Source organism: Bacillus sp. ISL-45 (genome assembly GCF_018613195.1).
Taxonomy (GTDB): Bacteria; Bacillota; Bacilli; order Bacillales; family Cytobacillaceae; genus Mesobacillus.
This window is the reverse complement of the sequence record NZ_JAGGQQ010000010.1, coordinates 57,672-171,622: the sequence shown is the minus strand read 5'-3', so window position 1 is coordinate 171,622 and position 113,951 is coordinate 57,672. Positions and strand designations below refer to the sequence as shown.

The following is a 113,951-nucleotide window of genomic DNA, read 5'->3' as shown; positions in this document are numbered from 1 at the left end:
GACGTGTGGAGCTGACTGATACTAATCGTTCGAGGACTTAACCAAATTGATTACTCGTTCTTCTTGAATTCTTCTTACAACATTATCTAGTTTTGAGGGAATAAAGATATTTTCAAAGTAAAATTCTTTTAAAATTTCTCTTGCAAAATAACTTAAAGCCAGTATAATAGATATTGTCTTTAAAAAATGTCTGGTGACGATGGCGAGAAGGTCACACCCGTTCCCATACCGAACACGGAAGTTAAGCTTCTCAGCGCCGATGGTAGTTGGGGGTTTCCCCCTGTGAGAGTAGGACGTCGCCGGGCAGTTTCAAATGGAGGATTAGCTCAGCTGGGAGAGCATCTGCCTTACAAGCAGAGGGTCGGCGGTTCGATCCCGTCATCCTCCACCATAAATTTTTCACATAGTAAAAGTAATCTACATTAACCATGCCGGTGTAGCTCAATTGGTAGAGCAACTGACTTGTAATCAGTAGGTTGGGGGTTCAAGTCCTCTTGCCGGCACCATTTGTACGAGCCATTAGCTCAGTCGGTAGAGCATCTGACTTTTAATCAGAGGGTCGAAGGTTCGAGTCCTTCATGGCTCACCAAGTTTTTTTCACAACAGTGAAAATTCATTATCTAATATGCGGGTGTGGCGGAATTGGCAGACGCACCAGACTTAGGATCTGGCGCCGCAAGGCGTGGGGGTTCGACTCCCTTCACCCGCACCAAATTTTTTTACGCCAGTAAAATAACTTTCTATATAATGCGGAAGTAGTTCAGTGGTAGAATACAACCTTGCCAAGGTTGGGGTCGCGGGTTCGAATCCCGTCTTCCGCTCCATAGTTCTTAAGCCGGGGTGGCGGAACTGGCAGACGCACAGGACTTAAAATCCTGCGGTAGGTGACTACCGTACCGGTTCGATTCCGGTCCTCGGCACCACCAAGTTAGCTAATGTACTAAATATGCGCCCGTAGCTCAATTGGATAGAGCGTCTGACTACGGATCAGAAGGTTATGGGTTCGACTCCTTTCGGGCGCGCCACTATATTTTCTCTTTATCGGGGAGTAGCTCAGCTTGGTAGAGCACTTGGTTTGGGACCAAGGGGTCGCAGGTTCGAATCCTGTCTTCCCGACCATGCTTTCTAAATATGGGGCCTTAGCTCAGCTGGGAGAGCGCCTGCCTTGCACGCAGGAGGTCAGCGGTTCGATCCCGCTAGGCTCCACCATATAATCTTAACAAAATACTTTGGCGGTGTAGCTCAGCTGGCTAGAGCGTACGGTTCATACCCGTAAGGTCGGGGGTTCGATCCCCTCCGCCGCTACCAATTTTAATCTGGTTGAACCTATTCAATCTAGGATATCCTGGACCTTTAGCTCAGCTGGTTAGAGCAGACGGCTCATAACCGTCCGGTCGTAGGTTCGAGTCCTACAAGGTCCACCATTTTACTTGATGTTCATACGGAGGTATACCCAAGTCTGGCTGAAGGGATCGGTCTTGAAAACCGACAGGCGGGTAACACCGCGCGGGGGTTCGAATCCCTCTACCTCCTCCATTATCTTATTAAATATTATCGTCGCGGGGTGGAGCAGTCCGGTAGCTCGTCGGGCTCATAACCCGAAGGTCGCAGGTTCAAATCCTGCCCCCGCAATCAAATTAAGTTCTTTTCAAGTACTGCACTTGAAAAGATCCTGGTCCCGTGGTGTAGCGGTTAACATGCCTGCCTGTCACGCAGGAGATCGCCGGTTCGATCCCGGTCGGGACCGCCATTTTTATTTTAGTGGTTCAGTAGCTCAGTCGGTAGAGCAAGTTGCTCACATCATCGAATAAGCTTCTGCGGCAACTTGCGAGAAAGACCGAAGGTCATTCGAGCAAAGGACCTAAACCAGTAAAAGTTTAGGATGCAATATTATAGTGGCTCAGTAGCTCAGTCGGTAGAGCAAAGGACTGAAAATCCTTGTGTCGGCGGTTCGATTCCGTCCTGAGCCACCTTATTTAATTTCAATTAAAATTTAATTATAAATATGGCGATTGTGGCGAAGTGGTTAACGCACCTGATTGTGGTTCAGGCATTCGTGGGTTCGATTCCCATCAGTCGCCCCATTTTTTGCGGGTGTAGTTTAGTGGTAAAACCTCAGCCTTCCAAGCTGATGATGAGAGTTCGATTCTCTTCACCCGCTCCATAAGGGCCTATAGCTCAGCTGGTTAGAGCGCACGCCTGATAAGCGTGAGGTCGGTGGTTCGAGTCCACTTAGGCCCATTTTTTATATTATTCCGCAGTAGCTCAGTGGTAGAGCACTCGGCTGTTAACCGAGCGGTCGTAGGTTCGAATCCTACCTGCGGAGCCATTTTTATGGGGAAGTACTCAAGAGGCTGAAGAGGCGCCCCTGCTAAGGGTGTAGGTCGGGTAACCGGCGCGAGGGTTCAAATCCCTCCTTCTCCGCCATAAGGCCCCTTGGTCAAGCGGTTAAGACACCGCCCTTTCACGGCGGTAACACGGGTTCGAATCCCGTAGGGGTCATAAGGGAAGCTGTTAGCATTTATGCTAACGGCTTTTTTTTATTTTAGAATAAGAAAATGCACCTCTCCTATATCTAGCTAGTTTTCAAATAATAGACTAGTGGATATTCGCGTAATGTGTATGAGAATCAGATTATGATTAGATAAAAGTGAATATGGTTCCTTAAAACTTTTTGAAAGCGTACTACGCTCATTTAAGGAGTATGTGCCCGTCAAGCGTTAGGCTAACCGTGTATCAATTCCCCAACGAGCGATACCCCAGCATGAAAGGGAACGCAGGTTGAAAACGTTATTAATCAATAACAATTTTTCTCCTATTTCCTCTATCAAACCTAATAAATTCAACTAATCTTAATAATGAATCATTATTCAATTTCAACTTTCGTTCTCCAAATTTCGCGTAATTGGAAGATTTAGTACATTAAAGCGCTGTCATTTACGTGCATTTGTCGAATGGGGAGAGTTCTTGAGAACTATTGTCGAAATATTAAAAAAATATTTACAAGGAATTCCTTCTGGTAACTAGAATACTACTGAAATAGGGAGTTTTTTAAGTTTTACAAAGGCAGGTGGAGGGCAATGGTGATTAATCCTAATGAGTTTGAATTGCATTTGTTCCATGAAGGCAACCTGTTCCAGAGCTACAATTTATTTGGGGCACATGTCATTAAAACTGGAACTGGAACATATACTCGATTTTGTGTGTGGGCTCCTAAGGCGATGCAGGTAAGGCTTGCAGGGGATTTTAATAATTGGGATGGGAATGGATATGAGTTTCATAAAGTCAATCAGGAGGGGGTCTGGCAGCTCGCTCTAGATGGTGATTTGACCGGTGCCATTTATAAATATGAGATTGTGACAGCATCAGGTGAGCAAAGACTAAAGTCTGACCCTTATGCATTATTCTCGGAAGTAAGGCCGAATACGGCTTCGATCGTCTACTCATTGGATGGCTACAAATGGGATGACCAGAAGTGGCTGCAAAAGCGTGAAAAGCGGACTACCCTCGACGAGCCGATGTTTATATATGAGCTTCATGTGGGTTCCTGGAAGAAGCATGATAATGGTTCGTTCCTTACATACCGTGAGCTTGTTGATGAATTGATCCCTTATATTGTTGCGCATGGATACACACATATTGAATTATTGCCACTAACTGAGCATCCGCTCGACATCTCCTGGGGCTATCAATCCACAGGTTATTTTTCAGTTACGAGCCGATATGGAATGCCTCATGATTTCATGTATTTTGTTGATATGTGCCATCAAAACAACATTGGAGTCATCCTTGATTGGATTCCGGGCCATTTTTGCAAAGATGCGCACGGCCTGTACCAATTTGATGGCAGCTATGTGTTTGAATATGAGCGGGAGAATGATCGTGAGAACCAGGTGTGGGGAACAGCCAATTTCGACCTTGGAAAAACGGAGGTCCAGAGCTTTTTGATTTCGAGTGCGCTTTTCTGGCTCGAAAAGTATCATATCGATGGCTTCAGGGTTGATGCGGTGGCCAATATCATCTACTGGCCTAATTCAATCCAGGCAGCGAACCAGTATGGAGTGGAGTTTTTAAAGAAGCTGAACAAAGCGGTAAAAGATTTTGAGCCAGGGGCATTGATGATTGCCGAAGACTCGACTGACTGGCCGCAGGTGACGGCTCCCGTGGAGTATGGCGGCCTGGGTTTTACATACAAGTGGAACATGGGATGGATGAATGACACTTTGAAGTATATGGAGGAAGAATCCCATAACAGGAAGCATATACATGATAAAGTTACCTTCTCGCTGCTTTATGCTTTTTCAGAGAGCTTTGTCCTGCCATTCTCACATGATGAGGTTGTTCACGGGAAGAAATCGCTTCTTGATAAGATGCCGGGCGATTACTGGCAAAAGTTCGCACAGCTTAGACTATTGCTCGGGTTCATGGTTGCGCATCCCGGAAAGAAGCTGACATTCATGGGGACTGAATTTGGGCAGTTTTCGGAATGGAAGGACAGGGAACAGCTTGACTGGAATCTGCTCGATTATGAAATGCATGAGAAGCTGAATCATTTCAATAAGGAACTTATCAAATTGTATAAGCGGTCAAAACCGTTGTATGAGGTTGATCAAAGCTATGAAGGCTTTGAATGGGTCGATGCTGATAACCGGGAACAGTCAATTTTTTCTTTTATCAGAAAAGGAAAGAATCCTGAAGAAATTCTAGTCATCGTATGCAACTTTACTGAGAAAGTATATAGCAACTATCGAATTGGTGTCCCAAAGAATGGCGAATATCGTGAGATCTTGAACAGTGATGCTGCAGGCTTTGGCGGGTCAGGTGTAATAAACAAAAAAGTTTTGAAAGCGGAAGAAATAGCCTTCCATGGAAGGCCATATTCTATAGAGATGAGTATTTCTCCATTCGGAATCTCAGTTTTACGTCCTGTTATAAAAAGAAAGGGGAGAAACAATCATGCAAAAGAAGAAATGCGTAGCAATGCTGTTGGCAGGAGGAAAAGGAAGCCGGCTGCACTCGCTGACGAAGAATCTCGCTAAGCCAGCTGTCCCTTTTGGAGGCAAATACCGGATCATTGATTTTCCTTTAAGCAATTGCACGAACTCTGGAATCCATACAGTGGGTGTATTGACGCAGTACCAGCCGCTCCTGCTCAATTCTTATATTGGCATTGGGAGCGCATGGGACCTCGACAGGAAGGATGGCGGTGTGACGGTTCTGCCGCCTTATGCTGAAAGTTCCGAAGTAAAGTGGTATTCAGGCACGGCAAGCGCGATTTTCCAGAACCTGAATTATCTTGACCAGTATGATCCGGAATATGTGTTGATTCTCTCCGGTGACCATATTTACAAAATGAATTATGAATTGATGCTCGAACATCATATTGAAAAAGGGGCCGATGTGACGATTTCCGTCATTGAAGTGCCATGGGAAGAGACGAATCGTTTCGGGATCATGAACACGGATTCTGACCTGCGGATTACTGAATTTGAGGAAAAGCCTGATGTGGCGAAAAATAATCTGGCTTCGATGGGGATTTATATTTTTAAATGGAGCGTATTAAGGGAATATCTGATAAGAGATGACCAGAATCCTGAATCCAGCCATGATTTCGGCAAGGATATCATTCCTCTGTTAATCGAAGAAAATATTAAATTATTTGCCTATCCTTTTAAAGGCTACTGGAAAGATGTAGGGACTGTTCAAAGTCTTTGGGAAGCGAATATGGATTTATTGGATAAGGACTGCGAATTGAATCTTTTTGATCATTCATGGCGTATTTACTCTGTGAACCCTAACCAGCCGCCTCAATATATTTGTCCAGAAGGCGGAGTGTCAGAGTCGCTGGTCAATGAGGGGTGCAAAATCGAAGGGGAAGTTTCCAGGACGGTAGTTTTCCAGGGAGTGACCGTAAAAAAGGGAGCGGTTGTAAAGGAAACCGTAATCATGCCGGATGCTGTTATCGGACACAACTGTGTGATTGAAAAGGCGATTGTATCCCCAGGAGTCTATGTTCCGGATGGAACAATCATCAGGCCGGGCGAGAGCGTAAATGACATTACACTAGTATCTGAAGAAACAATCGGAGAATTGCAATCCAATTGAACCGATTCGGGAGGAAAAAGAAATGAACAAACAATTATTAGGAGTAATAGATGCGACAACTGTCCACGATGATCTCCAGGAACTGTCCGTTCATCGGTCAGTGGCAGCCATCCCATTCGGCGGGCGATACAGGCTGATTGATTTTATCCTTTCCAATATGGTCAACTCAGGAATCCAGAGTGTGGCTATTTTTCCTAAATTTCAATACAGGTCGCTGATGGACCATTTAGGGTCAGGCAGGAACTGGGATCTTAACCGGAAAAGGGATGGACTATTTTTCTTCCCTGCCCCTAACCTGGATAAACATTATACAGGAATCGGCACGCTTGACCACTTTGCTGACAACATAGACTTCTTTGAACGGAGTACCCAGGAGTATGCTTTGATTTCGAATTCCTATACGGTATTCAATATGGATTTCCAGCCGCTGCTTGATTGGCATATTAAATCTGGCTGCGACATCGCCGAGGTGCAGAAGGATGGGAAATCGCTGGGCATATACCTCGTAAAAAAGACATTGTTGATGGATTTGGTCTTGACGCGCAATGAAACTGGCTATTCGAATATGAGGGATGTAGTGACTGATCTCGATAGCCAGTTCCATCTCTGTTATTACAATTTTGAAGGCTATGCTTCAATGGTTGATACGATTGAAAATTATTTCAAGACCAGCATGGATCTGCTGAAGCCTGATGTTTGGAAAGAGTTATTCCCGAAAGAAAGGCCAATCCTGACCAAGGTAAAGGATGAGCCGCCGACCCGTTATGATGTGGACGCCTCCGTACGGAATTCAATGGTTGCCAATGGCGGAATGATCGAGGGGACGGTGGAAAACAGCATTATTGCCCGCGGGGTAAAAATCGGCAAAGGTACCGTGATCCGCAATTGCATCATCATGCAGAAGACACAAATTAAGGAGAATTGTCTATTGGATTCAGTGATTGTTGATAAGGATGCAAGAATCGAAGAAGGGACAGTGATAACAGCGCCAGCAGAGTCACCGGCTGTCATCCGCAAGGGTACAGTCCAGGGAGTGGGGAGCAGCTCGTGAAGGTTTTATTTGCCGTATCGGAATGTGTTCCGTTCATCAAGTCAGGCGGACTGGCGGATGTAGCGGGATCACTTCCCAAGGAATTGAAAAAGCTGGGGACGGATGTCCGGGTGATTTTGCCGAAATATGGGTTGATTCCCGAGCAATTCCGCTCTGACATGAAGAAAGTGAAAGAGTATAATGTGCAGCTAGGCTGGCGCTCACAATATTGCGGCATTGAAACTCTTGAGCACGATGGTGTTACTTTCTATTTTGTAGATAATGAGTATTATTTTAAGCGCGATAGTCTTTACGGGCATTATGATGATGGGGAACGGTTTGCGTTTTTTAACAGGGCTGTGCTTGAATTTATCGCAGAAACCGAATTTTACCCTGATGTGATCCATTGCCATGATTGGCATACAGGGATGATTCCATTTTTACTGAGGACTGAGTACTATAAGCGGCCCGGATACGGATTGATCAGGTCCGTGTTCACGATTCATAATCTGCAGTTCCAGGGAATTTTCCCTCCAGAGGTATTGGGGGACCTGCTGCAGATTGACAACCGTTATTTCAATGAAGAGCAGTTGGAATTTTTCGGGAACACCAACTTCATGAAAGCAGCCTTAATTGCTGCAGACCATATCACTACTGTCAGTCCTACCTACAAGGTGGAAATCCAGACCGATTTTTATGGTGAAAGGCTGGATGGCATTCTGCGGAAAAGAAGCGAGGACTTATCCGGGATTTTAAATGGGATTGATCACGATTTATACGACCCTGAAACATACCCTGGATTGCTCGCCAATTTCGGAGTGGACTCACTCGAAAGAAGAGTCGAAAATAAGCTTCAAGTTCAGCGGGAGTTCGGTTTGCCGGAAAACGAGGAGATCCCTGTTGTGGCGATGATCACAAGGCTGACGAAGCAGAAGGGTCTCGATTTGGTCAGGGGAGTATTCCATGAAATCATGGCGACTGGAATGCAGCTCGTCGTGCTGGGAACTGGTGACCCTGAGTTTGAGCAATTTTTCAGGGAAATGTCAGCGCAATACCCTGAGCAATGCGGAGTATACATTGGTTTTGATGAGAAATTGGCCCATCAAGTCTACGCAGGCTCCGATTTGTTCCTGATGCCTTCCAAGTTTGAACCTTGCGGGCTAAGCCAGATGCTCGCGATGCGTTATGGGTCCATTCCTGTTGTAAGAGAAACTGGGGGCCTGAACGATACTGTCCAGCCTTACAATGAATTTAACGATGAAGGCAATGGATTTACCTTTGCAAACTTTAACGCCCATGACATGCTGTTTACGCTTGAAAGGGCGCTGTCTTTTTACCATGAGCGCGAAAAATGGCTTAAGCTGGCGAAAAATGCTATGGAGACAGACTACAGTTGGGCACAGTCTGCCAGACAGTACGAAGAATTATATTCCGATCTCATCTCAAGGAGTGAATCGCATGTTTTCTAGTGTTCCCCAATTCAAAAATTCTTTCTTGAAAAAACTCGAGATGATGTTTGGAACAAGCTTTGAAGAAAGCACGAGCCGGGAGCAGTTCCAGACTCTCGGGCATATGATCAGGGAGCATGTAAGTTCTGATTGGATTAAGACAAATGAACTATATCGTACCGGCGCGAAAAAGCAGGTTTATTACTTATCGATCGAGTTCCTGCTGGGCCGGCTTCTGAGGCATAACCTCATTAATTTAGGAGTGGAAAAAGTGGTCTGCGAAGGGCTCGGGGAGCTGGGCATTGAGCTGGATCAACTGGAGGAAATCGAGGCGGATGCCGGGCTTGGCAATGGCGGTCTCGGCCGCCTGGCTGCCTGCTTCCTTGATTCCCTTGCTTCTCTCGACCTGCCAGGACATGGCTGTGGAATCCGCTATAAACACGGTCTATTCGAGCAGAAAATAGTGGATGGCTATCAAGTGGAGCTTCCTGAGCAATGGCTAAGGCATGGTCATGTCTGGGAAATACGCAAAACGGATGATGCAGTCGAGGTCCCGTTCTGGGGTGAAATCGAAAGCAGGATGGAGAATGGCCGGCTTGTTTTCAGGCATCTGAACGCTGAGACAATCATGGCAGTACCATATGACCTGCCTGTCATCGGCTATGAGACGCAGACTGTAAATACATTGAGGCTTTGGAATGCAGAGCCATCAAGGTTCCCGGCAAACGCGGATATTTTTAAATACAAGAAGGATACTGAGTCAGTTTCTGAATTTTTGTATCCGGATGACACGCATGATGAGGGGAAAATCCTTCGCCTCAAGCAGCAATATTTCCTTGTCGCCGCCAGTCTAAAGGCGATCGTGAAATCTTTTAAAAAGAAGAATAAGAGTTTGCTAGAGTTCCACGATTATGTAAGTATCCATATTAATGACACTCACCCGGCGATTGCCGTTCCAGAGCTGATGAGGATCTTGATGGATGAGGAAGGCCTTGGCTGGGACGATGCGTGGGATATCACCGTCCAGACGCTCTCCTATACGAACCATACGACACTGGCTGAGGCACTGGAGAGATGGCCGATCCGAATCTTCAAGCCGCTGCTTCCGCGCATTTTCATGATTGTCGAGGAAATCAATGAGCGCTTCTGCAAGCAGGTTTGGGATCAGTATCCAGGAGATTGGGCCAGGGTTGAGGGCATGGCGATCATCGCTCATGACGAGGTGCGGATGGCGCCGCTCGCCATTGTCGGGAGCCATAGTGTCAATGGGGTTGCACAGCTTCACACCGATATCCTGAAAAACCGTGAGATGAACCTGTTTTATCAGTTTTATCCTGACCGCTTCAATAATAAGACAAATGGAATCACCCACCGCCGCTGGCTGCTGAAAGCGAATCCTGGCTTGTCCGGATTGATTACAGAGGCCATTGGTAGTGACTGGGTCTCTTCACCTCAAAATTTGGAGGAGTTAATGCGGTTTAGGGATGACTCTGCTTTTCTTGAAAAGCTGCACGGAATTAAGCAGGCAAACAAGGCCCGTCTGGCGAAGAGGATTTTGGATAAGACAGGGATTCAGGTTGATACGGAATCAATTTTTGACGTCCAGGTAAAAAGGCTTCACGCTTATAAGCGGCAGCTGCTGAATGTCCTGCACATCATGCATCTTTATAATGCTTTGAAAAAGGATCCTGAAGCACTCCTGTATCCGCGTACCTTTATTTTCGGGGCAAAGGCTTCACCTGGTTACTATTTTGCCAAAAAGGTGATTAAACTCATTAACAGTGTTGCTGACAAGGTGAACAATGACCCGGCAACGAATGGCAAGCTTAAGGTTGTTTTCCTTGAAAATTACCGGGTATCTCTGGCAGAGGAAATTTTTCCGGCAGCGGATATCAGTGAACAAATCTCAACCGCAAGCAAAGAAGCTTCCGGGACAGGGAATATGAAATTCATGATGAACGGTGCTTTGACACTTGGAACACTTGATGGCGCCAATGTCGAAATCACCGACTTGGTCGGCAGGGAGAATATCTTCCTATTCGGGTTGACCGCAGAGGAAGTTCTGGATTACCAGAACAATGGCGGCTACCATTCACTCGAATATTATCACCATGATGAGAGGATCCGGGGAGTGGTCGATCAGCTGGTCAATGGATTCTTCCCGGATACAGAAAACCATTTTAATGAAATCTTTGACACGCTGCTCGGCCATAACGACCAGTATTTTGTTTTACGGGACTTTGCTTCATATGCAGAGGCACACCAGGATGTCAGCCGGAGTTATTTGGACCGAAACGCTTGGCTGCAGAAGAGCCTTGTTAATATAGCTAAGTCAGGTTATTTTTCCAGTGACAGGACCATTATGGAGTATGCCGAGCAAATCTGGAAGGTACAATCAGCTTTAAAAGTTTAAGCAGCATTGGGTCAGATCGTTGGACGATTTGGCCCTTTTTGCTAATTTCTATGGATTGAAAGCTTAACGGGAATTCTATAGGCCCAATTAAGGTTGGGGAATGCCAAAAGGGCACATAGAAAAGTTCTTTAGGCCAAATGAAGTCGTGTTAACGCCAAAAGGGCACATAGAAAGATTCTATAAGCTAAAAAAGAGGTCAGCGCGAACCAGAAAAGCACTATAATAGCATCAATCACTATTCATCCCCTCTATAAAATCAACAACGCAGTTCCTATCGTGATCAGTACAGCACCTGCAATGGTGGATTTGGTTGGTTTTTCTTTTAAAATGATGAAACTCAGGATCATCGTCAATACGACGCTGAATTTATCAATTGGATTGACGATGCTTACTTTGCCGATTGCCAGTGCTGCGAAATAACATAACCATGAGAAGCCAGTTGCTGCGCCAGACAGGATTAGGAATATGTAGGATTTCCTGGAGATTCTCTTGAGCTGCTTCACAGTCCCCTGGAAAAACACAATTCCCCAGGCAAAAATAATGATCACCACTGTTCTGATAAACGTGGCCACATTCGAATCAACATCTTCAATTCCTATTTTAGCGAGGATATTGGTCAGGGCGGCGAAGACTGCTGATATGATGGCGAGAAAAATATATGATTTGGTATTGAAAACCTTCTTCCTCTGCTTCTTCTTCTTTTTGTCTTTTCCGATCAGTACAAAGGTTCCAATAGATATAATGACCCCACCAGCCACAACTGGCATTGTTGCAGGCTCCCTTAATACGATGAATGATAACAGGATCGTCAATACGACACTGGCCTTATCGATCGGTACTACTTTGGAAACATCCCCGATCTGGATTGCTTTGAAAAACGCAAGCCAGGAAAGACCCGTCGTCAATCCAGAGAGCACAAGGAAAATGAATGATTTTGTTGATACTTCCATTATGTTTTCCGTTTGACCGGTTATCAAGACCATAACGTAGGCCATGATGACGACTACAATCGTTCTGACGGCAGTTGCCAGATTTGAATCGACATCCTCGATTCCGATTTTAGCGAGAATGGCAGTAAAGGAAGCAAATAACGCGGCCAGTAAGGCTAGAATAATACTCATCGTTTAACTCCATTTCTAAAAAGTACTCTTAGTTTGGGATTCTGCAGCAGGAATATTCTTGTCCATAATTCGAACAATGTACGTTTCCTGGGCATTGGGCATAGGATGGGTTGATAAAACCTGTGAAGGGAATGAGCAATTTGTATAACGTTCCATCCTATTCCTATCCAAATGCCTACTCAAGTGTATATAGCCCAGACTTTATGGCAAGATCGAGCCAAAATAGCCATCAGCAAGTTCTTGAAGCGCTGCTTGCTGGAATAAAAGGAGAAGCTTCAGCAGTTGATTTTTACGGTCGCCTGGCGGAATTTGCCCCAAATCAAAGGCATAAGAAAGCGATACAGCAGGCTTTGGAGGATAAGCAAGTTCACTTAAAGCAATTTACCGACCTGTTTGTCACACTAACGGGACAATCGCCGCAGTATCAGATTGAACAAGTGGATTTCCGGTCTTATCAGGAAGGTTTGCAAAAGGCATATGAAGCAGAAGTCGAAGATTATCATGAATATCGTAATAGTTACTTGCTGACTCAATATCTTCCGGTAGGTAATGTCTTCTTTAGGGCATTTGCAGATGAAATCGAGCATGCAACAAGATTTGGCTGTTTAAGGCAAGAAGGAAGCATACAATTAACAGATATTGGGAATGAGCCATTTACTATAAATATCGAAGAAGCAAGCCTGCAAAACGAAACATTCCGGACTGCCATTTGGACGGGGAAGAACCTGCAAGTGACTGTTATGAATATTGATATCGGTGATGATATTGGACTGGAGATTCATGAAACCGGTGACCAATTCATCCGAGTAGAAGAAGGAGAAGCATTCGTACAAATGGGGGACAGCAAAGATAACCTCGATTTTGAAGCGAGGGTCTCTGATGACTTTGCCATTTTGATTCCTGAGGGAAAATGGCATAACGTGACAAATATCGGCGATACAAAGCTAAAAGTATATGTAATCTATGCACCGCCTGAGCATCCATTCGGAACTGTCCACGAAACAAAAGCAGATGCGATGGAAGCGGAGTAAATAGTGGTAACGAGGTTGGAGAGTGCTCTCCAATAGGATTGGTGGATGCTCTCCAATAGGATTGGAGAATGCTCTCCAATCTTTTTTTGTTTTGCCGTATAATATCGCGAATTTTTGGGCACTAATCGAGATAGTATGAAATTCTCTAAGAGGGTGTTTTTTTGAAAAAAGAAAATAAGAATTTATTCATTGCCGGATTGATCCTGGGCTTAGGATTACTGGGCGCGATAGATGGAATTGTGTTCCACCAGCTGCTCCAGTGGCACCATATGGTTCTTAGCGACAATATTCAGCTGGAGATTTTTACAGACGGCTTATTTACCGCATTGTTTTCTGCGAAGCTCCTCTGGGGCGGTGTGAAAATCTTTCAGGATGCTCGGAAAAATCAGCTTGGCTCCAGTTGGAGAATATTCCTGGGAGGGATATTCATCGGCGGGGGAGCGTTCAATCTCGTTGAAGGAATTATTGATCATCATATTCTGCAAGTGCATCGAGTCAAGCCATTGGCAGATAACCCTCTGATGTACGACCTGGCATTTTTGGCGATTGGTGCTCTGTTAGTGGTCATCGGATTGATGATTAAGCGGCTGGAACAAGATGCGTAAAGGTGGGATGCAGAATTGGAAAGGTGGAAGAGTTTTTTAGTTTTTTTTATACCGTTCATTGTGTTCTTTCTTTATTTTACAAGTAATAATGAGCACAATCCCTATTCAGCGAACCATATGCAGCATGACTATGTTGAAATTCCAGAGGGTTACCAAGTACCATCAGTGAATTTAAACGTCACCCAGGACATGTCAGGCACATGGTTATTAAGTGTTGATACTACTCATTTTAGGTTCGCTCCAGAAAAGGTAGGGAGCGATGATCCTAGTTTTAACGAGGGCCATGCCCATATTTATGTGAACGGCAAAAAAATCAATCGGCTGTACGGACATTTTTATAATTTGGACACTTTGAAAAAAGGTGACAACGAAATTATGGTTACACTCATTTCAAACAATCACGGGGCATTGGCTTATAGAGGGATGCCAATTAGCAGCAGTGTCGTTGTGGAAAACGGAAAGTGAATTGAAGAATCCCATCCACTTAGCAGAGAGATTCAATTAATTTTGCCAGGCGGGCTTATTGGTGCCCTGATTTTCAAAAAAATAGAAATTTAGGTATCCAATAGAGGTTATTGATGCCATGTTTTCTTAAAAAATAAAATTTCAGGTCTTCAATGGTTTTTAATGTTGCGCTTATTTTCCAAATGAGTTTAAATCGACTGCAAAACGAAGCCTCAGTCCATAAAATCGAACTGAGGCCGTTGTCTATTCGTTATTTTTTTTCTTATCATCATTGATATAACTATCTCCCTCTTTATAAGGGATATCACCCAACTCGGACTCCATGTCGGCTTCGTCGAGCATTTCTTCGTATTCCTCTTCGCTGTCACTCTGGAAAACATGGCGGTCATCACCTTCGATATCTGTGGCGCTGAAAGACTCGAAGTCTTCTGTGAACCCTCGTTCTTTTTCATTATCAATATAGAGCTTATTATAATCTTCATGATCACCGGTAAGGTCAGATGGTGTTTCAGATGTACCGAATTCAGCTACATCATTAAAGCTGTTCCTGTTATCGGCCATTTCTTCGTTTTGTCTGCGGTCGAAATCTGCTTCGTGAGTATATTCCAGAACTTCCTCTTCAACTGGGCGGTCATTTGAAAGAGTTTGTTCTGTGGAATGCTCAACACAATATAAAGTATACGGAACTGCTTCCAGTCGTTCAAAAGGAATTTCCTTACCGCACTCTGCGCATTTACCGTACGTACCATCTTCAATAGCCTTCAGCGCATTTTCCACTTTTTCCATCTGGCCATCAAAATGCTCGTCCAAAGCGAGATTTTTGCTTCGCTCAAACAGTTCTGTTCCGCTGTCAGCAGGGTGATTATCGTATGAAGAAAGCTCTCCGGTTGCCTCCCTTTGGCTGCCTTCCAGATAACCTTCCTCTTCATTGTTATCTATTTGCGAAATAAGTGTTTCTTTTTCATCTATAAGGGTTTGCTTCAATTGGGTAAGCTGGTCATTTGTCAGCATGATTACACATCCTTAGTTTTGATTCGTGTCATACGTACTAAATACCCGCTCGTGATGGTAAGAAACATAGAAAAAGCTTCCGCCAAAGGCAGAAGCTTCTCGAAGGTGACTATATCCAACTGATGAAAATGCCTACTGATAGAAGTAAGCCGAAAATGGTGTTGGTCTTTGCTGTGTTAGCCATAGCCGGCATCATTTGCAACGGATTCGATTTTCCGATGAATCCCTTCGTTGCTTTTACAGCTTTAGGAATGCTGAGGGCGACAATCGCGAGCCAAGGTGATACCACACCTGCAATAATCAGGCCGATTACCCAGGCGTAGGATACAATGAACATTCCTGCTAGCAGCCTGATTGCGCCTTTTCGTCCTAGCAGGATCGCCAGTGTCTTCCGGCCAAATTCCTTGTCGCCATCAAGGTCACGAATATTATTCGCAAGCAGGATTGCGCCAACAAGCAAAAAGCTAGGAAAAGAAACAAGTACACTAGTAGGAGTTACCGTGCCTGTCTGGATGTAGAAGGAAATAAGGATGATCAGTACACCCATGAAAAATCCTGCCACTAGCTCGCCAAAAGGTGTGTAGGCAATCGGCAATGGACCGCCAGTATAAAGGTAACCGGCTGCAAGGGAAACGACTCCGACAGCAGCGACCCACCAGCTGGTGCTCATGCAAATATATATGCCAAGAAGGACTGAGATACCATACAAGCCAAAGGCTAGATTCAGTACCGTTTTAGGTTTTATGCCGTGACGGACGATTGCCCCGCCGATTCCAACAGAGTTTTCATTATCAAGTCCGCGTTTAAAATCATAATACTCATTGAACATATTCGTTGCTGCCTGAATCAACAGACTGGCTATTAACATTGCGAGGAACATTCCCCAATGGATTCCACCGCTGTATTCTATCGCTAAAGCAGTCCCCAGAAGGACAGGTGCAAATGCGGCTGTCAAAGTGTGCGGCCGTGTAAGCTGCCACCAGACTCTCCAGTCTGCGCCATTGACTGCTGGTGAAGAACTAGGCTGTAGCTGTGGTTGCATAACTAATTCTCTCCCTTATTATATCAATCTATCAAACCTTAATATTTTATCTAAAAGAACCAAAATTGTCAAAAAGACCTTTCATATCTAGGCTAAATTACCTTACAATTATTAGTGTAGATATTCACATATACACTGTCAATTAGTATTTTCACGTATAATGAGGATGGTTTTTCCAGATTGCCTCAGCTGTCTGCGTGCAATATATATAATAAGGATGATAAAAGGTTAGAAAAGCCCGCCATCGTTGACATCGTGGTGTATGAGGTGTATCTTAAAATAAGCTTTAAAACGTGTGATAACAGATGAGAGGCTGTTATTGGGGGGATAATTTTGGTTGCCATTCAGGAAACAGAACTTAGACAGGGAATTCTTGAGGCGATTGAGCGGGCCAAAGGACAATCTCAGTCGGTTTTGGTCAGCGAAGTCCATAGAATAAATACTATAGATCCTTTTTATTTTTTTGCTTCAGGCAGGGAAAAGTTTTTTGGAGAACGCTTTTTCTGGAAGGATCCTGAAGGGGAACACTTCCTTACTGGATTGGGTATATGCGGACAAATACAGTCGGATCAGGGAGCTGACCGCTTTCTTCATGTTGAAAAAGAGTGGAAGCGCTTCATGGATACGGCATTGGTTTTTAATAAATATAATGTAAATGGAACGGGGCCATCGATGCTTGGTGGATTTACCTTTGATCCTCTGAAGAAGAAAACAGGCTTATGGTCCAAATTTTCGGAAGCTCTTTTCCACATTCCAAAATATATGCTGACGATTGTAAAGGGAGAGGCTTATTTTACAACCAATGTAGTCTGCACCCAGCATGATGATATGTCACTATTTGATAAAGTCACACGGGAGAGGGAAGAGGTTCTTTCGAAGGCTGGACAGAAACCAGCGCTAGCCAGACTTGATTTTAAGGATATTATCGAAATCGATCCTGAGGCGTGGAAGCAGACAGTAACTGATGTTGTAGACGGTTTTGAAAATAGCGAATTGAAGAAAGTCGTGCTTGCGAGGGAGCTTCGTCTTCATTTTACAGATGAAGTCCAGGCAGAAAGTGTTCTGGCGAACCTTTTGGAGAATCAACAAGAAAGTTTTGCATTTGCTTTTGAATCCAATGGTGACTGCTTTATCGGAGCTTCTCCCGAAAGATTGGTCAAAAAGGATGGGGCTAGTCTGTTCTCAGCCTGCCTGGCAGGTTCGATCGCCAGGGGGAATACTCCTGAAGAAGATGAAAAGCTTGGTGAGGAACTCTTAACAGACCAGAAAAACCTGATTGAACACCAATATGTGGTGGATATGATCAGGGGTGCAATGGAAGAAACCTGTGATCAGGTGATTCTTCCTGAAAAGCCTGTTTTGATGAAAATGAAATATATTCAGCATTTGTATACACCTGTCATCGGTAAAAATCGGGAAGGGACATCACTTCTTCATTTAGTGGACAGACTTCACCCGACTCCTGCATTGGGCGGGTTGCCGAAGCAGGCAGCGATCGAGAAGATCAGGGAAATCGAACAGCTGGACAGAGGCCTTTATGCTGCACCTGTTGGCTGGATGGATTATCAGGGAAATGGTGAATTTGCCGTAGCGATCCGCTCAGGCCTGATTCAGGGAAATGAAGTGTCACTATTTGCCGGCTGCGGCATCGTGGCAGATTCAAATGCCGATAGTGAATATAAAGAGACTAGCATCAAGTTCCGGCCGATGCTTACAGCACTTGGAGGAAAGATCACATGAGCCACCAGGAAGGTTTAACAGCTTATATCGCAGCATTTGTTGCAGAATTATCGAAAACGGGTGTAAAGGATGTTGTCATCAGTCCTGGTTCGAGGTCAACGCCAATGGCATTGGTTATGGCTGAGCACCCAGACTTGCGTATCCATATCCAGGTCGATGAGCGATCTGCTTCCTTTTTTGCACTTGGAATTGCAAAGGCTACCCAAAAGCCTGTCGCCTTGCTTTGTACCTCGGGTACTGCTGCGGCGAACTATTATCCAGCGGTGATTGAAGCCAGTATTTCAAGGATACCGCTGATTGTCCTGACAGCAGACCGGCCGCATGAATTGCGTGATGTCGGTGCGCCGCAGGCGATTGACCAGATTCATCTGTACGGCAAAAATGTAAAATGGTTTGTCGAAATGGCACCGCCTGAAAAAACGGAGGATATGATTCGCTATGCGAGAACTGTTTGCGGAAGGGCAGCGGCTACTGCAGCAAGTTATCCGCAAGGACCAGTCCATCTGAATTTCCCATTCAGGGAGCCATTGATTCCGCTAATGGATGGTAACTTGTTCGAGCTGCCTGAGCGCGTTGGCGGTTATGTGGAAATCGAGACCGGCCACCTCAGTCTATCAGATCAAACGTTTGCTGCGATCAGTGAGGATATCTCTTGCTATCAGAAAGGGATTATTGTTTGCGGGCAGCTCGACAACAGTGAATTTACTGAGGAAGTCATTGCTCTTGCAGACAGATTACAGTTTCCGATCATCGCGGATCCCCTGTCACAATTGCGCAGCGGAGAGCATGATGGACAACACATCATTGATGCCTATGATGCTTTTTTAAGAAATGAAGATGCCAAGGAATCGCTGAAGCCTGATGTCATCATCCGATTTGGAGCAATGCCAATTTCTAAAGCTCTGACTATTTTTATAAAGGAAAACCGTAATGCACGCCAATTCGTTGTCGACAGCGGTGCAGGCTGGCGTGAGCCTACGATGTCAGCCTCTGATATGCTGTACTGCGACGAGGCTTTGTTCTGTACAAAACTTAGCGAGGCTGCTTCACCAGCAGGCAAGTCTGACTATCTCGAAAAATGGCGCTCTCTAAATGAACTCGCCAAAGAACAATTATCGGCTATCTCTCAAGTTGAGGAGTTAAGTGAAGGCAAGCTATTCCAGCAGCTTACTGAAATGCTTCCAGAAGGCTCAACATTATTTGTTGGAAACAGCATGCCTATCAGGGACCTTGATTCGTTCTTCCTATTAAATAAAAAGAATATCAAGGTAATGGCAAACAGAGGGGCGAATGGAATCGACGGTATTGTCTCCACCGCACTTGGTGTAGCAAGTGTATCGCAGCCATGCTACCTTGTATTGGGCGATCTGACATTCTATCATGATTTAAATGGCTTACTGGCTTCAAAATTATATAATATCAATATCAATATTTTGCTGATCAACAATAATGGCGGAGGAATCTTCTCGTTCCTGCCTCAGGCAAAGGAACCGAAGCATTTTGAAAAGCTTTTCGGTACACCATTGGACCTGGATTTCAGCCATGTTGTCGAAATGTACAACGGGAAATATGATTTAATCAAAGATTGGGAGCACTTTTCAGGGACCTTTGCCAAAAACCAAGAGATTAGCGGCTTAAAAGTGATGGAAATCAGGACAATGAGGGATTCCAACCTGAAGGAACATCGAGATTTGTGGAATTCTGTTTCCCGGGAAATAACTTCCATGCTAAAAGGTGACACAAAATGAAGACCTTGATCAACGGCGTACGATATCATGTCGAGCAGTGCGGCGATGGTTTTCCCCTTGTGTTGCTTCATGGATTTACTGGCGCGGCTTCTACTTGGAAGCCGTTTTGTCCTATGTGGGGGAAGCATTCAAAGCTTTTGATGGTTGACCTTATTGGACATGGCGAGACTGAATCGCCAGGCGATACGGAGCGATATGACATCCAGAATGCCGCAAATGATTTAAAAGTGCTTTTAGACCAGCTGGGCATTGAAAAAGCGGATTTCCTTGGGTACTCAATGGGTGGCAGGACGGCGATCACGTTTGCGAGTCTGTATCCAGAGAGAGTAAGGAAGCTGGTTCTTGAAAGCACGACACCAGGGTTGGTCAACTTAGAGGAGCGTGATGCGAGAATTCAGCAGGACTACAAATTGGCAGGTAAAATCGAGCATGAAGGTCTGGAACCATTCATCACTTTTTGGGAATCGATCCCGCTATTTCAGTCGCAGCTGAATCTTACGGCTGAAGTAAGGGAACAAATAAGAAGTCAAAGACTGAGGAATGATCCTGTTGGACTGGCTAACAGTCTTAGGGGAATGGGGACAGGAGCCCAGCCTTCATGGTGGGACCATCTGGAGAACTTCGATTTCGAGACCCTTCTGATTACAGGGGAGCTTGATGAAAAGTTCTGTAAAATAGCCGCAGAAATGGCTTCCATACTCCCAAATCCGACACATTTGACTATAAATAGCTGCGGCCATGCAATTCATGTGGAAGAACGTGAAAAATTTGGTACAATAGTAAGTGAGTTTTTGTCGAATACATAATAGGAGGTTGTCTAAATGACAGTTGAATGGGTTTCTGAACGCAAGTATGAAGATATTCTGTATGAAACATATAATGGCATTGCTAGAATTACCATTAACCGCCCGGAAGTGCGCAACGCTTTCCGTCCTAAAACGGTTATGGAAATGATCGATGCATTTGCTTATGCACGTGATGATTCAAGCGTTGGCGTAATCGTGCTTACTGGTGCTGGAGACGATGCATTCTGCTCAGGCGGAGACCAGAAAGTCCGCGGACATGGCGGTTACGTTGGTGAAGATGAGATTCCTCGCTTGAATGTCCTTGACCTTCAGCGTTTGATCCGTGTGATCCCTAAACCGGTAATTGCTCAGGTTAAAGGTTACGCAATCGGCGGCGGACATGTGCTTCATGTCGTATGTGACCTGACAATAGCGGCTGATAATGCAATCTTCGGCCAGACAGGCCCTAAAGTAGGTAGCTTTGATGCTGGTTACGGTTCAGGCTACCTTGCAAGAATCGTCGGCCACAAAAAGGCTCGCGAAATCTGGTTCTTATGCCGTCAGTACAATGCCCAGGAAGCTATGGACATGGGTCTTGTCAACACAGTTGTACCTCTTGATCAGGTTGAAGAAGAAACACTCAAGTGGTGTGAGGAAATCCTTGAGAAGAGCCCGACAGCACTTCGTTTCTTGAAAGCTGCGATGAACGCTGATACTGATGGTCTTGCTGGACTTCAGCAGATGGCAGGGGACGCAACATTGCTTTACTACACAACAGAAGAAGCAAAAGAAGGACGCGATGCGTTCAAAGAAAAGCGCAAGCCAGACTTCGGCCAGTTCCCAAGATTCCCTTGATTAAGCTCTTTTCGTTACTTGTTGCTTGCTCCCTCATGTATAGCTCTTTTCGTTCTGGAAACTCACAAAAAGGGCCTAATAATGAGGACGGCAAACATGGTACGATAAGCAATACGATTTTAAAACTGCAACAGCTTGATGGACCTCCATCAAGCTGTTTTAGTATGTAGAGAAGAGGTGACATCGATGACTGAAACCATGCCAAACTGGCTGAAAAAGCGGGCAGAACTGTCTCCCCATCGAGAAGCACTGGTCTTTGAGGGGCGCACATATACGTTTTCGGAAGTTTTTGAAGAAGCGAAAGCTTATACTGGCAAGCTTGGAACACTGGGTTTACATAAAGGATCTACGGCAGCGGTTCTGTTTTCTAATCAAGCGGAATCTGTGTTCATTTTATACGCTTTACAGATGACCGGGATCAAGGCTGTGATTTTGAACAATCGACTGACATCGGAGGAGCTCACATGGCAGTTGGATGATTGTGACGCTGAAGTGCTGGTATATGAATCCTGTTTTGATGATAAAGTAACTTCGATTAACTCAGGAATCAAATTCGTCAGTACTGATAAACTGAAGCGGCTAGAGGTTGGTGATTCCTTAGTTGTTGAAGAATACGATTTGAACGAGATCACGACAATCATGTATACCTCAGGCACGACCGGCAATCCGAAGGGGGTCATGCAAACATATGGCAACCATTGGTGGAGCGCGAATGCGTCTGCACTCAATCTCGGTCTTTATGAACATGATAAGTGGCTTTGCACGGTCCCTATCTTCCATATCAGCGGCTACTCTATTTTGATGAGGAGTCAGATTTATGGCATGCCAGTTGTTTTACATTCATCTTTTGACGAAAAAAAGGTAATCGAGGATATCGAACGATACAAGATAACCATCATGTCCGTTGTCAGCACGATGTTGAGACGAATTCTTGAAGAACTGGGAACAGGAAGATTGCTGAAATCCTTTCGTTGCATGCTGCTTGGGGGAGGGCCAGCACCGCTTCCTTTGCTGGAGTCCTGTCTCGAAAAAGAAATCCCTGTATTCCAGACCTATGGCATGACCGAAACTTCATCACAGTTTGCGACCTTATCTCCGGAATACAGCATTGAACGACTTGGATCTGCGGGTAAAGCGCTATTTCCTAACCAAATCCGGATTGTTGATGGTGATGGCCAGGAGGTTCCTTCAGGTGCTGAGGGAGAGATTGTAGTCAAAGGGCCGAATGTGACGATCGGGTACCTGAACCGCCCCGATGAAACTGCTGATAAAATCCGCGAAAGATGGCTTCATACCGGTGATATTGGCTATATCGACTGCGATGGTTTTTTATATGTCCTTGACCGCCGTTCTGATTTAATCATTTCAGGCGGTGAAAATATCTATCCTGCTGAAATCGAAGGCATTCTGCTTTCCTATCCTGGTGTTGCTGAGGCCGGTGTGATTGGAGCGCCAGATGAACAATGGGGACAGGTGCCAGTGGCTTTTATTGTAAAAAGTGAACCGGGGGCCTCAGAAGAAGACTTGCAGGACTTGTGTGAACGTAAACTCGCAAAATACAAGCTCCCGAAAAAATTTTACTTTGTTGACAGCCTGCCAAGGAATGCCGCGAAGAAATTATTAAGGCGCAAACTCCGCGAGTGGCTCGCAGCGGAAGGTGATGGCATTGGATATTAAAGCCGTTAAATTAGCCATCATCAAAATGCCGTTGAAGTCCCCTTTTACTACCCATCTGGGTTCAGTTACTGAGAGAGAAGCGATCATCGTCGAGGTTGAAGACGGAAATGGTTTTATTGGTTGTGGGGAAGGCGTGGCCTTTTCATCTCCATGGTACACCGAGGAAACCGTCCAGACTTCATACCATATGCTAAAGGATTATTTAATTCCTATTTTGAAAGAGAAGGGGATCAGCCACCCTGTTGAAGCTTTCGCACTGTTCAGTTCCGTGCGCAGAAATCATATGGCGAAGGCAGCGTTGGAAACAGCGCTTTGGGATCTGCAAGCTAAGAAAGAGGGTGTCCCATTATCCGCGCTGATTGGGGGAACTACGGAAGCCATCCCTGCAGGTGTGGTGGTAGGTAACCCGAGTTTAACGGAAGCACTTAAACAAATTGAAGGCTATCTTAAACAGGGATTCAAGAGGGTAAAAGTAAAAATCAGTCCGGAAGATGATTTTCACTTTATATCAGAAATTCGTAAGCAGTATCCTAATTTGCCGTTAATGGCTGATGCCAACTCGGCATACTCCTTGAAGGATGTTGACCGCTTAAAAGCCCTGGATGAGTTCGGGCTGCTGATGATTGAGCAGCCGCTTGGTTTTGATGACATCGTTAATCATGCCACGCTGCAGAAGCAAATTGATACACCTATTTGCCTTGATGAAAGCATCGTGACATTTGATGACGCTAGGAAAGCAATCGAGCTCGGCAGCTGCAAGATCATCAATATTAAAATCGGCCGAGTGGGCGGCCTAGGGGAAGCGAAACGGATTCACGATTACTGTCATTCCAAAGGAATTCCAGTCTGGGCAGGCGGGATGATCGAGTTTGGCATTTCCAGAGCGCAAAATATCGCTCTTGCATCGCTCCCAGGCTTTACGATACCAGGTGATATCTCCGGTTCAGACCGTTATTGGGAGCAAGATATCATCATGCCGGAAATCAAAGTAGAAAACGGAATGATCAAGGTGCCAGACAGTCCGGGTATTGGCTTTGAACTGAACAGGAAGAGAATGAAGGAAGTAACTGTTTTTGAAGAACGTTTTGAGTTTTAGAATGCGGAGAGCACTGCTGAGGCAGTGCTTTTATTATTTTATAACTGGAAAAAATCAGCGATAATTTCCAATTCGCTATAAAAAGTTGATTTTCGCTATAAAAGTTAAAAAGTCGCTATAAAAGTTTGCTTCTCGCTATAAAAATGAAAAAGTCGCTATAAAAGGTGAAAATATCGCTATAAAAATGAAAAAGTCACTATAAAAAGTGAAAGTATCGCTTTAAAAACTATTGTTAGCCCTTTTTTCATACAATTATGATTGGTCTAAACAGTCATATCTCCAAATCTGGTTCATTTTTATCATGAAACGGGCTTGGAATATAGAAAGTACTAAACAATAATCCGATTCGAAAGCACTATTTTACAATAGTGTGATTTGAATCACTTAGTCTGCTGAAATAATTTATTATAATCACTATGGGAATGAGGTAAACAAACCTCGACGAGAAGATATAGACATAGGGGAGTGTATATTATGCTAGATCAAAAAACAATTGAGATCATCAAATCTACAGTACCAGTACTTGAAGTTCACGGTGAACAAATCACGACAGTATTTTATAAAACGATGTTTGAAAATCATCCGGAGCTTTTGAATATTTTTAACCATGCGAACCAGAAGCAGGGCAGACAGCAGAGAGCTTTGGCTGGAACTGTCTATGCAGCTGCAAAATACATCGACAACCTTGAAGCAATCCTGCCGGTTGTGAACCAGATTGCTCATAAGCACCGCAGTCTTGGCATTTTGCCTGAGCATTACCCGATCGTAGGAAAGCACTTGCTGATGGCGATTAAGGAAGTGCTTGGCGATGCGGCTACAGATGAGATCATCAATGCCTGGGCAGCTGCATATGGAGTAATTGCTGACGCGTTCATCTCTGTTGAAGCGGAAATGTATGATGAGGCTGCAACCCAGAAAGGCGGCTGGAAGGACTTCCGTCCATTCATTGTTGCGAAAAAGGTCGAGGAAAGTGAAGTTATCACTTCTTTTTACCTGAAGCCGGTTGATGGAAAGGAAATTGCTTCATTTAAGCCAGGACAGTATATCAGCATCAAGCTTGAAATCGAAGGAGAAGATTTCACTCATATCCGCCAGTACAGCTTGTCGGATGCTCCAGGGAAAGACTATTACCGCATCAGCGTTAAAAAGGAAGCTGGCATGGAAACTCCGGATGGCAAGGTATCGAATTACCTTCACAATACAGTAGAAGAAGGAGAAGTCCTCCAAATCAGCGCACCGGCAGGCGACTTCTTCCTCGATACTGAAAAAGATACACCAGTTGTCCTGCTAAGCGGCGGCGTTGGCCTGACTCCAATGGTCAGCATGCTGAACACAGTAGCTGATTTGCAGCCGGAAAAAGAAGTGACTTTCATCCACGCAGCCCAGAACGGCAAAGTCCATGCACTGAAAGATGAAGTTGCTGCAACTGCTGCAAAGGCAAAGGTGAATTCAGTGGTATTCTACGACCAGCCAACTGAAGAAGACCGCGAGAATAAAAGCTTTGACGTTGAAGGTTATATTACGAAAGAATGGCTAAAAGAAAATGTGGATCTTGCTCAATCTGATTTCTATTTCTGCGGTCCGGTACCATTCATGAAAGCAATCAACGCAGCATTAAAAGATCTTGACGTTACAGAAGATAGAATTCACTTCGAATTCTTTGGTCCAATGGCAAGTCTTGAGGCTTAATTAACAGTTTGCTCCCTTCTATTAAACCGTTCCGTTTTAGGGTGCATATCTTTTAAATGACAATGAAAATGGCGTGTAAACTGACAACAGTTTTGACACGCCATTTTTCTAGTTTAATTGCATTTTTGGATTTAAAATATAATGGTTCGTATTAAACATAAGCACCAGTTAGTTGAAGTTTGTTGATGATGACCTATTTGTTTTGAATTCCAGAAAATCTGGTACTCAAGTAAATAAATAAGCCTCCAATTAAAACGGCAATGAAGTAATAAATTTCTAACCCTAAATCTACACCCGCTGGAACTGACTGTTCCGTAGAGATACCCAAAATCAGAGTACCTACTATGACTGCTAAACCTATGATTAGCAAAAACCATTTTAAGAACATACTAATTTTTTCACCCCCTTCAATGTTTCCAATACATCATTTCATCCATATTCGTTGTTTCACTCTTCTGCTTCTTTAGCTCAATAAGGAATTCAACAAAAAAGGCGTTAATCCTTTCTGAATCACAAGACTGGAAATTCAACAATGTATAGATTAAACAAATATAGCCATTAAAATTAAATCTTGATAACAGTCTTCAAATTTTACACCTTTTATTTTTCTCCCTTCTTCAACAAATCCCATCGTTTTATATAAATTTATAGCCCCAATGTTACCTTCCATTACTTCTAGACAAACTTTTTCAACTCCACTATTATTTTTGGCCCAATTGATTAATGTTGCTAATAATGCTCTTCCAATACCGTAATTACGAAACTCAGGGAGCACTGTCATTGCAAAAGAACCTTGATGGCTAATTTTCTCTTTATCACCGCTTTTAAATTCAATAGCACCTACCAGTTCACCGTCAACTTCAGCAACAAATTGGACATTATTCTGATTTTGATCATAAGTCTTTAACAACTTCTTCATATCTTCAACAGTAAGCTTCTGCAGTTCCTCAGCAGTACTTAGCATATACGGGGCATCCTTTAATGCTTTTGTTCCAGCTAATAACATCCTTTCTGCATCCAATATGGTTACTTCTCGAACTGTGACAGTTTTTTTATTCTTAGTATAGTAAGTGATGAAATCAGCAGACATGATACAAACTCACCCTTTTCATGTTCTCCATTTAGGCTTAATTTCTATAAAACAGGCAATAATCCCTTTTAGAATCTAATTAAATGAGAGTGGGATTTATTATTTGAGACTATATTTGTTCTTTTTTTATTCAAGATAAACTAATCCTTATTCATACAGATAGGTAAGGGTTTGAAGTTATCGCTCCCTTTTCCCCCTGTTCACACCGTACATGCGACTTTCACCGCATACGGCGTTCCAACTAATCCAATTCAATTTAATCACCAACACTTCAGAAACCTTAGCCCTTCATGTCTCAATTCTTCCGTTTTAACAAGTCGGTGCCTCCAGTACGAGGTAAACCTCTATTAGTCTCACAAGAACCTTATTAACCGATAAAGACTTGCCCTACATGATTAAATGATTCTTCATTAGTCTAGTGGCTATCCCTCCAGGCTGATTAGACCTTTCGTTGGTACTGTGCCACCACTTTCACTGACATAAAGACAAGTTATACAGCAACTAATGTCATTACTGCTTTCCCTGCCACCGCTTCTTCGGGAGTAAGCCCTCCACGTTATCAGCTTACAACGTTGAATTATATCTATTATAGAATGAACTTAGGTGCTTCCTGTAAGCCTGTTAGCATTCATACGCCTAGAACGTATCATGGATTTTCATATTAGTTATTCTTACTCACCCACAGCTACCTCACAATTTGGTGATATACACATTTCTATGTATCGCAGTTCTAGACCCGTACATTCAGAAGTTCGCCAGCTTAACCTTTTCTTTTAGGTTTATTCGCATTCTCACCATATTCATTCAACTCAAGCATCATGATTTACACCACCCCATCGGGTAGGCTTTCGTCAGCTTAACCTATTACGGTAAATTCTCACGCCTTTTCACCGAGTTTATAACTATCATTCTTATTAAATCCAGTGCTACTCGACTAAGAGAGAACCCTTCAGGGCGTTACCCCATCATTTGATTCTTCGATATAACCCTTCAGCTCTGTAAGGAACTGCCTGACCTTTACCTGATGATTGTGACCAATCTCAATTTAAGCCAGAAACATTTCGCACAACATAACTGCCTCGTTAGCTCAATAAGAAACAACTGCCTTAATCCTTCTTGGATTAAAGCACCCTTACCTTAAATTATAATGGTTCACAAACCTTTTAAGTCCTGTTAACTCACAGAATTAATTTATACTCCAAGTAATGCATCGGCAATTATTTAAGCATATAATCAATTCTAAAATGTATCCTTTATCTTTCAACCTCAAAGTTAAACAAGTTGGCAAGTCTGACTAACTCCTCAGAATCACCCTGCTTTTTATTCAACAACCCCTTATTAGTCATATAGTATACATAATTTTTGGTAACGATATATAACGCAGCTGTTCCATATTCTGTTGTAGTAGGTTCATGTAGGAATGCCCGTTGACCTGAAACACTTATTTCCGTGACTTTTGTTCCGTAGAGGGGATGTTCGGGAAAGAAATACCTACTCATTTCTTCAACTGATCCCGTTTCATTCTTTGTATAATGTACTGAAATAAACCTTCCTTCTGAAGTCGGGTAAAAGGCCTGTGTAAATATTTGTTCTTTACTACCTATATTTTCAACAGATACTGCAAGGAGTGGTTCTCCTGAGATTGTATTAATCTCCTTGTAGGCATCCATTGGATAAACGACATATTCCATTCCTTTTCCGGTTAAAACCGGTGTCTCTTTCCCGTTGACCACTTCCATTGTATACAGCTTTTCTTCTTTTGATAGCATTCCTGAAACAAATGAATCTTCATTGCCCAATTGAATAATGAGCAAAAAAAGAAGAGAAAAAGTGATACTTATAGTTGATGCGTAACCGATAATTTTGAAAACTCGAGATTTAACCTTTTCCTTATAGATTTGCCTTTCCAGTTTTCTCCTGACTAAATCGGCTTGTTTCTGATTCCATTCCAAATCATATTCTACTTTCTGAAGAGCACGATTATAAGTGTTCAATTCACTTTGTATGTTCATTTAACTCCGACTCCTTAATCAATCTTTTTTCCAAAGCTAACATCCCACGATGCAATGTGGACTTTACTTTACTTTCCGAACAATTCAATATTTCCGCTGTTTCGGTAATTGAAAAACCCTTGATCTTTCTAAGGATGATAACTTCCCGGTGCGATTGTTTAAGTGCACTTAATGCTTCGTGAATTTCCTTTGAACTTTCTTTAAGCTGAACAACATTTTCTGGCAATAGTTTAATGTCAATTTGAGGTTGGAATAACTCTTTAAAAAAGCGAATTGGCTTTTGTTTTCTCATGTGGTCAACAGTCACATTATGAGCGATACTGAACAACCATGTTTTTTCGCTAGAATCACCTTTGAAAGTATGATGGTATTTATAGGCCTTAAAAAATGTTTCCTGAGTTAAATCCTCAGCTTGCTGATAATCTTTTGTAAGGATAAAAATAAATTTAAAGATTGTTTGATGATACAGATTGTACCACTCATGAATATCCTCTTCCCTGTAGTCAGCCATCTAATTTCTCTCCTTGTTAATTCACTTAATTCTTAGACGTGTGGGTTCGAAAAAGGTTTTGGTTTGTTTTATTATTTTTCATTATATTTTTATCGGCTCCTATAGCAAAAAGAAGGAGCTGGCATAGCAACTCCTTCTTAAATATAACTTTATTGATAGTTTAATTACTTTGAAAATAACGTTCGAGTGACAATGTTAAGTCTTTAAGTTCAGCTATCTCTTCGCTGATCCACTTATTTCTTTCAACAGCTCTTAGAACCTTTTTTGAAGCTGTAAGCAGACTGTTCCCCAGCTCCTCTAATTTGCAAATTGCGGTGAATTCCATTACCCTTTTTTCCTTATCAAATTCGAACGACAATTCAATACGAGATGGACATACTTTTTTCCCAAGAATAACAGGAGTTCCATCCATGAAGTCAAACTTGAATGATTGGCCTACAGAAGAAACTAACAATCCTTTAAATGATTTAATCCACCAAGATAAAATAATTACTACAAAATCAGACCATCCTTCATCGGGAAAATAACGATGGTAATCAACAACAAAAGAAATGTTCCCAATAATATTTTGGTTGAACTCTAGTGAATCTACTTCTACCTCTATAGAAATGGTTTGATCCATTTATATCATTCCCTTATCATAAGGATACCGATAATATTCGACTCCTTACAATGTCAATCCTTCTTCAACATTTCTCCTTCGTTTGATCAATAAGGAATTCAACAAAAAAGGCGTCAATCCTTCCTGGATTAACACTCTTGTTAGTTGAATAGTTCTATTCAATTGCTGCTAATACACCTAAACCGATGACAATTATAGGAACGATTACTAACGTCATTAAAAAGGGGTCTGCCTCTGTTGCTATAAAATTGAAAAATGAAGATATGTATTCCAAAATAAACCTCTCCTGTTTGGTGTAATTTTACACCAAACATAACATTGTGTTGTTTTCGGTGCAATACTTATCCAAAATAAAATCTATTTTGGAAAAGAAGTAGTTGCTCAACGCTTAAAAATAAAGGCTCTTTTCTCAAACTTTGTTGCTTTTGACTACAAAATAAAATTAAATGACCCACTTTTCTTCGCAAAATTGACTCCTTTGTAAGAAAAGAGCATGCCAACTTAATACCGACCTGCAAAATGGCCTTATAATACGTTAAAATCGGCTTTAGGATTTTAACAACAATCTTTACGAAAACAGCCAAAATAAAAAATCTCTCCTATTTTAGGAGAGCTTAGTAGAAGTTGACCGATGCCTGTTACATTAGATGGTGACCGTTAGATCTTATATGAAATTGACCTTGATTGTTACCTGGAATAATAACTGTAATTTAAACCGCCAATTTGATGTTTTGTGAAGGGTTTTTTAAAAAAAGGATATTGACTTCATGGAAAATTCTGAATAAAATACTGATTAATATCTTTTAAAAGCGATGAAGAGAAAAAGTAGAGTGCCCCTGTTTTTTACAGAGAGCTTCGGCAGCTGAAAAGAAGCAAAGACAGACACTTGAAAAATGGTCTCTGAGCTCCGTCCTGAACATGCTTTTTGGCATAAGTAGGATACGGCGAGAATTGGCACTCGTTATCAATGTCACAGTATAAGAGCACGCATTCTCTGCTCCGTACTTGATGAGGCAAATGGTGTGAACCGTTTGCGAAAAAAGGTGGTAACACGTGGGATTCCAAACCTCGTCCTTAACTATTGCAGTTAAGGGCGAGGTTTTTTGTTTTTTTGCTCTTTTTCTAATTTCGTAAGGAGGTCATTCAAATGAGTATTTTTATTGGAGGGGCATGGGCCTATGCAAATGGGTCGCTGCATCTAGGGCATATTTCGAGCCTGCTGCCGGGGGATATTTTAGCGAGATATTATCGCTTAAAAGGAGAACCGGTTTTATATGTTTCAGGGAGTGATTGCAATGGAACTCCCATTGCAATCAGGGCAAAGCAAGAAGGCGTGTCATCAAAAGAAATTGCAGACAAGTACCACCACGAGTTCAAAGAAAGTTTTACGAAACTGGGTTTCTCGTATGATATCTACACAAGAACCGATACAGTGCATCACCATAAGGTCGTTCAGGAAATCTTTCTGAAGCTGCTTGATAAAGGGTTTATTTACAAGAAAGAGATCGAACAGACGTATTGTGAACAGGACGAGCAATTTTTGCCTGATCGGTATGTTGAGGGAATTTGTCCGAAGTGCGGGGCGAACGCTCGAGGAGATCAATGCGATTACTGCTCAAGCGTGCTTGAACCTCTTGATTTGCTGGAGAAAAAGTGTAAATTATGCGGCAATACGCCAACAACGAGAGCAACCGAGCATTTTTACTTTGCATTAAGCTCACTCCAAAATGCATTGGAGAATTATACAAAGAATGCTGAACAAAAACTGCTTTGGAGAGAGAACGCCATATCATTGACCAAGAGGTACTTACATGAAGGGCTGCAGGATCGGGCGGTTTCCAGGGATTTGCTTAATGGGGTAAGTGTGCCGGTAAAAGGTTATGAGGATAAAAAAATTTATGTGTGGATCGAGGCAGTTTCAGGCTATTACACAGCAAGCAAGTACTGGGCTGAAGAAACCGGACTGGATGACGCACCTTTTTGGAATTCCGCCGCTAAGTCTTATTATGTTCACGGGAAAGATAATATCCCGTTCCATTCTATCATTTGGCCCGGGATTCTCGAAGGCCTTGGAATCGAAGCACTGCCAACCCATATCATTTCTAATGAATATCTCACATTGGAAAAGAAAAAATTGTGCCGGATATCATTGAAAAGTACGACCCTGATTCAATCCGCTACTTTCTGACCATCAATGCACCGGAAAGCAGGGATGCGGATTTTTCATGGAAGGAGTTCATTTACAGTCACAATAGTGAATTGCTGGGGGCTTATGGAAACTTGGTGAATCGGACCTTGAAATTCATACAGAAAACATTTGATGGTATTCTTCCGGAAAAGGTGATTAACAAAGAAATAGCAGACAGGGTTACTCTTCTATACGAAGAAACAGGACAAAATATTGAAAAAGCCAATTTTAAAAAGGCTCTGGAAAAAGTGTTCGAACTAGTGAGATATTCAAACAAGTACTTTGATGAACAACAGCCATGGAAGCAGGTTCATGAAGATACTGAAGCATGTAAACAGACTCTCGCAGACTGTGTATATATCCTCGGAAATCTGGCTAATATCCTGGCGCCGTTCCTTCCTTTTTCAAGTGAAAAGGTTAAGGGTATGCTGCAAATAACGGAACAAAGCTGGGGACCGTTATTGGTGAGTCCTCAGAAATTGACGAAGGTAGAGCCATTATTCGAACGTATTGACCCGGATAGGATCAGCAAAGAGCTGGAAGAGTTGAAGAAGTGTGAAAGAATTTGATATAACCACGTTTTTCATGAAGGCACAAAATTATATAAAATTTTGTACTGTTTTTGCGTATCTAAGATTCGGGTAAATGCAGCATAAAGGGGTGAATCTTTTATGCCGTTTGCCAAAATCGATGACTCTCTATCGCTTTACTATCATATAAAAGGAGACGGGCTGCCTGTTGTTTTTATTCATCCGTTTGTGATGGGGCACAATGTTTTTAAGCATCAGGAAGCACTCGCCGAACGCTACAAGACGATCTTTTTTGACTTGGCGGGGCATGGACGAAGCACGAAGGGAAACAAATCTGTAAGCATTGCGGGACTAGCAGATGATGTGAAGAAGATGCTTGACGAGCTAGGTATCAAGAAAGCGGTGCTCTGCGGCTATTCTCATGGCGGATTGGTTGCCCAGGAATTTGCACTGAAGTATCCTGAACGGTCAGAAGCGTTAATCTTGTCCGGCGGTTTTTCAAAAATTGATACTTTTATCCCGAAGCTTATTATCAAGTTAGTGCAGGTAATGGTTCAATTCGGTCAAGTGTCTCTTGCTGCGAAATGGCAGGCAAAGTTTCACCAATGTGATCAGGAGGATGAAAAAGAAATATATGAGTTAGCGCGTCTCTCTGATGCTCATCGTTCGTATGAGTATATTAAATCAGGGCTTCAATATGATTCCAGCAGCCAGCTTCATAAACTGGATATGCCTATCCTTCTGATATACGGTTCATTAGAAAAGCCAATGCATCGTTACCGCATTCCTTTTCTGAAAAAAGCTCCGCAGACACAAGTGGTGTATATAAAGAATGGAACCCATCAGCTGCCGCCCAGGTCTTATCAGGAATTCAATACAATTGTAGACACTTTTTTACGGCCACTCAATGAGTACCAAAAGAAAGAAGCAGGACTGGGTAGGTGGATATGAAGAAAGTTTTACTGTTGGTTGGACCAACGCTTATGATTTTTATTGGACTCCAAGTGCTGGGGAATGTCATAGCTACCTTTATACTCTTTTATAGCTGGCTTCTTGCTGTCCCGTTGCTTGGCCGTGGAATTCAAAGAGAAAGATTCAAAGTGACAGGCAAGGCTGTGATGTTGGGTGTCGGGAGCGGGCTGCTCTTTTTCCTGTTCATTTATGGAGGGTTATACTGGCTGAATATTTATCTTCTGGATATTGATCAGCTGAGGGTGCTGCTTTTGGGGTGGGGTTTTTCCGGACGTGGTGAGATTTGGCTCGTGCTGGTCCTGCTCGTGGCTAATCCAATTCTGGAAGAAGTCTACTGGAGAGGGTATATCTATGAGAAGTTGAGAATGCAAGGGTCATCGAAGTATGCCATTCTGATAACAGCAACTTTTTATACTCTGTACCATTTACTTTCGGTGATTCCAATTTTCGAAGGTTTTTACGGCATTATTGCAGTTGTGCCTGTCTTCATTGCAGGTATATTCTGGGGTTATATCAGAGAGAAAACAGGGATGATAACAGCCGCAATCTTCGGGCATGTACTGAGTGACTTGGGAATCATCTTTGTATATTGGTTTTTGATCAGGTGATTTTAAAAGACCGGGCTATCACCCGGTCTTCTTATTAACTCAACGCTTCAAATGTCTTGCAATCAGTTTCGCGGCTGTTGTCGGCTTGCTCGCCGGAATGGCTGACTACATAGATTTTGTCGGCGCTGCAGAGGTTTCCGTCCTTCCAATAATGACAGTTATTGACTTCACACAATACATCTTTTGCCATCGTTGTACCACTCCTTTTTGGTTGATACAATCTTAGGATGCAGCGAACCAGGAGTCCCTATTCTGGCTAAAATCAGGAAAGCTAAGTTTGTTCTTTTGTTTTTTTCTGGCGTAAATATCGTTTATCCTGCATGAACAGGCTCCAGAAATAGATGAATCCTGGAAACAGAATCAGGAACCCAACAATATAGGTGGTGAATACCGCCCGGAATGAATTTGGGTCTGTAAAAGCGGACTGTATGGTTACTTCTGGATAAACGATGTAAGGTAAATGTGCATTCCCGTAAACATAACTGGCTGCCAGGTATTGCAGCGTAATCATGATAACCGCGAGACGAGGAATCCCTCTGAGCGATTTATTACCAATGGACGGAAGGACGAGAGCAAGGCCGCCAATCAGGAAAAATATAACTGATATTATCAGGATATAGAGATTCTCCATCATGTTATTGTAAATCCAGGCTGCCTCGTTTTTTAAAGTAAGCATGACGGCAAAAGCCATGGCAATTGAAATAGGGCCCATAATTAATGCATCACGTCTATATACATTGTAAGCCTGAATTTCATCTGAAGCTTTTGAGTAATCGGCAAGAAGCAGGGATGAAAGGAAAAGTGTACTGGCTACCGCAAAACCAATAAAAGCGTACACATTCGGGCTTGTAAACAATCGGCCCAGATCCAGGTTTTGAGCTCCATCAGAAATATCGACAAAACCGCCATGTGTGATTGGCAGAACGCTAATAAGTAAGCCAGGAATCAGAATTCCGCTGATGCCCGAAATATAAGTAAGTATCTTCCGATAATCCTCCGCAATATTCGAAAAGACAAGGAAAGCACTTCGCAATGACAATAGCAGCAGAATCATACTGCCAGGGATCAGTAACACAGTTCCCAAAGTATAAGCAGCTCTGGGGAACATGCTGTAAACAGCGACGACCAGCGCAACGATAAATGTATTCGTCACCTCCCATGTCGGTGACAGATAGCGGTTGGCAATATTTGTTGCTTTCGTTTTTGTTTTATTGATATAGACCATTGACCAGAAACCAGCTCCGAAATCCATCGTTGCCATAACAGCATAGATAAAAACGAATCCCCAGAGCACGGTTATGGCAGTTAGCGCGTCAGTCAAAACGGATCATCCTTTCACGTATTGGAACCATACAAAGGGATTTCTTTTTGCTGTGCCCTGTTTAAATCATCCAGGACCGTATTTCTCTTGAAAAAGTAGCGAAGGACGATGATTTCCATAACACCCAGTAAAACGTAAACTCCAGCAAACAGGATGAACAAAATACCCAGGTTAGAGGCGGTTGTCGCTGCATCTTCTGTTGATAGAACATGGTAGATTACCCACGGCTGTCTGCCTGTGCAGGCAAAAATCCAGCCAAATTCTATACCCAGCATGGCAAGCGGGCCAGTAGCTACAAACAGCCACATGAGGAATTTTGGAAACCGGTCCTTCTTTAAAATTTTGTTCCAGACAAAGGCAATCATTGAGAGAGTGATCAACAGCATCCCGACACCGACCATTGCATTAAATAAGGTATGAATAAACAGTGGAGGCCAATGTTCCTCTGGAAAATCATTCAGACCTTTTACTTCAGTGTCAAAAGAATTGCCGGCAAGAAAACTTAAGGCCCATGGAATTTCAATCCCCCATTTAACCGTTTCTGTTTCCCTGTCGGTAAACCCTCCAATTGCCAGAGGTGCATATTTCTGCGTCTCAAAAAGGCCTTCAGCACCTGCCAGTTTCTCTGGCTGGTATTCATGAAGGTATTGTGCCGCTGAATGACCATTGACGGCCGTCAGGATGGAGAATATCCCCCCAATGATCAAACTGGCCATTAAGGCTTTTTGGTGGAACTTATAAATCTTTGAACCAAAGTCACTTCTCAGCATTTTATAGGCAGCAACCGTGGCAATAATAAACGCGCCGGTCATATAGGCTGTGACGACAACATGTCCGGCTGTTACGGCAAAGCTTGGATTAAAAAAGGCAGCCCAGGGGTTGATATCCACCAGTTCACCGTTTTCAACACGGAATCCTCTTGGTGTACCCTGGAAAGCGTGGACGTTCGTGATCAGCACAGCTGAAGCAAGAGCGCCGAGAGCCACAAGTGTAAGGCTGGCGATTCTCATCCATGGTGAGATCCTGTCGGCCGCATAAACATAAATAGACATGAACAAAGCCTCGATAAAAAAAGCATAGATCTCAATTTGGAATGGAAGAGCCATTACTCTGCCGACGACCTCCATAAAGCCTGGCCAGAGGAGAGAGAGCTGGACTCCAGCAATCGTACCGGTTGGGATGCCGACACCAAGTGTCACCGCAAAGGCTTTTGTCCATCTTTTAGCCATGACGGCATAATCGATGTCCTGTGTTTTCTGATATAGCAGTTCTGCTGCGAGTATCATCAAAGGCAGGCCAACCCCAATTGTTGCATTGATAATATGGAAACCCATTGTTGTTCCGAAAAGTGAGCGGGCAATTAAGACATCATCCATTATTTTACTTCCCTTCCGTAATATAACTTCCAATATTATTTTCACTTTGATGGAAAATATGTGCTTTTTCTTGGACAAAAAAAAGCCTCCCATCTGAGGGAGGCAAATCCATTATTCATTCAAAGCTTTTCCAAGGGTAGCGATATTTTTTTCCATCACCGTGAAATAGGTTTCATTATTTTCAATATCTTCGTCGGTCAATACGGACAGATTGTGGAGGGTCAGCGATTTTGCGCCTAGCTCATCCTGGACCATTTTTGCCAGCTTGGAATTAAAGTTCTGTTCGTTCAAAACATACTTGATTTTTTCATCTTTTGCATGTGAAATCAACTTTTGAAGCTCTTTTTGAGACGGCTCGTTTGTAGTGGATTGGCCAGAAATACTGATCTGCTGGATCCCGTAACGCTCCTCCCAATAACTGAAGGCAGAGTGTGATACAAGGATTTCATTCCGCTTGGCTGAGCCAATGACCTCTGAAAACTCCTTGTCAAGACCCTTAAGTTGAGCAGATAGCTCGGTATAGTTTTGTTCGAAAGTATCTTTATGCTCAGGCATCTGTTCTGCTAACTGTTCTTTGATTGCAAGAGCCAGCTCGTTTGCGTAAATAGGGTCAAGCCAGACGTGAGGGTCGATATCTCCGTGGTTATGACTATCTTCATCCTCGTGAGCGGCTTCATCATCATGAGCAGCTTCATCCTCGTGGGCAGCTTCATCTTCGTGGGCAGCTTCATCCTCGTGAGCAGCTTCATCCTCGTGAGCGGCTTCATCCTCGTGAGCGGCTTCATCCTCGTGAGCAGCTTCATCCAGGTGAATTGCTTCGCCAACCGGAACCATGTTTACATCTTCGTTTTTAAGTGTTTTGCTGGCTTTATCAACAAATCCCTCAAGGCCCAGGCCGATATAGAAAAATAAGTCTGCGTCTGCCAGTGCCATCATATCTTTCTGGGAAGGCTCGAATGTATGCTCATCCGCTCCCGGTGGGTAGATGGTTTCAACATTGACATAATCACCGCCAATTTGCTGGGCGAAAAACTGGAGTGGATAAACAGTGGTATAGACTTGAAGCAATTCATCGTTTTTCTCTTGATCAGCAGCATCCTGCCCACAGCCGCTTAGAAAAGCAGCGATAACCATAAATAATGATAAAATAAATGCAGTTTTTTTCATATGTGCCTCCTGTTAGTCAAAACGGACTCATTACGATTTAGAAAGTGAAGTTTATTTTGTTAGTTTCTAGTCATAAGGAAAAAATATTAATTCGTAATGGTTACGATTTACCTTAAGTATCATACAAAAGGATGGCGGCAAAATCAAGTAAAACATTTTGGTTAATATTCAATTTACGGTATTCTATTAGAAAGAGAATGTTAAAAAGGAGAATGAAACGATGAGAATGCTTGATGAAATTCTTGATTTCAATGAAAAGTTCGTAGCAGAAAAGAAATATGAAGAATTCACCACGACTAAGTTTCCAAATAAAAAGATGGTCATTTTAACGTGTATGGATACAAGGCTTGTTGAACTGTTGCCGAGGGCTTTGAATATTCGCAATGGTGATGTAAAAATTGTCAAGAATGCCGGTGCCCTGATTATGCACCCGTTTGGAAGTATCATGAGAAGCCTGCTTGTCGCGGTTTACCAGCTGCAGGCAGAGGAAGTGGCGGTCATTGGCCATTATGACTGCGGGATGAGCGGGATGAAGCCAGATGGCATGATTAAGGAAATGAAACGGCGCGGTGTCAGCGATGACATGCTGAATACATTGAATTACTCAGGAATAGACGTGAAGGAATGGCTTCACGGTTTCGAAAATGTCAAGGACAGCGTTGCCCACAGTGTCGAAATCGTAAGAAACCATCCCTTGATGCCTAAGGATGTTCCGGTCCATGGACTTGTGATCGATCCTTCAACGGGTAGGCTTGATCAGGTCATTGATGGATACCAAAAGTGAATTTAATGATTATGAGCTTTAGCGTTTTTCTTTGACGGCCACTCTTCCGGTACCGGGTCCATGCCTCCTGGATGAAATGGCTGGCACTTCAGGATGCGTACAATCGTCAGCCATCCGCCTTTGATGGGACCAAACCTTTTGATCGCTTCAAGCCCGTAATGGGAACATGTCGGGTAAAATCGGCATGTAGGCGGCTTTAATGGCGACATGACAACCTGATAAAAACGTATGATGCCGATGAATGCTTTTTTTAGCAAGGTGGTTCATCCCTTCTATAATCCTAAAAAGGAGCTGACAGCAGCTCCTTTATTTATTTTCCTCAGATGCATCAATAGCATCCTTATGGTTGTTACTGCTATCAATCGGATCGACAGTATGTTTATATTGATAAGCCTTCGAAGTAGTGACTACGCTTAATATTAAAACAATGATAACGATAATAACTGAGATAATCAAAACGGTATACATAAAAAGGCCTCCTTTGCTTCAAAATTATTGTAGCATGTTCTTTTCCATGATAGGTAAAAAGTTGCTGCCAGCATGTTTTTTATAAAGATGGAAGGGGAATATATATTATGACTGAAAGGGAGGATGAAATTAAAATGGCACAAACAGATTTGATCCAAGCAGTGAATAAGCAGGTTGCAAACTGGACGGTACTTTACACAAAGCTTCACAACTATCACTGGTATGTAACAGGACGCCACTTCTTCACGCTTCACACGAAATTTGAAGAGCTTTATAACGAAGCAGCGACAATCATTGATGAATTCGCCGAAAGAATTCTCGCATTAGAAGGAAAGCCCGTTGCAACGCTTAAGGAATACCTTGAACTATCTTCAATTAAAGAAGCAACAGGTTCTGAAACTGAAGAAGAAATGGTCAAACAGTTGCACGATGACTTCGCCACAATCGTGGACGAGCTCCATAGGGCAATTGAACTTGCAGAAAACGCAGAGGACACAGCTACAGCCGATATGCTGACAGAAGTAAAAATGAGCCTTCGCAAGCATATGTGGATGTTCAAAGCTTATCTTGGATAATGAGGAAATGCTGGCCATAGATTTGGCCAGCTTTTTTCATGGTTGAGACAAAAAGAAGAACCGGCCTGTAATTGGCATTATTTATATTGAGCCAAAAGAAAAAAAACGATCTGGGCTGTCCATTATTTATGTTGAGACAAAAAGAAAAAACCGGCCAAGGCCGGTTTGTATGTATAGTTATTTTTAAGTTTAGTGTACATTTCGAGAAGAATATGAATTAACAGAGCGTGCGCCAAAATCGTCCTGGGCAAACTTTCCTTTAAGGCTCTCAATCAAATAAAGCCCCATTAAATCATAAAGCTCCTGCTTATCTAGGTCCTGGATGATCTTCAATAAGTCTTCATGGCTCATTTCTTCAAGGAAGGCAAAAGCGAGCATATCGATATCTTCTTCATCACCGGTCAATTTATTGCGGTACAATTCGTATAGCTCATCAATCAGTTTCATAAAATTTCACCTCTCCTTCTTGATCGTCCATAATTCCTTATACTTATTAAATACCCTCCATTGGAAAAAATATGCCTTGTAATTGAAGGATTTTCCTGTTGGGTTCGCTGATTTGCTTATCTCTATATTTGGTCTAATTTTAACATACTGGCAACTTTAAGAGTAATTTGGAGGGCAGAAAAAATTATTTATTTTAAAGATATTCAGTATAAACGAATATAGACGCAGGGAACGATATCCATGAGGTGAGGCACATGCCAGAAGGCAAAAAAACATATTATATCAACATCAGTGATGGCGAGATTCAAAGCGTTTCAACTGCATCTCCCTGGAATTTTAAAATTGAGGCAAATGACGAGGAAATCACCGCGTTAAGGGAAATATTCGACCAGAGGCATTCCACAGGCTGGCAGAATTTCATGAGGGCGCACGTTCCGTATGTCCAGTATCATTATGACCGTGAAAATGATGCCCTCGACAGACAGCTGGTCCAGACATATGAAATGATCTATAAACTCGGCGATGAAGAAGCCAGGAACCATATTGAAAGCATGGGAATCCTTCCTGAAAAATAGAGCAGCCGCAGACAAATGTTTGCGGTTTATTCATGGTTAAGGAATTTATAAAAGTTATTGAGTTGTGGGTAACTCTCTGAAGTTTTCTTAATCCAGCTCCAGCGCCTAGCCCCTCGAGTCGCTTGTCTAGCTGCGGCTCCTAACTCCTCGAGACGCTTCGTTCCTGCCAATGAAGTCAAAGAACGACTTCACTGTCAGGCCCTCCAGCGCTTGTCGGAGTTGGGCAGTCGCCTCCTCTTTTCGAATTGTCTAGTGTCGCCTCCTAGAATCTCCGAAACTTCAACTCCGCCGGCAGAAGCAAAAAGCGCTTCTTTGTCGGAGTCTCCAGTTTCTGCGTTTCTAAGCAGTCGGCTATACTTTTCGAGTTCGGTCCTGCCAATGAAGTCAAAGAACGACTTCACTGTCAGGCCCTCCGAGGCACACGATGTGCTAGACCCGCCAGCCACAGGTCGTGGCGTCATAGGCGGGCAGCGCTTGTCGGGGCTTAACGAGGCGCTTGCGCTTTTTGTTCTTTTCTGGTTTTCTATATAATTAGGTTATGAATTAGGCAGGGAGTTTTCATTATGAAGTTTAAAGATATGAACGGCGTTGAAGTGACCTTATCCTTTCAGGAAAATGCCTTTGAAAAAAGTGCGCGCCACGTGCTGGTTATCTGTAAATATCAAGGCCAATGGCTTTTGACCAAACATAGTGTCAGAGGTCTTGAGTTTCCCGGCGGCAAGGTGGAGAAAGGCGAAACTCTGGAGGACGCAGCTCGCCGTGAGGCCATGGAGGAGACTGGCGCAATTTTAGGCAAACTTGTGAGCATCGGGGAATATCAGGTGAATGGCAAAGAGGGTTCGTTTGTTAAAAGAATTTTTTACGGTGAAGTTGAAAAACTCGAGTCAAAAGATGATTACCTGGAAACTGCCGGCCCGCTGCTTGTAAGTGGCGATATGCTGGTGGAAAGAATGAAGGACGAGTACAGTTTTATCATGCAGGACGATGTGATCAAGCATAGTCTGGAGTTTTTGGAGAAAAAGCTGTAAAAGTGGCGGATTTGCCGCCTTTTTTTGGTTTAGTGTAGTAAATTTGCATAGGAAACAACTGTAGGTTTAGTCCCTGAAACTGGATATTGGCGATTATCCGCTTTTATTGGCGAAGTTCACAACTTTATTGGCGAAAATCTCGTTTTATTCGCGGAGTTCACAATTTTACTGGCGAAAATTCAGATTTATTGGCGCAGCCGCTACTTATTCTAAATAAGCGCTTTTTGAAGAAATGAAAAGAAGCCGGATATCAAATCATCCCGGCTTCTTTCCTAATCGCTGCTTTGGCAATGGTAGTTGCTATCAGAACACCTATGGTATCCGCATTATCCAGGGTTTCGTGGTTCTTTTCGAAGTGCTTTGAATGGTGAAAAGGCAATAAAGTTGCGAAAAAAGCTTTATTGATTGCTTTTGATCAGTTTCTTTTCAAGCAGTTCGACGAGCTGATACATCACGGTGGCAAACACGGCGATGACGAGCAGTGACAAAAAGACGAGCGTGAAGTTGAAAACCTGGAATCCATAGATGATCATATATCCAAGGCCACGTGCCGAAACGAGGAATTCTCCGACAATAACACCTACCCAGCTCAGTCCTACATTCACTTTCAACGTAGAAATAATGGTCGGGAAGGAGGCTGGAAGGATGGCCTCCCGAAAACACTGGGTCCTTGTTGCTCCGAATGTCTGCAGCACTTTCAGGTAGTTGGGATCAACCTCTTTAAATGCCGTGTACACCACGATCGTCGTGATGATCACGGAGATGATTGCGCCCATTGCTATGATTGACGTCATATTGGTACCAAGGGCTACAATCAGGATCGGGCCCAGCGCAACTTTTGGCATTGAATTCAGGATGACAAGATATGGGTCCAGGATTTTTGACAGTATCGGTGACCACCATAAAAGTGCGGCCAATATCGTGCCGGCCAGTGTACCGAGTATAAATCCCATTACGGTTTCCGCCAGCGTCACTCCAAGGTTAACTGCTAAAGACCCATCCATCGTTTTTTCAATTAACATATTCCAGATTTTTGATGGTGAACTGAATAGCAGCGGGTCAATCCATTTTTGATGGCTTGAGATTTCCCAAAGGGCAAAAAAAACAATGAAAATCAGCAATTGATAGATACGGACAATTTTCCGCTCGCGGCTTAGCTTCTTCAGGTATTGTTGATGGAGGAGTTCAGTGTTCTTCTGGTTCAATGGATTCCAACTCCTTCCATATCTTCTGGAACAGTTCATTGTACAAAGGGTGGTTTCTTGCCTCGAAGGGACTCAGGTTCCTCAGCTCCTCCGGAATAGTGAAAGTTCTATGCAAACGGCCAGGTCTTGGCGAAAACAGGAAGATCCGGTCGCTCATTGCGATTGCTTCTCCGATATCATGAGTGACGAGAATCGCGGTTTTTCCGAAAGTCTTGAAGGTATTAGAAACCAGGTCTTCGAGTTTCAATTTCGTTTGATAGTCCAATGCGGAAAAAGGTTCGTCAAGCATGAGCAGCTTCGGTTCTGTTGCCAGTGTCCGAACGAGTGCGACTCGCTGGCGCATTCCGCCGGACAGCTGTTTTGGGTAAAGCTTTTCAACATTCTCCAATCCCATTTGCCTTAGCAGCGATAAAACTTCATCCTTTTTTGATGCTTGCAAAGTTCCGCTAATCTTCAAGCCTAGGAAGATATTTTCCTCAATCGTTTTCCAGGGAAACAAATAATCCTGCTGCAGCATGTATCCGGTTTGGTTCGCAGCATCCTTGACAGACTTTCCTTCCAGTTTTACCTGTCCATCGGTGGGCTCAATCAGCCCTGCTATAATCGAAAGCAGTGTTGTTTTGCCGCAGCCGCTCGGACCCAGGAAGGAAACGAATTCTCCTTCCCGGACATCGAGTGAAATATCATTCAGAGCAGTGACAGCGGATGTTTTTGTGAAATAAGTGTGATGGATCCCTGTTAATGTCAAAAAGTCCATTGGCTGCAACCTCCTGTTATTTCATGATTTCTTCTGCCACCTCAGTATTGACTAATGTGTCATGGCTGACTTCCTCAGGAAGTTCCCCTGCCTCATCCATAATGTCCTGCAGGTTTTTCCATTCTTCTTCATCGAGAATCGGGTCAGTTGCGAATGAACCCTGACTCTTGTAACGATCAACAACTGTTTCGATCAGCGACAAATCTGTATCTTTAAAGAAGGGCTGGATAACCTCCGCTGTTTCTTTGGCACTGTGTGATTCCACCCACTTCTGTGCCTTATGGACTGCGCGGGTGAATTTTTCGATTGTCTCCGGGTTTTTCTTCATGTAGCTTTGTTTGGCCATAAATGTGGTATATGGTACATGACCGGACTCAGTTCCGAAAGAAGCGACGATATGGCCTATGCCTTCTAATTCAAACATGCTGGCCTGCGGCTCGAAAAGCTGGACGAAGTCACCAGTTCCTGAAGCGAAGGCATTAGGTATGTTCGCGTAATCAATATTTTGGATCATCTCTAAATCTGCCTTTGGATCGATGCCGTGTTTCTTGAGGACGAATTCACCGACCATTTGCGGCATCCCGCCTGTACGCTGGCCAAGATAGGTAGCTCCTTTTAACTGATCCCATGAAAAATCATCGATTTTTTCTCGGGAAACGAGGAAGGTGCCATCGGTTTGCGTCAGCTGGGCAAAGTTGATGACCGGATCATTTGATCCCTGGGCATAAACATAGATGGATGTCTCAGAACCGACGAGGCCGATATCTGCTGCATTCGAGAGTACGGCTGTCATGGTCTTGTCGCCGCCCCATGTTGTCGTTAATTCAACTTTCAATCCCTCTTCCTCAAAAAATCCTTTTTCAAGGGCAACATATTGAGGAGCATAGAAGATGGAACGGGTTACCTCTGCAACTTTGACAGTCTGTACCTTGTCTTGACCGCAGGCAGCTAGAGGTATAATAAGTACAGCAACCAAAAATAAAGCAAAACCAGCTTTGAACCATTTTTTCATCATGATGCCTCCTAAAAATCTGTCTTAATTTGGGCTTACAGTATCGTATGAATCACCTAAAAATGTGTGAAAGCCTAGGAACCAAAATTGAAAAAATTCATATAAGAGGAGTGTTTACTTTGGAAAATGACGGGCAAATAATCTCAGCTTATAAATTTCCTTCCCCTAATCCTGCCATCGAGCTCGAAATGATCACTTATTATGCAGGCGGATTGCGGGTCAAGGGTCTTCTGGCCAGGCCTGCTGATGGAAGTGGTACAGAAGGATTTTTGTATCTGCGCGGCGGAATCAAAAATGTAGGCAAGGTACGTCCTGCCCGGATTGCACAATTTGCGTCCGAAGGATTCACGGTTTTCGCTCCTTTTTACCGGGGGAACCAGGGGGGTGAAGGGGATGAAGATTTCGGCGGTGACGATCGGGTTGATGCATTCGCCGGTTTCCAGTTTCTTCGATCCTTGCCAGGGGTGGAGAGGGTTCATATCTTCGGGTTTTCCCGCGGAGGTCTGATGGCCTTGCTGACGGCCATTCAGTTTCCCGAAACAGCCTCCGTCGTTACCTGGGGCGGGGTTACGGATATGGTTTTAACGTATGTGGAAAGAAAGGATTTGCGCAGGATGATGAAAAGGGTAATCGGCGGGTCACCGAAAAAAGTGCCAAGCAGATATAAATTCAGGACACCTTTGTACGAAATTGAAAACCTGCAGGCACCAGTGCTGCTCATCCACGGCCGCAATGACCGCAATGTATCAGCTGAGCATTCATACCGGCTAGAAAAGCGGTTAAAAGAGTTGGACAAGCCTGTGGAAAGCTGGTACTTTGATGAGTATACGCACTACTTTCCCCCGGTGATGAACCGGAAAGTGGTCACCGATTTAACGAATTGGATGAAATCACACGAATAACAATGATAAAATGAATATGAAATCAATGATGAACAACAGAGGAGCGAGTACGATGGGGATGCCATTAGAGTTGAATACAATGATCGTAACAAAGGGCCGGGAAAAGAGGCTCGAAGACAATTTCTTCTCTCTGAAAAAGGAAGGCTACAGGCTTTATCCAATTGACATTCCACTAGAAGTCAAGAAAACAATCGAAGGTGACCTCACAGGAACAGGCGTCATTTCAAAAGTCGAGTGGACCGAAAATGAGACAACAATTACTTACCAATTAGTTTCCTTAAATTCTACGAACTAAGGCAGGGCACATATTGTGCTCTGTTTTTTTGTATATAAATTTTAAATTTATGTTTTTGATTATCTCTTGACAACATTAAAGAACGAATATTATCTCTTTTTTGGCGAAAAATAAGAAAAAAAGGAGTTATGAATGACAATGGAACATAACCCTCAATTGACTTCATCAGAGGTTGCCGCAATGTGGGGAGCGTATATGCAGAATTCAATGGCTCACTGTATTGTTCAGCATTTTGCAAAGGTAAATGAAGATACCTCAATGACGGAAATCATCAATACTGCATTATCAAACTGCAAATTTGTAGTGGATCAAGTCAAATCGATTTTCGAAAAAGATCAACATGCACTGCCTATCGGTTTCACTCAGGAGGACGTCAATCTAGAGGCAAGCCGAGTGTATTCAGACCTTTTTGCATTGCGATATATTAAATATATGGCTTCGGCTGGAACAGTTGCATCAGCAGCTTTTCTGGAAGTATTGGCCAGGAATGATGTAAGACAATTATTTTCGAAGACTTCTGAGACATTTATGAAACTTTATAATGATTCCTGTGACTTGCTTCTAAAAAAAGGTACATTCGTACGCTCACCAACAATACCTCCAATGGAGAAAGCGGAATATCTTCAGGATGAATCATTTTTATCGAGTTTAATTGGAAGACACCGTCCGCTTACCGCTGTGGAACTGGCTCATATATCTAAAAATACAGAGACAAATTCCATTGGCAGAACCTTTTTAGCAGGTTTTTCTCAGACAGCCAAATCACCAGAGGTTCGAACGTTTATGGAAAGAGGTTCTGAAATAGCTGCTAAGCATGAATCGGTATTTAGAGAAATTCTAATACAAGATGGGGTCCCGCTTCCAAGTACCTGGGATTCAGCGATTTCACAATCAATTGTTCCGCCTTTTTCCGATAAGCTGATGATGTTTCAAACCAACAGTTTGAATGCTATCAGTGTTGGTGGTTACGGAACAGCAATGGGAGCAAGCCTAAGAAAAGATTTAGGCGGAGATTACACAAGACTTGTGACTGAAATCCTTCAATATGCAAATGACGGGATTAAAATAATGATTAATAACAGATGGATGGAACAGCCTCCGCAAAATGTCGATAGGGAAGCATTAAGAAACAGAAGTAATTAGTATGAATTGCCATAGTTAGCTTTGTTTTTTCACGTTAACCAATAGATTGGAGAAAAGAAAAGACCATTTCCGTTTGGAAATGGCCTTTATGTCTATTTCGCTGTAGGTCCGCCTTTTTCTTCGATCACGGATGGTACGTTTGTGAACTTTTTGAAGTTTTCACGGAACTTGCCTGCGAGTTCGTTTGCTTTTGCGTAGTATGATTCTTTGTCGCTCCATGTTTTGACGGGCTGGAGGACATCGTCAGGTACACCAGGTACATGTGCCGGAATATCCAGGCCGAAGATTTCGTCTTTGACGGTTTCGACATTGTTCAGTTCGCCCTCAAGTGCTGCCTGGACCATTGCGCGTGTGTAGGCCAGCTTCATGCGGCTTCCTGTGCCATACTCCCCGCCTGTCCAGCCTGTGTTCACGAGGAAGACCTTCGCATTGTGCTCGTCAATTTTTTCACCGAGCATTTCCGCATATCTTGTTGCTGCAAGCGGAAGGAAAGGTGAACCAAAGCAAGTCGAGAACGTTGCCTGCGGTGAAGTGATCCCGCGCTCAGTTCCAGCGAGCTTTGATGTATATCCGCTCAAGAAATGGTACATTGCCTGTTCCTTCGTCAGCCTGGCGATTGGAGGCAAGACTCCGAAAGCATCAGCAGTCAGGAAGACGATCGCGTTCGGATGACCGGCAATGCTAGGGTCTACGATGTTATCGATTGCCTGGATCGGATAAGCTGCACGAGTGTTTTCAGTCAGGCTGCCGTCATCATAATCCGCAACTCGGGTCTCATCATCGACCACGACATTTTCAAGAACAGATCCGAAGCGGATTGCATCATAAATCTGCGGTTCTTTTTCCTTCGATAAGTTGATGCACTTCGCGTAGCAGCCGCCTTCGATGTTGAAGACACCGTTAGCTGACCAGCCATGCTCATCATCACCAATCAGGCGGCGATTGTTATCAGCTGACAGAGTTGTTTTTCCGGTTCCGGACAAGCCGAAGAACAATGCAACATCTCCTTCGCGTCCCACATTTGCAGAGCAGTGCATGGAAAGGATGCCGTTTTCAGGAAGCAGGTAGTTCATCACGGAGAAAATCGATTTCTTCATTTCGCCCGCATATTCTGTTCCGCCGATCAACACGACGCGCTGTTCAAAGGAAACGATGATGAATGTCTCGGAATTCGTTCCATCAACCTCTGGATCCGCTTTGAAAGTCGGTGCAGATATGACCGTGAATTCAGATTCATGGTCTGCAAGCTCTTCCTCAGTTGGACGGATGAACAATTGATGTGCGAAAAGGTTGTGCCAGGCGTATTCGTTGATGACCTGGATCGGAAGGCGGTATTTCTTGTCAGCGCCAGCGAATCCTTTGAATACAAAAACTTCTTCTTTTTCTTTAAGGAAATTCAATACCTTATTATATAGCTTTGTAAAAGATTCCTCGGAAATCGGCTGGTTGACAGAACCCCAGTCAATTTTATCCTTCACTGACTCTTCTTCGACAATGAATTTATCTTTAGGTGAACGGCCAGTATATTTACCAGTAGTCGCTCTGACTGCACCAGTTGAAGTCAGGAGCCCTTCGTTCCGGTTCAGGACCTTTTCAACAAGCTGGGGAACGGATAACTGCACCTGTACATTGCTTCCTTTTAATAATGCTGAAAGTTCATTTGATATTCCTACAACATTCATCGGAGAATACCTTCCTTTTTTAAAAGATTAATAATTTGTAAGTGTTTACATCTCGTTATTAGTATAACACATTGGTTCAATTAATCTATACTAATGATTCGGAAAATTACCTTGTACCTCACTTGCGTTATATAATTCTTTCTTTATATAGTCAAGCAAAAAGGGTTCATTTAAGTACCTTTTTATTATACAAAAAAACTTTCAACAACAATCGACAAAATTACCGAGAAAATCATTGACATGCAATTATAGTTTCGATATGATTTGTCCTTGAACGGATACTCTCTTATCCCGAGCTGGTGGAGGGACAGGCCCAATGAAACCCAGCAACCTGCAAACGTGAAAAAACAGCCTTTGGAATGCTGATCTTTTTCCGGGCAAAGGTGCTAACCTGACGCAAGGGAACTGCCCTTGAACGATAAGAGCGAAAGGCGCGGATTTAAGCAAAAACCTTTCCTCGTAAATGGAGAGGTTTTTTATATTGCTTTTTTCTGTCCGATGCATGGAAATGCTGCTGGACTGCCTTCTTAGGTGTCATTGCTCCCGTGGGTGAAATTAGGAAAAAAAGACATTCACCATGAATCCTAAACAAATTTTTCTAATAAAAACTCAGCGTTTATTTCATACTACATAGGGAATGAGTACCGTATCAACCCGGGGTCTGTATTGGGACAGCCTCGATCAATTTTTATAAATAAGGGAGGAACTCAGATGTCAAACAAACGCCGTTTGTTCACTTCTGAATCAGTAACAGAAGGCCATCCGGATAAAATCTGCGACCAGATTTCTGACGCGATTTTGGATGCGATCCTTGCAAAAGATGCTAATGCACGTGTTGCTGCTGAAACATCAGTTACAACAGGACTTGTACTTGTTGCAGGGGAAATCACTACATCTACATACGTAGACATTCCGAAAATCGTTCGTGAAACAGTCAAGGAAATTGGCTATACTCGCGCGAAGTACGGTTTCGACTCTGAAACATGCGCTGTATTGACTTCAATTGACGAGCAGTCTGCTGACATCGCAATGGGTGTTGACCAGGCGCTTGAAGCACGTGAAGGCCAAATGTCCGATGCAGAAATCGAAGCAATCGGAGCAGGAGACCAGGGCTTAATGTTCGGGTTTGCCTGCAACGAAACGAAAGAGCTAATGCCGCTTCCGATTTCATTGGCACATAAGATTTCCCGCCGCCTGACTGAAGTGCGCAAGGAAGAAATCCTTCCATACCTTCGTCCAGACGGAAAAACTCAGGTAACAGTAGAGTACGATGAGAACGACAAGCCAGTCCGCATCGATACAATTGTTATCTCCACTCAGCACCACCCGGAAGTTTCGCTCGAGCAAATCCAGCGCAACCTTAAAGAACATGTCATCAAGCCTGTTGTACCAGCGGAATTGATCGACGAAAACACAAAATACTTCATCAATCCAACTGGCCGTTTCGTAATCGGCGGACCACAGGGTGATGCAGGTCTTACTGGCCGCAAGATCATCGTAGATACTTACGGCGGATACGCTCGCCATGGCGGAGGCGCATTCTCTGGTAAGGATCCTACAAAAGTTGACCGTTCAGCTGCATACGCTGCACGTTACGTTGCGAAGAACATCGTAGCTGCCGGCCTTGCTGAAAAAGTTGAAGTTCAGCTTGCATACGCAATCGGTGTTGCTCGTCCGGTATCCATCTCAATCGATACTTTCGGAACAGGCAAAGTAAGCGAAGATGTATTGATCGACGTTGTAGAAAGCAACTTCGACCTTCGTCCTGCTGGAATCATCAATATGCTTGACCTGCGCAAGCCAATCTACAAGCAGACAGCTGCTTATGGACACTTTGGCCGTTCTGACGTTGACCTTCCATGGGAACGTACAGACAAGGCAGAGACGCTTCGCACCCAAGCACTAGATAAATAAAAAAGTACAAAGGGAGTTGCATAGGAATATGTAACTCCCTTTATTATTTGCCGTCTAATCAGGGAACACTCAAAAACTCACCTGGTTTGCACCTGGTTCAAAAGGTGTAAAATAGAGTATTACCTTAAATTTCCCTTAGATTTTACTGCAAAAATTTTGCGTTTAATGATAGTATTAGATGGTATGTTTTTAGAAAGATGCATTTCTTTAGGTTCTTTGTTATAAAAATCGCGCCTTGAGCGGAAATCAGCGCAAAACTAAATTTTTTCTGAAATGAAAAACTAAATTTTTTCTGAAATGGAGAAGGTGAAGTACATAATGTGTGGTTTTATCGGTTGTGTACATGAGAATGCACAGGAATTCAGCGGATATAATAAGCAGCTGTTTAAAAATATGAATAATATCATTACCCATCGCGGGCCTGATGATGATGGATATTTCTATGATGAGCATATCCAATTCGGCTTCCGCCGTCTGAGCATCATCGACCTTGAGGCTGGCCATCAGCCCTTGACCTATGAAAATGAGCGTTACTGGATCATTTTCAACGGGGAAATCTACAACTATCTTGAGCTTCGTGAAGAGTTGATTGAAGAAGGGCTTAGCTTCGAAACTCACTCGGATACTGAAGTCATCATTGCTCTATACAGCCATCTTAAAGAGCAGGCTGTCGACAAGCTGCGCGGAATGTTCGCGTTTGTCATCTGGGATAAGCAGGAGCAGGTTCTTTACGGTGCCCGTGACCATTTTGGCATCAAGCCATTTTTCTACTTTGAAGATGGCGACCGCACGTTCTTTGGTTCTGAGAAAAAGAGTATCCTGCTTGCACTGGAAAACGATGTCCTTGATTACAAGGCTCTCCAGCATTATTTGACATATCAGTTCGTACCAGAGCCGAATACAATGTCCGAAGGCATTTACAAGCTTGAACCGGGGCATTATTTTACAAAGAAAATCGGTTCACCGATGGAAATCAAGCGTTACTGGAAAGCGAGCTTTTCGCCAATCCACAAAACGGAGGATGAATTCACGAAGGAGATCAGGGACGTCCTGTTTGAATCCGTAAAAATCCACATGCGCAGTGATGTGCCGGTTGGATCATTCCTTTCTGGCGGAATTGATTCTTCGATCATCGCGTCGATTGCGAAGCAGTACCATCCTGGAATCAAGACATTCTCTGTTGGTTTTGAACAGAATGGCTTCAGCGAAATTGACGTCGCGAAGGAAACAGCCGATCGACTCGGTGTCGAAAACATCAGCTATGTAATCAGTCCTCAGGAATACATGGATGAACTGCCGAAAATCATGTGGCATATGGATGACCCGCTTGCCGACCCGGCAGCGATCCCTTTGTATTTTGTTGCCCGTGAAGCACGGAAGCATGTAACGGTTGTCCTTTCAGGTGAAGGAGCGGATGAACTGTTCGGCGGATACAATATCTACCGTGAACCGCAGGATCTTGAGATGTTCAAAAAAATCCCACAGGCAGGGAAGGTCATGCTAAAAGGCATCGCGAAAATGATGCCAGAGGGAATGAAGGGGAAAAGCTTCATTGAACGCGGCGTGACGCCAATGGAAGAACGTTATATCGGAAATGCGAAGATGTTCACTGAAAAAGAGAAGAGCGAGCTGCTGCACGTATATAACGGCCAGTACGATTACAGGGATATCACGAAACCTCTTTACAGGGAGAGCAGAGGATATGACCCGGTTGATACGATGCAATATATCGACATTCATACATGGATGCGCGGCGACATTTTATTAAAAGCTGATAAAATGACGATGGCTCATTCACTGGAGCTTCGTGTTCCGTTCCTGGATAAGATTGTTTTCGAAACAGCTTCGAAGATTCCTACAAGCCTGAAGACGGCTAATAATACAACGAAGTATATCTTACGTAAAGCGGCTGAAGGTGTGGTTCCTGAGCATGTGTTAACCCGCAAGAAGCTGGGCTTCCCGGTGCCGATCCGCCACTGGCTGAAGAATGAAATGAATGAATGGGCAAAGAATATCATCAAGGAAAGCAACACAGAGCATCTCATCAATAAGTCATACCTTTTGAAGCTGCTGGATGACCACTGCCAGAACAAGGCGGATAACAGCCGCAAAATCTGGACGGTATTGATGTTCATGATGTGGCATGATGTGTATGTCGAAAAAAAATACTCCTACCAAAAGGAGTATGAGGCTCAAAAAGTATTGCAGTCTTAATAATCAGGGAAGGTAGGTAATGGCCTGCCTTCCCATTTGCACCCAGGCTTCCACGAAGTCCTTCATGGGTGCTTTTTTATTTTTTTCGCCCGTTAATGGGTCATTGAAGTAAATGAAGTGTTCATCATAGCCTGTAATCAGGACTGAATGCTCCTTCATGGTTACTTTCACGGGTCCATCAGGCGTATACCATGTCTGGAAAAAGCTATCGTCCAGTTTTCTGTATTCGGTGTTCGTGATGATCCAAACCGGCCGGCCATCTGACAGGTGGATTTTCAGCTCCTGTAATTCTGCGCCCGTCAAATCTTTTATTTTGCCGGGAAGATACTGTTCTGCCAGTTCGGCAATCGGCTTGTGATAGACTCCAAGTCCTGGTTCTGTGTAGGTGTACATATTGCCGACAAACCCTTTATTCGGATCGCCAAAATAGATTTTGCCATCACTAAGACGATATTCGGCAGGGTTTTTCTTCACTTCTCTTGCGAGTGTCAGCTTGTCAGCCTCCACCCCTTGATGCTGCAGAAGCATGGCCAGGCTTGTGACCTCACATCCTCTTGGGAGCTCAGGCATTTGCCAGATGATCGGCGCGTCCAGGAGTACCTGTTTTTTAATCGGGATGATATCAGGTTCATAATTTTCTATGATCACAGGTGCCCTTTCGGAAGCCGGTTCAGGCTCTTCAAGCCAGTTTTTCACCGATTGTACGGCCTTGGCAACATGGGAAGCCTGCACATTTTCCATCAGGAAAGCCCCGAGGATCGATGTAAAAACAAACAGGAACATCAGGATAGATTTCATCATGCTATTTTGTTTTCGGATCAACAGAAAAAACAAGAACACCAGCGGGATAATCGCCGCAAGCGGTAAATACAGTTTGTCCACATCCATCACCACGTCCGCATATTTCAAAAATAAAAGGGTATATTATATTATTTAGTATCGGACTGGTGAGGGAGTTTTTTTAGCGGATCATTCACCTTTGTTGCAAACTTTTATAGTATTGTCCTTTTTCAGCGTATTCTCTGGAGATCCGTTCCATGTCGCGGATATCGTCTTCATTCAATTCACGGATGACCTTTGCCGGGCGACCAAAAGCCAGTGTGTTGGGCGGGATTTTCTTTCCCTGCGGAACAAGGCTGCCGGCACCGATAAACGCACCTTCTCCGATTTCAGCCTGGTCAAGGATAATCGAGCCCATCCCGATCAAGGCTTTTTTCCTGATGATGCAGCTGTGAAGGATGACCTGATGTCCGACCGTCACTTCATCTTCGAGGATTAATGGATTGTTCGGACTCTGGTGCAGGACTGAGTTATCCTGGATATTGACTTTATTGCCAATGACCGTCGGAGCTACATCGCCGCGGATCGAGGTATTGAACCAGACACTCGATTCCTCGCCGATTTCGACGTCTCCGGTAATTGTTACATAATCCGCAATAAAAGCAGAATCCGCTATTTTAGGTGTTTTTCCTTTGTAAGGGTAAATCATTGCGCACACTCCTGTAATTTATTGATGCTTTCGTTTTTAATTTAGAATTAGAAAGTATAAAATTAACTTTGAGAATTGTCCAGCTCCAGCGCCTAGCCCCTCGAGTCGTTTGTCTAGTGCCGCCTCCTAGAAACTCCGAAACTTCAACTCCGCCGGCAGAAGCAAAAAGCGCTTCTTTGTCGGAGTCTCCAGTTTCTGCGTTTCTGGGCAGTCGGCTATACTTTTCGGTTTCGGTCCGCCCAATGAAGTCAAAGAGCGACTTCACTGTTCGGCCCTCCAGCGCTTTTCGGGGCTGACCGAGGCGCTTCCGCTTTTCTAATTCACTAATTATATATTATAGTTCTTTTAAAGAAAGAAAAAGTATTTGAGTGGGGGAATGGTCATGTGGAAATGGGAAGCTGATGGGGATGCTAAGGCTGTAATCGTGATGATTCATGGTGCGTTGGAGCATCATCGCCGGTATGGCTGGCTGATTGAAGCCTGGCGCTCATCCGGATTTCATGTCATAATGGGTGATTTGCCTGGGCAGGGCATGACGACAAGGGCGAACCGTGGCCATATTGATTCATTTGACGAATATATCATGGAAGTGAAAGAATGGGTTGAAGCTGCGTATGACTTTGATCTCCCAGTATTTTTACTGGGCCACAGCATGGGCGGGCTCGTTGCCATCCGTATGCTGCAGGAGGAGCGGGTCGAAATTGCCGGCCTGATTTTGTCATCGCCTTGCCTCGGATTGGTGAATTATCCTTCGAAAATGCTGGATATGCTGTCGCACGGCTTGAATGTCACTGTGCCGACTTTCAGGATTTCTCCTGGCCTGTCAGTCGAGATGGCCACCAGGAATGAGGATGTCAGGGCAGTCGACGCAAATGATTCACTCTATATCACCAAGGTGTCGGTGCGCTGGTACCGTGAGCTGGTGGCAGCAATGGAGCAGGCGTTTGAAAATATAGATAAAGTACAGGACGTCCCGACTTTGCTAATTCAAGGCGGCGATGATCATATTGTAGATAAACGTTCTGTCAAGGAATGGTTCAATAATGCGCCATTGTCGGAAAAAAGATATAAAGAATGGCCGAAGTGCTATCATGAAGTTTTCAACGAACCTGAACGAGAAGAGGTTTTTGATTATGCACATGATTTTGCCATCAGTCAGCTGAAGGCGATTGGTTATGTGTATTAGCTATGGAGAGGATGAAGCTGCAGCATGATGATCCCATCAATGCCCATCAGTTTGATGTATCGTGTGTACAGGCAAGTCCTGCCTCAGGTACACCGTGAGCTTGCATACTGGAAAAGCAGGGCAGAGGAGATTCCCAATCCGGAATTAAGGAAACAGGCGCTGGCCAGTATCAAGCATAAGACATTTCATTGTGAGGGTGGCTCGATATTAAGCCTGACTGCGAAAAAACAATATAAGCAGGCGATCCGGTTCATTGTCGCATACCAGACAATCAGCGATTATCTTGATAATCTCTGTGATCGCAGCACGTCAATGGATCCCAAGGACTTCTCAGCGCTGCATGAATCAATGTCAGATGCCCTTACTCTTAACAGCCAGCTGAAAAATTACTATCGCGAACGGGAAGACCAGAATGATGGCGGATATCTGATCGAGCTGGTGACCGTTTGCCGAGAAGTCCTTGGAGAACTGGATCATTATCATGAGATCCAGCAGCATTTGCAGGAGCTATGTGACTATTACTGTGATTTGCAGATTCACAAGCACGTTGAGGTCAAAGAGCGAGTCCCGAGACTGCAAACATGGTTCGACGGTCACCGTGAAAATATTCCGGACATGGAGTGGTACGAATTCTCTGCCTGTACCGGCTCGACGCTCGGAATCTTTTGCCTGGTGAGCTACGCGCTTCGCGAGGATTTCAAACCGGAGTATGCTGACAGCATCCGGAATGGCTATTTTCCATACATACAAGGGCTGCACATCCTGCTCGATTATTTCATTGACCAGGAAGAGGACCTTGAAGGCGGGGATTTGAACTTCTGCTTCTATTATGAAAATGAAGAAGCATTATTCGAGCGGCTCCGGCATTTCGTGGAAAATGCCGATCATCACACGGCACGATTGCCGCATCGGAACTTCCACAAACTAATTAATCGCGGACTGCTCGGCGTTTACCTGTCCGATGAAAAAGTAAGGCGCCAGGAGAGAATCAGGAAGCTGGCCAGGGAAATGATCAAAACAGCCGGCCCCGTCAGCTACTTCTTTTATATAAATGGACGAGCATATCGATCATTGCAGAGGTGGATTCCTGCAGGAGTGGTGAAGGCGTTTATAAAGTAAAGTACAGCCAGGAGTTAGATTCCCTGGCTGCTTTTTAGGGTTTGGATAATAAATATGTGCCCGGTTTTTGTCCAAGAGGGAGAAACCGGGAACATAAAAGCGAAATGTATGGCCGACATGGGCAAGGATCTCCCTTCTTGTCCAAAGAAAAAAGCCTCCCGATTCCGGGAAGGCTTCCTATCTCTTCTCAATCGCAATAATAAATGGCGGATTATTTTTCTGGTTCAAGAATTTATATTCCAATACATGTGCTATATTTTGATCCAGTGATTTTACATAACGCAATAAATATTCTCGTTCAACCTTGCCTTCGGGGTGTCCATGGTATATCACAATCACAATGATACCCTCTGGCACCATGATTTCCAGGAGCTGGTCGATGGCCTGGATGGTCGTTTCCGGAACTGTGACAATGTCCTTATTGCCGCCTGGCAGATAGCCGAGGTTGAAAACGGCGCCGGTTATTTTTCCAAAATGCAGCGGGGGAATGCACTCTGTGATGTTTTCATGTCCAGTATGAAACAGGGTCACCTGATCCTGCAGTTCATGTTCACGAAGCTTCGTTTTGCATGACATTAATGCTTCATCCTGAATATCAAAGCCGTAAATCCTGCCGGCAGGGCCAACCAGGTTGGCTAAAAATATGGTATCATGCCCGTTGCCGACGGTGGCATCAACTGCGATGTCACCGGGTTTCACTGCCAGTTCAAGAAGGTTCCTGGCAAAAGGGAGAATCCGTTCAAGCTTCATTTTCAATCACCACTTTGTTCCCAGTATAAAATTTTCCCTGCCAGCTGTCGCGGCGCTTCATCTCTTTGTCAATCGCATTAAGCACTTCCCATTTATTGACGCTCCACATCGGTCCGACCATCAGCTCAATCGGTCCATCCCCGGTAATTCGGTGGATGATCATTTCAGGGGGGAGGATTTCGAGCTGGTCGCAGACCAATTTTACATAGTCCTCAAAGCTAAGGAATTCCAGCAGCCCTTTTTCATATTGCTTGACCATCGGAGTTCCTTTCAGCAAGTGGAGAAGGTGGATCTTGATTCCCTGCACATCGAGCTTCGCGACTTCTTGTGCAGTTTCCATCATCATTTCGGGTGTTTCCTGAGGCAGCCCGTTAATAATATGTGAGCAAACTCTGATGCCGTGCTTCCGGAGCTTGTCCACACCTTCTTTGTACGTTTCATAATCATGAGCACGGTTGATCAGATTGGCTGTTTTTTCGTGAACCGTCTGAAGTCCAAGCTCAACCCATAAATACGTTCGCTCATTGAGTTCAGCCAGATATTCAACAACGTCATCAGGCAGGCAATCTGGCCTTGTTGCGATTGATAGCCCTACGACACCTTCCTCTTTCAGTACCGTTTCGTATTTTTCCCTCAGTACTTCAACCGGTGCATGGGTATTCGTGAAAGCCTGGAAATAGGCCATGTACTTGCCATCTTTCCATTTTGAATGCATTTTTTCTTTTATCTTCGTGAACTGTGTACCGAGATCCTCTACTCTGTCTCCGGCAAAATCTCCTGAACCAGCTGCGCTGCAAAAAGTGCAGCCGCCGTGGGCTACCGTGCCGTCACGGTTCGGACAATCAAATCCGCCATCAAGCGCCACTTTAAAAACCTTATGGCCAAAATGGTTACGTAAATGGTAATTCCATGTATGGTATCGTTTATCGTCTGTTGCGTAGTGAAAAGGGTTGATCTGAATCATGCCAGAAACCTCCTAATAGCCTGTCTGTCAAAAAAATGAATAATAAAAATTGTACCATTTAGAGAACGTGAATCCAATTGCAAAAAGATTACAATATGTCCCCAACGCAATTGCCATCATTAAACATTCGCAAAATCGTGATAGGAAAATGTATTGTGAACAAAATAAAGAAGAAGCAGACTTTGCTTCAGCATCAAGTAAAGGAGGGGCTACTATTGGCAACACGTCAATCGGTTGACCAGTTACTTCAGCAATGTGAGGATGCAATCAATCTTGCCCAGGATCAATACAAGGATGCTGCCACACAGCAGCATTATAATGATGGCAATTTTACTAATGCTCTGCAAGCGCTTGAAGACGCATACAATGATCTTGCCAAGCTTTCCTTCAGCGCTAATTCCCAGCAGCGCGAGCAATTGCACAGAATGAGGCTTCAACTGCAGCAAGTCCAAAACAACATGATTTTGCTTGATCACTAAATACAGGAGGGAAAGCATCTTGAAAAAGCGCTCAAAGCAGAATAATCCTGAACAAAAAACAAGGAACGGTATTAATAACCAGGATCTCGAGCTTGGAATGGATCATGATCCGGTAAAAGAAGCGAAGAAAAAATATGAAAAAAGCGGCGGGCAGCCTGTAAAATCCAAATTCCATCCTGAACCAGAGCAATCTTCATAAATTTGTAACACCCTCACTTCCAAAAGGGAAGTGAGGTTTTTTTATTGGTATTGGAAAAGTCAATTTTGTTTTTGCACCTGTTGATTGTAATGGAAGGCGCGAAGACTCCTACGGGAGCATGGAGCAGGGGAGACCCCCGCAGGGGGTTAAACGACGAGGAGGCTTCCCGGGCCACCCGTGGAAAGCGAAGCGCCTGGAACGAAAATCAACAGCCTTGTTTATTCAACCTATACCCCCCGTTCACAAATCGGATAAAACTGATGAAAATTCCGTGATGTAAATCACAGATTGGGGCCATTTAGAAATGGTTTAAATAAGGTAGACCAAAAGGGTCAGGAAAATGATTAAGTTTTAAAATCCTATTAGAAAATAAATCGTTTTTTTCATCTAAGTTGTCTTGTGAAAACATTCACGAATTTGTCACATATAGAAAGGAGTCAATCAAATGAAAATTATGAAGTTAGTATCGGCCATCATTTTATTATTCATTTTCCAGCTTCCGGATAAGGGTAACGCTGAGGCAAAATCCAATGTCCTGAATATGGAGGAGCTTACAATCCAGGTGATGCCGGAATATTCTTATCACCCAAAAGATAAGAAGAAGAATGCCCCGCTTTTGGTGGGCTATCATGGGGCCTTGAAAAACAATGCCGAAGAGGCCCAAAAAGGCCAGGTAGTCATTCCGCTGCCAATGGATGAGAAGAACTTCAGAATTGGCTTTGTGGCCGATTATTCCCGGGACCTTACAGAAATGAATGAAATTGAATATGAGCTGGATAAAGAAAAAGGAACGATTTCCTGGGAAACGAGCGAAGAAATCCAGCCGCAGGAGATCTACAAGTTTGTGGTTGAGTATTATACCGACAGCATCAAGGAAAAAGACGGGAAGAAGTCGATGACCTATGATTTTAAAAACTTCGCTGATATCGGATTATTTAACCTTATTTTCGTCGAGCCGCTCAATACGGAAAGTTTCAAGCTGGAGCCAGCTTCCGAGCAGCACCAGAAAAACTCTTACAACATGAACATGTTCTTGTATCAAAGCCAGGGAATGAAGCCTGGTGATAAAAAGAATATCTCACTTGAATACAAACGGACTGATGAGAGGACTACAGCAGAAATCATGGAAGCGATGGCCGGGGATGCAAAGAAGGCCGGCACTGTAAAACAAAATGATGAAAAAATGCCTCTGTGGCTTGTCATTACAGTCGTTGGCAGTATGACAGTATTGGCAGCGATCCTTTTAATTTTCATCATGAGGAAAAGGAAAGTTCAGCCGGTAAAAAGCGGTGCGTCAAATGAATTTGATGCGAAAAAGGCAAGGCTCCGCGCAATGCTTGTGGAAGAAAGTATAACGGAAGCAGAATACAACGAATTGATCAAAAAGCTGGGAGGTAGAAAGTAATGTCCAAAAATAAAAAAATCGCAGTGGGGCTGAGCCTGGCAGCAGTGGCATTCGTGATTATGATGTTTTCAACAATGCCGAGCGCAGGGAGCAAGGAAATTACGATTGCCGACCTCAGCAAAAATGGTTCGAAATATGAAGGCGATTATATTATGACGCAGGGATTGCTCAATAAAGAATCGGTGAAATGGGATGCCGACAAGCTGGAGCTTCGTTTTGAACTTTACGAGGAAGGCCAGGGAACGCTTCAGGTATTCCATAAAGGCATTAAGCCGGATAACTTCTCAGAGGATGTCATCGTCCTCGTAGAAGGTTTTATCCAAAAAGACGGAGTGTTCGAAGCGGAAAAAGTCCAGACGAAATGCCCGACCAAATATGAAGGCGAAGACATGGAGAACTATGATACTGAAATGCATAAGGAAATGTACAAAAATGACAAGCAGGAATAAAACAGATGGGTGGTTATCTGTATGTATCTAATTGGGAACATCTCAATCTACCTTGGAATCGTGATTTCACTTTATGGAATCATTGCCAATATCGTCGGGATAAAGAAGAAAAGCAGCAAGTGGATTGAAAGCGCAAGGGGGGCAGTTCTTTCACTTGCTTTCGTAGCGAGCATTGCATCCTTCATGCTGCTCTACTTGCTCGGCACAAGCCAGTTCCAATATAAATATGTGGCTTCCTATACAAATGAAAGCCTGCCCATGGCCTATAAGCTTACAGCCTTTTGGGCGGGTAATGCAGGATCCCTTTTGCTGTGGGCTTTCCTTTTAGCGCTATATGCAGCAATGGTCGTTTTTTCAAAAGAAAAAAAGAACCCGATGATGCCGTATGTATCCAGCATTCTGATGGTCAACATCCTGTTCTTTTTCACAGTGATGGCTCTCAATGCCAACCCGTTTGAAATGACCGATAAAATTCCCGCAGACGGAAAAGGGCTTAACCCGATGCTGCAAAATCCGGGAATGATCCTGCACCCTGTCACACTCTATATGGGTTATGTCGGGCTGGCAGTCCCATTCGCGTTCGGAATTGCGGCTCTGATCCTGAAGAGACTGGATTCAGAGTGGATCAAGCTGACGAGAAGATGGACCTTGCTTGCATGGCTGTTCCTGACACTCGGCAATGTGATTGGCGGCTGGTGGGCCTACCTGGAGTTAGGCTGGGGCGGCTACTGGGCATGGGACCCGGTTGAAAATGCCTCGTTTCTGCCATGGCTGACCGTATCGGCATTCCTGCACTCTGTGATGATCCAGGAACGGAAAAACATGCTGAAGACGTGGAATGTAAGCTTGATTATTCTTTCTTACATCCTGACACTGTTTGGAACCTTCCTTGTCAGGAGCGGAATCCTGACGAGTGTCCATGCGTTCGGGGACAGCAATTTAGGCACCTACTTCCTTGTTTTCATGGCGTTCATGATGGTGTTTTCTCTTTATATCGTCATGACAAGGTACGGACTGATAAAAAAGGACAGCAGTCCAATAGAGGCTTATTTTTCAAAAGAAAGCAGCTTCCTGCTGAACAACCTGATTCTCGTGGCTGCTGCTTTCGCCGTTTTCTGGGGGACGATGTATCCGCTGATTTCGGAAACTTTTACAGGTACAAAGGTCAATGTCGGCGCACCGTATTTCAATAAAGTGATGGCTCCGATCCTGTTGGTGCTGATTGTATTGATGGGCATCTGTCCGCTGATCGCCTGGCAAAAAGCGGTGTTTGAAAAGTTCATGAAGAACATGCTTTGGCCGCTGGCAATGGGTGTCGCCACAGCCATCATCCTGCTCGCTTTTGGCGTCAAGGGAATTTACGCGATTATCGGCTTATCGGCAACAAGCTTCATGTTTGGAACGCACTTGCAGGAATTCGCCAGAGGCATCAGGGCCCGACAGAAAGCGACGAAAGAAAATTTACTGAAGGCGGCGTTCAAGCTGACGGTAAAAAACCAGCGGCGCTATGGCGGTTATATCGTCCATATCGGGATTGCGGTCATCGCGGTAGGTGTCATTTCTTCGCACACTTACTCAACCGAAGTGCTTAAAACGGTAGATGCAGGCAACAGCATCAAGGCCGGTGATTACAGCCTTAAATTCAATGAACTGACTGAACATACGAAAAACGGCAATGGAATAGTGGTGGCTGATATTGATGTGACATATAAGGGCAAGGATATCGGCAAAATCAAGCCGGAAAAGATCTTTTACGAAACCTGGCCTGAACCGTCAACAGAGGTAGCGATCAAGACGAACTGGAGCCAGGATTTGTACGTAGTATTAAGCTCCTGGGAGAACAAAGACAAAGTGACATTCATGGTAAAAGTGAATCCATTCGTAAGCTGGATTTGGATGGGCGGCATCATCATGGTGATCGGCACAGCATTCGCCCTCATAGGCGGCAGGCCGGCAACATTCCGCTACCAGATCAATAAAGGCATTTCGAGAGTGGGAGGGTGAAAAAATTGAACAGGAAAATTCTTTTAACAACACTCCTTTTGCTTATCCTGATACCTGGCATGACAACAGCTTTCACTTACAACTCAAAGGAATTCAAGCAAATCATCGGACAGCTTGATATGCAGGGCCATGCGGATCATGAATTGTCCACCTGTTCAGTAAAGAAGATTTATTACGATGAAGTGGTTGAAATGCTGAACGGCGGCAAAACAGAACCGGAAATCATCCAGTCCTATGTTGATGAATACGGGCAGGCGGCTTTGAGAACTCCGGGCGGGGGCACAAGTGGCTGGATTGCCTGGGGAATGCCAGCTGCCGGAGTCGGAATCGGCAGTGTGATTGTCGGTGTCTGGCTAAGGAAGTTAACGGTCAAAAAGGCAGAATCAAAGCTTGAGACGAAGGCTGCATGGAATTCGGAAGTGGAAAAAGAAATTGCGGCAAAAACATTTGACGAAGAGCGCCGGAAGCTTTTCTAGGAGCTGATCAAAATGGATTATGTATTCTTAATAATAGGCACACTCGTGATCATTACTTGCTTTTACTTCATCATCTCTCCTTTCTTCTCGGCTGGCGAGGTGCCTGCCTCGGGAGTGGAGACAGAAAGTGAAAAGCTTACTCTTGAGCAGGTCTACAGCGCTGTGAATGAACTGGAAATGGACTTTTTAATGAAGAAAATCACCCGTGAGGATTTCGAGAAATTGAAAGAGAATTATCATTTACTCGCGGCTGAAATGTTAAAGGAAGAAACAGAGGGACTCAAGCAAGGAAAGTCAAAACAACTTCCAGAGAGCAAAAAGAAGAAAAAGGATGCCGAAGCAGAAGCAGATATTCTTAGAGAGCTTAAGAAGCTTCGCCAGCAGAAGGGGTGATCAGTATGGCGCCAGCCTACCATCCTGAATGGCTTGTGAACTTCTGGCTGACAACACCGGGGTTGAACATGGTGAACCCACACTATTTACTGATTGTTTTAGCTGCTGTCATGGCTGTTGTCTGGTTTCGGCGAAAGCGGAGAAAGGCTGCTGAAGACATCGGGAATGAGGAAGATCAGTTGTTCAAACACCTGTTGGCAAGAAAAAAAGTGATTGAAGCTGAGCTGGCTGGCCTTGAAGCAAGGCTGTCGGCAGCGGAAATCACCGAGGAGAATTTTAACAAGATGAAGTTTGATTACCAGAGCCATCTCGCTGAGGTAAACAAGGAACTGGAACAATACACTTAACGAAAGAGTTGGGGACCATGCTGGAACTGAGGAAAATGACCAAAATGCTGGGAGATAAGCTCGTATTAAGGAACATCACCCTTTCATTGGAAAAAGGGGAGATCTTAGCGGTGATTGGCCCGAATGGAGCAGGGAAGAGCACCTTCTTTAAATGCACAGTCGGACTCCTGCAGCCAACGAGCGGAGAGATTCTCCTGGATGGAAAGCTTGTTAAAAAAAATACGGCTGAGATTAAGCAGCGGATTGGCTTTTTAGGTCATGAATCCTTTTTGTACAATAATCTGTCCCCGCTCGAAAATCTCAAATTTTACGGAAAGCTTTACAAGGTGACGGAACTTGACAGGAAAGCAAATGAACTTTTAAAGGAAGTAGGGCTTTACCTTTTCAGGAATATGCCGATCCGGTCTTTTTCAAGAGGGATGATGCAAAGACTCGCGATTGCCAGGGTACTGCTCCCGAACCCTGATATCCTGATGCTCGATGAGCCGCACACCGGCCTTGATCAGGAGGCTGTTGGGCTTTTGAATCAAATCATTAAACAGAAACGGGACAGCGGGACGTCAATCCTGATCATCTCGCATGATTTTGAGCAGGTTCATGCACTAACTGACAGGGCGGCCGTATTGAAAAAAGGAAAGATTGTCTCAACAAAGCATCTTGGAGAGGAAGTAACTCTGGCAGAGATGAAAACCTGGTACGAAGCAGAGGTGAAGAGCTCATGATTTCAATCCTTAAAGATGCGTGGACTATTGCCAGCAAAGACCTGAGCAATGAGATCAAAACTAAGCAGACAATCGGGATGATGGTCATTTTCTCGAGTCTCGTCGTCCTGATCTTCAGCTTTGCGTTCGATCCGACAAATAATATGGTCAAAGCGGTCATTCCAGGGCTTGTCTGGCTGATCACCGTGTTTTCCGGAATTCTGGGACTAAATCGTTCCTTTCTTTCTGAGCACGAAAACGATGCACTGACAGGTTTGCGTTCGGCACCAATCGATCCTTCGAGCATCTATCTTGGCAAGGTGCTGGCGAACTTCATCCTCGTAACGGCAGTACAGCTTGTCAGCATCCCTGTTTTGTTTCTGCTGTTCGACTATCGCTTTTTTGGAAAAGTAAGCTGGTTCATCCTTGTGGTCATCATTGGTACGCTCGGTTTCATCATAGTCGGGACCTTCCTGGCTGCGCTATCGGCGAACGCAAAGAACAGCGAGATGCTTTTGCCGGTGTTGCTGCTGCCGCTTCTAAGCCCGCTGCTGATCGCCGGGGTCCAGGCGACAAGAATCATTCTTGAAAATGAAATGATTGCGGATGCATCTTCCTGGATCAGATTGATGGCTGCTTACGATTTATTGTTCCTGGCTGCATGCTTTTTCTTATTCGAATTTATTATGGAGGGGTCATGATGAGAAAGAATACTGGCATTATCGACCGGTTGTTGCTATTCACGTTAATTCCATCATTTTTCATAGCACTATATCTTATTTTTATTTGGTCTCCGGTTGAAAAGGTGATGGGCGCTGCACAAAAAATATTCTACTTCCATGTTGGCAGTGCCTGGGTCGCCTTCCTCGCATTCGGTGTCGTGGGTTATTACAGCGTGAGAGTGCTGATCAAGCCGAGACTCCAGCATCATATCAATGCGGGAATCTCCGCAGAAATTGGCGTTCTTTTTACAACAATCACACTGATCACCGGGATGATCTGGGGAAAATCAAGCTGGAATACATGGTGGACATGGGAGCCGCGCCTCGCGACAACCCTTATTCTATGGTTCATCTATGTTGCTTATCTGTTCGTCCGCAAGATGGATGGGTCGATGGACAAAATCGCAAGGCTGTCAGCTGTTTTTGGCATTATTGGCGTCATCAATGTCCCGATCGTCTTCATGGCCATCCGCTGGTGGAACACGAAGCTTCATCCAGTTGTCTTCGGTGAAGGCAAAAACCAGTCGGGCGGCGGAATCGAACCAGATATGCTGGTCGCACTGCTATTCTCGATCTTTACGATTACCGTGCTTTACGCGTTCTTGATGCGCAAAGGAATCGAAATTGAAAAAATGCGGCATATCGTCAAAAAGGCAAAGTCAAAAGCAATTGAAAAGCTTGCAGGATAATCACTAAGGAGGAGTTTAAAATGACTTACTTATTCATGGCTTACTCAGTTATTTGGACGTTGATCGCTGGTTATGTATTAGTGCTTGGGCGCCGCCAGAAGCAGCTGAAGAAAGAGCTCGAACTACTTGAAGAATGGAACTCAGATTTTTAAAAGCGGGTGAATATAATGGGCAAAAAGATAGTTCCGGTCATTGTCATCGCTGCCGTCATCGGAGTTCTCGGCTTTTTGGTCAGCGGACTGGGAGGGAAAGCATCGGCCCAGCCTGGAGACCAGTCCATCGAGTTTGAGCTGCAGGATATCGAAGGCAACACTTATAAATTATCGGATTTTAAAGGCCAGCCAGTGGTCCTTAACTTTTTCGCAACCTGGTGCGCACCGTGCATTGACGAAGCTCCTGAACTGGAAGCGTTCGGCAAAGAGTATAAGGATGCAAAGCTGCTGATCCTTGCTAAAGGCGAATCGAAGAAACGGATGGAAAAATACATCTCGAAAAGCGGCTCTGAGCTTACGTATCTTTTAGACACAAAAGAAGACATATCAAAGGATTACAATGTCATCGGCCAGCCTGAAACCATCATCATCGACGGAAACGGCGTCATTGTTGAACGTTTCTCCGGCCCGACAACGAAAGACGATTTAATCAAAATGATCCAGGAAAAAGTTTCACCATAACCTTGGTTAAAGCACATCCGTGTTTTAATAAAGCTGTTTTCGGTTGAACCATGCGAATACAGCTTTTAGTAGATAGCAAGAATCCGCTTTAAGGGAGGTGAAAAAGATGCTGAAAAAGCTACTGGGAATAGACAAAAAGATGCTGTTATTCATTGGCGTATTTGCTGGAATCATTGTTTCTGTCGTCACTGTCAAAACGCTTGCTTATACGGATTCACCTGAATTTTGCTCGAGCTGCCATATCATGACAGAGGTCCATGACTCGTTCTCTGATTCCAACCACGCCGGTCTGTCCTGCGGCGACTGCCATTTACCGCACGATAGTATGGTTAATAAATACACCTATAAGGCAAAGGCCGGGATGACGCATGTGTATTTCAATACACTGGGCGAGGCAAAAATCCCGAAGGTACTGCATGCAACGGAAGGTTCTGAAGAAGTCATAAATGAGAACTGCATCAGTTGCCATGAGAATACACTGGACAACGTTTCACATGATGCGAAAGACAGCTGTTCAAGCTGCCACCAGGCAGTGCCGCACGGCAAAGGCTTCAAAACAGAGGATTATTTTAAACCGCCGAAACCAGGCGAGCTTTTAGAAAATAAAGGAGGTACGATGAACAATGGCTAGAAATTTCCGCTGGGCATTTTTGCTCCTTGCGGCTGTCATGCTCATCATAACAGGCTGCTCCAGCTCGGAAGAAGAAGCAACTTCCGCAAGCGAGCTGAAAACGGGGCTGAGCAAAGACGAAATCAGCAATGAGGCCTTCAAGGACCTTTTCCCGCTGCAATATGACAGCTACAAGCAAAATGAAAAAATGGAGGATACGAAGTACAGCGGTTCCGTCAAACGAAGCAAGTTCGACCATGATAAGGAACCTTATCTGCCAGTCCTTTTTAACGGCTATGGCTTTGCGACTGAGTATAATGAGGACCGCGGCCATATCTATGCAAATGAGGATGTTCGGGCGATTGCGCGTATCACTGACAAATCAATCGGATCATGCTTAACCTGTAAGTCGACTGCTGTTCCTCACATGATTGAGGAAATGGGCGACGATTACTGGGGCGGCAATTTTAACGAAGACATTTGGCCAAAGGCAGAAGCAATGGGCCATTCACCGATCGGCTGCTCGGACTGCCATGACCCGCAGACAATGGATTTGCGCGTAACACGTCCTAGCTTCATTAAGGCAATGGAGTCACAGGGAATCGACATGTCCAACCCAACGAAGAATGACATGAGAAACTATGTTTGCGGACAGTGCCACGTAGAGTACTATTTTGCCGCAGACAATGGAGAAGTAACTTACCCTTGGGCAAACGGCTTTGAGCCGGAAGATATGTACGAATACTACGAAACTACTGCTAAGGAGCAAGGTTTTGAGAAGGACTGGGTCCACAATGTCTCAGGAACGCCAATGCTAAAAGCGCAGCACCCTGACTTTGAGACTCATATCGAAGGTCCGCATGGTGAAGCAGGGGTTACATGTTCAGACTGCCACATGCCATATGACAGGGTTGACGGCAAAAAGAAAATCAGCTCACACTGGTGGACATCACCGCTTAAGACAATGGATCAGTCATGTGCAACCTGCCATACCAACAGGGATATGGATGAGCTGAAGGACCGAGTAATCGGTATCCAGGATAAACATATGGAAGCACTTCATAAAGCTGAGGATATTTCGATCACCTCACACTATTACGTGAATAAGATGATCACTTCTGGAGTAAGCGAGGAGAAAATCAAGCAGGCTCAGGAGCATATCAGGAAAGGTCAATGGTTCTGGGATATTGTTGCAGCTGAAAGTGCTGCAGGATTCCATAATCCGCAGGGAGCAATGGATTCACTGAGAGTATCGATAGAAGAATCGAATGAGGCAATCAATCTTGCCATCGAAGAGTTGATCAAGAAGGGTGTAAATCTGGAAGAGGTCAAAGAAGAGATTGAAAAAGTGAAGAAGGCTGTTTTCGACGAAAAAGATAACTTCAAGAAGAAAGAGAAAGCAGTGAACAGTTACTTCCCGGCACAACAGCCAGCTCCAAAAAAATAGAGAATAGTAAATTTAGAGAAAAGATAAATACGAAAACACTGTGCAAATGGTAGTTTGTACGGTGTTTTCTTTAGTTTTGCAGAAATTTCTGTAAGTGTCAAGGAGGGAGATGGAGAAATCATCATAGCGTTCCAGGAAGATTGTTTTAGGCCATATGTTGCCACGACTTGTGACCGTGCCTCGTTAGAAAGATTGACTTCGGGCACATGTTTGCTCAACAATCACAATTATATTCGCGGAAACGAAGGTAATTTGCCAACAGGAAAAACAGCGGAATTTTTCCATTTAAACCTAAAAAACCTCCCCGAAAAAAATAGAAAATTTCAACTTCATATCCCTGCTTAAATTCCTATTGCAACCAATTGTGAAAACCTCTAAAATTACTTTGGTATTCGAAATTTATTTGTGAAAGAAGGCGTTGAATGATGCCTAGAGCCTTATGGCTTTTAATTATCGGGATGGCAGTCAATGTTACTGGTTCCTCTTTTTTATGGCCTTTGAACACTATCTATATACATGAGCACCTTGGCAAATCCTTGTCTGTTGCCGGCATCGTATTGATGCTTAATTCTGCAGCAAGCGTTATTGGCAATCTTTTTGGCGGCAGTCTTTTTGATAAAATTGGCGGATATAAGTCTATCATTCTTGGAATCAGCATTACCATCCTGGCGCTGCTTGGCCTAACCCTATGGCCAGGCTGGCCGCAATATATTTTCTTTTTGACAGTGGTTGGTTTTGGATCTGGAATCGTCTTTCCGGCTATGTATGCAATGGCGGGTTCGGTGTGGAAGGAAGGCGGCCGTAAAGCGTTCAACGCCATTTATGTGGCACAGAACCTCGGAGTTGCAGTGGGAGCCGCGCTTGGCGGGCTTGTCGCATCTTATTCATTCCAGCTGATTTTCATGGCCAACGCAGCCATGTACCTGATATTTATGATGATCGCTATTTTTGGCTATCGCAGCATCGACACCCGGGCAGCGAAGCAGACGAATGTACTCCAGGAGAATGGTGCGGTCAAAAGCCATACAAAGCTGTATGCACTTCTTATCCTTGCTGTTGGCTACTTGCTTTGCTGGGTTGGTTACGTCCAATGGCAAACAACGATTGCCGCTTATACTCAGGAATTGAACATTTCCCTGAATCAATACAGCATCCTCTGGACAATCAACGGTGCTTTGATCGTTCTTGGCCAGCCAATTGTGAACAGGCTGATCAAGCCGTTCCAGAATAAATTGAAGCTCCAAATCATCATCGGCATGGTTATCTTCATGGTTTCCTATGCAGTTGCTGCAGGAGCCAATGCATTCTCAGGCTTCGTGGCCGGTATGGTGATCCTGACGATTGGGGAAATGCTAATCTGGCCGGCTGTACCGACAATCGCAAATGACCTGGCGCCAAAAGGCCGGGAAGGCTTTTACCAGGGGATTGTCAACAGCACCGCAACTGGCGGCAGGATGATCGGCCCGCTTATGGGCGGGATTCTTGTCGACCTATACGGTATGCCAATGTTATTCGCAATCCTGATTGCGCTCATGTTTGTCGGTATTTTCACTACTGTCATCTACGACCGGAAAATAAGGGAATCACATAACGTTGCTGCACAAGCATAGAAAATCAGCAAAGAGCTGGGCCAGGGTGCCCGGCTCTTTTTTTAAACTTTGGAGATTGTCCGGTACCAGAGTTTTCTGGATTGAACAAGACGCCTGTACCCCTTTGCAATCAGTCACAAAATATGCATTTTTTCTCGATAGAAAATGCATATTTTACTTCTAATATAGGACTGTGAGTTTATGATATAATCATTTTTGAAAGACAAGGGGGTGAATGGGTTGAAGTTTAAACTCCTCGGAATTGCGTTTTTGGCTGCCGGTATATTAACTGGCTGTAGTGGTGAAGAAGAAAAATCTGCTCAACCTGAAAAACAACAAGAGAACATCAAGGAATTGGTGAGTGATTACAGCACGGGCGAAATTAAGGGCCATAAAGCTTCCATCACCTCACAAGAAGTGACAATTGATGACAGTGAAGGGGACAAGCAAGTCTATGACATATCAGACGAAGACTTCTTCGTCTCAATCGCGCCTTACGAAAATCAAACCCATCCTTGAGCGAATCATAGCTTGACAGGTTGTCAAGGTGAACTGGCAGAAAAAGAGTTTGATGTATATATTGAGGATGAAGACGGTAACGTGGTCGTTGATGAGAAAATGACGTCCCATCAGAATGGTTTCATCGATTTGTGGCTCCCGCGTGATAAAAAGTTCAATACAAAGATTGGATATAACGGCAAAACGGTTGAATCAGAAATATCCACTTTTCAGAATGACGCCACTTGCATTACCACAATGCAGCTTATGTAGACTAAAGCACCTATTTTCAGGTGCTTTTTTTATGTTATCTATAGTTTTCAGAAAAATATGATAAAATCGAAAGAAAAACCAGGTGGCGGATTATGAAAACGAATCTTTTACATATCCCGGCAGATATTATTGAAACCATTGTCGAGAATGCGTTTGAATGGCTTGTTGTGGTTGATCGAGAAGGAAGGATTATCTATATCAATCATAATTACTGTGAATTCCTTGAAGTCAATCGTGAAGAGACGATAGGCAGGCATGTGACTGAAGTGATCGAGAATACAAGGATGCATATTGTGGCCCAGACTGGAAAAGAGGAGCTGGCTGACCTGCAATTCATCAAGGGCAACTATATGATTGCCAACCGGGTGCCCATCATTAAAAATGGCGAAGTAATTGCAGCATTTGGAACGGTGTTTTTCAGGGATACACAAGAATGGATGAAAATGGACAGCCATGTAAAAAGCCTGCTGACCAGGATGCAGCCATACATCCAGAAGATTGATTCTGGCGTGAAGTATACTCTTGATGACATCCTTGGCGAGTCCCAGCAGATTATCAGTTTAAAAGAAAAAGTAAAAATGGTATCCAACAGCGATATTTCCATTCTGATCAGGGGAGAGAGCGGAACGGGCAAGGAATTGTTCGCCCACAGCATTCACCAGTTAAGCGGCAGAAGCCGGAAGCCGTTCATTAAGGTGAACTGCGGAGCAATCCCTGAAAACCTGCTTGAATCAGAGTTGTTTGGTTATGAAGAAGGAGCGTTTACAGGTGCGAAAAAAGGAGGCAAAAAGGGAAAGTTCCAATTGGCTGATGGCGGGACCCTTTTCCTGGATGAAATTGGAGACATGCCGCTAAGCATGCAGGTAAAACTTTTGCGTGCCTTACAGGATGGGGAGATAGAACCGATTGGTTCAACAAAATCGATTTCGGTTAATGTCCGGATTATTGCTGCCACAAACAGGCCTCTTGAGAACATGATTGAGGAGAAACGATTCAGGGAGGATTTATTTTATCGGATCAATGTCGTTCCTTTCAGTGTTCCTCCATTAAGAGAACGCGCTGAGGACTTAACGCTGCTGATTGCCTATTTTATTGCCAAGGTCACGAATCGATTAGGCAAGCGGATTGCAGGAATTGATAGTAACGTAATGGAAATTCTTAAATCATACAGCTGGCCTGGAAACATCCGAGAACTTGAAAATGTCATTGAAGCTGCGGTTCATTTGACAAAAGGAGAACAGATTACGCTGGAGTCATTGCCGGATTACCTGCAATCACAAACAGCCATTTACCGATTCAAGAACAAAAAGCTTAAGGATATTGTTGAAGAAACAGAACAATGGGTGTTGAAGCAAAGTCTGGAAAGGAATAAAGACGATAAAGCAAGGGTGGGGAGGGAACTGGGGATCAGCAGGTCGACACTTTATGAAAAGCTAAATAAATACGGCCTCTTGTAGTCCGGGAATTCGGAATGCTGTCCGAGTTTCCGGACTTCTTTTATTTCTAGTAATATTTTAAAGGTTTTTCACTGTATGAATGGTATTAATTTCGGGGAACAGGACAGCTTGAATAACTTTTATTCTATCAAATAAAAACAATGGAAGCATGATAGAGTCCGAAAATCCGGAATTAACTAACTGAAAATTAAGAATAAACATTGATTATTGTACCCTGCAAAGTTGGCACGATAGTTGCAATAAGATAATACAGCAATTTTATTCAATATTTTTTGTAAGCGTTATCATATTTTGAGCAAGGAGGGCAGGGTGCGTTGGTTTTCACTTTAAATTACAAGGGGGAAAAAGAATGCTGAGTATGATTGGGTTGATTGGCGGTCTGGCTTTGTTGATTTATCTGACGATGAGGGGCATGAACCTGCTGATTGTCGGGCCGATTTCTGCGTTGTTTGTTGCTGTGTTCAGCGGAATGCCGCTGTTTCCGCAACTGGTTGAAGAAGGGGCAGCCAACTTTGTCGGTAACTATATGTCTGGGTTTTCTGGATTTGTTACTGCCTGGTACATGATGTTCCTGCTGGGAGCGATTTTTGGAAAGGTAATGGAGGATAGCGGCGCGGCTGACAGTGTATCTGAGTTAATTGTTAATACATTAGGGATGAAATATGCAGTGCTTGCAATTATCGCTGCCTGTGCCGTGTTGACATATGGCGGCGTCAGCTTGTTTGTTGTCGCATTTTCTGTTTATCCAATGGCATTGAGTTTGTTCAGGCAGGCAAATTTGCCTAGGAGATTCATTCCGGCTGCATTGGCCTTCGGGTCGGTCACTTTTACAATGACTTCTGCCGGTTCTCCGGAAATCCAGAACTGGATCCCAATCCAATTCCTGGATACTACCCCTTGGGCAGGCTGGGAGGTCAGTGCCATCGTTGCCGTCTTCATGATGATTTTTGGCTACTGGTGGCTGAAACGAATGATTACAAAAGCGGTTGCAAGAGGCGAGAAGTTCGAAGCCAGGAAGGCAGATCCAATGTTGGAAAAACGGGAGCTGCCTCATCCTTTGATGGGTCTTATTCCTTTGGTCGTGGTACTGGTTATTTCATTCATTTTCCATGATTCATTAAAACAGTCAGCTTTGATCATCGCCCTGCTTGGCGGGGTTGTATCTGCCTATCTATTAAATCGCAAGTACTTTAAAAATTTCTGGGAAGCTCTTTCAGAAGGGACGATGGGTGCCTTGATTGCGATTGGTAACACAGCTGCTGTAGTCGGTTTTGGCGGTGTCGCAAAAGCAGTGCCGGCTTTCCAGACGGCGGTTGATGCGATGACGAATATTCCAGGCAGCCCGTTGATTGGTGCGGCGATTGCTGTCAGTGTCATTGCCGGGATGACTGGTTCTGCATCCGGGGGCCAGGCAATTGCGCTTCCATTGCTTGCACCTCACTACATGGATATGGGCGTCAATACTGAAGCACTGCACAGGGTAGCGGCTATTTCCTCTGGAGCGCTTGATTCACTGCCGCATAACGGGTACGTGGTTACGACTGTCCGGGCGATCTGTGGCGAGTCCCATCAGGATGCATACAATCCAGTGGCGGCTGTTACTGTCATTGTGCCGTTGATTGGTGTAGCAATTGCGATTGTTCTATTCTCTCTAGGATTAGGTATTTAATGAAGGCTCTTTTCTCAAACTTTGTTGCTATTGACTACAAAATAGGATCGTATTACCTAAGTTTCTTTACAAAAATTAACGCTTATTATGAGAAAAGAGCTTGCAAACTTAGTACCGACATATAAAAGGACTTTTTATCACGTTAAAATCGGCTTTAGGATTTTAACAACAATCTTCACGAAAACAGCCCTAACGAAAGGAGATTCCCAATGGTAAAAGATAAAGTTGTGATGATTACCGGTGCCGCCCAGGGAATCGGGTACGAGATCGCCAAGAGCTTTGCTGAGCAGGGGGGAAAGGTATTTCTGACGGATTTACAGGAAGAAGCTGTGGAGAAGGCGGCTGTCAGTCTGCGTGAATTAGGGCTTGAAGCCGCTGGTTTGAAATGTGATGTAACCAGCGAAAATGAAATTGAGGAGGCAGTCGCAAAATGCATTGAGCACTTTGGTCGTGTCGATGTTCTCATCAACAATGCTGGCTTGCAATTTGTATCCATGATCGAAGACTTCCCGACGGAAAAATTTGAACTGTTGATAAAAGTGATGTTGACTGCTCCATTCATAGCCTTGAAGCATGTGCTGCCAGTCATGAAAAAGCAAGGTTCGGGACGGGTGATCAACATGGCATCCATCAATGGGCTTGTCGGGTTTGCCGGTAAAGCAGCATACAACAGTGCCAAGCACGGGGTCATTGGATTGACAAAGGTGGCTGCACTCGAAGCGGCTGAGCATGGCATCACAGTGAACGCTGTCTGCCCGGGATATGTCGACACACCGCTTGTGCGCAACCAGCTTTCACCCCTTGCTGAAACAAGGAATGTTCCGCTTGAAAAAGTGCTTGAAGAAGTCATCTTTCCGCTCATACCGCAAAAGCGGCTGCTGGCTGTCGAGGAAATCGCCAGCTATGTTATGTTCCTAGCCAGTGATGCTGCGAAAGGAATCACTGGCCAGGCGGCGGTCATCGACGGAGGGTATACGATACAATAATCAAGATAAGCTGGCTCCCTTTGGGAAGCCAGCTTATCTTGATTTATAGGATATGGCTCTTTTCTCAAACTTTGTTGCTATTGACTACAAAATAGGATTGGATGATCTATGTTTCTTCACAAAATTAAAGCTTATTATGAGAAAAGAGCTGCACACTTAATACCGAACTACAAAACGGCTTTTTATCACGTTAAAATCGGCTTTAGGATTTTAACAACAATCGTTACGAAAACAGCCTTTGATATAAACTAAATTTTAGCCTGGTTCATATATTTATGGAGAATAATTTCCACATTCTCGATATGGCTGAGCATCATACTTCTTGCTTTTTCAGCATTCTGTTCTTTTATCGCCTCGTAAATAGCATGGTGTTCTTCATAGAGGCGATCTGTTGTAGTTTGTTTTGAGTAAAGCCACAGCCGCCGGGTTTCTTTCATTGTTTCTCCCATCAGGCCGGAAACATGGTTCATCAAGCTGATCAATAATGGATTATGCGAGCTTTCCGCAATGGCCAGATGGAACTGTAAATCAGCTTTTTCACCAAGCTCCTCATTACCACTCGCACGTTTCATTTCCTCGAGCGCCTCTTTTATTGTCTGCAGCTGGTGTTCGGTCCGTTTATTTGCAGCGGAAAAAACAGTCCCTGCCTCAAGGATCTTCCTGACTTCCAACAGGTGTGCTGTATCCTGAGCATTCATCAGGATGGCTGTCGATAACGGAAAGCTGATTTGCTCGGACTCGAACTGCTTCACATATGTTCCTTCGCCTTGCCTGATTTCAATGAGCCCTATTGCTCTCAATGCAGTCAATGCTTCCCTGATCGCAGAGCGGCCCACCTGAAAATTCTCCGCCAGCTGCTGGACAGAATCCAGTTTATCCCCTGGCTGCAATTGGCCAGAACTGATCATGGCATGGATTGCTTCCGCCACTTCTTCATATATCTTTTTAGGTTTTATTTTATTATATTGCAAGGTAAAACCTCCAAAATTCGTTCTCTAGACTCTCATTATACAGTTTTATCTCAGCTCTATTATAATCCTCGTCATTTAGAAGCGGGAAATTTCATATAAAAAAACGATACTCAACCGTAACAATATTTTACTAAATGTAAATATATATTGAAATTTTCCTAATGAACATCCTATAATTTAAGGTATGGTCATCTGATGACCATATCACCACTTTTGAAAGCGATTTCCCATTTGAGTTTTGGCTTCGGAGAACTCTTCTATCTGCTTAATACTCTCGTGAAAAACCAGAAACTGGACTTTACTTTTTAAACAGCGAGAACTGCAAAGTCTACAAAAAACATTAAAAACTGCAGGTCTAAATGAATGATTCTATTTTACCAATGAAGGGGGAACTATTATGCTTCCAAATATAGTCAAAGATAAATTGATCTCCATCGTAACTGCCGCTGATTTTGATGACTCAAAAACGGGCAGGCTTGTCTATTCATATGATGCAACACCTAACTTTCAATCAATGCCGGATGCGGTTGTAAGTCCGCGGAATAAAGAAGAAGTATCGCAAATTGTTAAGTTGTGCAATGAATATAAAGTTCCTATTGTCCCCCGCGGATCAGGCACGAATCTGTGTGCAGGCACTTGTCCGACAGAAGGAGGGATCGTGCTTCTTTTTAAGCACATGAACAAGATCCTTGAGGTGGACGAAGAGAATTTAACCGTTACTGTACAGCCTGGTGTTGTGACTCTTGATTTAATCCAAGCGGTCGAGCCAAAAGGCCTGTTTTATCCGCCGGATCCAAGCTCTATGAAAATATCAACCATCGGCGGCAATATTAATGAAAACTCTGGCGGTCTCCGCGGATTGAAGTATGGAGTGACAAGGGATTACGTGATCGGGCTTGAGGCTGTGCTCCCAAACGGGGATATCATCCGCACAGGAGGGAAATTGGCTAAGGATGTTGCCGGATATGATTTTACCAGGCTGCTGGTTGGCTCGGAGGGGACATTGGCCATCATTACCGAAGCAACCCTAAAGCTGATACCTATGCCAGAGACAAAACAAACAATGCTGGCTTTATATCAAGATCTTGAAGCAGCAGCTAAATCAGTTTCCAAGATTATCTCTAGCAAAATCATTCCGGCTACGCTGGAATTCCTGGATCAGCCGACCCTGAAGGTTGTGGAGGATTTTGCTAAAATCGGGCTGCCAACAGATGTTAAAGCTGTGCTATTGATTGAACAGGACGGTCCTGTTGAAGTGGTCGAGCGTGATATGGCGAGGATTGCCGAGGTTTGTAAAGAGGAAAAAGCTGTATCTGTGCAACTGGCCCAAACAGAAGCTGAAGCTGAAGCACTGAGGACTGCGCGCAGAAGTGCATTGTCTGCATTGGCGAGGTTAGCGCCGACGACAATATTGGAGGATGCTACTGTTCCAAGGTCGGAGATTGCGAGAATGGTCAATGCAATCAATGAAATTGCGGAAAAGTATGGCTTGAATATCTGTACCTTTGGCCATGCAGGAGATGGAAACCTTCATCCTACTTGTCCGACAGATTCACGGAATCATGATGAAATGGAAAAAGTCGAAAAGGCATTTGCTGAAATCTTTGAAAAGGCTATTGAATTCGGCGGAACGATTACGGGTGAGCACGGCGTCGGTGTCATGAAAGCACCGTACCTAGAGTTGAAATTGGGCAAAGAAGGAGTTGCGGCTATGAAAGCTGTGAAAATGGCCCTTGATCCCAACAACATCATGAATCCTGGTAAGGTTTTCGCGAAGGACAGCAGGAAACGGGTGGTGGTTTCAAAATGACAACGATCCAGGAACAGCAGAGAATCCAGACAGAATTCCAGGAAAAGATGGACCAGGACGAACTATTGAACTGCATGCGCTGCGGTTTCTGCCTGCCTACCTGTCCTACCTATATCGAATCGGGCTATCAGGAATCACATTCACCACGCGGGCGGATTGCTTTAATGAAGGCGGTCGTCGATGGGATTATTGAACCGGATGAGGATTTTGAACGATCACTGGACCTTTGCCTTGGCTGCCGTGCATGTGAGCCTGTCTGCCCATCCGGGGTGAATTATGGACACCTTCTCGAAGATGCCCGTGATATTGTCAATCAAAACAAGAAGTTTTCAATGCCCGTAAAAGTGGTCAGGAATGCAGTCTTCAAAGGGCTTTTTCCGCATCAGGAACGCATGAGGGGGCTGACAGGACTTATTGGATTCTATCAACGTTCTGGCCTGCAAAAAATGGCGCGCGGCACAGGTGTGATGAAGCTGTTCCCTGAATCGCTCGCCACTATGGAGAAAGTCCTTCCAAAGGTACCGACAATGAAGGAGCTGAAAAATCGGCCTGTGCATCTTGAACCAATCGGGACAAAGACTCATAAGGTTGCATTCTTCAGCGGCTGCCTGATGGATACCATGTTCCTGGAAACTAACAATGCGACGATGAAGCTTTTGCAGCTCGCTGGCTGTGAAATAGTCATCCCGAAGGAGCAGGCCTGCTGCGGAGCTCTTCATGGTCATAGTGGTGAAAAAGAAGATGCCAAATCACTTGCTCGCCGCAATATTAAAGCCTTCGAAGAGACCGGGGTCAATTATATCATCACCAATGCAGGGGGATGTGGTGCCTTCCTGGTTGATTATGACCACTTGCTTAAGGACGATCCAGAATGGAGGCTCAGGGCCCAGGGATTTGCCGGTAAAATCAAGGATATCTCACAAATTTTGGTCGAAGTGGGCTTTCATGAAAAAGTGAACCTGGAGCTGCCGCATCAAATCATTACGTATCAGGATTCATGCCATCTGCGCAATGTAATGAAAACAGCTTCAGCACCGAGGACGTTGCTGCAGTCGATCAAAGGAAGCGAATATCGTGAAATGCAAAATGCTGACCGTTGCTGTGGTTCAGCAGGAATCTACAATATAGTTGAGAGTGAGATGTCCATGCAACTCCTTGATTCCAAAATGGTTGAGGCAAAGGTCACCCATGCAACGACGATTGTAACGGCTAATCCAGGCTGTCTTCTTCAAATGAAGCTCGGGATTGAGCGGGAAGGACTTTCTGGCAAAATAAGAGGCGTGCATATTGTCGACCTCCTAATGGAAGCGGCACTAACGGATCAGTAAAGATCGATGGCCCATCTGAATTTACAGATGGGCTTCTTATCTGTCCATGCTGGGTTATGTAAAAGCCTGCACCAGCAGGTAAAACAAGCATATACTACTCACTACCATCAAATATTCCATCCCCGCTTGCATATGGGAGGGAATTTTATTACAATATCTCTATATTCATAACGAAAGACTTCGACAAGGAGTAGTAGTGGTGTAAAACCTGTACTAGAGAACTGGCGGTTGGTGCAAGCCAGACGGGTCCATCATGAACTCGCCTTTGAGTCGCAGACGTGAACATAAGTAGCGTTTGCCGTTTTCCGCGTTAAGGATTGAATGAAGCGAGTGTTGCACACTAATTTGGGTGGTACCGCGGGAGATTATACATAGCCTCTCGTCCCTTTTACAGGGACGGGAGTTTTTTATTTTTTTAAAGAAAATCCCATCCGTAAAATAAATAGAACCTAAACAGGAGGACAAAAACGATGAGTTTTAACCATCAGGAAATCGAAAAAAAATGGCAATCGCATTGGGAACAGAACAAAACGTTCAAAACAACCGAAGATAAAGGGAAAGAGAAGTTCTACGCGCTTGATATGTTCCCGTATCCATCTGGTGCCGGCCTTCACGTTGGACACCCGGAAGGTTACACAGCGACTGACATCCTTTCACGCTTGAAAAGGATGCAGGGCTTCAACGTCCTTCATCCAATGGGCTGGGATGCGTTTGGCCTTCCTGCAGAACAGTATGCGCTTGATACGGGAAATGACCCGGCTGAATTCACGGAGCAGAATATCAATACGTTCCGCCGCCAGATCAAGGCATTAGGTTTTTCATACGATTGGGATCGCGAAGTCAACACGACGGATCCTGAATACTACAAATGGACGCAATGGATTTTCCTTAAGCTTTATGAAAAAGGCCTTGCCTACATTGATGAAGTAGCAGTTAACTGGTGCCCTGCGCTAGGAACTGTTTTAGCGAACGAAGAAGTAATCGACGGAAAAAGTGAGCGCGGAGGCCACCCGGTAGAGCGCCGTCCGATGAGGCAGTGGATGCTTAAAATCACTGCTTATGCGGACCGCCTGCTTGAGGATCTGGATTTGCTTGATTGGCCCGAAAGCCTGAAGGATATGCAGCGCAACTGGATCGGCCGTTCAGAAGGTGCAGAAGTCACTTTCAACATCGAAGGACATGAAGGAACTTTCACTGTGTTCACAACTCGTCCTGATACACTTTTCGGCGCAACTTATGCGGTCCTTGCACCAGAACATCAGCTTGTTGATAAAATCACGACAGCTGACCAGAAGGCTGCAGTCGAAAAATATATCGATGAAATCAAGAGCAAAAGCGACCTTGAGCGTACGGACCTTGCGAAGGACAAAACGGGCGTCTTCACTGGCGCTTACGCAATCAACCCAGCGAACGGCGAAAAAATGCCAATCTGGATCGCTGACTATGTTCTTGCTTCATATGGTACAGGGGCAATCATGGCAGTACCAGGGCATGATGAGCGCGACTATGAGTTTGCCAAAAAATTCGATTTGGAAATCAAGGAAGTCGTTGCCGGCGGAAATATCGAAAAAGAAGCTTACACTGGCGATGGCGAGCACATCAACTCTGAATTCCTTAACGGCTTGAACAAAGAAGAGGGCATCAGCAAGATGATTGAATGGCTTGAGGAAAAAGGCATTGGTACGAAAAAGGTCACTTACCGCCTTCGTGACTGGCTGTTCAGCCGCCAGCGCTACTGGGGCGAGCCGATTCCAATCATCCACTGGGAAGATGGAACGATGTCCGCTGTACCTGAAGACCAACTGCCGCTGATCTTGCCAAAAACAACTGAAATCAAACCATCAGGCACAGGTGAATCCCCACTTGCCAATATTGATGACTGGGTGAACGTTGTTGACCCTGAAACAGGCAAAAAAGGCCGCAGGGAAACGAACACAATGCCGCAATGGGCTGGCAGCTGCTGGTACTATCTGCGCTATATCGATCCGAAGAACAACCAGGCACTTGCCGATGAGGAAAAATTAAAGCAGTGGCTTCCGGTTGATATCTATATCGGTGGAGCGGAGCACGCCGTATTGCACCTGCTTTACGCTCGTTTCTGGCACAAGGTCCTTTACGATGTGGGAGTTGTCCACACGAAGGAGCCTTTCCAAAAGCTTTTCAACCAGGGAATGATTCTTGGTGAAAATAATGAAAAGATGAGCAAATCAAAAGGAAATGTCGTCAACCCGGATGAAATTGTTGAAAGCCACGGTGCGGATACGCTTCGTCTTTATGAAATGTTCATGGGGCCGCTTGAAGCATCCATCGCCTGGTCTACAAATGGACTGGATGGATCACGACGCTTCCTTGACCGCATCTGGCGCCTGTTTGTCAATGAAAACGGCAGCTTGAGTGAGAAAATCAAGGATGTTGAAAACACGAACCTTGAGAAGGTCTACCATCAGACTGTTAAAAAGGTGACGGAAGATTATGAGGGGCTTCGTTTCAATACAGCGATTTCTCAAATGATGGTCTTCATCAATGAAGCATATAAAGCCGAAGAACTTCCAAAAGCATACGTTGAAGGCTTTGTAAAAATGCTGGCGCCGATTACACCGCATATCGCAGAAGAGCTTTGGGCTAAGCTTGGCCACAGTGAGTCAATCACATATGCAGCATGGCCAGCATATGATGAAGCCAAGCTAGTCGACGACGAAGTAGAAATCGTTGTCCAGGTAAACGGTAAAATCAAAGCGAAAATGATGGTACCGGCAGACGCGAACAGAGAAACACTAGAGCAGATCGCGATGGGCGACGATACCGTGAAAGAACAAATCGACGGTAAAACAGTTCGTAAAGTGATTGCTGTACCAGGAAAGCTTGTCAATATTGTTGCAAATTAATATGCACACGCAAAGGATCGCAATGGCGGTCCTTTGTTTTAATATGAACATACCCCCTGTGGTTTTTTCTTTGTATTATTAAAAGAGTTTTTATATAATAAATAGGGGAAAATACATTAAGGTATGTAATCCTTTTTTTAGGATAATCTTACTGAAAAAATGGAGGAAACGATGATGAATAAAGTTGAAAACATTACTCCTGAAGAACTTCAAAAGAAACTGGAAGCTGGAGAAAAGCTGGAAATGGTTGATGTACGCGAACAAGATGAAGTTGAATCTGGCATGATCCCGGGAGCTAAGCACGTGCCAATGGGCGAAATCCCTGAAAGACTGAACGAATTTGACAAGGACAAGGAATACATCTTCATCTGCCGTTCAAGCGCACGCAGCGGCAACGTCTGCCACTACATGAACGAACAAGGCTTCAAAGTCCGCAACATGGTTGGCGGCATGATGAGCTGGGGCGGAGAAACTAAGCGTCCATAATTATAAAATTCTGAAAATCTGGCCAGAATGGATGTTAAAAAGGAAGGACGACTTACCTTGATCCAGGTCAGAGTATTTGATCATGAACATGAAAAAGATTTAGAACAGGATATGAACCGCTTTCTGGAGAAGCTTGATGAGAAAAAGCTCCTGGACATTAAATACAATGTCGCGGTCATACCAGAAGAAGAGGACGAAGAACAGATCTACTGTTTTTCAGCCATGGTTGTGTACAGAGCCTGAGTCACTTCACTCAGGCTCTGTTTTGTTTAGGGTAAGGGTCAGAAACAGGTGGAAGATGAGCAAAAGTGGCGGGCATCAAAGGCATGATGGACAGAAATAGATGGAAAACGAGAGAAAATGTCCATCATCAGGGCGATGACGGACAGAAACTGCCGTGAAAAGAGCAAAAGTGTCCGTCATCAAAGGCATGACGGACAGAAATAGATGGAAAACGAGAGAAAATGTCCATCATCAGGGCGATGACGGACAGAAACTGTCATGAAAAGAGCAAAAGTGTCCGTCATCAAAGGCATGACGGACAAAAACCAGCGGAAAAAACGCAAAAGTGTCCGTCATAAAATTATGACGGACATTGATTCATCCACACTATTATTGCAGAGCAAACCCTGCGGCATTTGTCCCGGCGAGACGTCCAGTCACAAGAGCGGAGGTAATATTGTAGCCACCCGTATATCCATGGATATCGAGGATTTCTCCACAAAAATACAGGCCTTCTGCTTTTTTTGACGCCATTGTTTGCGGTTCGACTTCTTTGACGGACACTCCTCCGCCAGTAACGAAAGCCTTATCAAGCGGCAGCGTGCCGTTGACTTTGAATTCGAACTGTTTGACTGACTTGGCAAAACTCCTGATTTTTTCATGGCCCAGCTGTCCGCCCTGCATCGCCGGGTCAATCTCATTCAGCTCAAGCAGGAACAGTAGATACCGTTCTGGCAGGAGACCCTTCAATAAATTCTTCACCGCTTTTTTCGGCTCGGCTTTGATCAGTTTATTGATCTCCTGGAACAATTCTTCCTCTTTCATATCAGGAAGGGCATCCAGGGACATGGCGACTTCTTGAAGACTCCATTTTTGCATCGCTTTGACGACGAACTGGCTGCAGCGCAGAACCGCAGGACCGCTGATGCCAAAATGGGTAAAAATCATATCCATTTTGTGAGTGATCAGTGCTTTCCCTTTTGGATTAAGGACGCTGAGTGCGACTCCCCTCAGCGAAAGCCCCTGGAGGACCTTTTCTTTTATAAAAGGTTCAGCAGACGTAAGTGGCACTTCAGTAGGGAATAGTTGCGTGATTGTATGGCCCGCTTTTTCCGCCCACGCATACCCATCACCAGTGGATCCGGTGTGGGGAACTGATTTTCCGCCGACAGCAATGATGACGCTGCCTGCATAAAACACTTCACCATTTTTCAATTCAACAGACTCAGCCTTGCCATCCTTGTAGTGCACATCGGCAACAGGAGTGTTCGTCTTGATTTCTACCTTTAATTCTTTTAGCTTTGATAAAAGGGCATCAACAACAGATTGAGCTTTATCCGTTACCGGGAACATCCGGCCGTGATCCTCTTCTTTCAGCTGGATGCCAAGCCCTTCGAAAAACGAAATGATATCTTCATTGCTAAAAATGGAGAGCGCGCTGTATAAAAAGCGCCCATTTCCGGGTATATGTTTAATGATTTCATCCACTGGCAGCCGATTGGTCACATTGCAGCGGCCCCCGCCAGATATCGCCAGCTTTCGGCCAAGCTTGTCTCCTTTGTCAATCAGCAGCACCTTTGCGCCTTTCTCACCAGCAGCAATCGCGGCCATCAAGCCAGACGGACCGCCGCCAAGGACGATTACATCATAGTTCATTGCTTCACCAACTTTTCGTTTCACTTTTTTTAATCATTTCAACACCTTTATTATTATAATGCAACTCTTCAGTAAAAACATTTCCTTGAAAGATGTCCTTCAAACGAATTCCCTGGCGGAAAACTGGCAGTCGGGCTGGAGAAGGAGTAAACTAGGGAATGCAGGGAATCGGCAGGGATGCAGGAAATATCTGCAGCGTGGATGCAGGAAATATCTGCATCCATTGATAAATATCATAGTGTCTGATTGTGTTTATGGTAAAATACAAGTTTGTAATCTGTTTTTAACTTATAGATTGAAAAGTAGGGATTTTATGTCATCAAAGCTTTTAAGAGGGACGTTCATACTGACGCTTGGCACGATTTTATCTAAAGTGCTGGGACTGTTTTATATTATCCCTTTTTATGCAATTATCGATAAATACGGGACGGTACTTTATTCATATTCTTATATTCCTTATACGATTTTTATTAGCGTGGCAACAGCGGGCGTGCCACTTGCAGTCTCTAAATTCATTGCTAAGTATAACGCGCTAGGGGAATATGCTGTCGGCAGGAAACTATTTAAGTCTGGTGTAATAGTCATGCTTGCTACAGGATTTGTTTCCTTCTTGATTATGTATTTTACAGCACCAGGCCTTGCGGACATAGTTATTTCCAGCGGTGATGATGAAGATGTTGTCATCAGTGCGCAGGATGCTACAACCGTTATACGTGCTGTCAGTTTTGCCTTGATTGTTGTTCCATTCATGAGCTTGATCAGAGGTTTCTTCCAGGGGCATCAATCGATGGGGCCATCTGCTGTATCGCAGGTTGTTGAGCAGATCGTCAGGATTGTTTTTTTGCTGTCGGGTGCATATATTGTCCTTTATATCATGAAAGGAAGCATGGTTTCAGCTGTCAGCGTTGCGACCTTTGCTGCTTTCATTGGGGCACTTGGAAGTTTAGGTGTACTTGGCTGGTACTGGTTCAAACGTAAACCTCATCTTGATGAGTTGCTTAAAGAAGACAAGGGGACAATGGATATTTCCTTGAAAGAAATATATAAGGAAATATTAATTTATGCAGCACCGTTTGTTTTTGTTGGAATCGCCAATCCATTATTCCAGTTCGTCGATATGCTGACATTTGAAAGGGCAATGCGTGCTGCTGGCGTAGTACATAAAGAAGCCCAGGCAGCTTTTGGTGTACTGAATTTCCAGACGCATAAATTGGTGATTATCCCAGTTTCATTGGCTACTGCATTTTCTTTAACATTGGTTCCAAGCATTACAAAAGCCTTTACTGATAATGACCGAAAGGGAATGCGGCGCCAGCTGGACCAAACATTCCAGGTACTTATGTATCTGACTGTTCCAGCAGCGTTAGGTATTTCTTTGCTTGCACAGCCAATGTTCACCGTATTCTTTGAAAATGACCCTTTAGGAACTGAAGTGTTAAGAACTTACGCTCCAGTAGCCATTCTATTCGCACTCTTCTCCGTCACCGCTGCCATCCTCCAGGGGATCAATGAGCAGCGATTCACGATTTTGAGTTTGCTGACGGGATTATTGGTGAAGCTATCCTTGAACATCCCGTTGATCAAGCTGCTCGAGACACAAGGAGCTGTCCTTTCGACAGCGTTAGGGTATACAGCGGCAATTATCATTAACATAATTGTCATTAAAAAATATGCCAAATATCCAATGGGCTTTGTGGCAAGAAGAATTAGTTTGATATTGATTTTCTCCGGTTTGATGGCTGGAGTAACGATGGCATTCTATGAAATGCTTGTCCAATTTCTTTCACCGGCTGCAAAGTTCCAGTCGATTGTGCTTATCGGAATCTCAGCACTGGTAGGCGCTGCAGTTTATTTTTACCTTGGATTCCGGACCAAGTTGGTAGACAGGCTATTCGGAGACCGAGTCACCAAATTCAAGCGCAAATTAAGGCTGCCGGTTTAATAGGAAAATGGCCTTCGGTTATGAAGGCCATTTTTAATGGTTAAGGAATTTATAAAAGTTATTGAGTTGTGGATAACTCTCTGAAGTTTTCTTAATCCAGCTCTAGCGCCTAGCCCCTCGAGTCGCTTGTCTAGCTGCGGCTCCTAACTCCTCGAGACGCTTCGTTCCTGCCAATGAAGTCAAAGAACGACTTCACTGTCAGGCCCTCCAGCGCTTGTCGGAGTTGGGCAGTCGCCTCCTCCTTTCGAATTGTCTAGTGTCGCCTCCTAGAAACTCCGAAACTTCAACTCCGCCGGCAGAAGCAAAAAGCGCTTCTTTGTCGGAGTCTCCAGTTTCTGCGTTTCTAAGCAGTCGGCTATACTTTTCGAGTTCGGTTCCTGCCAATGAAGTCAAAGAACAACTTCACTGTCAGGCCCTCCGAGGCACACGATGTGCTAGACCCGCCAGCCACAGGATAAGGAAAGCTTCGAAGCGAATCATCGCACGACCGAAAGCGGTAGCTTTTGGGAGGACGTGGCGTCATAGGCGGGCAGCGCTTGTCGGGGCTTAACGAGGCGCTTGCGCTTTTTGTTCTGCAACCTAATAGAACTGCTGGTCGTTATCGCGGATATTGAGGCGGCGTTCAATCCTGTCAACCCTGCGGTCCAGCCGGTCAATCTGGTTGCTCAGTCTTTGAACCTGCCTTTCCAGCCGGTCGAGTCTTTGGTCAAATCCGCCTCCGCCGCCGGGATATCCTCCACCAGGATATCCTCCACCAGGATATCCTCCACCAGGGTAACCACCACCCGGGAAGCCTCCGCCTGGCAGGCCGGGAATAGGGATGTACAAGCCTTGTCCTTGTTGTCTATGGTTCATTCAGGTCATCTCCTCATAATCATGTTAAAGTATGATATTAGTCTATGTAAGGCAGCAAGAAAGGGAATGGGCACCTGCCCATATGAATAAAGGAGGTTCAGCAATGAGAATCGATAAAGTGCTTTCCAACCTTGGATACGGAAGCAGGAAAGACGTGAAGAAACTTTTAAAAGACGGTGCTGTAAAAGTAAATAATGCAATTGTCAAAGATGCAAAGCATCATGTGGATCCTGAAAACGATTCGATAACATTAAACGGTGAAGAAATTCATTATAGAGAATTTATTTATTTAATGATGAACAAGCCGCCTGGTGTCATTTCAGCGACAGAGGACAACCATGATGAGACAGTCATCGACCTGCTTGAGATCGAAGACCAGGTATTTGAGCCATTTCCGGTAGGGAGGCTTGATAAGGATACGGAGGGCCTTTTGCTGATCACAAATGATGGACAGCTTTCCCACAGGCTCTTATCGCCAAAAAAACATGTCCCCAAGACATATTTCGCGGTAATTGAGGGTGAGGTGACGGAAGAAGATATCACAGCTTTTAAAAAAGGCGTCACACTCGATGATGGCTATGAAACCAAACCAGGTGAACTTGTTATCTTAAAATCTGGCTTAACGTCTGATATTGAGCTGACGATCACCGAAGGGAAATTCCATCAGGTGAAGCGGATGTTCGAAGCTGTCGGAAAAAGGGTCATTTATCTGAAACGTTTATCGATGGGTCCGCTGAAGCTTGATGAAACGCTGGAGCTCGGCGAATACAGGGAACTTACCGATGAAGAAGTGGAAATGCTGCAAACCTATGAGGTATAAAAAAATCGCCGAGGATCCTCCTCAGGCGATTTCTTTTTTTTTATTATTAGTAAGCATATATTTACTTCGAGACTTGTCCAGCTCCAGCGCCTAGCCCCTCGAGACGCTTCGGTCCTGCCAATGAAGTCAAAGAACGACTTCACTGTCCGGACCTCCAGCGCATGTCGGGGCTGACCAAGGCGCTTGCGCTTTTCGTATTAAGACGACATCTTTACCTTTTTCTGGGTCGTTGTCCATTTACCTCGGCTCGGACTTTTCACTAAGTCGTTATAAGCCAGGACATTCAAATCCCTCTGGATGGTTCGAGGAGTAATTCCGAATTCCTCTACAAGATCTTGAGTTGTGACAGTACCATTCTGACATATATACATGTAGATGGATTTGATGCGGTTTATCATCCGGTTAGTCGAAGGTTTCAAACAACCACTCCCTATCCTTTTTTAAACCCCTTTGTCATATTCCTGCAACCGACTATTGATTGAAGACGAATCCCCAAGTATGTAGTTTTCTTCTTTCCAGACAGCTCCTTTTGAGTCCATTTTAAAAGGCAATCATAAGATGTCTTACCTTTTGGACTATTTTACACTTTAATAATGTAAAATTCCAGATTATTCACTGTTTTTTATAAAAAATTAATAATTAATTAGATAACTGCCTCCCTTCAAATCGTTTATATACTTAACGATATGGTCTTAAACAGGTTAAATATGACAGATGTTTGAAAATTAAGAATAAATCTGAAGTATGACGCTGTTTACGGATTGGGGTTAACAGGAGTAAAATAAAATTCAAGTTTTCAACATAACTTTTGAGGTACAATAATGACATTGCTTGCTTAAGTGTACACCTTAAGGGAAATACATATAGAACTAGATATGGAGGTTTGGAAAAATGACTTCAATCAATTGGACGAAGGAAGTAGAAAAAAGAGAAACAGATTTAATTAAGGATGCTCAGGACCTGCTTAAAATCAAGAGTGTCCTGGACGAGGAAAATGCCACACCTGAAGCACCGCTTGGCGAGGGTGTCAGAGAAGCATTGGATTTCATGCTTCAGCTGGGAGAAAAGGACGGCTTTACAGCTAAAAATGTCGGCAATCTGGCCGGTCACCTTGAATTCGGGCAAGGAGATGAAATCGTCGGAGTCCTCTGCCATGTTGATGTAGTGCCAGAAGGAGACGGCTGGACAAGTGATCCTTACGGTGCAGAAATCCGGGACGGAAAAATCTTTGCCCGCGGAGCGATTGACGACAAAGGGCCAACGATGGCAGCATATTATGCGATGAAAATCGTTAAAGAATTGGGTTTGCCCCTTAATAAGCGTGTCAGGATGATCATTGGTACAGATGAGGAAAGCGACTGGCGCTGTGTAGACCATTATTTTGAACATGAGGAAATGCCAGCGATGGGCTTTGCGCCGGATGCCGATTTTCCGATCATTTACGCTGAAAAAGGGATTGCCGATTATGACTTGGTATCAAAAGGAGACGGTCTTGCAAAGGAAGATTTTGATGCAGAGATAATCGAGTTTTCTTCCGGACGCCGCTATAATATGGTACCTGATTTTGCGAAGGTAGAACTGGCCGTTCAGCAAGGGCAAACAGATGTTGTCCAGCGCTTTGAGGAATTCAAAAGGAACAATGAATTGGATGGCAGAGCTGTCGTAGAAAGCGGCAAGTTAATCCTTGAGCTTGAAGGTATATCAGCACACGGCATGGAGCCTGACAATGGCAAGAACGCAGGTCTGCTCATGGCAAGCTTCCTGTCTGAATTGAATCTGGATGGAAGCAGTGAAAAGTTCTTTCAATTCGTCTCTAAGTACCTGGGCAAAGATTCACGCGGCCGAGAGCTGGGCATCGCTTTTGCGGATGACATTACCGGAGACTTGACGATCAATGTCGGCAAGCTATCTTACTCAAAGGCTAAGGGAGGCCGTGCTGGTTTAAACATGCGCTATCCAGTAACGACCGACCTTGAGAAGACAAAGGGAATTTTAAATCAAGTGTTAGAGGCTGAAGGGCTAACCATCGAGAAATTCTCAAATTCGAATCCGCATCATGTCGATGAGAAAGATTTCCTCGTACAGACCTTGAAAAAGGTATACGAAGAGCAGGTTGGTGAAAAAGCCGAACTTATTTCTATTGGCGGAGGAACCTATGCAAGGTCATTGAAATCTGGTGTGGCATTTGGACCGCTTTTCCCAGGAAGGCCTGACATTGCTCACCAGAAGGATGAATATATGATAATTGAGGACCTCCTGAGAGCAACAGCGATTTATGCGCAGGCAATTTATGAATTGGCAAAATAAAGGAAGAAATTAGGGAGGGAAAAGTGAATGGAATATGTAATTGTTAACGGCGAGATTCTTGACAGAGCGGTCGCCAAGGTAGACATCGAGGACAGAGGGTATCAATTTGGTGATGGTGTATATGAGGTGATCCGGGTTTATAACAGCAAAATGTTCACTGGAAAAGAGCATTTGAACAGGTTAGTAGAAAGTGCAGAAAAAATCAGGATGAAGCTTCCGTACGGCCCAGAGGAGCTTGAGTCAAAAATGGAAGAGCTGATATCAAAAAACGAATTGGACACTGGGATCGTGTATATGCAGTTCACAAGAGGAACTTCACCACGTAACCATATTTTCCCAGGAAAAGATGTGGCACCAACCTTCGTCGCTTATACACGCAAGGTTCCACGCCCTGTCGATCCAATGGAAAAAGGTGTTCGTACCATCCTTGATGAAGACATCCGATGGCTTCGCTGTGACATCAAAAGCCTGAATTTGCTTGGGAATCTGCTGTCGAAGCAAAAGGCAGCAGAGGCCGGCTGTTTTGAGGCCATTCTCCATCGGGGAGAAACAGTCACCGAGGGAAGCCACTCCAACATCTCAATCGTAAAAGACGGCGTGATCATCACGCATCAGGCAGACAATTTGATTCTCAATGGAATCACAAGACAAAAGGTTCTTGAGATTTGCAGAAATGAGAACATTGCTTTTGAGGAGCGGGCATATACGCTTGATGAGTTGTCCTCTGCCGACGAAGTCTTCTCATCTGGCACGACAGTCGAAGTCATGCCAATTGTTGAAGTTGATGGTAAGCCTGTTGGAAACGGAGAGCCAGGACCTGTTACAAAGAATCTGCAAAACCTTTTTAAAGCAGAAATTGAAAGCCAGTGCGGCACGCTTTAATACTCGACCTGCAGCTTTTATCAAAGCTGCAGGTTTTTTCGTTGTGAAGACACTTATTGTAGTCTGAAGGAGGCAGGTTCGGACAAAAAGGCGGGCAAAGTTGAGGAGCTGTCAGATTTGGACAAAGTAAGAAAAGTTGTGCAAGGTTTGGACAAAATGGAGCCTCGAGAAGGAAAAGTTGTCCCAAGGTATAACCAGGTTCGTACTTGCTTTGTTTTTTCTCGGCAGGGAATGGGTATCATAAAAATATTTAAATCATCCGTATACCTGCTTTTGTTCAATTGCAAACACAGTACAGCAGAGTACCGAACAGGGGGAACAGTAATGAAATTCACTTCTGAACAGCATATTGAATTGCATGGATTCAATAATCTTACGAAATCATTAAGTTTTAATATGTATGACATCTGTTATACGAAAACCAAAGAAGAGCGTGAAGCTTATCTTGATTATATTGATGAACAGTATAATGCTGACCGGCTGACTAAAATACTTACTCATGTTTCAGATATCATTGGGGCGCATGTCTTGAATGTGGCCAAGCAGGACTATGTGCCGCAGGGGGCCAGCGTGACCATCCTGGTCTCCGAAGGCCCGGTCGTCGAGGTGCCTGATGAAGCGTATGATGAGTCGCCGGGACCGCTGCCTGACAATGTCGTTTTGCAGCTAGATAAAAGCCATATCACCGTCCATACGTACCCGGAGTTCCATCCTGATGAAGGAATCAGTACGTTCCGTGCCGATATCGATGTCTCAACCTGCGGCGAGATTACACCTTTGAAAGCATTGAATTATCTGATCCATTCTTTCGAAACAGATGTCATGACGATGGATTATAAGGTCAGGGGCTTTACGAGGGATAAAGATGGCAACAAGCTGTTCATTGACCATGACATCAGTTCGATCCAAAACTATATCCCTGAAAATATCAAAAATCAATTTGATATGGTCGACGTCAATGTCTATCAGGAAAACCTCTTCCATACAAAATGCAAGCTAAGAGAATTCGATTTGGATAATTATCTTTTCGGGTATACAAAGGAATCACTTTCACCAGAAGAACGAGAAGAAATCACGGAAAGAATCCAGGCAGAAATGGAAGAAATCGTTTCCGGAGTAACGCTCCATTCGGGAACGATCTTTGAAGATGAAGACGAGGAAACAGAAGAATAACACGAATAAGGTGTGTGACTTCAAAGTCAAAGACTGCAGACGGCCCATGGTTTGTCTGCAGTCTTTTATAGTTTGAGAAAAGAATGGAGATGGCCAGAAAGGTACCTTTATGCGAGAGGAACCGACGTCATAAGGGTACGAAAGCGTCGGAACGGTACCCTTATGCAAAAGGAATCGGCATTATAAGGGTACGAAACCTCCAAAAAGGCACCAATCCCTTATATAATAAAAAAACTCGCCATCACATGGCGAGTCCTCTTAAAGTTTATTCCTCAAACCTGAATAAGTCACTGGATAGGTACCTTTCTCCTGTATCACAGGCAATACAGATGACGACTTCATCGGGATTTAGGTCCTTAGCGACATTGATGGCTGCAAAGCAGGCGGCTCCGGATGATGGACCGACAAGGATGCCTTCTTCTTTGGCCAGTCTTCGAGCTGTTTCATAGGCGTCCTCATCCTCGATTTTATGGATTTTTTCATAAACATCCTGATTGAGGATTTTAGGGATGAAACCTGGGCTTGTGCCGACCAGTTTGTGCTTGCCGGGCTTGCCGCCTGATAGCACTGGGGACCCAGCAGGTTCAACAACGTGTACTGCCAGTCCAGGGAATTCTTCTTTCAGGGCTTCGCCAGTTCCAGTGATCGTTCCGCCAGTTCCAGCGGTAGCGACGAACGCGCTGAGAGGCTTTTTCAGTTCTTCCATCGCCTCGACGATTTCTCTTGCTGTTGTTTGCCTGTGGGCGTCTGGATTCGCTCCATTTTCAAACTGCATTGGCATGAAGCTATCGGGAATTTCCTTTACCAACTCTTCCGCCTTTTTGATTGCTCCTGGCATTTTGTCGTCGCCTGGCGTTAACACGACTTCTGCTCCATATGCTTTTAACAAATTGATTCTCTCTTCGGTCATCGTGTCCGGCATGACCAGGATCGCTTTATAGCCTCTTGCCGCTGCATTCATTGCCAGGCCGATGCCTGTGTTGCCGCTTGTGGGCTCAATGATTGTAGAACCGGGCTTCAGCTTTCCTTCATTTTCAGCTGAAACAATCATGTTGAATGCAGCCCTGTCTTTTACGCTTTTGCTAGGATTGAAGTTTTCAAGCTTGAGGTAAACCGATGCTCCACCCTCGGGTGCCAACTTATTCAATTTTACAAGCGGCGTTTCGCCAATTAATGACGCGATATTATTAACGACTCTCATATGATAGCCTCCTTTATCGTGATGGACTGCTTTAGTATTCCAATTAAGTGAATAATTGATGATAATCAACTGAAAAATAATTATAGCTTCTTTTTATCATATAAAAAAAGACTATTCCTATCAACTTGTATGGATTAGAAATGTTTATAAGGAAATTCTGCCAATATTACATGCCATTTGCTACAATAAATTCAAGTGGACAAGAAAGGGTGTATTTGATTGCATACGCATTATTTCTATGCTCTCGAACTTCCTGGGGAGACAAAAGGAATACTGGAGGAAACAATCCACAGCATGAAGGAAAAAATGCCTTTTAAAACCTGGGTTCATCCACAGGATTTACACATTACGCTTGCTTTCCTCGGAAATGCACCTGAAGCAATGATAAAGGCAGCGAATGAAGTGCTTGATTTGAATAATACACCAGCTTTTAAACTGGAGATCAATCATTTAGGCACCTTCGGACGAAAGGATTCTCCAAGGATTTTTTGGGCAGGTCTTGAAAAATCCACCGAATTAAATCAAATAAGAGAAATGGTTTTTTCTGCATGCAGTGCCGCTGGTTTTACCCTTGAAACACGCCCATTCAGCCCACATATCACCATGGCAAGGAAGTGGGCAGGCGAGGAAGCCTTTAAAGCTGACCAGCTGGATGCAGTCAACCCTTTTAAGAAAGAACTAACTTTTCAAGCTGAGAGGGTCGTTTTGTACAAGACTCATTTGGGGAAAAGTCCAAAATATGAACCAATTACACTATTCCCGCTTGCTTCCCGTTCTTGATGCGATGGGAAGCCGGATTAAAGGCAGGTCGAATAATGGCACAATTAATCAAGCTCCAGGACTACGTATCACGATATGCCCAGGACATTTACCTTTATCCTTCAAGATATGTCCGTCTGAAGAAAAAACAATGGGAGGGCATAAGGGAGAAATGGGAAAACAGTCCTGAACAAACTATTGGAAATCACTTTGATATCCATCAGGAGGAGGAGCCAAATAATTTCCTTCATAAGCTCAAAAGCATGGTGCGCCAGCCAGAGCCTATGAAGGAGGAGAGCTTCCGGGAAGATCAGGATCAGCTGATGGATGACGGTATGTTGAATTCAATCAGCAACTTACAGTCAATTGAGGAATTAAAACAGCATTTCCTCGACGGATTGCTTCCATTCCAGCTGAAATGGGCCAGCTCGACATTGACGGAAAGGTCATTCATTGCAAAAGAATTCGTCAGCGATCCGACCCTGAAATTTTTACTGCAGCGATTTCCTGATACCTTTCTCATTTTATATAAGCCTATATTTTTATTAAAAAAAGCGCCGGTCGAGGCAGAGCTGATCATCATCACTCCAGCTGCAGCCATGTGCATTGCGTTCATCGAAGCCGAAGAGAATGCTGCTTATGTCGGGTCCAAGGACCGCTTCTGGATCAAGAAAACGAGGAATAAGGAAAAAAAAATCCTGAATCCGCTGATTGCACTAAACCGGACAGAGAAAATCGTCAAGACTCTTTTCGATATGTACGGTGTTGAGCTTCCGGTGCAAAAGCTGCTGATCAGCAGGAATGGGTTCATCGACTATCCACTGCCGCCTTATGGCGTACAATTCATTGAAAAACGAAACTTCGAGGACTGGTTCATGGCCCTAAGAGGCATGAAATCTCCATTGAAGCATATGCAATTAAAAGCAGCACAGGTTCTTTTGCAATATGGCCAGACAACATCAGTCAGAAGGCTTGAGTGGGAAAACAATTCGAAGAGCGAACAATAAAAAGACCTATTAATTAGATAAAGGTTGATCGTATGGAGAAGATCTATTTTATCGTCAATCCCAATGCGAAAAATGGGAGCTGCCGGGAGATTTGGAGAAACATAGAGATAGAGCTGGAGGACCTGGACATTCCGTATCTTGCTTTTTTTACTGAATACCCGGGACATGCGCAGGAGCTGGCAGAGTCTTTAGCCCGAAAAACTGACGGCACACCCGCAGTAATTGCGGCAGTCGGAGGGGACGGAACATTGCATGAAGTGGTGAACGGAGCGGCGTCCTATTCGAACATTACTGTCGGGTTCATCCCAGGCGGTTCAGGGAATGATTTTTCAAGAGGCTTTGAAATACCGAAAAAGTCAGTACATGCCTTCAATTTGATCGTTGATAAAAGTAATGGCCACACCTTGGAAATCGATATCGGAAAAATTCAGCATAATGAATTACAGGAAACCTATTTCATGAATAATATGGGAGTAGGCTTTGATGCTGCTGTCGCAAAGGATTCAAATGACTCCCGGATGAAAGGTCTCCTGAACCGTTTTTCATTAGGAAGGCTGGTCTATGTTTATATCCTTGTTAAAAAACTGCTCACTTTCAGGACGATTCCAGTTGAAGTGACGGTTGATGGCAAAGTGTATAAATATAGCAAAGCCTGGTTTGTCACCGTTTCGAACCAGCCATACTACGGAGGGGGCATGAAGATCGCTCCAGCTGCTCTCCCGGATGACGGGATTCTCGACGTAACGGTCGTGCATCAGATCTCGAGATTGAAGCTGTTAATGGTTTTCATCAGTGTCTTCTGGGGAAAGCATACAAAATTCCGGGAGGTCGAGCAGTTTACCGGTAAATCGATCACCATTGAATCCACTGCCAAAGTTTTAGCTCATGCAGATGGTGAAACAATCGGACATACACCGCTGAAAATCCAGGCATGTCCAAAAGCCTTGAAAATTCTATCTGGAAAAAGCATTCCAGGGCATACCGAGGAGTTGAAAATGAATGATTGCCATTGAAAGGGAATTTAACGCCTATCTTGATCAAGTGGATGTTATTACCGTATTGCTTCCTTATTCATATTTTGAAGGAACCTCCAATGAGTTCCGCCTAAAAGGAGAAGGCGTTGATTTGCCATTGGCAATCCAGGAGAAGGTATTGCTGGAGGATGCAGTAAAATACATTTGCTTATGCAGTATCAGGCCTGAGTTAGGTAAAACTTATGTGATTTTAGATGAGCATGGCGGACAAACGGATCTGCAAATCGGAGCAGTCATCCGAACGGAGGAATTTGATTCATTATTTTTTTACGGCGGGGATGACCTTGGTGTCAGCCATACAGCTGAAAGGACCATTTTCAAGCTATGGGCTCCGACCGCTACAAAAGTAAAGCTGAGGCTTTTCAAGGAAGATGACGAGACCCCTGAGCTTTTTGATATGAACCGGGCCGATAAGGGCGTATGGCATATTGAGGTAGACCGGAACCTGGAGCTTTACAAGTACTCGTTCATGGTCTGTATCAACCTTGAATGGAGAGAAGCTGTTGACCCATATGCAACTGCTTTAACTGTCAATGGTGAATATGGCGTGGTCATCGACACGGAAAATGCCAAGGCAGCCCATATTGACGTCGCGAAATTAATCCAGCCAGTTGACGCCATCATCTATGAAGTCCATATCAGGGACCTGACGATGCATCCGCACAGTGGAGCTATCAGGAAAGGGACATACCTGGGTGCAGCGGAAGCAGACACAAAAAGTGCTAACGGAATGGAGACTGGACTTTCTTACATTAAAAACCTGGGAGTCACGCATATAGAACTGCTGCCTTTTCACGATTTTGAGGGAGTAGACGAACTGGACCGCGCCAGGGACTATAACTGGGGATATAACCCGGTTCATTATAATGTACCAGATGGGAGCTATGCGTCTGACCCCGAAGATCCCTATAACAGGATCACCGAGCTGAAACAGTTGATTAATGCCATACATTTCCAGGGGGTGGGCGTCATTATGGACGTGGTCTATAATCACGTCTACATCCGCGAGGAGTCACCTTTTGAAAAAATCGTTCCCGGCTATTATTTCCGCCACGATGCACACGGCCTTCCTTCAAATGGGACCGGAGTGGGGAACGATATTGCCTCCGAAAGGCTGATGGCGAGAAAATACATTGTTGATTCTGTTATGTATTGGCTGAATGAATATCATGTTGACGGCTTCCGCTTTGATTTAATGGGCATTTTGGATACGGATACAATGACAGCTGTCAGGAATGCGGTAAATACCGTGAGTCCCGATATATTGATCATAGGGGAAGGCTGGGACCTGAATACTCCGCTCCCGCCTGATCGGAAAGCCAATATTTCGAATCAGTCAAAACTGCCTGGAATAGGCCAGTTCAATGATTGGTTCCGGGATTCCATTAAAGGCAGTACCTTTAATATTTATGATAAAGGCTACGCTTTAGGCAATGATCGCTATCTGGAAGCAGCCAAACAGGTGATGGCTGGTAGCGTAGGCATCGGAAAGCGGAAACATGGCCTGTTTTTGCAGCCGGGACAATCCGTGAATTACATTGAATCGCATGATAACCATACATTGTGGGATAAGCTGAAAATAAGTGATCCTGACCAGGATGAAGCTATTTTAAAAAAGCAGCACAGACTGGCGACTTCGATGGTCTTGCTGGCACAGGGGATTCCATTTTTGCACAGCGGCCAGGAATTTTTCAGGTCGAAAAAAGGGATTGGCAACAGCTACCGGTCTCCTGATGAAATAAACTGGCTCGATTGGGACCTGCGTGATGCAAACATGGATAATGTCGAATACATCAAAGGAATTATCGACATTCGCAGATCGAACGAAGTTTTCCGTCTTCCGGACAATGAACAGATCCGCAGGCGGATGGGGTTCTTACAATTGCCAGTTCCGTTGATTGGCTATGCGCTGACGGAAATAGAAGATAGAGGACATTGGGAAAAAATAATTGTGTTCATTAACCCAACAATGGATCAGCATCTTGTGGAACTTACGGAAGATACAAAATGGAGTGTCCTCGCCGACCATGAAAAGGCTTCAGCACAGCCATTTCGCCATATAGATGGAGATAAAGTCCTGCTGGAGCCATGTTCGTTGTTTGTTCTGGCAAAATAGTGAGACTCACTAATACTCCGCAGTCGAGTGCCCTCTCCTGCTAATAAAAGAGCTTTTGCTTTTCTTTTGATAACTTTTTCACAATATTAATTTAAGATCCATGGGGTTGACGTACTCAGCCTCTAGGGGATAAAATTTATAGGATAGCTATTGTGTGTGGATTTTTCTATCAATAGCTGTCTTTTTATTTCCGATAATAAGTACAACAGTGAATTTTGATTTTATAGAATCCATTTCCGGTTTTTTAGCATAAGGGAAATAGTGATAAATGAAGGTGACTAACTTTGGAACATTTATTTGGACAGGATTGGGAGATCGTTCCTGCAGGCGGTGCAACCGGTGCCGCTTATTTTGCGCAGCATGAAGAACAAAGGCTGTTTCTTAAACGTAATTCATCCCCTTTTCTTGCTGTTCTCTCCGCAGAAGGAATTGTACCCAAGCTTGTTTGGACGAAAAGGTTAGAAAACGGAGATGTTATTACGGCACAGCAATGGATGAATGGACGAGAGCTGAAGCCCGGGGATATGAACAATGACTGTGTGGCCAAGCTGTTGAAGAAAATCCATGCGTCAGAACCGCTTCTTGGGATGCTTACCAGGCTGGGAAAAAGCCCGCTGAAACCCGAGATGTTCCTTCATGCCCTGAATGAGGAATTGGATGAGGAGCTTCGTACGAAGCAGGCTGTCATAGATTCGTTTAAGTTTTTAACTGCAAACGTTGGCCATATCGATGTTGACGAAAAGGTTGTCTGCCATTGTGATGTAAATCATAACAACTGGCTGCTTACCGAAGACAACCAGTTGTATTTAATCGACTGGGATGGCGCAATGATCGCCGACCCTGCCATCGACCTTGGACTTCTCTTGTATTCCTATATTCCAGTTGAGGAATGGGAGGACTGGCTGAATAAATACGGCATCATCCTGACCGAAAGTCTTAAGCAACGGATGAAATGGTACGCACTTGCTCAGTCACTGTCAGCGATTCAATGGCATAAAAGCCAGAATCGCATTCCAGAAATGGAAAAATGGATTGATTTTTTAAAGGCACTTATTTAATTTCTCTCATGAGAATTGTCCGATGTCATCCACCCATTGGGTTAACTGTCCCCGATTTGTCTGGATATGCTGTTCCAGGTCAGAGGCATTGACACCGTTCTGGCTATACTGATAAACATCCTGCAGAATCGATTTGATGTTGCCGTCAACATTCGTGTTGACCATCAACGATTTGATCAGGCGTTCCAATTGCTGATACTCAGCAACCGAACCGCAGCAGTCAGTCTGCTGGTTGCTTAATATATCTTTTAATAAATTTACCTGGTCATGGTGGCTTAAAGGCACAATGATCACCCTTTCTTTTAAAAGGAATTCACCTATAGATTGTGGATTCCTTTTTGTGTTTATGCAGCCGCGACAAATTTCACCTTGAAAACATATGGGTTGCATGATATTGTTTGAAACGAATGAAAATAGTACAGAGGTGTCAATATGAGACTAAGAAACAAGCCTTGGGCTAAAGATAAATTACTTGAGTATTCGAATTTTGTGATACATGAACCTGAACAGCACCGTGGAAACTGGGGAAAAGTGTTTGAGAAGGATCAACCCCTCCACATTGAGATTGGTACAGGAAAAGGCCAGTTCATCACGGGTATGGCAAAAGCCAATCCGGACATTAACTATATTGGCATTGAATTGCAGGAGAGCGTCATCGTCAGCGCGCTGGACAAGCTGATTGAAGAGGATTTGCCAAACTGCAAGCTGATGAACGTGAATGGAGCAGAGCTTAGCAAGTACTTTGAAAGCGGCGACGTGAGCCGAGTCTATTTGAATTTCTCCGATCCATGGCCAAAAACACGCCATGAAAAGAGAAGATTGACATTCAAGTCATTCCTTGAAGTATACGAATCCATCCTGGTGAAAAATGGTGAAATTCACTTCAAGACAGACAACCAGGGTTTGTTTGAATACTCCCTTGTCAGCTTTTCGCATTATGGCATGAAGCTTAATTATGTAAGCCTCGATCTTCACAACAGTGAGTACGAGGGCAACATCATGACTGAATACGAAGAGAAATTCTCCTCCCGGGGCAGCCGCATTTACCGTTGTGAGGTACAATTTATTTCTGAATAATAAAGACGGACAAACCGGCGATTTTGCATCGGCCGGTTTTTTTATTTGGTAAAAAAGCTCGTTATTTTCCAGTTCGCTAATAAATATGTGAAAATCGCCAATAAAAATAAAATATCGCCAATAAAATTGTGAACTCCGCCAATAAAATAGAATTCCTATTGAATGGAGCTAAAAATATGATCATATCTCAGTCACCGAAATAAAAAAAGAGCAGAATTATTTAAAAATTTAAAATCCGAGTGTTACAATCAAGTAAAAAAGGGGGATGTGTGCGATGGAAAAGCTTGAGCTTCGGAACGTAAAACTGGAGTGGCTGAACGGCGGGGTCACTCATCTTGATGGCGGGGCAATGTTCGGAGTCGTCCCGAAACCATTATGGTCGCGAAAATATGCTGTGAATGAAAAAAATCAGATTGAGCTGCGAACAGATCCGATTTTGATCCAGGCAGTGGGAAAGAATTTCCTTGTTGAAAGCGGCATGGGTAATGGAAAACTGAACGAGAAGCAAAAACGCAATTTTGGAGTTCTAGAGGAATCAAGCCTGATGTTAGAGCTGGAAAAGCGGGGCTTGAAGCCTGAAAATGTCGATTACGTATTGATGACTCATATGCATTTTGACCATGCCTGCGGGTTGACGAAGGATTCAGGCGGGGAACTTGTCTCAGTTTTCCCGAACGCGAAAATCATCACTTCCCAGGTCGAATGGGATGAAATGCGCAATCCGAATATCAGGTCCAAGAGTACATACTGGAAAGAGAACTGGCAAGGAATTGAGCAGCAGGTTGAGACATTTGAGGCGGAATGGTCATTTGGTCCGATTAAAATGATCCACACCGGCGGCCATAGTGACGGACATTCAATCCTCATCATTGAGGATGAAGATGTGACTGTTGTGCATATGGCTGATATCATGCCTACTCACGCTCATCAAAACCCTCTATGGGTAATGGCATACGACGATTTTCCAATGGATTCGATTTTCGCCAAGCAGAAATGGCTTGAATTTGGGATCAGCAAGGACGCCTGGTTCACTTTTTATCATGATGCAGTCTATCGTGCAGTAAAATTTGATCAGGATGGTAAAATAACTCAGACAATTGAGAGAAAAAAATAGACCTGCGCTAAGCAGGTCTTCATTTCAATAGATATTAATCCAGCGGGTATGCATCGAGAATTGCACCTGTTGCTGCGTCGGCGATGAATTCATATTGTTCCACCCTGCCGTCGACATTGCGGGAAATACCACCTTTATATACCTGGTAATCAACAGGTGGTTTTGAATATGGTTCAGCCGTCATATTGATCCATGAGCCGCTGATTGGCCCTGATTTCTTAAATGCTGCCTTCGCATGATTCAGTACTTTATCAGCTGATACGGTTTCTTTTTGTGACGCAAGTTCCTTTACGGCATACGCACCGGCCAGTCCGGCGCCAACGCCAATGAAAAAGGCTTTCCAGTTCATAGTCAAGGACCTCCAAGGTTATATATGGAATTTCAAGTTACCTTCATCATAACAAATCAAACATACGGAGCAAAGAAATAATGCCCGCAAAAAACACGTATGGGACGATTTAGACTGGCAAGCATAATGAATGTTCTGTAAAATGGAATGTATAAATACATAATCTTTAGTAAATCTAAATTTATCGTGAGAAGGAGAAGTTATATGAACGAGCAAACATTGAGTCTGTTTAAGACATTGACAGAACTTCCTGGAGCACCAGGCAACGAGCATGCAGTCCGCAAATTCATGCGCGAGCAATTGGAGCAGTATTCGGATGAACTGATCCAGGATAAACTGGGCAGTGTTTTCGGCGTTAAAAAAGGTGATACGAACGGCCCGAAAATCATGGTTGCCGGACATATGGATGAAGTTGGATTCATGGTCACATCGATCACGAAAAACGGGATGATCCGATTCCAGACCCTTGGCGGCTGGTGGAGCCAGGTACTGCTAGCACAGCGCGTCCAGATCATCACGAAAAATGGACCGGTAACAGGCGTAATTGGCTCGATTCCTCCTCATCTGCTGGATGAGTCGAAGCGCAACAAGCCGATGGAAATCAAGAACATGCTGATTGATATCGGTGCAGACGATAAAGAAGATGCCATCAACATCGGCATCAAACCAGGTCAGCAAATCGTACCGATCTGTCCGTTCACTCCAATGGCAAACGACAAGAAGATTCTTGCTAAAGCTTGGGATAATCGCTATGGCTGCGGCCTGGCTATTGAGCTGTTAAAGGAAACAAAGGACATTCAGCTGCCGAACACGCTTTACTCAGGTGCTACGGTCCAGGAAGAGGTCGGCTTAAGAGGCGCGCAGACTGCTGCGAACATGATCGACCCGGACATCTTCTTCGCATTGGATGCAAGCCCGGCTAATGATATGTCAGGTGATAAGAATGAGTTCGGCCAGCTTGGCAAGGGAACTCTGTTAAGAATCCTTGACCGCTCAATGGTCACGCACAGAGGCATGAGAGAGTTCATCCTTGATATGGCTGAAACTCATGATATTCCTTACCAGTACTTCGTGTCCCAGGGCGGAACGGATGCAGGAAGAGTGCATACTTCCAATCAGGGGATTCCGAGTGCCGTAATCGGCATCTGCTCACGCTACATCCATACCGCAGCATCTATGATCCATGTCGATGACTATGCGGCTGCAAAAGAACTTCTAGTCAAGCTTGTAAAAGCAGCAGATAAAACAACTGTGGAAACAATCAAGAATAATAGCTAATAAAAAGGAAATGAAGGGGGCAGGTAAAAACTGCTCCTTTTTCATGCAAGAAAGGTGGCATAAATTATGCGAGTTGCTATTGGTTCAAAGAATCCGGCTAAAATAAACGCGGTTAAGGGCGCGTTCATGGAGGGTCCATACAAAATCGTTTCTGTTGATGCTGAATCAGGTGTGAGCGAGCAGCCGATGTCTGACGAGGAAACCATCAAAGGGGCAGTCAACAGGGCCATACAGGCGGCCGAAAGAACTGAAGCTGATATCGGGATTGGACTGGAAGGCGGCGTCCAGCAGACTCCATTTGGACTGATGCTATGCAACTGGGGGGCTTTGGCTGTAAAAGGAATGGAGCCAATCATTGCCGGCGGCGCAAGGATTCCGCTTCCCGAAGAGATTGCCGGGCAGTTATTGAAGGGTGCTGAACTAGGCCCAGTGATGGACGAATATGCAAAAAAACAAAACGTCCGCAAAAACGAAGGAGCAGTCGGGATTTTCACGAATGGACAAATCAACAGAAGTGAAATGTTCACACATGTCATGAAACTGCTTGCCGGACAATATGAATATCAAATAGGGCAAGATAAAAAGACAGTCTAAAAGGCTGTTTTTTTCTTTACTCCTTCTTTCAATTCATTCAGACTCTTGGGAAAAAGCATATATCCATATTGGTGTCCTGAAAAGCTGATTAGGTCAAATATATAAAATTCATTTGGTGAAGATTGTTGCCAGAGAGAGATCCTAATAAAAGGAAGAAGAAACCCCTAATAACTTCCGGGCTAGCAACTAAAGGTTTATTCCGCAATCGCCTGTAAACTAATATTTCTCGACAAATTTCTGAAAAATACCATAAATTTCACCAAAAAGTGTAAACGAAGCCTTGTCACCCATCATTTAAGAAAGGTATGATAGAAAAGAAGTGGATAAGTCCTTAGCAAGGGGGAAGAAAGTATGATAAAGTTCAGAAGGGCATTTGGGCTTGTTGTAGCAGGGGTATTTCTGCTGAGCGCCTGTTCTGCCTCATTTTCCGAACAAAAGGCTGACATAAAAGAGGAAGTAGCGGCCACCTTCGAAAGCCAACCTGAAAAAACAAACAATAGTACAAAAGACATAGATTATTATTTGCCGACCAGTGTCAAGGTAGATAAAGAAACACCTAATAATGTACTGCTCAAAGATGGAGAAAAAACATATATCCTTTTTTACAACCAGCATGAACTTGAAGATAGTAAAGTCGTCTATGATTCTACTGTGAAGCAGCAGAAGGAATGGGATGCTAATGAGACCTTCAGTAAGGATGGGAAATTTGGCTATTTACTTGTTAAAAAGCTGAAAGAAAACCATTATCAGCTGATTGTCGGGATTGGCGGCGTCAAATTGACTACCGAAACTGAGAACGTAAAAGAAGACGCAGAAGCGATGATGCAAATTGCCAACTCGGTTAAAATGAACTGACGCCATTCAATTTGATGGCGTTTTTTTTTAATTGGGCACTTCCGGAATTGTTGCTTTTCGTACCGATCCTGCACCCTCATTTTGTGAAAGCAACAATGTTTGCGAAAAGAGCCTGTATTTAGAGTGCAGATTAATGCAGCCAGCGGATTGTCTGGCTCCAGCTTTTGCCAAAAAAGCTTAAATCAGATTAGTTTCTTTTTTAAACATGCATGGGTAAAATAAGGGAAGTACAATGAGATTTTTCCGGGAGGATATGTTATGAAAAACTTGGAATCAATGGAACAGTTTGAAGCGTTGAAAAACGATGGCAAGCATATATTTTTATTTACAGCGGGCTGGTGCCCGGATTGCCGTGTAATCGAGCCAGTGTTGCCTGAAATTGAAAGCAAATACAGCGATTACGAATTTGTTTCGGTCGATCGTGATGATTTTATCGATCTTTGCATCCAGCTGGATGTTTTCGGCATTCCTAGCTTCGTCGCTTTTGAAAATGGCAAAGAGCTTGGCCGTTTTGTCAGCAAGAACAGAAAGACACAGACTGAAATCGAAAATTTCATTGAAGGTCTTGCTTAAATCTTTCCCTCCATCTTTTGAGGTGGAGGGAAATTTCATGTAAAATGAGTTGCAGAAACTCCTGAAGAAATGGAGGGTAGTACTATGGATAGCAGAAAAATGCGTAAAGAGCTGGAGAATCGTCTTCAACATCCCGATCGGACTTTTTCCTATGACAGGGAAAAGGATCAGTTGAGAATTGAAAATAAAACGACTGGACGCGGCATCACCATTGCCTTGCCTGGGATTGTCGCCAAGTGGCAGGATCAGAAGGAAAAAGCGATTGATGAGGTGGTCTATTATGTAACGGAAGGCCTCAATGCCATGGAAAGCCAGCTCGAACTGTCAGGAAAGGAAAAGAATATTTTTCCTGTCATCCGTTCGACGTCCTTCCCATCTGAAGCCGAGGAAGGGGTTCCCTTTCTTTATGATGATCATACCGCCGAAACAAGGATCTATTATGCTTTGGATTTAGGCACAACATACAGGCTGATTGATTCGAAGCTTTTGAAAAAAGAAGGATGGTCAGCGGGTCAGGTCCGCGAGACCGCTTTGTTCAATGTCCGTTCCCTCTCCGTAAAAATAAAAGAGGATCGTGTGGCCGAGAACACCTTTTATTTCCTCAATACGAATGACGGTTATGATGCGAGCAGGATTTTGAATACGAGCTTTTTGAATGAAATGAAGAAAAGGATGAAGGGAACCATGACTGTGGCGGTTCCCCATCAAGATGTCTTGATTATCGCCGATGTGGAAAATAACACAGGCTATGATATTTTGGCCCAGATGACAATGAGCTTTTTTGCGAGTGGAAGAGTGCCAATCACTGCTCTGAGTTTCCTGTATGAAGATGGAGAACTTGAACCAATCTTTATTTTAGGAAAAACAAAAAAGGACTAGTAAGGAAAGAAGCGAAAGCCCGGAATTATCGGGCTTTTTTCCATTGTCTAGTTCCAGCGCCTAGCCAGTTTTCATCCCTGAGAGTGTTTCCTCGAGTATCTTGCGAGAAGCGTTAGCTTTGAGCAGCTCGAGTCGCTTGTCTAGCTGCGGCTCCTAACTCCTCGAGACGTTTGTCTAGTGTCGCCTCCTAGAAACTCCGAAACTTCAACTCCGCCGGAAGGGTCGGAGTCTCCAGTTTCTGCGTTTCTGGACAGTCGGCTATACTTTCCGGTTTCAGTCCGCCCAATGAAGTCAAAGAACGACTTCACCGGTCGGCCCTCCGAGGCACACGTTGTGCTAGACCCGCCAGCCACAGGATAAGAAATACTTCGAAGCGATGCATCGCACGACCGAAAGCGTTAGCTTTTGGGAGGACGTGGCGTTATAGGCGGGCAGCGCTTGTCGGGGCTGACCAAGGTGCTTGCACTTTCCTTTATGTACATCCGGTGCCATGTTTTGTAAATAACTGAGCCTAAAGTTGATTGTTCCAGAAGATTTCTTCTCGTAAAAAATGCTCATTCTTTCAATTTATCTCGAAAAATATGGATTTACTGTTAAAATAATAATGAAATGCGAAAGAAAGAGTGATTTAAATTGAGTTGGATTAAAAAGATTTTTACCAAGTTCCAAAACGATAACGATGATGAATTTACTGGTATGGATCAGGATCAGCCTGTCTCAAAGCCATTAAAAAGTGAGAAGAGTGAAAAAAGGGATATAGAAGCAAAAGTATTATATCAATATCCAAAAGGTCAGTTTCGTTTCCCGCTGATCCCGGATGAGAACCCAGCCCCTGAAAAAACAAAGCCGAGAAAGGGGCGGCAGGAAAGGGCCAGCCAAATTGATGAAATAAAGCCTTTCATTAAAGAGCACGGTTCGTTGAGGATGAATGAACGTCAATCTGAAAGTGATTCTTTTCACGATCCGCACCAGGATTCCGTCGTGGATGCTCGAAGCACTTTCAGACGTGAACCTAAGAGGAAACCAAATGAAGCATCCAGGCCAAAAAAACCCGAGGAACCTGCAACGAAGTTCCATTATGAAACACGGAAGGACAGCGGACCTAAATTCCGGCAGCCATTCAGGCCAACAGAAATACCGTCACCGATTTATGCGTTTAACAGGCCTCCTAGTAAAAGGCAGACCCAAACAAATCTTGAGGATGTTGAATTTGAACTGACTGGTTTTGAGAGGAGTCAAGCGGGCCTGGTTGAACAATCCAGTCAAACCGATACAAACAGGATGCCGCAAGCACCTGCTGTAGAGGCATTTCCTGATTCAACAAAAGTTCATAATGAGGAACTGACACAAGAAATATACATAGAAGATGATCTTGCTGAAACCCAGGATTTTGAGGTCACTGAAATCGAGGAACGAGTAGAACAGTGGGACCTGGAATCTGAGGCAATTGATATCATTCTCGATAATGAGCCTGAGTTTAGTCATGCAGATCCACAAATTGAAACGCTGACTGAGGCCGGAAATGAGCTTGTGGTCAAAGAGCCACAAGCATTACGCTATGAACCTGATCAGGAAAAGATAGAATTGATTGATTCGAACCAAGTACCGGAAGAGATAGAAGTGATTGATTCCCACCTTGACCTGACAGAGACCGTCTATCAAGAAAGTCATGTAGAATCAGCAGAGGCCGGTTCTCAGCAAAGCCAGGAAGAAACAAAAGAGACCAGTCTTGTGCCTATTCCTGAAGTATCAGGACAGACCGGCTTACAACATAGTCTAGGAGATTCGGAAGAAACTGACTCCCTACAAAGCCAGGAAGAATCTGAAACCGGATATCAACAAAGCGTGGAAGAGTCAGAAACAATCGGATATCAACAGATCGAGGAAGAGTCAGAAACAATCGGCTATCAGCAAAGCGAGAAAGAGTCAGAAACAATCGGCTATCAGCAAAGCGAGAAAGAGTCAGAAACAATCGGCTATCAGCAAAGCGAGGAAGAGTCAGAAACAACAGACTATCAACCGAAAGCTGAAGATAATTATGGCCAGCCTGTCACTGTTCATAGTGAACAAATCACGGAGACTGTAGATACTAATGAGGAATCAGATGCTGAACCGAGTCATGATGCTGAACCAAAAATAGAGAATAAGCCTTCAGAACACAAAAGGCAGCTTCCATTTAATGTTCTTATGCTTAAGCAGGACAAGAGGAAGTGGGAAGCGCGCAACACGTCTAAATATCCCTCTTTTATGACTGAAGAAAGAAAGACTGGTGGTTCGGAAAAGTCCGAGTCGAAGGAAATTCATACCGATTTTGAAGGATCCTCGTCTGCTCAGAAAAACAAAGCGGCCGAAGAAGAGCTGTCCACGGATCGCCTTCCAGATGTTCATCCAGTACAGGAGAAGGAGCAATCAGCTGGCGAGCATGAAATTTTAACAGTTGTTGAGACTCAAAAACAGCAAGAAGCATTAACTATTATAGCTGGTTCTGAAGAGGATGGAACAAAGGCGGTCACTTTATCAGGAGTTAATCTTGAAGAAGCTCCATCGACATTAAGTGAAGAAAAGTCACAAGCCGAGCCCGCTGCAGCATATTCCTCTTCTATACAAGTGAACGGCCAGTCCGAGCGAGGGGGAATCGGATCACCTGAACATGAATCCACCCTGCAGCACGATGTCCATCCAGCAGCGGTATACGATTTCCCGCCGCTGGAATTGTTGAGCCCTCCTGTGTTCAAAGCACCTGATCCTGAATGGCTTTCAGAACAGGAACAAATGCTCAACGATACCCTGAGGAATTTTAATGTAGGTGCGAGAGTAGTCAATGTGACACAGGGGCCATCTGTTACCCGTTTTGAGGTACAGCCAGAACCTGGTGTTAAAGTCAATAAAATTACCAATCTATCAGATGACATAAAACTAAGCCTTGCGGCGAAGGATATTCGAATCGAGGCTCCAATACCAGGAAAGCACACAATCGGCATTGAAGTGCCGAACCACTCGAGCAGGCCCGTATTATTAAGTGAAATTTTACAGTCAGCAGGTTTTATGGATCTTGAATCACCATTATCGGTGGCTCTGGGTCTTGATATCGCCGGAAATCCAATTGTGACTGATCTGAAAAAGATGCCTCACGGATTGATTGCTGGTGCCACTGGATCGGGGAAGAGTGTCTGCATCAATACGATGCTGGTGAGCCTGCTTTATAAAGCACATCCAGATGAGGTGAAGCTGCTGCTGATTGACCCGAAAATGGTTGAATTGGCACCTTATAACCGCATTCCGCACCTTGTCAGCCCGGTCATCACAGATGTAAAGGCAGCGACAGCCTCGCTCAAGTGGGCAGTAGAGGAAATGGAGCGCCGATATGAGTTGTTCGCTCATACTGGTGTCCGGGATATTGGAAGGTTCAATGAGCTTGCCGAGAAACACCGCAGGTTTTCTGAAAAGCTACCATATATCGTCATTGTGATCGATGAGCTGGCAGATCTGATGATGATGGCACCGGGGGATGTTGAGGAGGCTATTTGCCGGATTGCGCAAAAGGCCCGTGCCTGCGGAATCCATTTGATAATCGCGACGCAGCGTCCTTCTGTGGATGTTATTACAGGCTTGATTAAAGCAAATGTTCCTACAAGAATTGCCTTCTCTGTTTCCTCGCAAGTGGATTCCAGGACAATCATTGATATCAGTGGAGCGGAGAAGCTGCTGGGCCGCGGGGATATGCTGTTCCTGGAAAATGGATCATCAAAGCCATTCCGTCTGCAGGGAACCTACGTGACAGACAATGAGATTGATGACATCGTTGCATTTGTCAGGGAGCAGAGGAATCCACAATATTTGTTTGAACAGGAGGAACTTCTCAAGAAGGCTCAGGTGACGGAAGACGAAGACGAGCTTTTCTATGAAGCCTGTGAATTTGTCATCGATCAGGGCGGCGCTTCCACATCAAGCGTCCAGCGCCGTTTTAAAATCGGCTATAACCGTGCGGCCCGACTTATTGAAATGATGGAGCAGCATGGGTTCATTTCTGAGGGAAAGGGCAGCAAGCCAAGGGATGTCCTGATTACTGCCGCTGACCTTGAGGCCTTCCAGGAAACTAGTGCATTCAATTAATAAGTGGTATTCTTTATCTGCATGTAATTATAATAAGGATAAATGCCTATAGACGTTGGGTTGTTATTGAAGGAGCTTTTTGGATGAAAGAAATAGAATTGAAAATGCAGGGGAAAATCCGCCGCCTGACCAATCATACATTTAAATTTGATGAAAGGATCCGGGACGGCTGGTTTTCAGCTGTGTATTTCCTTAAGACTCGGGAGCTCGTAAAGAAATACCAAGAAGACAATATCATCACCATGCAGTTTTTCCAGAAGGACGAAGCTGTTTTGTGTGGTACGGATGAAGTGATCGCCCTGGTAAAAACATTTGCGGACCACCCTGAGGAACTGGAGATCCATTCACTTAAGGATGGGGATAAAATCTCTCCGTTTGAAACGGTCTTGACCATTACAGGTCCTTACCAGAGTTTTGGTTATCTTGAGGGAATTATCGATGGCATCCTGGCGAGAAGAACTTCTGTCTCGACGAATGTTTACAATGTTGTGAAGGCAGCGAGTTATTCAGGTAAGCAAAAGCCGGTCATTTTCATGGGAGACCGTGATGACCATTATACAACACAGGCTGGTGATGGTTATGCTGCCTATATTGGAGGCGCCACGGCCCAGGCCACCCATGCGATGAATGAATGGTGGGGAAAGCATGGTATTGGAACGATGCCGCATGCATTGATCCAAATGTTCAACGGAGATATCGTCGCAGCAACCCGGGCTTACCACGAAACCTTTCCGAATGATGATTTGATCGCTCTTGTTGATTATAATAATGATGCGATTACTGACTCTTTGAAGGTCGCAAGAGAATTTGGGGAAAAGCTGAAGGGTGTCAGGGTAGATACTTCCCGAACACTAATCGACCAGTACTTCCTGCGCAATCAGCACTTGCTGGGAACATTCGACCCACGCGGAGTGAACGCTGAATTGATTTTCGCATTAAGAAAAGCACTTGATGATGAAGGCTTTGACCATGTTAAAATTGTTGTCAGCGGAGGCTTCAGCGAAAAAAGGATACTGGAGTTTGAAAAGCATGATGTGCCCGTCGATATGTATGGCGTAGGCGGCAGCCTGTTAAAATTGCAAATAGGTTTTACTGGCGACAATGTCATGTTGAATGGAAAGCATCAGGCAAAGTCAGGCAGAAGGTTCAGGCCGAATCCCCGTCTTGAAAGAGTCGAATTTTAACAAGTTTGAAAGCAACTAACTAAGGGAATATGTACTTTTATTCATGATGGCATTTTTAACAGAGAGAATCATTGGGCAGGCACTGCCTTTTGGATATGGGTTTTGGCGAAAAAGCCAATCCTCTTGGAAGCGGTCCTAATGAAACTGTGTTATTTACCGTAATGATGTTATAATGATTCAATACATGAAAGACAGACACATCCGTCTTGCATTTTGCACTGTGTGATACAGTGTACAGGCGAAATGAGCAAATCGGGATATCTGTCATATACTGTGTTACATACAGACGTTGTTGGAGGTTCTTTATATGACTATTTACCATTTTGTAGGTATAAAGGGGTCTGGAATGAGTGCGTTAGCTCAAGTTCTCCATGATATGGATTATCAGGTACAGGGCTCCGATTATGATAAGCACTTTTTTACCCAGGTAGCCCTTGAGAAATCTGGAATAAAGATCCTTCCGTTTAATAAGGAAAATATACAGCCTGGAATGACGGTTATCGCCGGTAATGCCTATCCGGATACTCACGAGGAGATTCAGGAGGCAATGGAGCTTGGCCTTCCAATCATCAGATATCACCGATTCCTTGGTGATTTCATGCAAAACTTTACAAGTGTTGCGATTACAGGGGCTCATGGAAAAACTTCGACTACGGGATTGCTGGCGCACGTGATGAGAGGTGCAAAACCTACATCATTCCTGATCGGTGATGGCACTGGTAAGGGTGACAAGGATGCTCAATACTTTGTGTTTGAAGCTTGTGAGTATCGCCGTCATTTCCTTTCCTATTTCCCGGATTACGCCATCATGACGAATATCGACTTTGACCACCCGGATTACTTTGCCAATATCGAGGATGTCTTCTCTGCATTCCAGGAGATGTCATGGCAAGTCAAAAAGGGTATTTTCGCATGTGGTGACGATGAGCAGCTGCAAAAAATCCAGGCCAAGGTACCTGTCGTATTTTATGGTTTTGGCGAGGAAAATGACTTCCAGGCTCGCAATATCGTCAAGTCCACTGAGGGCACGACGTTCGATGTTTTTGTCCGAAATAATTTCTATGAAACGTTTTCGATCCCGGCCTATGGTGACCATAATGTCCTGAACTCGCTGGCTGTCATCGCTTTATGCCATTACGAAAATATCGAATCCAAAGTGATCCAGGCCCAGCTTGAGACATTCGAAGGCGTGAAAAGGAGATTTTCCGAAAAGAAAATTGCAGACCAGGTAATTATTGATGACTACGCACATCATCCTACAGAAATCAAAGTAACAATTGAAGCTGCAAAGCAGAAGTACCCTGATCGTGAAATCGTCGCGGTTTTCCAGCCGCACACCTTTACAAGGACCCAAGCCTTCCTGAATGAATTTGCAGAAAGCTTGAATAAAGCGGATAAGGTGTATTTATGCGAAATCTTTGGTTCAGCCCGTGAAAATCATGGGAAGCTATCGATTACTGATCTAAAAGAAAAAATCGACGACGCGGAAATCATCGCTGAGGAAGATACCTCGCTTCTGAAAGAGCATAGCAAAGGCGTCATCCTGTTCATGGGCGCTGGTGATATTCAGAAGTTCCAGGAAGCATATG

106 protein-coding genes, 21 tRNA genes, 1 rRNA gene, 1 pseudogene, 1 riboswitch and 2 other annotated features (1 of these 132 only partly in view) are annotated in these 113,951 nt (G+C 44.2%); of the genes and pseudogenes, 96 read left to right on the top strand and 33 right to left on the bottom strand.

The window, feature by feature from the left end; genetic code table 11:
• Positions 1–189: 189 nt before the first annotated feature.
• The 27 genes from rrf to J7E35_RS14625 all read left to right on the top strand — a co-directional run bounded on the left by rrf (position 190) and on the right by J7E35_RS14625 (position 10,996).
• A 5S ribosomal RNA gene (gene rrf, locus J7E35_RS14755) occupies positions 190–305 on the top strand.
• Between the two features lie 10 nt (positions 306–315).
• Positions 316–391 (top strand) — tRNA-Val (locus tag J7E35_RS14750).
• Positions 392–430: 39 nt separating this feature from the next.
• Positions 431–506, top strand: a tRNA-Thr gene (locus J7E35_RS14745).
• A 7-nt stretch (positions 507–513) separates the two neighbouring features.
• Positions 514–589: transfer RNA gene (locus tag J7E35_RS14740), tRNA-Lys, on the top strand.
• Between the two features lie 38 nt (positions 590–627).
• Positions 628–712: transfer RNA gene (locus tag J7E35_RS14735), tRNA-Leu, on the top strand.
• Positions 713–749: 37 nt separating this feature from the next.
• A tRNA-Gly gene (locus J7E35_RS14730) sits at positions 750–824 on the top strand.
• Between the two features lie 10 nt (positions 825–834).
• Positions 835–923: transfer RNA gene (locus tag J7E35_RS14725), tRNA-Leu, on the top strand.
• Positions 924–948: 25 nt separating this feature from the next.
• A tRNA-Arg gene (locus tag J7E35_RS14720) sits at positions 949–1,025 on the top strand.
• Between the two features lie 17 nt (positions 1,026–1,042).
• Positions 1,043–1,119: transfer RNA gene (locus tag J7E35_RS14715), tRNA-Pro, on the top strand.
• Between the two features lie 14 nt (positions 1,120–1,133).
• Positions 1,134–1,209, top strand: a tRNA-Ala gene (locus tag J7E35_RS14710).
• Between the two features lie 22 nt (positions 1,210–1,231).
• Positions 1,232–1,308, top strand: a tRNA-Met gene (locus J7E35_RS14705).
• 39 nt (positions 1,309–1,347) lie between these two features.
• Positions 1,348–1,424, top strand: a tRNA-Ile gene (locus J7E35_RS14700).
• Between the two features lie 19 nt (positions 1,425–1,443).
• Positions 1,444–1,536: transfer RNA gene (locus J7E35_RS14695), tRNA-Ser, on the top strand.
• 22 nt (positions 1,537–1,558) lie between these two features.
• Positions 1,559–1,632, top strand: a tRNA-Met gene (locus tag J7E35_RS14690).
• A 42-nt stretch (positions 1,633–1,674) separates the two neighbouring features.
• A tRNA-Asp gene (locus tag J7E35_RS14685) sits at positions 1,675–1,750 on the top strand.
• A 147-nt stretch (positions 1,751–1,897) separates the two neighbouring features.
• Positions 1,898–1,970, top strand: a tRNA-Phe gene (locus J7E35_RS14680).
• A 38-nt stretch (positions 1,971–2,008) separates the two neighbouring features.
• Positions 2,009–2,084 (top strand) — tRNA-His (locus tag J7E35_RS14675).
• A 6-nt stretch (positions 2,085–2,090) separates the two neighbouring features.
• Positions 2,091–2,164: transfer RNA gene (locus J7E35_RS14670), tRNA-Gly, on the top strand.
• Positions 2,165–2,167: 3 nt separating this feature from the next.
• Positions 2,168–2,241 (top strand) — tRNA-Ile (locus J7E35_RS14665).
• Positions 2,242–2,254: 13 nt separating this feature from the next.
• Positions 2,255–2,329: transfer RNA gene (locus tag J7E35_RS14660), tRNA-Asn, on the top strand.
• A gap of 7 nt (positions 2,330–2,336) precedes the next feature.
• Positions 2,337–2,427 (top strand) — tRNA-Ser (locus J7E35_RS14655).
• A 3-nt stretch (positions 2,428–2,430) separates the two neighbouring features.
• Positions 2,431–2,502, top strand: a tRNA-Glu gene (locus J7E35_RS14650).
• Positions 2,503–3,080: 578 nt separating this feature from the next.
• Positions 3,081–5,039, top strand: coding sequence for a 1,4-alpha-glucan branching protein GlgB (glgB, locus tag J7E35_RS14645; protein WP_214780910.1), 1,959 nt, complete (start codon positions 3,081–3,083; stop codon positions 5,037–5,039).
• On the top strand, positions 4,957–6,105 hold the full coding sequence (locus J7E35_RS14640; RefSeq protein WP_251040996.1) for a glucose-1-phosphate adenylyltransferase: 1,149 nt from the start codon (positions 4,957–4,959) through the stop codon (positions 6,103–6,105). Before glgB ends, J7E35_RS14640 begins: the two co-directional genes overlap by 83 nt.
• A gap of 22 nt (positions 6,106–6,127) precedes the next feature.
• Entirely contained in the window at positions 6,128–7,156 is a 1,029-nt protein-coding gene (locus J7E35_RS14635; protein ID WP_214780908.1) for a GlgC family sugar phosphate nucleotidyltransferase, read from the top strand.
• The gene (gene glgA, locus J7E35_RS14630; protein WP_214780906.1) at positions 7,153–8,604 is read left to right on the top strand and encodes a glycogen synthase GlgA; all 1,452 of its coding nucleotides are present in this window, start codon (positions 7,153–7,155) and stop codon (positions 8,602–8,604) included. Before J7E35_RS14635 ends, glgA begins: the two co-directional genes overlap by 4 nt.
• Complete coding sequence (locus J7E35_RS14625; RefSeq protein WP_214780904.1) at positions 8,594–10,996, top strand: glycogen/starch/alpha-glucan phosphorylase; 2,403 nt, start codon at positions 8,594–8,596, stop codon at positions 10,994–10,996. Before glgA ends, J7E35_RS14625 begins: the two co-directional genes overlap by 11 nt.
• A gap of 248 nt (positions 10,997–11,244) precedes the next feature.
• Here the strand turns inward: J7E35_RS14625 and J7E35_RS14620 are convergent, their stop codons facing one another.
• Complete coding sequence (locus J7E35_RS14620; protein WP_214780903.1) at positions 11,245–12,117, bottom strand: EamA family transporter; 873 nt, start codon at positions 12,115–12,117, stop codon at positions 11,245–11,247.
• A 131-nt stretch (positions 12,118–12,248) separates the two neighbouring features.
• On the opposite strand from J7E35_RS14620, the gene J7E35_RS14615 reads away from it, so the two are divergent.
• The 3 genes from J7E35_RS14615 to J7E35_RS14605 all read left to right on the top strand — a co-directional run bounded on the left by J7E35_RS14615 (position 12,249) and on the right by J7E35_RS14605 (position 14,218).
• Positions 12,249–13,148, top strand: coding sequence for a cupin domain-containing protein (locus J7E35_RS14615; RefSeq protein ID WP_251040995.1), 900 nt, complete (start codon positions 12,249–12,251; stop codon positions 13,146–13,148).
• A 161-nt stretch (positions 13,149–13,309) separates the two neighbouring features.
• Positions 13,310–13,753 (top strand): DUF2243 domain-containing protein, encoded by a 444-nt coding sequence (locus J7E35_RS14610; protein ID WP_214780902.1) that lies wholly within the window; start codon positions 13,310–13,312, stop codon positions 13,751–13,753.
• Positions 13,754–13,768: 15 nt separating this feature from the next.
• Complete coding sequence (locus tag J7E35_RS14605; RefSeq protein WP_214780901.1) at positions 13,769–14,218, top strand: hypothetical protein; 450 nt, start codon at positions 13,769–13,771, stop codon at positions 14,216–14,218.
• A 243-nt stretch (positions 14,219–14,461) separates the two neighbouring features.
• On the opposite strand, the gene J7E35_RS14600 is transcribed toward J7E35_RS14605, so the two are convergent.
• Entirely contained in the window at positions 14,462–15,229 is a 768-nt protein-coding gene (locus J7E35_RS14600; protein ID WP_214780900.1) for a TraR/DksA C4-type zinc finger protein, read from the bottom strand.
• Positions 15,230–15,338: 109 nt separating this feature from the next.
• Positions 15,339–16,271 (bottom strand): 1,4-dihydroxy-2-naphthoate polyprenyltransferase, encoded by a 933-nt coding sequence (locus tag J7E35_RS14595; RefSeq protein WP_214780899.1) that lies wholly within the window; start codon positions 16,269–16,271, stop codon positions 15,339–15,341.
• Between the two features lie 333 nt (positions 16,272–16,604).
• Between J7E35_RS14595 and J7E35_RS14590 the strand changes: the two genes are divergently transcribed.
• The 7 genes from J7E35_RS14590 (at position 16,605) to hmpA (ending at position 25,861) form a co-directional block, all read left to right on the top strand.
• Complete coding sequence (locus J7E35_RS14590) at positions 16,605–18,011, top strand: isochorismate synthase (protein ID WP_214780898.1); 1,407 nt, start codon at positions 16,605–16,607, stop codon at positions 18,009–18,011.
• Positions 18,008–19,759 (top strand): 2-succinyl-5-enolpyruvyl-6-hydroxy-3-cyclohexene-1-carboxylic-acid synthase, encoded by a 1,752-nt coding sequence (menD, locus tag J7E35_RS14585; RefSeq protein ID WP_214780897.1) that lies wholly within the window; start codon positions 18,008–18,010, stop codon positions 19,757–19,759. The genes J7E35_RS14590 and menD overlap by 4 nt, the downstream gene beginning before the upstream one ends.
• Positions 19,756–20,565: a 2-succinyl-6-hydroxy-2,4-cyclohexadiene-1-carboxylate synthase gene (gene menH, locus J7E35_RS14580; RefSeq protein ID WP_214780895.1), complete on the top strand. Its 810-nt coding sequence runs from the start codon at positions 19,756–19,758 to the stop codon at positions 20,563–20,565. The genes menD and menH overlap by 4 nt, the downstream gene beginning before the upstream one ends.
• Positions 20,566–20,580: 15 nt before the next feature.
• Positions 20,581–21,399 (top strand): 1,4-dihydroxy-2-naphthoyl-CoA synthase, encoded by an 819-nt coding sequence (menB, locus tag J7E35_RS14575; protein ID WP_214780893.1) that lies wholly within the window; start codon positions 20,581–20,583, stop codon positions 21,397–21,399.
• 186 nt (positions 21,400–21,585) lie between these two features.
• Positions 21,586–23,076: an o-succinylbenzoate--CoA ligase gene (locus J7E35_RS14570; RefSeq protein ID WP_214780891.1), complete on the top strand. Its 1,491-nt coding sequence runs from the start codon at positions 21,586–21,588 to the stop codon at positions 23,074–23,076.
• On the top strand, positions 23,060–24,172 hold the full coding sequence (menC, locus tag J7E35_RS14565; RefSeq protein WP_214780889.1) for an o-succinylbenzoate synthase: 1,113 nt from the start codon (positions 23,060–23,062) through the stop codon (positions 24,170–24,172). Before J7E35_RS14570 ends, menC begins: the two co-directional genes overlap by 17 nt.
• A 474-nt stretch (positions 24,173–24,646) precedes the next feature.
• Positions 24,647–25,861: an NO-inducible flavohemoprotein gene (gene hmpA / locus J7E35_RS14560; protein ID WP_214780887.1), complete on the top strand. Its 1,215-nt coding sequence runs from the start codon at positions 24,647–24,649 to the stop codon at positions 25,859–25,861.
• Positions 25,862–26,402: 541 nt separating this feature from the next.
• Here the strand turns inward: hmpA and J7E35_RS14555 are convergent.
• The 4 genes from J7E35_RS14555 to J7E35_RS14540 all read right to left on the bottom strand — a co-directional run bounded on the left by J7E35_RS14555 (position 26,403) and on the right by J7E35_RS14540 (position 30,096).
• The gene (locus J7E35_RS14555) at positions 26,403–26,951 is read right to left on the bottom strand and encodes a GNAT family N-acetyltransferase (protein WP_214780886.1); all 549 of its coding nucleotides are present in this window, start codon (positions 26,949–26,951) and stop codon (positions 26,403–26,405) included.
• Between the two features lie 1,253 nt (positions 26,952–28,204).
• On the bottom strand, positions 28,205–28,963 hold the full coding sequence (locus tag J7E35_RS14550) for a hypothetical protein (protein ID WP_214780884.1): 759 nt from the start codon (positions 28,961–28,963) through the stop codon (positions 28,205–28,207).
• Entirely contained in the window at positions 28,947–29,474 is a 528-nt protein-coding gene (locus J7E35_RS14545; RefSeq protein WP_214780882.1) for an RNA polymerase sigma factor, read from the bottom strand. Before J7E35_RS14545 ends, J7E35_RS14550 begins: the two co-directional genes overlap by 17 nt.
• A gap of 160 nt (positions 29,475–29,634) precedes the next feature.
• Positions 29,635–30,096 carry a hypothetical protein gene (locus J7E35_RS14540; protein ID WP_214780880.1) on the bottom strand — a complete coding sequence of 154 codons (462 nt, stop codon included), beginning with the start codon at positions 30,094–30,096 and terminating at the stop codon, positions 29,635–29,637.
• An 803-nt stretch (positions 30,097–30,899) separates the two neighbouring features.
• Positions 30,900–31,175: a binding site (T-box leader), on the top strand.
• 68 nt (positions 31,176–31,243) lie between these two features.
• Here J7E35_RS14540 and metG point away from each other — a divergent pair.
• The 3 genes and pseudogenes from metG (at position 31,244) to J7E35_RS14525 (ending at position 34,394) form a co-directional block, all read left to right on the top strand.
• Positions 31,244–32,853 (top strand): annotated as a pseudogene (gene metG / locus J7E35_RS14535) (methionine--tRNA ligase).
• 102 nt (positions 32,854–32,955) lie between these two features.
• Positions 32,956–33,765 carry an alpha/beta fold hydrolase gene (locus tag J7E35_RS14530; RefSeq protein ID WP_214780878.1) on the top strand — a complete coding sequence of 270 codons (810 nt, stop codon included), beginning with the start codon at positions 32,956–32,958 and terminating at the stop codon, positions 33,763–33,765.
• Entirely contained in the window at positions 33,762–34,394 is a 633-nt protein-coding gene (locus J7E35_RS14525) for a CPBP family intramembrane glutamic endopeptidase (protein ID WP_214780876.1), read from the top strand. Before J7E35_RS14530 ends, J7E35_RS14525 begins: the two co-directional genes overlap by 4 nt.
• Before the next feature lie 34 nt (positions 34,395–34,428).
• Here the strand turns inward: J7E35_RS14525 and J7E35_RS14520 are convergent, their stop codons facing one another.
• The 4 genes from J7E35_RS14520 to J7E35_RS14505 all read right to left on the bottom strand — a co-directional run bounded on the left by J7E35_RS14520 (position 34,429) and on the right by J7E35_RS14505 (position 38,258).
• Positions 34,429–34,584 carry a DUF1540 domain-containing protein gene (locus J7E35_RS14520; RefSeq protein ID WP_084135575.1) on the bottom strand — a complete coding sequence of 52 codons (156 nt, stop codon included), beginning with the start codon at positions 34,582–34,584 and terminating at the stop codon, positions 34,429–34,431.
• Positions 34,585–34,665: 81 nt separating this feature from the next.
• Positions 34,666–35,715: a cytochrome d ubiquinol oxidase subunit II gene (locus J7E35_RS14515; protein WP_214780874.1), complete on the bottom strand. Its 1,050-nt coding sequence runs from the start codon at positions 35,713–35,715 to the stop codon at positions 34,666–34,668.
• A gap of 14 nt (positions 35,716–35,729) precedes the next feature.
• Entirely contained in the window at positions 35,730–37,091 is a 1,362-nt protein-coding gene (locus tag J7E35_RS14510; RefSeq protein WP_214780872.1) for a cytochrome ubiquinol oxidase subunit I, read from the bottom strand.
• 111 nt (positions 37,092–37,202) lie between these two features.
• A complete protein-coding gene (locus J7E35_RS14505; RefSeq protein WP_214780870.1) occupies positions 37,203–38,258 on the bottom strand; it encodes a metal ABC transporter solute-binding protein, Zn/Mn family in 1,056 nt (351 codons plus the stop codon).
• A 220-nt stretch (positions 38,259–38,478) separates the two neighbouring features.
• On the opposite strand from J7E35_RS14505, the gene J7E35_RS14500 reads away from it, so the two are divergent.
• A complete protein-coding gene (locus J7E35_RS14500) occupies positions 38,479–39,042 on the top strand; it encodes a beta-class carbonic anhydrase (RefSeq protein ID WP_214780868.1) in 564 nt (187 codons plus the stop codon).
• A 2-nt stretch (positions 39,043–39,044) separates the two neighbouring features.
• Here J7E35_RS14500 and yidD read toward each other — a convergent pair whose 3' ends face one another.
• Positions 39,045–39,299, bottom strand: a complete 255-nt coding sequence (gene yidD / locus J7E35_RS14495) for a membrane protein insertion efficiency factor YidD (protein ID WP_214780866.1) — start codon at positions 39,297–39,299, stop codon at positions 39,045–39,047.
• Positions 39,300–39,348: 49 nt separating this feature from the next.
• Positions 39,349–39,510 (bottom strand): YtzI protein, encoded by a 162-nt coding sequence (gene ytzI / locus J7E35_RS14490; protein WP_214780864.1) that lies wholly within the window; start codon positions 39,508–39,510, stop codon positions 39,349–39,351.
• A 134-nt stretch (positions 39,511–39,644) separates the two neighbouring features.
• On the opposite strand from ytzI, the gene J7E35_RS14485 reads away from it, so the two are divergent.
• A complete protein-coding gene (locus J7E35_RS14485; protein ID WP_214780928.1) occupies positions 39,645–40,085 on the top strand; it encodes a Dps family protein in 441 nt (146 codons plus the stop codon).
• Between the two features lie 189 nt (positions 40,086–40,274).
• On the opposite strand, the gene J7E35_RS14480 is transcribed toward J7E35_RS14485, so the two are convergent.
• Complete coding sequence (locus tag J7E35_RS14480; RefSeq protein ID WP_214780863.1) at positions 40,275–40,532, bottom strand: DUF6154 family protein; 258 nt, start codon at positions 40,530–40,532, stop codon at positions 40,275–40,277.
• 254 nt (positions 40,533–40,786) lie between these two features.
• Between J7E35_RS14480 and J7E35_RS14475 the strand changes: the two genes are divergently transcribed.
• Entirely contained in the window at positions 40,787–41,107 is a 321-nt protein-coding gene (locus tag J7E35_RS14475; protein WP_214780862.1) for a hydrolase, read from the top strand.
• A 194-nt stretch (positions 41,108–41,301) separates the two neighbouring features.
• On the opposite strand, the gene J7E35_RS14470 is transcribed toward J7E35_RS14475, so the two are convergent.
• Positions 41,302–41,508 (bottom strand): hypothetical protein, encoded by a 207-nt coding sequence (locus tag J7E35_RS14470; protein WP_214780861.1) that lies wholly within the window; start codon positions 41,506–41,508, stop codon positions 41,302–41,304.
• Positions 41,509–41,670: 162 nt separating this feature from the next.
• Here J7E35_RS14470 and ytkD point away from each other — a divergent pair, with 162 nt between their 5' ends.
• The gene (gene ytkD, locus J7E35_RS14465) at positions 41,671–42,135 is read left to right on the top strand and encodes an RNA deprotection pyrophosphohydrolase (protein WP_251009608.1); all 465 of its coding nucleotides are present in this window, start codon (positions 41,671–41,673) and stop codon (positions 42,133–42,135) included.
• 398 nt (positions 42,136–42,533) lie between these two features.
• Here the strand turns inward: ytkD and J7E35_RS14460 are convergent, their stop codons facing one another.
• The 3 genes from J7E35_RS14460 to J7E35_RS14450 are packed head-to-tail and all read right to left on the bottom strand — an operon-like array spanning position 42,534 to position 45,109.
• A complete protein-coding gene (locus J7E35_RS14460; protein WP_251009609.1) occupies positions 42,534–43,340 on the bottom strand; it encodes an ABC transporter permease in 807 nt (268 codons plus the stop codon).
• The gene (locus tag J7E35_RS14455; protein WP_214780859.1) at positions 43,321–44,097 is read right to left on the bottom strand and encodes an ABC transporter ATP-binding protein; all 777 of its coding nucleotides are present in this window, start codon (positions 44,095–44,097) and stop codon (positions 43,321–43,323) included. Before J7E35_RS14455 ends, J7E35_RS14460 begins: the two co-directional genes overlap by 20 nt.
• Positions 44,098–44,113: 16 nt before the next feature.
• Complete coding sequence (locus J7E35_RS14450; RefSeq protein WP_214780858.1) at positions 44,114–45,109, bottom strand: ABC transporter substrate-binding protein; 996 nt, start codon at positions 45,107–45,109, stop codon at positions 44,114–44,116.
• Positions 45,110–45,297: 188 nt separating this feature from the next.
• Between J7E35_RS14450 and J7E35_RS14445 the strand changes: the two genes are divergently transcribed.
• The 3 genes from J7E35_RS14445 to J7E35_RS14435 all read left to right on the top strand — a co-directional run bounded on the left by J7E35_RS14445 (position 45,298) and on the right by J7E35_RS14435 (position 47,449).
• Positions 45,298–46,011 (top strand): alpha/beta hydrolase family protein, encoded by a 714-nt coding sequence (locus J7E35_RS14445; protein ID WP_483297207.1) that lies wholly within the window; start codon positions 45,298–45,300, stop codon positions 46,009–46,011.
• A 52-nt stretch (positions 46,012–46,063) separates the two neighbouring features.
• Positions 46,064–46,306 (top strand): DUF2584 domain-containing protein, encoded by a 243-nt coding sequence (locus J7E35_RS14440; protein ID WP_192473425.1) that lies wholly within the window; start codon positions 46,064–46,066, stop codon positions 46,304–46,306.
• Between the two features lie 132 nt (positions 46,307–46,438).
• Positions 46,439–47,449 carry a DUF3231 family protein gene (locus J7E35_RS14435; protein ID WP_251009611.1) on the top strand — a complete coding sequence of 337 codons (1,011 nt, stop codon included), beginning with the start codon at positions 46,439–46,441 and terminating at the stop codon, positions 47,447–47,449.
• Between the two features lie 92 nt (positions 47,450–47,541).
• Here the strand turns inward: J7E35_RS14435 and pckA are convergent, their stop codons facing one another.
• Complete coding sequence (pckA, locus tag J7E35_RS14430) at positions 47,542–49,131, bottom strand: phosphoenolpyruvate carboxykinase (ATP) (RefSeq protein ID WP_214780856.1); 1,590 nt, start codon at positions 49,129–49,131, stop codon at positions 47,542–47,544.
• Between the two features lie 283 nt (positions 49,132–49,414).
• Positions 49,415–49,556: riboswitch (SAM riboswitch) on the top strand.
• A gap of 286 nt (positions 49,557–49,842) precedes the next feature.
• Between pckA and metK the strand changes: the two genes are divergently transcribed.
• Entirely contained in the window at positions 49,843–51,045 is a 1,203-nt protein-coding gene (metK, locus tag J7E35_RS14425) for a methionine adenosyltransferase (protein WP_214780854.1), read from the top strand.
• A gap of 318 nt (positions 51,046–51,363) precedes the next feature.
• Positions 51,364–53,259 (top strand): asparagine synthase (glutamine-hydrolyzing), encoded by a 1,896-nt coding sequence (gene asnB / locus J7E35_RS14420; protein ID WP_214780920.1) that lies wholly within the window; start codon positions 51,364–51,366, stop codon positions 53,257–53,259.
• 3 nt (positions 53,260–53,262) lie between these two features.
• Here asnB and J7E35_RS14415 read toward each other — a convergent pair whose 3' ends face one another.
• From J7E35_RS14415 to J7E35_RS14405, 3 genes are all read right to left on the bottom strand, one after another.
• Entirely contained in the window at positions 53,263–54,147 is an 885-nt protein-coding gene (locus J7E35_RS14415) for a C39 family peptidase (protein WP_214780852.1), read from the bottom strand.
• Between the two features lie 85 nt (positions 54,148–54,232).
• Complete coding sequence (locus tag J7E35_RS14410) at positions 54,233–54,748, bottom strand: gamma carbonic anhydrase (protein ID WP_214780850.1); 516 nt, start codon at positions 54,746–54,748, stop codon at positions 54,233–54,235.
• Positions 54,717–55,013: a hypothetical protein gene (locus J7E35_RS14405; protein WP_214780848.1), complete on the bottom strand. Its 297-nt coding sequence runs from the start codon at positions 55,011–55,013 to the stop codon at positions 54,717–54,719. Before J7E35_RS14405 ends, J7E35_RS14410 begins: the two co-directional genes overlap by 32 nt.
• Positions 55,014–55,130: 117 nt before the next feature.
• Between J7E35_RS14405 and J7E35_RS14400 the strand changes: the two genes are divergently transcribed.
• Positions 55,131–55,934 (top strand): alpha/beta hydrolase, encoded by an 804-nt coding sequence (locus J7E35_RS14400; protein ID WP_214780846.1) that lies wholly within the window; start codon positions 55,131–55,133, stop codon positions 55,932–55,934.
• A gap of 24 nt (positions 55,935–55,958) precedes the next feature.
• Complete coding sequence (locus J7E35_RS14395; protein ID WP_214780844.1) at positions 55,959–57,053, top strand: tetraprenyl-beta-curcumene synthase family protein; 1,095 nt, start codon at positions 55,959–55,961, stop codon at positions 57,051–57,053.
• Positions 57,054–57,230: 177 nt separating this feature from the next.
• Here the strand turns inward: J7E35_RS14395 and mnmM are convergent, their stop codons facing one another.
• Both mnmM and mnmL read right to left on the bottom strand, forming a co-directional pair.
• The gene (mnmM, locus tag J7E35_RS14390) at positions 57,231–57,803 is read right to left on the bottom strand and encodes a tRNA 5-(aminomethyl)-2-thiouridylate-methyltransferase MnmM (RefSeq protein ID WP_214780842.1); all 573 of its coding nucleotides are present in this window, start codon (positions 57,801–57,803) and stop codon (positions 57,231–57,233) included.
• The gene (mnmL, locus tag J7E35_RS14385; RefSeq protein ID WP_214780841.1) at positions 57,793–58,767 is read right to left on the bottom strand and encodes a tRNA modification radical SAM protein MnmL/YtqA; all 975 of its coding nucleotides are present in this window, start codon (positions 58,765–58,767) and stop codon (positions 57,793–57,795) included. Before mnmL ends, mnmM begins: the two co-directional genes overlap by 11 nt.
• Before the next feature lie 215 nt (positions 58,768–58,982).
• Here mnmL and J7E35_RS14380 point away from each other — a divergent pair, with 215 nt between their 5' ends.
• The 20 genes from J7E35_RS14380 (at position 58,983) to J7E35_RS14285 (ending at position 75,834) form a co-directional block, all read left to right on the top strand.
• A complete protein-coding gene (locus J7E35_RS14380; protein ID WP_192473435.1) occupies positions 58,983–59,246 on the top strand; it encodes a YtzC family protein in 264 nt (87 codons plus the stop codon).
• Between the two features lie 19 nt (positions 59,247–59,265).
• Entirely contained in the window at positions 59,266–59,445 is a 180-nt protein-coding gene (locus J7E35_RS14375) for a glycogen biosynthesis protein GlgD (protein WP_192473436.1), read from the top strand.
• Positions 59,446–59,890: 445 nt separating this feature from the next.
• Positions 59,891–60,850 carry a hypothetical protein gene (locus J7E35_RS14370; RefSeq protein WP_214780840.1) on the top strand — a complete coding sequence of 320 codons (960 nt, stop codon included), beginning with the start codon at positions 59,891–59,893 and terminating at the stop codon, positions 60,848–60,850.
• Entirely contained in the window at positions 60,850–61,299 is a 450-nt protein-coding gene (locus J7E35_RS14365) for a cytochrome c maturation protein CcmE (RefSeq protein WP_214780839.1), read from the top strand. Before J7E35_RS14370 ends, J7E35_RS14365 begins: the two co-directional genes overlap by 1 nt.
• Positions 61,300–61,320: 21 nt before the next feature.
• Positions 61,321–63,303 carry a heme lyase CcmF/NrfE family subunit gene (locus J7E35_RS14360; protein WP_214780838.1) on the top strand — a complete coding sequence of 661 codons (1,983 nt, stop codon included), beginning with the start codon at positions 61,321–61,323 and terminating at the stop codon, positions 63,301–63,303.
• 5 nt (positions 63,304–63,308) lie between these two features.
• Entirely contained in the window at positions 63,309–63,779 is a 471-nt protein-coding gene (locus J7E35_RS14355) for a cytochrome c-type biogenesis protein CcmH (RefSeq protein ID WP_214780837.1), read from the top strand.
• Between the two features lie 12 nt (positions 63,780–63,791).
• A complete protein-coding gene (locus tag J7E35_RS14350) occupies positions 63,792–64,172 on the top strand; it encodes a hypothetical protein (RefSeq protein ID WP_214780836.1) in 381 nt (126 codons plus the stop codon).
• 5 nt (positions 64,173–64,177) lie between these two features.
• Positions 64,178–64,519: a hypothetical protein gene (locus J7E35_RS14345; protein WP_214780835.1), complete on the top strand. Its 342-nt coding sequence runs from the start codon at positions 64,178–64,180 to the stop codon at positions 64,517–64,519.
• A gap of 17 nt (positions 64,520–64,536) precedes the next feature.
• Positions 64,537–65,241: a heme ABC exporter ATP-binding protein CcmA gene (gene ccmA, locus J7E35_RS14340; protein WP_214780834.1), complete on the top strand. Its 705-nt coding sequence runs from the start codon at positions 64,537–64,539 to the stop codon at positions 65,239–65,241.
• Positions 65,238–65,921 carry a heme exporter protein CcmB gene (locus J7E35_RS14335; RefSeq protein WP_214780832.1) on the top strand — a complete coding sequence of 228 codons (684 nt, stop codon included), beginning with the start codon at positions 65,238–65,240 and terminating at the stop codon, positions 65,919–65,921. The genes ccmA and J7E35_RS14335 overlap by 4 nt, the downstream gene beginning before the upstream one ends.
• On the top strand, positions 65,921–66,631 hold the full coding sequence (locus J7E35_RS14330; RefSeq protein ID WP_251009612.1) for a cytochrome c biogenesis protein: 711 nt from the start codon (positions 65,921–65,923) through the stop codon (positions 66,629–66,631). The genes J7E35_RS14335 and J7E35_RS14330 overlap by 1 nt, the downstream gene beginning before the upstream one ends.
• A gap of 20 nt (positions 66,632–66,651) precedes the next feature.
• A complete protein-coding gene (locus tag J7E35_RS14325) occupies positions 66,652–66,783 on the top strand; it encodes a CcmD family protein (protein ID WP_214780829.1) in 132 nt (43 codons plus the stop codon).
• A gap of 15 nt (positions 66,784–66,798) precedes the next feature.
• Positions 66,799–67,305 carry a TlpA family protein disulfide reductase gene (locus tag J7E35_RS14320; RefSeq protein ID WP_214780828.1) on the top strand — a complete coding sequence of 169 codons (507 nt, stop codon included), beginning with the start codon at positions 66,799–66,801 and terminating at the stop codon, positions 67,303–67,305.
• 106 nt (positions 67,306–67,411) lie between these two features.
• Positions 67,412–67,936, top strand: coding sequence for a cytochrome c3 family protein (locus tag J7E35_RS14315; RefSeq protein WP_214739880.1), 525 nt, complete (start codon positions 67,412–67,414; stop codon positions 67,934–67,936).
• Positions 67,929–69,362, top strand: coding sequence for an ammonia-forming cytochrome c nitrite reductase subunit c552 (locus J7E35_RS14310; RefSeq protein ID WP_214780827.1), 1,434 nt, complete (start codon positions 67,929–67,931; stop codon positions 69,360–69,362). Before J7E35_RS14315 ends, J7E35_RS14310 begins: the two co-directional genes overlap by 8 nt.
• Positions 69,363–69,787: 425 nt before the next feature.
• Positions 69,788–70,972: an MDR family MFS transporter gene (locus J7E35_RS14305; protein WP_214780918.1), complete on the top strand. Its 1,185-nt coding sequence runs from the start codon at positions 69,788–69,790 to the stop codon at positions 70,970–70,972.
• 219 nt (positions 70,973–71,191) lie between these two features.
• Positions 71,192–71,722 (top strand): CueP family metal-binding protein, encoded by a 531-nt coding sequence (locus tag J7E35_RS14300; protein ID WP_214780826.1) that lies wholly within the window; start codon positions 71,192–71,194, stop codon positions 71,720–71,722.
• Between the two features lie 92 nt (positions 71,723–71,814).
• Positions 71,815–73,179 carry a sigma-54 interaction domain-containing protein gene (locus J7E35_RS14295; protein WP_214780825.1) on the top strand — a complete coding sequence of 455 codons (1,365 nt, stop codon included), beginning with the start codon at positions 71,815–71,817 and terminating at the stop codon, positions 73,177–73,179.
• A gap of 349 nt (positions 73,180–73,528) precedes the next feature.
• On the top strand, positions 73,529–74,848 hold the full coding sequence (locus J7E35_RS14290) for a GntP family permease (protein WP_214780824.1): 1,320 nt from the start codon (positions 73,529–73,531) through the stop codon (positions 74,846–74,848).
• Positions 74,849–75,057: 209 nt separating this feature from the next.
• Positions 75,058–75,834, top strand: a complete 777-nt coding sequence (locus J7E35_RS14285) for a 3-hydroxybutyrate dehydrogenase (RefSeq protein ID WP_214780823.1) — start codon at positions 75,058–75,060, stop codon at positions 75,832–75,834.
• A gap of 248 nt (positions 75,835–76,082) precedes the next feature.
• Here J7E35_RS14285 and J7E35_RS14280 read toward each other — a convergent pair whose 3' ends face one another.
• On the bottom strand, positions 76,083–76,805 hold the full coding sequence (locus tag J7E35_RS14280; protein ID WP_214780821.1) for a FadR/GntR family transcriptional regulator: 723 nt from the start codon (positions 76,803–76,805) through the stop codon (positions 76,083–76,085).
• A 397-nt stretch (positions 76,806–77,202) separates the two neighbouring features.
• Between J7E35_RS14280 and glcD the strand changes: the two genes are divergently transcribed.
• The 5 genes from glcD (at position 77,203) to J7E35_RS14255 (ending at position 83,557) form a co-directional block, all read left to right on the top strand.
• The gene (glcD, locus tag J7E35_RS14275; protein ID WP_214780819.1) at positions 77,203–78,615 is read left to right on the top strand and encodes a glycolate oxidase subunit GlcD; all 1,413 of its coding nucleotides are present in this window, start codon (positions 77,203–77,205) and stop codon (positions 78,613–78,615) included.
• Entirely contained in the window at positions 78,612–79,943 is a 1,332-nt protein-coding gene (locus tag J7E35_RS14270) for a (Fe-S)-binding protein (protein WP_214780817.1), read from the top strand. Before glcD ends, J7E35_RS14270 begins: the two co-directional genes overlap by 4 nt.
• A gap of 171 nt (positions 79,944–80,114) precedes the next feature.
• Positions 80,115–80,333: a binding site (T-box leader), on the top strand.
• 80 nt (positions 80,334–80,413) lie between these two features.
• Positions 80,414–82,828: a leucine--tRNA ligase gene (gene leuS / locus J7E35_RS14265; RefSeq protein ID WP_214780815.1), complete on the top strand. Its 2,415-nt coding sequence runs from the start codon at positions 80,414–80,416 to the stop codon at positions 82,826–82,828.
• 174 nt (positions 82,829–83,002) lie between these two features.
• Positions 83,003–83,314, top strand: coding sequence for a rhodanese-like domain-containing protein (locus tag J7E35_RS14260; protein WP_214780813.1), 312 nt, complete (start codon positions 83,003–83,005; stop codon positions 83,312–83,314).
• Between the two features lie 57 nt (positions 83,315–83,371).
• On the top strand, positions 83,372–83,557 hold the full coding sequence (locus J7E35_RS14255; RefSeq protein WP_192472493.1) for a sporulation protein Cse60: 186 nt from the start codon (positions 83,372–83,374) through the stop codon (positions 83,555–83,557).
• A gap of 369 nt (positions 83,558–83,926) precedes the next feature.
• Here J7E35_RS14255 and J7E35_RS14250 read toward each other — a convergent pair whose 3' ends face one another.
• Positions 83,927–85,192, bottom strand: coding sequence for a BaiN/RdsA family NAD(P)/FAD-dependent oxidoreductase (locus tag J7E35_RS14250; protein ID WP_214780916.1), 1,266 nt, complete (start codon positions 85,190–85,192; stop codon positions 83,927–83,929).
• Between the two features lie 313 nt (positions 85,193–85,505).
• Between J7E35_RS14250 and J7E35_RS14245 the strand changes: the two genes are divergently transcribed.
• On the top strand, positions 85,506–87,134 hold the full coding sequence (locus J7E35_RS14245; RefSeq protein WP_214780811.1) for a putative polysaccharide biosynthesis protein: 1,629 nt from the start codon (positions 85,506–85,508) through the stop codon (positions 87,132–87,134).
• Between the two features lie 198 nt (positions 87,135–87,332).
• Here the strand turns inward: J7E35_RS14245 and J7E35_RS14240 are convergent, their stop codons facing one another.
• On the bottom strand, positions 87,333–87,518 hold the full coding sequence (locus J7E35_RS14240; protein WP_214780809.1) for a hypothetical protein: 186 nt from the start codon (positions 87,516–87,518) through the stop codon (positions 87,333–87,335).
• Between the two features lie 195 nt (positions 87,519–87,713).
• A complete protein-coding gene (locus tag J7E35_RS14235; RefSeq protein ID WP_214780807.1) occupies positions 87,714–87,989 on the bottom strand; it encodes a hypothetical protein in 276 nt (91 codons plus the stop codon).
• A gap of 103 nt (positions 87,990–88,092) precedes the next feature.
• On the opposite strand from J7E35_RS14235, the gene J7E35_RS14230 reads away from it, so the two are divergent.
• A complete protein-coding gene (locus J7E35_RS14230) occupies positions 88,093–88,809 on the top strand; it encodes a pseudouridine synthase (protein WP_214780805.1) in 717 nt (238 codons plus the stop codon).
• Positions 88,810–89,006: 197 nt separating this feature from the next.
• Here the strand turns inward: J7E35_RS14230 and J7E35_RS14225 are convergent, their stop codons facing one another.
• A complete protein-coding gene (locus tag J7E35_RS14225) occupies positions 89,007–89,228 on the bottom strand; it encodes a DeoR family transcriptional regulator (RefSeq protein WP_023626930.1) in 222 nt (73 codons plus the stop codon).
• A gap of 472 nt (positions 89,229–89,700) precedes the next feature.
• Between J7E35_RS14225 and pepV the strand changes: the two genes are divergently transcribed.
• The 3 genes from pepV (at position 89,701) to speD (ending at position 93,171) form a co-directional block, all read left to right on the top strand.
• The gene (gene pepV / locus J7E35_RS14220; RefSeq protein WP_214780802.1) at positions 89,701–91,116 is read left to right on the top strand and encodes a dipeptidase PepV; all 1,416 of its coding nucleotides are present in this window, start codon (positions 89,701–89,703) and stop codon (positions 91,114–91,116) included.
• Between the two features lie 27 nt (positions 91,117–91,143).
• Positions 91,144–91,998 (top strand): D-amino-acid transaminase, encoded by an 855-nt coding sequence (gene dat, locus J7E35_RS14215; protein ID WP_214780800.1) that lies wholly within the window; start codon positions 91,144–91,146, stop codon positions 91,996–91,998.
• Positions 91,999–92,322: 324 nt separating this feature from the next.
• Positions 92,323–93,171 carry an adenosylmethionine decarboxylase gene (gene speD, locus J7E35_RS14210; protein ID WP_214780798.1) on the top strand — a complete coding sequence of 283 codons (849 nt, stop codon included), beginning with the start codon at positions 92,323–92,325 and terminating at the stop codon, positions 93,169–93,171.
• Between the two features lie 265 nt (positions 93,172–93,436).
• On the opposite strand, the gene cysK is transcribed toward speD, so the two are convergent.
• Positions 93,437–94,372, bottom strand: coding sequence for a cysteine synthase A (cysK, locus tag J7E35_RS14205; protein ID WP_214780796.1), 936 nt, complete (start codon positions 94,370–94,372; stop codon positions 93,437–93,439).
• A gap of 219 nt (positions 94,373–94,591) precedes the next feature.
• On the opposite strand from cysK, the gene thpR reads away from it, so the two are divergent.
• From thpR to J7E35_RS14180, 5 genes are all read left to right on the top strand, one after another.
• A complete protein-coding gene (gene thpR / locus J7E35_RS14200) occupies positions 94,592–95,152 on the top strand; it encodes an RNA 2',3'-cyclic phosphodiesterase (protein ID WP_214780794.1) in 561 nt (186 codons plus the stop codon).
• A gap of 35 nt (positions 95,153–95,187) precedes the next feature.
• Positions 95,188–96,138, top strand: coding sequence for an NERD domain-containing protein (locus tag J7E35_RS14195; RefSeq protein WP_214780792.1), 951 nt, complete (start codon positions 95,188–95,190; stop codon positions 96,136–96,138).
• Between the two features lie 32 nt (positions 96,139–96,170).
• Complete coding sequence (locus J7E35_RS14190) at positions 96,171–97,151, top strand: diacylglycerol/lipid kinase family protein (protein ID WP_214780789.1); 981 nt, start codon at positions 96,171–96,173, stop codon at positions 97,149–97,151.
• Positions 97,138–99,288: a type I pullulanase gene (gene pulA / locus J7E35_RS14185; RefSeq protein ID WP_214780787.1), complete on the top strand. Its 2,151-nt coding sequence runs from the start codon at positions 97,138–97,140 to the stop codon at positions 99,286–99,288. The genes J7E35_RS14190 and pulA overlap by 14 nt, the downstream gene beginning before the upstream one ends.
• Positions 99,289–99,572: 284 nt before the next feature.
• Positions 99,573–100,346 (top strand): phosphotransferase family protein, encoded by a 774-nt coding sequence (locus tag J7E35_RS14180; RefSeq protein ID WP_214780785.1) that lies wholly within the window; start codon positions 99,573–99,575, stop codon positions 100,344–100,346.
• 6 nt (positions 100,347–100,352) lie between these two features.
• Here the strand turns inward: J7E35_RS14180 and J7E35_RS14175 are convergent, their stop codons facing one another.
• Positions 100,353–100,631 (bottom strand): YtzH-like family protein, encoded by a 279-nt coding sequence (locus J7E35_RS14175; protein ID WP_192472506.1) that lies wholly within the window; start codon positions 100,629–100,631, stop codon positions 100,353–100,355.
• A gap of 147 nt (positions 100,632–100,778) precedes the next feature.
• Between J7E35_RS14175 and trmB the strand changes: the two genes are divergently transcribed.
• Positions 100,779–101,423, top strand: a complete 645-nt coding sequence (trmB, locus tag J7E35_RS14170; RefSeq protein WP_214780783.1) for a tRNA (guanosine(46)-N7)-methyltransferase TrmB — start codon at positions 100,779–100,781, stop codon at positions 101,421–101,423.
• A 274-nt stretch (positions 101,424–101,697) separates the two neighbouring features.
• Positions 101,698–102,537, top strand: a complete 840-nt coding sequence (locus tag J7E35_RS14165) for a YtnP family quorum-quenching lactonase (protein WP_214780781.1) — start codon at positions 101,698–101,700, stop codon at positions 102,535–102,537.
• 34 nt (positions 102,538–102,571) lie between these two features.
• On the opposite strand, the gene J7E35_RS14160 is transcribed toward J7E35_RS14165, so the two are convergent.
• Positions 102,572–102,886 (bottom strand): PepSY domain-containing protein, encoded by a 315-nt coding sequence (locus J7E35_RS14160; RefSeq protein ID WP_214780779.1) that lies wholly within the window; start codon positions 102,884–102,886, stop codon positions 102,572–102,574.
• A 204-nt stretch (positions 102,887–103,090) separates the two neighbouring features.
• Between J7E35_RS14160 and J7E35_RS14155 the strand changes: the two genes are divergently transcribed.
• The 5 genes from J7E35_RS14155 (at position 103,091) to J7E35_RS14135 (ending at position 107,065) form a co-directional block, all read left to right on the top strand.
• Positions 103,091–104,164 carry a M42 family metallopeptidase gene (locus J7E35_RS14155; RefSeq protein ID WP_214780777.1) on the top strand — a complete coding sequence of 358 codons (1,074 nt, stop codon included), beginning with the start codon at positions 103,091–103,093 and terminating at the stop codon, positions 104,162–104,164.
• Positions 104,165–104,230: 66 nt separating this feature from the next.
• Entirely contained in the window at positions 104,231–104,758 is a 528-nt protein-coding gene (locus J7E35_RS14150; protein WP_214780776.1) for a DUF84 family protein, read from the top strand.
• Positions 104,759–105,109: 351 nt separating this feature from the next.
• The gene (locus tag J7E35_RS14145; protein ID WP_214780775.1) at positions 105,110–105,613 is read left to right on the top strand and encodes a hypothetical protein; all 504 of its coding nucleotides are present in this window, start codon (positions 105,110–105,112) and stop codon (positions 105,611–105,613) included.
• A 258-nt stretch (positions 105,614–105,871) separates the two neighbouring features.
• The gene (locus J7E35_RS14140; RefSeq protein WP_214780774.1) at positions 105,872–106,186 is read left to right on the top strand and encodes a thioredoxin family protein; all 315 of its coding nucleotides are present in this window, start codon (positions 105,872–105,874) and stop codon (positions 106,184–106,186) included.
• A gap of 84 nt (positions 106,187–106,270) precedes the next feature.
• Entirely contained in the window at positions 106,271–107,065 is a 795-nt protein-coding gene (locus tag J7E35_RS14135; RefSeq protein ID WP_214780773.1) for a DUF1444 domain-containing protein, read from the top strand.
• A gap of 140 nt (positions 107,066–107,205) precedes the next feature.
• Here the strand turns inward: J7E35_RS14135 and J7E35_RS14130 are convergent, their stop codons facing one another.
• Positions 107,206–107,373: a hypothetical protein gene (locus J7E35_RS14130; RefSeq protein ID WP_214780772.1), complete on the bottom strand. Its 168-nt coding sequence runs from the start codon at positions 107,371–107,373 to the stop codon at positions 107,206–107,208.
• 325 nt (positions 107,374–107,698) lie between these two features.
• Between J7E35_RS14130 and J7E35_RS23300 the strand changes: the two genes are divergently transcribed.
• From J7E35_RS23300 to murC, 3 genes are all read left to right on the top strand, one after another.
• Complete coding sequence (locus J7E35_RS23300; protein WP_251040993.1) at positions 107,699–111,178, top strand: DNA translocase FtsK; 3,480 nt, start codon at positions 107,699–107,701, stop codon at positions 111,176–111,178.
• 83 nt (positions 111,179–111,261) lie between these two features.
• Positions 111,262–112,362: a nicotinate phosphoribosyltransferase gene (locus tag J7E35_RS14120; protein WP_214780770.1), complete on the top strand. Its 1,101-nt coding sequence runs from the start codon at positions 111,262–111,264 to the stop codon at positions 112,360–112,362.
• A 307-nt stretch (positions 112,363–112,669) separates the two neighbouring features.
• Positions 112,670–113,951, top strand: the 5' portion of a protein-coding gene (gene murC, locus J7E35_RS14115; protein WP_214780768.1) for a UDP-N-acetylmuramate--L-alanine ligase. The gene runs 20 nt beyond the window's last position; only the first 1,282 of its 1,302 coding nucleotides appear in the window; it begins with the start codon at positions 112,670–112,672; the stop codon falls past the right edge of the window.

What these genes read in the sequence shown, in the direction of transcription:
- J7E35_RS14600 (WP_214780900.1), bottom strand. Translation starts at nt 15,229, where the DNA reads ATGCTGACAAATGACCAGCTTACCCAATTGAAGCAAACCCTTATAGAT.
- J7E35_RS14440 (WP_192473425.1), top strand. Translation starts at nt 46,064, where the DNA reads ATGGGGATGCCATTAGAGTTGAATACAATGATCGTAACAAAGGGCCGG.
- J7E35_RS14330 (WP_251009612.1), top strand. Translation starts at nt 65,921, where the DNA reads ATGAGAAAGAATACTGGCATTATCGACCGGTTGTTGCTATTCACGTTA.
- J7E35_RS14505 (WP_214780870.1), bottom strand. Translation starts at nt 38,258, where the DNA reads ATGAAAAAAACTGCATTTATTTTATCATTATTTATGGTTATCGCTGCT.
- asnB (WP_214780920.1), top strand. Translation starts at nt 51,364, where the DNA reads ATGTGTGGTTTTATCGGTTGTGTACATGAGAATGCACAGGAATTCAGC.
- J7E35_RS14510 (WP_214780872.1), bottom strand. Translation starts at nt 37,091, where the DNA reads ATGGATGATGTCTTAATTGCCCGCTCACTTTTCGGAACAACAATGGGT.
- J7E35_RS14625 (WP_214780904.1), top strand. Translation starts at nt 8,594, where the DNA reads ATGTTTTCTAGTGTTCCCCAATTCAAAAATTCTTTCTTGAAAAAACTC.
- J7E35_RS14435 (WP_251009611.1), top strand. Translation starts at nt 46,439, where the DNA reads ATGACAATGGAACATAACCCTCAATTGACTTCATCAGAGGTTGCCGCA.
- pckA (WP_214780856.1), bottom strand. Translation starts at nt 49,131, where the DNA reads ATGAATGTTGTAGGAATATCAAATGAACTTTCAGCATTATTAAAAGGA.
- J7E35_RS14370 (WP_214780840.1), top strand. Translation starts at nt 59,891, where the DNA reads ATGAAAATTATGAAGTTAGTATCGGCCATCATTTTATTATTCATTTTC.
- J7E35_RS14310 (WP_214780827.1), top strand. Translation starts at nt 67,929, where the DNA reads ATGGCTAGAAATTTCCGCTGGGCATTTTTGCTCCTTGCGGCTGTCATG.
- J7E35_RS14415 (WP_214780852.1), bottom strand. Translation starts at nt 54,147, where the DNA reads ATGGATGTGGACAAACTGTATTTACCGCTTGCGGCGATTATCCCGCTG.
- J7E35_RS14335 (WP_214780832.1), top strand. Translation starts at nt 65,238, where the DNA reads ATGATTTCAATCCTTAAAGATGCGTGGACTATTGCCAGCAAAGACCTG.
- J7E35_RS14445 (WP_483297207.1), top strand. Translation starts at nt 45,298, where the DNA reads ATGATCACTTATTATGCAGGCGGATTGCGGGTCAAGGGTCTTCTGGCC.
- J7E35_RS14290 (WP_214780824.1), top strand. Translation starts at nt 73,529, where the DNA reads ATGCTGAGTATGATTGGGTTGATTGGCGGTCTGGCTTTGTTGATTTAT.
- menB (WP_214780893.1), top strand. Translation starts at nt 20,581, where the DNA reads ATGACAGTTGAATGGGTTTCTGAACGCAAGTATGAAGATATTCTGTAT.
- menH (WP_214780895.1), top strand. Translation starts at nt 19,756, where the DNA reads ATGAAGACCTTGATCAACGGCGTACGATATCATGTCGAGCAGTGCGGC.
- J7E35_RS14640 (WP_251040996.1), top strand. Translation starts at nt 4,957, where the DNA reads ATGCAAAAGAAGAAATGCGTAGCAATGCTGTTGGCAGGAGGAAAAGGA.
- dat (WP_214780800.1), top strand. Translation starts at nt 91,144, where the DNA reads ATGGAATATGTAATTGTTAACGGCGAGATTCTTGACAGAGCGGTCGCC.
- J7E35_RS14475 (WP_214780862.1), top strand. Translation starts at nt 40,787, where the DNA reads ATGCCAGAAGGCAAAAAAACATATTATATCAACATCAGTGATGGCGAG.
- J7E35_RS14270 (WP_214780817.1), top strand. Translation starts at nt 78,612, where the DNA reads ATGACAACGATCCAGGAACAGCAGAGAATCCAGACAGAATTCCAGGAA.
- J7E35_RS14450 (WP_214780858.1), bottom strand. Translation starts at nt 45,109, where the DNA reads ATGAAAAAATGGTTCAAAGCTGGTTTTGCTTTATTTTTGGTTGCTGTA.
- J7E35_RS14230 (WP_214780805.1), top strand. Translation starts at nt 88,093, where the DNA reads ATGAGAATCGATAAAGTGCTTTCCAACCTTGGATACGGAAGCAGGAAA.
- pulA (WP_214780787.1), top strand. Translation starts at nt 97,138, where the DNA reads ATGATTGCCATTGAAAGGGAATTTAACGCCTATCTTGATCAAGTGGAT.
- J7E35_RS14410 (WP_214780850.1), bottom strand. Translation starts at nt 54,748, where the DNA reads ATGATTTACCCTTACAAAGGAAAAACACCTAAAATAGCGGATTCTGCT.
- J7E35_RS14120 (WP_214780770.1), top strand. Translation starts at nt 111,262, where the DNA reads ATGAAAGAAATAGAATTGAAAATGCAGGGGAAAATCCGCCGCCTGACC.
- J7E35_RS14165 (WP_214780781.1), top strand. Translation starts at nt 101,698, where the DNA reads ATGGAAAAGCTTGAGCTTCGGAACGTAAAACTGGAGTGGCTGAACGGC.
- J7E35_RS14135 (WP_214780773.1), top strand. Translation starts at nt 106,271, where the DNA reads ATGGATAGCAGAAAAATGCGTAAAGAGCTGGAGAATCGTCTTCAACAT.
- J7E35_RS14395 (WP_214780844.1), top strand. Translation starts at nt 55,959, where the DNA reads ATGATGATCCCATCAATGCCCATCAGTTTGATGTATCGTGTGTACAGG.
- J7E35_RS14320 (WP_214780828.1), top strand. Translation starts at nt 66,799, where the DNA reads ATGGGCAAAAAGATAGTTCCGGTCATTGTCATCGCTGCCGTCATCGGA.
- J7E35_RS14520 (WP_084135575.1), bottom strand. Translation starts at nt 34,584, where the DNA reads ATGGCAAAAGATGTATTGTGTGAAGTCAATAACTGTCATTATTGGAAG.
- J7E35_RS14190 (WP_214780789.1), top strand. Translation starts at nt 96,171, where the DNA reads ATGGAGAAGATCTATTTTATCGTCAATCCCAATGCGAAAAATGGGAGC.
- J7E35_RS14285 (WP_214780823.1), top strand. Translation starts at nt 75,058, where the DNA reads ATGGTAAAAGATAAAGTTGTGATGATTACCGGTGCCGCCCAGGGAATC.
- J7E35_RS14540 (WP_214780880.1), bottom strand. Translation starts at nt 30,096, where the DNA reads ATGGATCAAACCATTTCTATAGAGGTAGAAGTAGATTCACTAGAGTTC.
- J7E35_RS14350 (WP_214780836.1), top strand. Translation starts at nt 63,792, where the DNA reads ATGGATTATGTATTCTTAATAATAGGCACACTCGTGATCATTACTTGC.
- J7E35_RS14260 (WP_214780813.1), top strand. Translation starts at nt 83,003, where the DNA reads ATGAATAAAGTTGAAAACATTACTCCTGAAGAACTTCAAAAGAAACTG.
- J7E35_RS14545 (WP_214780882.1), bottom strand. Translation starts at nt 29,474, where the DNA reads ATGGCTGACTACAGGGAAGAGGATATTCATGAGTGGTACAATCTGTAT.
- trmB (WP_214780783.1), top strand. Translation starts at nt 100,779, where the DNA reads ATGAGACTAAGAAACAAGCCTTGGGCTAAAGATAAATTACTTGAGTAT.
- J7E35_RS14325 (WP_214780829.1), top strand. Translation starts at nt 66,652, where the DNA reads ATGACTTACTTATTCATGGCTTACTCAGTTATTTGGACGTTGATCGCT.
- J7E35_RS14555 (WP_214780886.1), bottom strand. Translation starts at nt 26,951, where the DNA reads ATGTCTGCTGATTTCATCACTTACTATACTAAGAATAAAAAAACTGTC.
- J7E35_RS14295 (WP_214780825.1), top strand. Translation starts at nt 71,815, where the DNA reads ATGAAAACGAATCTTTTACATATCCCGGCAGATATTATTGAAACCATT.
- J7E35_RS14250 (WP_214780916.1), bottom strand. Translation starts at nt 85,192, where the DNA reads ATGAACTATGATGTAATCGTCCTTGGCGGCGGTCCGTCTGGCTTGATG.
- J7E35_RS14635 (WP_214780908.1), top strand. Translation starts at nt 6,128, where the DNA reads ATGAACAAACAATTATTAGGAGTAATAGATGCGACAACTGTCCACGAT.
- mnmM (WP_214780842.1), bottom strand. Translation starts at nt 57,803, where the DNA reads ATGAAGCTTGAACGGATTCTCCCTTTTGCCAGGAACCTTCTTGAACTG.
- pepV (WP_214780802.1), top strand. Translation starts at nt 89,701, where the DNA reads ATGACTTCAATCAATTGGACGAAGGAAGTAGAAAAAAGAGAAACAGAT.
- mnmL (WP_214780841.1), bottom strand. Translation starts at nt 58,767, where the DNA reads ATGATTCAGATCAACCCTTTTCACTACGCAACAGACGATAAACGATAC.
- cysK (WP_214780796.1), bottom strand. Translation starts at nt 94,372, where the DNA reads ATGAGAGTCGTTAATAATATCGCGTCATTAATTGGCGAAACGCCGCTT.
- speD (WP_214780798.1), top strand. Translation starts at nt 92,323, where the DNA reads ATGAAATTCACTTCTGAACAGCATATTGAATTGCATGGATTCAATAAT.
- ccmA (WP_214780834.1), top strand. Translation starts at nt 64,537, where the DNA reads ATGCTGGAACTGAGGAAAATGACCAAAATGCTGGGAGATAAGCTCGTA.
- J7E35_RS14160 (WP_214780779.1), bottom strand. Translation starts at nt 102,886, where the DNA reads ATGAACTGGAAAGCCTTTTTCATTGGCGTTGGCGCCGGACTGGCCGGT.
- J7E35_RS14480 (WP_214780863.1), bottom strand. Translation starts at nt 40,532, where the DNA reads ATGAAACTGATTGATGAGCTATACGAATTGTACCGCAATAAATTGACC.
- J7E35_RS14530 (WP_214780878.1), top strand. Translation starts at nt 32,956, where the DNA reads ATGCCGTTTGCCAAAATCGATGACTCTCTATCGCTTTACTATCATATA.
- J7E35_RS14620 (WP_214780903.1), bottom strand. Translation starts at nt 12,117, where the DNA reads ATGAGTATTATTCTAGCCTTACTGGCCGCGTTATTTGCTTCCTTTACT.
- J7E35_RS14235 (WP_214780807.1), bottom strand. Translation starts at nt 87,989, where the DNA reads ATGAACCATAGACAACAAGGACAAGGCTTGTACATCCCTATTCCCGGC.
- J7E35_RS14400 (WP_214780846.1), top strand. Translation starts at nt 55,131, where the DNA reads ATGTGGAAATGGGAAGCTGATGGGGATGCTAAGGCTGTAATCGTGATG.
- J7E35_RS14550 (WP_214780884.1), bottom strand. Translation starts at nt 28,963, where the DNA reads ATGAACATACAAAGTGAATTGAACACTTATAATCGTGCTCTTCAGAAA.
- metK (WP_214780854.1), top strand. Translation starts at nt 49,843, where the DNA reads ATGTCAAACAAACGCCGTTTGTTCACTTCTGAATCAGTAACAGAAGGC.
- J7E35_RS14485 (WP_214780928.1), top strand. Translation starts at nt 39,645, where the DNA reads ATGGCACAAACAGATTTGATCCAAGCAGTGAATAAGCAGGTTGCAAAC.
- J7E35_RS14500 (WP_214780868.1), top strand. Translation starts at nt 38,479, where the DNA reads ATGAGAATGCTTGATGAAATTCTTGATTTCAATGAAAAGTTCGTAGCA.
- J7E35_RS14365 (WP_214780839.1), top strand. Translation starts at nt 60,850, where the DNA reads ATGTCCAAAAATAAAAAAATCGCAGTGGGGCTGAGCCTGGCAGCAGTG.
- J7E35_RS14595 (WP_214780899.1), bottom strand. Translation starts at nt 16,271, where the DNA reads ATGCAACCACAGCTACAGCCTAGTTCTTCACCAGCAGTCAATGGCGCA.
- J7E35_RS14155 (WP_214780777.1), top strand. Translation starts at nt 103,091, where the DNA reads ATGAACGAGCAAACATTGAGTCTGTTTAAGACATTGACAGAACTTCCT.
- hmpA (WP_214780887.1), top strand. Translation starts at nt 24,647, where the DNA reads ATGCTAGATCAAAAAACAATTGAGATCATCAAATCTACAGTACCAGTA.
- glgB (WP_214780910.1), top strand. Translation starts at nt 3,081, where the DNA reads ATGGTGATTAATCCTAATGAGTTTGAATTGCATTTGTTCCATGAAGGC.
- ytzI (WP_214780864.1), bottom strand. Translation starts at nt 39,510, where the DNA reads ATGTATACCGTTTTGATTATCTCAGTTATTATCGTTATCATTGTTTTA.
- J7E35_RS14150 (WP_214780776.1), top strand. Translation starts at nt 104,231, where the DNA reads ATGCGAGTTGCTATTGGTTCAAAGAATCCGGCTAAAATAAACGCGGTT.
- J7E35_RS14360 (WP_214780838.1), top strand. Translation starts at nt 61,321, where the DNA reads ATGTATCTAATTGGGAACATCTCAATCTACCTTGGAATCGTGATTTCA.
- J7E35_RS14570 (WP_214780891.1), top strand. Translation starts at nt 21,586, where the DNA reads ATGACTGAAACCATGCCAAACTGGCTGAAAAAGCGGGCAGAACTGTCT.
- J7E35_RS14345 (WP_214780835.1), top strand. Translation starts at nt 64,178, where the DNA reads ATGGCGCCAGCCTACCATCCTGAATGGCTTGTGAACTTCTGGCTGACA.
- J7E35_RS14455 (WP_214780859.1), bottom strand. Translation starts at nt 44,097, where the DNA reads ATGGACTTTTTGACATTAACAGGGATCCATCACACTTATTTCACAAAA.
- J7E35_RS14615 (WP_251040995.1), top strand. Translation starts at nt 12,249, where the DNA reads ATGAGCAATTTGTATAACGTTCCATCCTATTCCTATCCAAATGCCTAC.
- J7E35_RS14195 (WP_214780792.1), top strand. Translation starts at nt 95,188, where the DNA reads ATGGCACAATTAATCAAGCTCCAGGACTACGTATCACGATATGCCCAG.
- glcD (WP_214780819.1), top strand. Translation starts at nt 77,203, where the DNA reads ATGCTTCCAAATATAGTCAAAGATAAATTGATCTCCATCGTAACTGCC.
- ytkD (WP_251009608.1), top strand. Translation starts at nt 41,671, where the DNA reads ATGAAGTTTAAAGATATGAACGGCGTTGAAGTGACCTTATCCTTTCAG.
- menD (WP_214780897.1), top strand. Translation starts at nt 18,008, where the DNA reads ATGAGCCACCAGGAAGGTTTAACAGCTTATATCGCAGCATTTGTTGCA.
- J7E35_RS14525 (WP_214780876.1), top strand. Translation starts at nt 33,762, where the DNA reads ATGAAGAAAGTTTTACTGTTGGTTGGACCAACGCTTATGATTTTTATT.
- menC (WP_214780889.1), top strand. Translation starts at nt 23,060, where the DNA reads ATGGCATTGGATATTAAAGCCGTTAAATTAGCCATCATCAAAATGCCG.
- J7E35_RS14305 (WP_214780918.1), top strand. Translation starts at nt 69,788, where the DNA reads ATGCCTAGAGCCTTATGGCTTTTAATTATCGGGATGGCAGTCAATGTT.
- leuS (WP_214780815.1), top strand. Translation starts at nt 80,414, where the DNA reads ATGAGTTTTAACCATCAGGAAATCGAAAAAAAATGGCAATCGCATTGG.
- J7E35_RS14145 (WP_214780775.1), top strand. Translation starts at nt 105,110, where the DNA reads ATGATAAAGTTCAGAAGGGCATTTGGGCTTGTTGTAGCAGGGGTATTT.
- J7E35_RS14315 (WP_214739880.1), top strand. Translation starts at nt 67,412, where the DNA reads ATGCTGAAAAAGCTACTGGGAATAGACAAAAAGATGCTGTTATTCATT.
- J7E35_RS14245 (WP_214780811.1), top strand. Translation starts at nt 85,506, where the DNA reads ATGTCATCAAAGCTTTTAAGAGGGACGTTCATACTGACGCTTGGCACG.
- J7E35_RS14140 (WP_214780774.1), top strand. Translation starts at nt 105,872, where the DNA reads ATGAAAAACTTGGAATCAATGGAACAGTTTGAAGCGTTGAAAAACGAT.